The sequence below is a fragment of the Microbulbifer litoralis genome (assembly GCF_023634065.1).
Lineage (GTDB): Bacteria > Pseudomonadota > Gammaproteobacteria > Pseudomonadales > Cellvibrionaceae > Microbulbifer > Microbulbifer litoralis.
Map to the genome: position 1 here is coordinate 173,014 of NZ_JALKCV010000003.1, position 115,343 is coordinate 288,356.

At 61.9% G+C, this 115,343-nt stretch carries 96 protein-coding genes, 2 tRNA genes and 2 pseudogenes (3 of these 100 cut by a window edge); 39 read left to right on the forward strand and 61 right to left on the reverse strand.

The window, feature by feature from the left end; all coding sequences use genetic code 11:
• A pseudogene (locus MWN76_RS06435) lies at nucleotides 1-625 on the forward strand (ATP-binding protein) (its annotated part extends 38 nt beyond the left edge of the window); the annotation flags it as partial.
• Between the two features lie 42 nt (nucleotides 626-667).
• On the opposite strand, the gene bla reads toward MWN76_RS06435, so the two are convergent.
• From bla to MWN76_RS06475, 8 genes are all read right to left on the reverse strand, one after another.
• A complete protein-coding gene (bla, locus tag MWN76_RS06440; RefSeq protein ID WP_425606605.1) occupies nucleotides 668-1,540 on the reverse strand; it encodes a subclass B3 metallo-beta-lactamase in 873 nt (290 codons plus the stop codon).
• Nucleotides 1,541-1,681: 141 nt separating this feature from the next.
• Nucleotides 1,682-2,689 carry a D-cysteine desulfhydrase family protein gene (locus MWN76_RS06445; RefSeq protein ID WP_250460317.1) on the reverse strand — a complete coding sequence of 336 codons (1,008 nt, stop codon included), beginning with the start codon at nucleotides 2,687-2,689 and terminating at the stop codon, nucleotides 1,682-1,684.
• 13 nt (nucleotides 2,690-2,702) lie between these two features.
• Nucleotides 2,703-3,263, reverse strand: coding sequence for a GNAT family N-acetyltransferase (locus MWN76_RS06450; protein ID WP_250460320.1), 561 nt, complete (start codon nucleotides 3,261-3,263; stop codon nucleotides 2,703-2,705).
• Nucleotides 3,264-3,265: 2 nt separating this feature from the next.
• The gene (locus MWN76_RS06455) at nucleotides 3,266-3,751 is read right to left on the reverse strand and encodes a GNAT family N-acetyltransferase (protein ID WP_250460322.1); all 486 of its coding nucleotides are present in this window, start codon (nucleotides 3,749-3,751) and stop codon (nucleotides 3,266-3,268) included.
• Nucleotides 3,752-3,759: 8 nt separating this feature from the next.
• Nucleotides 3,760-4,218 (reverse strand): YaiI/YqxD family protein, encoded by a 459-nt coding sequence (locus MWN76_RS06460; RefSeq protein ID WP_250460324.1) that lies wholly within the window; start codon nucleotides 4,216-4,218, stop codon nucleotides 3,760-3,762.
• Nucleotides 4,218-4,439, reverse strand: coding sequence for a DUF3565 domain-containing protein (locus MWN76_RS06465; protein WP_250460326.1), 222 nt, complete (start codon nucleotides 4,437-4,439; stop codon nucleotides 4,218-4,220). The genes MWN76_RS06460 and MWN76_RS06465 overlap by 1 nt, the downstream gene beginning before the upstream one ends.
• Before the next feature lie 111 nt (nucleotides 4,440-4,550).
• Nucleotides 4,551-5,921 carry a hypothetical protein gene (locus MWN76_RS06470; protein ID WP_250460327.1) on the reverse strand — a complete coding sequence of 457 codons (1,371 nt, stop codon included), beginning with the start codon at nucleotides 5,919-5,921 and terminating at the stop codon, nucleotides 4,551-4,553.
• A gap of 95 nt (nucleotides 5,922-6,016) precedes the next feature.
• Nucleotides 6,017-6,877: a helix-turn-helix domain-containing protein gene (locus tag MWN76_RS06475; RefSeq protein ID WP_250460328.1), complete on the reverse strand. Its 861-nt coding sequence runs from the start codon at nucleotides 6,875-6,877 to the stop codon at nucleotides 6,017-6,019.
• 175 nt (nucleotides 6,878-7,052) lie between these two features.
• On the opposite strand from MWN76_RS06475, the gene rep reads away from it, so the two are divergent.
• Entirely contained in the window at nucleotides 7,053-9,086 is a 2,034-nt protein-coding gene (rep, locus tag MWN76_RS06480; RefSeq protein ID WP_250460329.1) for a DNA helicase Rep, read from the forward strand.
• 254 nt (nucleotides 9,087-9,340) lie between these two features.
• On the opposite strand, the gene MWN76_RS06485 is transcribed toward rep, so the two are convergent.
• The 4 genes from MWN76_RS06485 to MWN76_RS06500 all read right to left on the reverse strand — a co-directional run bounded on the left by MWN76_RS06485 (nucleotide 9,341) and on the right by MWN76_RS06500 (nucleotide 14,926).
• Nucleotides 9,341-9,754, reverse strand: coding sequence for a c-type cytochrome (locus MWN76_RS06485; protein ID WP_250460330.1), 414 nt, complete (start codon nucleotides 9,752-9,754; stop codon nucleotides 9,341-9,343).
• A 227-nt stretch (nucleotides 9,755-9,981) separates the two neighbouring features.
• On the reverse strand, nucleotides 9,982-11,100 hold the full coding sequence (locus MWN76_RS06490) for a purine nucleoside permease (RefSeq protein ID WP_250460331.1): 1,119 nt from the start codon (nucleotides 11,098-11,100) through the stop codon (nucleotides 9,982-9,984).
• A gap of 32 nt (nucleotides 11,101-11,132) precedes the next feature.
• Nucleotides 11,133-12,608: an adenosine deaminase family protein gene (locus tag MWN76_RS06495; protein WP_250460332.1), complete on the reverse strand. Its 1,476-nt coding sequence runs from the start codon at nucleotides 12,606-12,608 to the stop codon at nucleotides 11,133-11,135.
• Between the two features lie 74 nt (nucleotides 12,609-12,682).
• Nucleotides 12,683-14,926, reverse strand: coding sequence for a TonB-dependent receptor (locus tag MWN76_RS06500; protein ID WP_250460333.1), 2,244 nt, complete (start codon nucleotides 14,924-14,926; stop codon nucleotides 12,683-12,685).
• A gap of 444 nt (nucleotides 14,927-15,370) precedes the next feature.
• Here MWN76_RS06500 and MWN76_RS06505 point away from each other — a divergent pair.
• A tRNA-Arg gene (locus MWN76_RS06505) sits at nucleotides 15,371-15,447 on the forward strand.
• 307 nt (nucleotides 15,448-15,754) lie between these two features.
• Nucleotides 15,755-16,435, forward strand: a complete 681-nt coding sequence (gene mtgA / locus MWN76_RS06510) for a monofunctional biosynthetic peptidoglycan transglycosylase (protein WP_250460334.1) — start codon at nucleotides 15,755-15,757, stop codon at nucleotides 16,433-16,435.
• Here the strand turns inward: mtgA and MWN76_RS06515 are convergent, their stop codons facing one another.
• A complete protein-coding gene (locus MWN76_RS06515; RefSeq protein WP_250460335.1) occupies nucleotides 16,436-17,341 on the reverse strand; it encodes a PhzF family phenazine biosynthesis protein in 906 nt (301 codons plus the stop codon).
• A gap of 309 nt (nucleotides 17,342-17,650) precedes the next feature.
• On the opposite strand from MWN76_RS06515, the gene MWN76_RS06520 reads away from it, so the two are divergent.
• Complete coding sequence (locus MWN76_RS06520) at nucleotides 17,651-19,900, forward strand: TonB-dependent receptor (protein WP_250460336.1); 2,250 nt, start codon at nucleotides 17,651-17,653, stop codon at nucleotides 19,898-19,900.
• A gap of 332 nt (nucleotides 19,901-20,232) precedes the next feature.
• On the opposite strand, the gene MWN76_RS06525 is transcribed toward MWN76_RS06520, so the two are convergent.
• From MWN76_RS06525 to MWN76_RS06535, 3 genes are all read right to left on the reverse strand, one after another.
• Nucleotides 20,233-22,164, reverse strand: coding sequence for a hypothetical protein (locus MWN76_RS06525; RefSeq protein ID WP_250460337.1), 1,932 nt, complete (start codon nucleotides 22,162-22,164; stop codon nucleotides 20,233-20,235).
• Nucleotides 22,161-22,853: a DUF3142 domain-containing protein gene (locus MWN76_RS06530; protein ID WP_250460339.1), complete on the reverse strand. Its 693-nt coding sequence runs from the start codon at nucleotides 22,851-22,853 to the stop codon at nucleotides 22,161-22,163. Before MWN76_RS06530 ends, MWN76_RS06525 begins: the two co-directional genes overlap by 4 nt.
• Before the next feature lie 167 nt (nucleotides 22,854-23,020).
• Nucleotides 23,021-24,715 carry an alkaline phosphatase D family protein gene (locus tag MWN76_RS06535; protein ID WP_250460341.1) on the reverse strand — a complete coding sequence of 565 codons (1,695 nt, stop codon included), beginning with the start codon at nucleotides 24,713-24,715 and terminating at the stop codon, nucleotides 23,021-23,023.
• 135 nt (nucleotides 24,716-24,850) lie between these two features.
• Between MWN76_RS06535 and MWN76_RS06540 the strand changes: the two genes are divergently transcribed.
• A complete protein-coding gene (locus MWN76_RS06540; protein ID WP_250460343.1) occupies nucleotides 24,851-26,350 on the forward strand; it encodes a C13 family peptidase in 1,500 nt (499 codons plus the stop codon).
• Between the two features lie 45 nt (nucleotides 26,351-26,395).
• A complete protein-coding gene (locus MWN76_RS06545) occupies nucleotides 26,396-29,338 on the forward strand; it encodes a M16 family metallopeptidase (RefSeq protein WP_250460344.1) in 2,943 nt (980 codons plus the stop codon).
• 393 nt (nucleotides 29,339-29,731) lie between these two features.
• Here the strand turns inward: MWN76_RS06545 and MWN76_RS06550 are convergent, their stop codons facing one another.
• The 3 genes from MWN76_RS06550 to MWN76_RS06560 all read right to left on the reverse strand — a co-directional run bounded on the left by MWN76_RS06550 (nucleotide 29,732) and on the right by MWN76_RS06560 (nucleotide 33,883).
• Nucleotides 29,732-30,544, reverse strand: a complete 813-nt coding sequence (locus MWN76_RS06550) for a nucleotidyltransferase domain-containing protein (protein ID WP_250460346.1) — start codon at nucleotides 30,542-30,544, stop codon at nucleotides 29,732-29,734.
• Nucleotides 30,545-30,695: 151 nt separating this feature from the next.
• Nucleotides 30,696-32,894 (reverse strand): OsmC domain/YcaO domain-containing protein, encoded by a 2,199-nt coding sequence (locus tag MWN76_RS06555; protein WP_250460348.1) that lies wholly within the window; start codon nucleotides 32,892-32,894, stop codon nucleotides 30,696-30,698.
• 119 nt (nucleotides 32,895-33,013) lie between these two features.
• Entirely contained in the window at nucleotides 33,014-33,883 is an 870-nt protein-coding gene (locus MWN76_RS06560; protein WP_250460350.1) for a LysR family transcriptional regulator, read from the reverse strand.
• Nucleotides 33,884-33,977: 94 nt separating this feature from the next.
• On the opposite strand from MWN76_RS06560, the gene MWN76_RS06565 reads away from it, so the two are divergent.
• Nucleotides 33,978-34,478: a lactoylglutathione lyase family protein gene (locus MWN76_RS06565; RefSeq protein WP_250460352.1), complete on the forward strand. Its 501-nt coding sequence runs from the start codon at nucleotides 33,978-33,980 to the stop codon at nucleotides 34,476-34,478.
• A 106-nt stretch (nucleotides 34,479-34,584) separates the two neighbouring features.
• Here the strand turns inward: MWN76_RS06565 and MWN76_RS06570 are convergent, their stop codons facing one another.
• The gene (locus MWN76_RS06570) at nucleotides 34,585-35,166 is read right to left on the reverse strand and encodes a tRNA-uridine aminocarboxypropyltransferase (RefSeq protein WP_250460354.1); all 582 of its coding nucleotides are present in this window, start codon (nucleotides 35,164-35,166) and stop codon (nucleotides 34,585-34,587) included.
• 2 nt (nucleotides 35,167-35,168) lie between these two features.
• Between MWN76_RS06570 and MWN76_RS06575 the strand changes: the two genes are divergently transcribed.
• Complete coding sequence (locus MWN76_RS06575; protein WP_250460356.1) at nucleotides 35,169-35,624, forward strand: GNAT family N-acetyltransferase; 456 nt, start codon at nucleotides 35,169-35,171, stop codon at nucleotides 35,622-35,624.
• 77 nt (nucleotides 35,625-35,701) lie between these two features.
• Here MWN76_RS06575 and MWN76_RS06580 read toward each other — a convergent pair whose 3' ends face one another.
• Complete coding sequence (locus MWN76_RS06580; RefSeq protein WP_250460358.1) at nucleotides 35,702-36,103, reverse strand: hypothetical protein; 402 nt, start codon at nucleotides 36,101-36,103, stop codon at nucleotides 35,702-35,704.
• Between the two features lie 869 nt (nucleotides 36,104-36,972).
• Here MWN76_RS06580 and MWN76_RS06585 point away from each other — a divergent pair.
• Nucleotides 36,973-37,794 (forward strand): DUF3050 domain-containing protein, encoded by an 822-nt coding sequence (locus MWN76_RS06585; protein WP_250460360.1) that lies wholly within the window; start codon nucleotides 36,973-36,975, stop codon nucleotides 37,792-37,794.
• Nucleotides 37,795-37,808: 14 nt separating this feature from the next.
• Here MWN76_RS06585 and MWN76_RS06590 read toward each other — a convergent pair whose 3' ends face one another.
• A complete protein-coding gene (locus MWN76_RS06590) occupies nucleotides 37,809-38,645 on the reverse strand; it encodes a S41 family peptidase (RefSeq protein ID WP_250460362.1) in 837 nt (278 codons plus the stop codon).
• A gap of 105 nt (nucleotides 38,646-38,750) precedes the next feature.
• Here MWN76_RS06590 and MWN76_RS06595 point away from each other — a divergent pair, with 105 nt between their 5' ends.
• Nucleotides 38,751-39,332: an LOG family protein gene (locus MWN76_RS06595; RefSeq protein WP_250460364.1), complete on the forward strand. Its 582-nt coding sequence runs from the start codon at nucleotides 38,751-38,753 to the stop codon at nucleotides 39,330-39,332.
• Between the two features lie 467 nt (nucleotides 39,333-39,799).
• Here MWN76_RS06595 and MWN76_RS06600 read toward each other — a convergent pair whose 3' ends face one another.
• From MWN76_RS06600 to MWN76_RS06615, 4 genes are all read right to left on the reverse strand, one after another.
• Nucleotides 39,800-40,966 carry a slipin family protein gene (locus MWN76_RS06600; RefSeq protein ID WP_250460366.1) on the reverse strand — a complete coding sequence of 389 codons (1,167 nt, stop codon included), beginning with the start codon at nucleotides 40,964-40,966 and terminating at the stop codon, nucleotides 39,800-39,802.
• Between the two features lie 395 nt (nucleotides 40,967-41,361).
• Nucleotides 41,362-41,431, reverse strand: a tRNA-OTHER gene (locus MWN76_RS06605).
• Nucleotides 41,432-41,651: 220 nt separating this feature from the next.
• Nucleotides 41,652-42,662 carry an RNA 3'-terminal phosphate cyclase gene (rtcA, locus tag MWN76_RS06610; RefSeq protein ID WP_250460368.1) on the reverse strand — a complete coding sequence of 337 codons (1,011 nt, stop codon included), beginning with the start codon at nucleotides 42,660-42,662 and terminating at the stop codon, nucleotides 41,652-41,654.
• Nucleotides 42,663-42,797: 135 nt separating this feature from the next.
• Entirely contained in the window at nucleotides 42,798-44,024 is a 1,227-nt protein-coding gene (locus MWN76_RS06615) for an RtcB family protein (protein WP_345780057.1), read from the reverse strand.
• 249 nt (nucleotides 44,025-44,273) lie between these two features.
• Between MWN76_RS06615 and rtcR the strand changes: the two genes are divergently transcribed.
• Nucleotides 44,274-45,887, forward strand: a complete 1,614-nt coding sequence (rtcR, locus tag MWN76_RS06620; protein WP_250460369.1) for an RNA repair transcriptional activator RtcR — start codon at nucleotides 44,274-44,276, stop codon at nucleotides 45,885-45,887.
• Between the two features lie 109 nt (nucleotides 45,888-45,996).
• Here the strand turns inward: rtcR and MWN76_RS06625 are convergent, their stop codons facing one another.
• The 5 genes from MWN76_RS06625 to MWN76_RS06645 all read right to left on the reverse strand — a co-directional run bounded on the left by MWN76_RS06625 (nucleotide 45,997) and on the right by MWN76_RS06645 (nucleotide 49,386).
• Nucleotides 45,997-46,803 (reverse strand): Fic family protein, encoded by an 807-nt coding sequence (locus MWN76_RS06625; RefSeq protein ID WP_250460371.1) that lies wholly within the window; start codon nucleotides 46,801-46,803, stop codon nucleotides 45,997-45,999.
• Entirely contained in the window at nucleotides 46,740-47,150 is a 411-nt protein-coding gene (locus MWN76_RS06630) for a Fic/DOC family N-terminal domain-containing protein (RefSeq protein WP_250460373.1), read from the reverse strand. Before MWN76_RS06630 ends, MWN76_RS06625 begins: the two co-directional genes overlap by 64 nt.
• A gap of 82 nt (nucleotides 47,151-47,232) precedes the next feature.
• Nucleotides 47,233-48,135 carry an NAD(P)/FAD-dependent oxidoreductase gene (locus tag MWN76_RS06635; protein WP_250460376.1) on the reverse strand — a complete coding sequence of 301 codons (903 nt, stop codon included), beginning with the start codon at nucleotides 48,133-48,135 and terminating at the stop codon, nucleotides 47,233-47,235.
• Between the two features lie 39 nt (nucleotides 48,136-48,174).
• The gene (locus tag MWN76_RS06640) at nucleotides 48,175-48,885 is read right to left on the reverse strand and encodes a class I SAM-dependent methyltransferase (RefSeq protein ID WP_250460378.1); all 711 of its coding nucleotides are present in this window, start codon (nucleotides 48,883-48,885) and stop codon (nucleotides 48,175-48,177) included.
• Nucleotides 48,886-48,933: 48 nt separating this feature from the next.
• Nucleotides 48,934-49,386: an Rrf2 family transcriptional regulator gene (locus tag MWN76_RS06645; RefSeq protein ID WP_250460380.1), complete on the reverse strand. Its 453-nt coding sequence runs from the start codon at nucleotides 49,384-49,386 to the stop codon at nucleotides 48,934-48,936.
• A gap of 224 nt (nucleotides 49,387-49,610) precedes the next feature.
• Between MWN76_RS06645 and MWN76_RS06650 the strand changes: the two genes are divergently transcribed.
• A complete protein-coding gene (locus MWN76_RS06650) occupies nucleotides 49,611-50,717 on the forward strand; it encodes a MipA/OmpV family protein (RefSeq protein ID WP_250460382.1) in 1,107 nt (368 codons plus the stop codon).
• 278 nt (nucleotides 50,718-50,995) lie between these two features.
• Here MWN76_RS06650 and MWN76_RS06655 read toward each other — a convergent pair whose 3' ends face one another.
• Nucleotides 50,996-52,789, reverse strand: coding sequence for a DUF885 domain-containing protein (locus MWN76_RS06655; protein ID WP_250460384.1), 1,794 nt, complete (start codon nucleotides 52,787-52,789; stop codon nucleotides 50,996-50,998).
• 92 nt (nucleotides 52,790-52,881) lie between these two features.
• Nucleotides 52,882-53,685, reverse strand: a complete 804-nt coding sequence (locus MWN76_RS06660; RefSeq protein ID WP_250460386.1) for a hypothetical protein — start codon at nucleotides 53,683-53,685, stop codon at nucleotides 52,882-52,884.
• 391 nt (nucleotides 53,686-54,076) lie between these two features.
• On the opposite strand from MWN76_RS06660, the gene MWN76_RS06665 reads away from it, so the two are divergent.
• The 5 genes from MWN76_RS06665 (at nucleotide 54,077) to MWN76_RS06685 (ending at nucleotide 61,271) form a co-directional block, all read left to right on the forward strand.
• Nucleotides 54,077-54,625: an RNA polymerase sigma factor gene (locus MWN76_RS06665; RefSeq protein WP_250460387.1), complete on the forward strand. Its 549-nt coding sequence runs from the start codon at nucleotides 54,077-54,079 to the stop codon at nucleotides 54,623-54,625.
• A complete protein-coding gene (locus tag MWN76_RS06670) occupies nucleotides 54,612-55,070 on the forward strand; it encodes a FecR/PupR family sigma factor regulator (protein ID WP_250460389.1) in 459 nt (152 codons plus the stop codon). Before MWN76_RS06665 ends, MWN76_RS06670 begins: the two co-directional genes overlap by 14 nt.
• A 163-nt stretch (nucleotides 55,071-55,233) precedes the next feature.
• A complete protein-coding gene (locus tag MWN76_RS06675) occupies nucleotides 55,234-58,167 on the forward strand; it encodes a TonB-dependent receptor domain-containing protein (protein ID WP_250460391.1) in 2,934 nt (977 codons plus the stop codon).
• An 85-nt stretch (nucleotides 58,168-58,252) separates the two neighbouring features.
• On the forward strand, nucleotides 58,253-59,758 hold the full coding sequence (locus tag MWN76_RS06680; protein ID WP_250460393.1) for an SLC13 family permease: 1,506 nt from the start codon (nucleotides 58,253-58,255) through the stop codon (nucleotides 59,756-59,758).
• An 88-nt stretch (nucleotides 59,759-59,846) separates the two neighbouring features.
• Nucleotides 59,847-61,271 (forward strand): class-II fumarase/aspartase family protein, encoded by a 1,425-nt coding sequence (locus tag MWN76_RS06685; protein ID WP_250460395.1) that lies wholly within the window; start codon nucleotides 59,847-59,849, stop codon nucleotides 61,269-61,271.
• 119 nt (nucleotides 61,272-61,390) lie between these two features.
• Here the strand turns inward: MWN76_RS06685 and MWN76_RS06690 are convergent, their stop codons facing one another.
• The gene (locus tag MWN76_RS06690; protein ID WP_250460397.1) at nucleotides 61,391-62,818 is read right to left on the reverse strand and encodes a DUF1254 domain-containing protein; all 1,428 of its coding nucleotides are present in this window, start codon (nucleotides 62,816-62,818) and stop codon (nucleotides 61,391-61,393) included.
• Nucleotides 62,819-63,106: 288 nt separating this feature from the next.
• On the opposite strand from MWN76_RS06690, the gene MWN76_RS06695 reads away from it, so the two are divergent.
• Together MWN76_RS06695 and MWN76_RS06700 are read left to right on the forward strand one after the other, a co-directional pair.
• Nucleotides 63,107-63,958, forward strand: coding sequence for a carbon-nitrogen hydrolase family protein (locus MWN76_RS06695; protein ID WP_250460399.1), 852 nt, complete (start codon nucleotides 63,107-63,109; stop codon nucleotides 63,956-63,958).
• Between the two features lie 313 nt (nucleotides 63,959-64,271).
• Complete coding sequence (locus tag MWN76_RS06700) at nucleotides 64,272-66,791, forward strand: arylsulfatase (protein WP_250460401.1); 2,520 nt, start codon at nucleotides 64,272-64,274, stop codon at nucleotides 66,789-66,791.
• Nucleotides 66,792-66,807: 16 nt separating this feature from the next.
• Here MWN76_RS06700 and MWN76_RS06705 read toward each other — a convergent pair whose 3' ends face one another.
• From MWN76_RS06705 to MWN76_RS06725, 5 genes are all read right to left on the reverse strand, one after another.
• On the reverse strand, nucleotides 66,808-67,014 hold the full coding sequence (locus tag MWN76_RS06705) for a hypothetical protein (RefSeq protein WP_250460403.1): 207 nt from the start codon (nucleotides 67,012-67,014) through the stop codon (nucleotides 66,808-66,810).
• Between the two features lie 43 nt (nucleotides 67,015-67,057).
• Entirely contained in the window at nucleotides 67,058-68,314 is a 1,257-nt protein-coding gene (locus MWN76_RS06710; protein ID WP_250460405.1) for a hypothetical protein, read from the reverse strand.
• A gap of 274 nt (nucleotides 68,315-68,588) precedes the next feature.
• Nucleotides 68,589-69,968 (reverse strand): DUF11 domain-containing protein, encoded by a 1,380-nt coding sequence (locus MWN76_RS06715; RefSeq protein WP_250460407.1) that lies wholly within the window; start codon nucleotides 69,966-69,968, stop codon nucleotides 68,589-68,591.
• 629 nt (nucleotides 69,969-70,597) lie between these two features.
• Nucleotides 70,598-70,777 (reverse strand): hypothetical protein, encoded by a 180-nt coding sequence (locus MWN76_RS06720; RefSeq protein WP_250460408.1) that lies wholly within the window; start codon nucleotides 70,775-70,777, stop codon nucleotides 70,598-70,600.
• Complete coding sequence (locus MWN76_RS06725; RefSeq protein ID WP_250460410.1) at nucleotides 70,774-71,088, reverse strand: fumarylacetoacetate hydrolase family protein; 315 nt, start codon at nucleotides 71,086-71,088, stop codon at nucleotides 70,774-70,776. Before MWN76_RS06725 ends, MWN76_RS06720 begins: the two co-directional genes overlap by 4 nt.
• A gap of 59 nt (nucleotides 71,089-71,147) precedes the next feature.
• Here MWN76_RS06725 and MWN76_RS06730 point away from each other — a divergent pair, with 59 nt between their 5' ends.
• Nucleotides 71,148-71,351: a hypothetical protein gene (locus tag MWN76_RS06730; protein ID WP_250460412.1), complete on the forward strand. Its 204-nt coding sequence runs from the start codon at nucleotides 71,148-71,150 to the stop codon at nucleotides 71,349-71,351.
• Nucleotides 71,352-71,753: 402 nt separating this feature from the next.
• On the opposite strand, the gene MWN76_RS06735 is transcribed toward MWN76_RS06730, so the two are convergent.
• Nucleotides 71,754-73,127 carry a DUF11 domain-containing protein gene (locus tag MWN76_RS06735; RefSeq protein ID WP_250460414.1) on the reverse strand — a complete coding sequence of 458 codons (1,374 nt, stop codon included), beginning with the start codon at nucleotides 73,125-73,127 and terminating at the stop codon, nucleotides 71,754-71,756.
• Between the two features lie 803 nt (nucleotides 73,128-73,930).
• On the opposite strand from MWN76_RS06735, the pseudogene MWN76_RS21265 reads away from it, so the two are divergent.
• Nucleotides 73,931-74,098: pseudogene (locus MWN76_RS21265) on the forward strand (hypothetical protein); the annotation flags it as partial.
• Between the two features lie 219 nt (nucleotides 74,099-74,317).
• Here the strand turns inward: MWN76_RS21265 and MWN76_RS06740 are convergent.
• The 3 genes from MWN76_RS06740 to hppD are packed head-to-tail and all read right to left on the reverse strand — an operon-like array spanning nucleotide 74,318 to nucleotide 76,982.
• The gene (locus MWN76_RS06740; RefSeq protein WP_250460416.1) at nucleotides 74,318-75,325 is read right to left on the reverse strand and encodes a fumarylacetoacetate hydrolase family protein; all 1,008 of its coding nucleotides are present in this window, start codon (nucleotides 75,323-75,325) and stop codon (nucleotides 74,318-74,320) included.
• Nucleotides 75,322-75,879, reverse strand: a complete 558-nt coding sequence (locus MWN76_RS06745; protein WP_250460418.1) for a VOC family protein — start codon at nucleotides 75,877-75,879, stop codon at nucleotides 75,322-75,324. The genes MWN76_RS06740 and MWN76_RS06745 overlap by 4 nt, the downstream gene beginning before the upstream one ends.
• Nucleotides 75,876-76,982 carry a 4-hydroxyphenylpyruvate dioxygenase gene (gene hppD, locus MWN76_RS06750; protein ID WP_250460420.1) on the reverse strand — a complete coding sequence of 369 codons (1,107 nt, stop codon included), beginning with the start codon at nucleotides 76,980-76,982 and terminating at the stop codon, nucleotides 75,876-75,878. Before hppD ends, MWN76_RS06745 begins: the two co-directional genes overlap by 4 nt.
• A gap of 249 nt (nucleotides 76,983-77,231) precedes the next feature.
• Here hppD and MWN76_RS06755 point away from each other — a divergent pair, with 249 nt between their 5' ends.
• Nucleotides 77,232-78,587, forward strand: coding sequence for a serine hydrolase domain-containing protein (locus tag MWN76_RS06755; protein WP_250460422.1), 1,356 nt, complete (start codon nucleotides 77,232-77,234; stop codon nucleotides 78,585-78,587).
• A 48-nt stretch (nucleotides 78,588-78,635) separates the two neighbouring features.
• Here the strand turns inward: MWN76_RS06755 and MWN76_RS06760 are convergent, their stop codons facing one another.
• Nucleotides 78,636-78,917, reverse strand: a complete 282-nt coding sequence (locus MWN76_RS06760; RefSeq protein WP_250460424.1) for a hypothetical protein — start codon at nucleotides 78,915-78,917, stop codon at nucleotides 78,636-78,638.
• A gap of 61 nt (nucleotides 78,918-78,978) precedes the next feature.
• On the reverse strand, nucleotides 78,979-79,866 hold the full coding sequence (locus MWN76_RS06765) for a DUF533 domain-containing protein (protein WP_250460426.1): 888 nt from the start codon (nucleotides 79,864-79,866) through the stop codon (nucleotides 78,979-78,981).
• 219 nt (nucleotides 79,867-80,085) lie between these two features.
• On the opposite strand from MWN76_RS06765, the gene MWN76_RS06770 reads away from it, so the two are divergent.
• Nucleotides 80,086-81,069, forward strand: coding sequence for a calcium/sodium antiporter (locus MWN76_RS06770; RefSeq protein ID WP_250460428.1), 984 nt, complete (start codon nucleotides 80,086-80,088; stop codon nucleotides 81,067-81,069).
• A gap of 92 nt (nucleotides 81,070-81,161) precedes the next feature.
• Here MWN76_RS06770 and MWN76_RS06775 read toward each other — a convergent pair whose 3' ends face one another.
• The 3 genes from MWN76_RS06775 to MWN76_RS06785 all read right to left on the reverse strand — a co-directional run bounded on the left by MWN76_RS06775 (nucleotide 81,162) and on the right by MWN76_RS06785 (nucleotide 84,404).
• A complete protein-coding gene (locus MWN76_RS06775; RefSeq protein ID WP_250460430.1) occupies nucleotides 81,162-81,476 on the reverse strand; it encodes a chaperone modulator CbpM in 315 nt (104 codons plus the stop codon).
• A 1-nt stretch (nucleotide 81,477) separates the two neighbouring features.
• Nucleotides 81,478-82,464: a DnaJ C-terminal domain-containing protein gene (locus MWN76_RS06780; protein ID WP_250460432.1), complete on the reverse strand. Its 987-nt coding sequence runs from the start codon at nucleotides 82,462-82,464 to the stop codon at nucleotides 81,478-81,480.
• Nucleotides 82,465-82,565: 101 nt separating this feature from the next.
• Nucleotides 82,566-84,404 (reverse strand): FG-GAP repeat domain-containing protein, encoded by a 1,839-nt coding sequence (locus MWN76_RS06785; RefSeq protein WP_250460434.1) that lies wholly within the window; start codon nucleotides 84,402-84,404, stop codon nucleotides 82,566-82,568.
• A gap of 193 nt (nucleotides 84,405-84,597) precedes the next feature.
• Between MWN76_RS06785 and MWN76_RS06790 the strand changes: the two genes are divergently transcribed.
• A complete protein-coding gene (locus MWN76_RS06790; RefSeq protein ID WP_250460436.1) occupies nucleotides 84,598-85,665 on the forward strand; it encodes an alpha/beta hydrolase in 1,068 nt (355 codons plus the stop codon).
• Between the two features lie 304 nt (nucleotides 85,666-85,969).
• On the opposite strand, the gene MWN76_RS06795 is transcribed toward MWN76_RS06790, so the two are convergent.
• Together MWN76_RS06795 and MWN76_RS06800 are read right to left on the reverse strand one after the other, a co-directional pair.
• Nucleotides 85,970-87,658: a flotillin family protein gene (locus MWN76_RS06795; RefSeq protein ID WP_250460438.1), complete on the reverse strand. Its 1,689-nt coding sequence runs from the start codon at nucleotides 87,656-87,658 to the stop codon at nucleotides 85,970-85,972.
• Between the two features lie 38 nt (nucleotides 87,659-87,696).
• A complete protein-coding gene (locus MWN76_RS06800; RefSeq protein WP_250460439.1) occupies nucleotides 87,697-88,341 on the reverse strand; it encodes a YqiJ family protein in 645 nt (214 codons plus the stop codon).
• 308 nt (nucleotides 88,342-88,649) lie between these two features.
• Between MWN76_RS06800 and MWN76_RS06805 the strand changes: the two genes are divergently transcribed.
• From MWN76_RS06805 to MWN76_RS06850, 10 genes are all read left to right on the forward strand, one after another.
• Entirely contained in the window at nucleotides 88,650-90,032 is a 1,383-nt protein-coding gene (locus MWN76_RS06805; RefSeq protein WP_250460441.1) for a nicotinate phosphoribosyltransferase, read from the forward strand.
• A gap of 338 nt (nucleotides 90,033-90,370) precedes the next feature.
• Nucleotides 90,371-91,996 (forward strand): TldD/PmbA family protein, encoded by a 1,626-nt coding sequence (locus MWN76_RS06810; protein ID WP_250460443.1) that lies wholly within the window; start codon nucleotides 90,371-90,373, stop codon nucleotides 91,994-91,996.
• A 150-nt stretch (nucleotides 91,997-92,146) separates the two neighbouring features.
• Nucleotides 92,147-93,478, forward strand: a complete 1,332-nt coding sequence (locus tag MWN76_RS06815; protein ID WP_250460444.1) for a TldD/PmbA family protein — start codon at nucleotides 92,147-92,149, stop codon at nucleotides 93,476-93,478.
• 28 nt (nucleotides 93,479-93,506) lie between these two features.
• Nucleotides 93,507-95,138, forward strand: coding sequence for a TldD/PmbA family protein (locus MWN76_RS06820; protein WP_250460447.1), 1,632 nt, complete (start codon nucleotides 93,507-93,509; stop codon nucleotides 95,136-95,138).
• A gap of 79 nt (nucleotides 95,139-95,217) precedes the next feature.
• Nucleotides 95,218-95,931, forward strand: a complete 714-nt coding sequence (locus MWN76_RS06825; RefSeq protein WP_250460449.1) for a DUF4159 domain-containing protein — start codon at nucleotides 95,218-95,220, stop codon at nucleotides 95,929-95,931.
• Between the two features lie 6 nt (nucleotides 95,932-95,937).
• Nucleotides 95,938-96,972, forward strand: a complete 1,035-nt coding sequence (locus tag MWN76_RS06830) for an AAA family ATPase (RefSeq protein WP_250460451.1) — start codon at nucleotides 95,938-95,940, stop codon at nucleotides 96,970-96,972.
• 4 nt (nucleotides 96,973-96,976) lie between these two features.
• Nucleotides 96,977-97,882 (forward strand): DUF58 domain-containing protein, encoded by a 906-nt coding sequence (locus tag MWN76_RS06835; RefSeq protein WP_250460452.1) that lies wholly within the window; start codon nucleotides 96,977-96,979, stop codon nucleotides 97,880-97,882.
• 1 nt (nucleotide 97,883) lies between these two features.
• Entirely contained in the window at nucleotides 97,884-99,065 is a 1,182-nt protein-coding gene (locus tag MWN76_RS06840; protein ID WP_250460454.1) for a BatA domain-containing protein, read from the forward strand.
• Nucleotides 99,062-101,299, forward strand: a complete 2,238-nt coding sequence (locus MWN76_RS06845; RefSeq protein ID WP_250460456.1) for a DUF4175 domain-containing protein — start codon at nucleotides 99,062-99,064, stop codon at nucleotides 101,297-101,299. The genes MWN76_RS06840 and MWN76_RS06845 overlap by 4 nt, the downstream gene beginning before the upstream one ends.
• Nucleotides 101,292-102,989, forward strand: a complete 1,698-nt coding sequence (locus MWN76_RS06850) for a hypothetical protein (RefSeq protein ID WP_250460458.1) — start codon at nucleotides 101,292-101,294, stop codon at nucleotides 102,987-102,989. The genes MWN76_RS06845 and MWN76_RS06850 overlap by 8 nt, the downstream gene beginning before the upstream one ends.
• A 49-nt stretch (nucleotides 102,990-103,038) precedes the next feature.
• Here MWN76_RS06850 and MWN76_RS06855 read toward each other — a convergent pair whose 3' ends face one another.
• Both MWN76_RS06855 and MWN76_RS06860 read right to left on the reverse strand, forming a co-directional pair.
• Complete coding sequence (locus MWN76_RS06855; protein WP_250460460.1) at nucleotides 103,039-103,581, reverse strand: lipocalin family protein; 543 nt, start codon at nucleotides 103,579-103,581, stop codon at nucleotides 103,039-103,041.
• A 289-nt stretch (nucleotides 103,582-103,870) separates the two neighbouring features.
• Nucleotides 103,871-104,647, reverse strand: a complete 777-nt coding sequence (locus MWN76_RS06860) for a ferredoxin--NADP reductase (RefSeq protein ID WP_250460461.1) — start codon at nucleotides 104,645-104,647, stop codon at nucleotides 103,871-103,873.
• A gap of 159 nt (nucleotides 104,648-104,806) precedes the next feature.
• Here MWN76_RS06860 and MWN76_RS06865 point away from each other — a divergent pair, with 159 nt between their 5' ends.
• Nucleotides 104,807-105,688 carry a LysR family transcriptional regulator gene (locus MWN76_RS06865; RefSeq protein WP_250460463.1) on the forward strand — a complete coding sequence of 294 codons (882 nt, stop codon included), beginning with the start codon at nucleotides 104,807-104,809 and terminating at the stop codon, nucleotides 105,686-105,688.
• Between the two features lie 170 nt (nucleotides 105,689-105,858).
• Here the strand turns inward: MWN76_RS06865 and MWN76_RS06870 are convergent, their stop codons facing one another.
• On the reverse strand, nucleotides 105,859-107,334 hold the full coding sequence (locus MWN76_RS06870) for a RimK family protein (RefSeq protein ID WP_250460465.1): 1,476 nt from the start codon (nucleotides 107,332-107,334) through the stop codon (nucleotides 105,859-105,861).
• Between the two features lie 150 nt (nucleotides 107,335-107,484).
• Here MWN76_RS06870 and MWN76_RS06875 point away from each other — a divergent pair, with 150 nt between their 5' ends.
• The 3 genes from MWN76_RS06875 to MWN76_RS06885 all read left to right on the forward strand — a co-directional run bounded on the left by MWN76_RS06875 (nucleotide 107,485) and on the right by MWN76_RS06885 (nucleotide 109,817).
• Complete coding sequence (locus tag MWN76_RS06875) at nucleotides 107,485-108,612, forward strand: GNAT family N-acetyltransferase/peptidase C39 family protein (RefSeq protein ID WP_250460467.1); 1,128 nt, start codon at nucleotides 107,485-107,487, stop codon at nucleotides 108,610-108,612.
• A gap of 113 nt (nucleotides 108,613-108,725) precedes the next feature.
• Nucleotides 108,726-109,331 carry a DUF2846 domain-containing protein gene (locus MWN76_RS06880; protein WP_250460469.1) on the forward strand — a complete coding sequence of 202 codons (606 nt, stop codon included), beginning with the start codon at nucleotides 108,726-108,728 and terminating at the stop codon, nucleotides 109,329-109,331.
• An 87-nt stretch (nucleotides 109,332-109,418) separates the two neighbouring features.
• Nucleotides 109,419-109,817 carry a hypothetical protein gene (locus MWN76_RS06885; RefSeq protein WP_250460471.1) on the forward strand — a complete coding sequence of 133 codons (399 nt, stop codon included), beginning with the start codon at nucleotides 109,419-109,421 and terminating at the stop codon, nucleotides 109,815-109,817.
• A gap of 282 nt (nucleotides 109,818-110,099) precedes the next feature.
• On the opposite strand, the gene MWN76_RS06890 is transcribed toward MWN76_RS06885, so the two are convergent.
• Complete coding sequence (locus MWN76_RS06890) at nucleotides 110,100-110,567, reverse strand: Sbal_3080 family lipoprotein (protein ID WP_250460472.1); 468 nt, start codon at nucleotides 110,565-110,567, stop codon at nucleotides 110,100-110,102.
• Nucleotides 110,568-110,637: 70 nt separating this feature from the next.
• Nucleotides 110,638-111,171: an acyloxyacyl hydrolase gene (locus tag MWN76_RS06895; RefSeq protein WP_250460473.1), complete on the reverse strand. Its 534-nt coding sequence runs from the start codon at nucleotides 111,169-111,171 to the stop codon at nucleotides 110,638-110,640.
• Between the two features lie 54 nt (nucleotides 111,172-111,225).
• Nucleotides 111,226-112,452 (reverse strand): beta-ketoacyl-ACP synthase, encoded by a 1,227-nt coding sequence (locus MWN76_RS06900; protein WP_250460474.1) that lies wholly within the window; start codon nucleotides 112,450-112,452, stop codon nucleotides 111,226-111,228.
• On the reverse strand, nucleotides 112,449-113,180 hold the full coding sequence (gene fabG, locus MWN76_RS06905) for a 3-oxoacyl-ACP reductase FabG (RefSeq protein ID WP_250460475.1): 732 nt from the start codon (nucleotides 113,178-113,180) through the stop codon (nucleotides 112,449-112,451). Before fabG ends, MWN76_RS06900 begins: the two co-directional genes overlap by 4 nt.
• A complete protein-coding gene (locus MWN76_RS06910) occupies nucleotides 113,181-113,630 on the reverse strand; it encodes a hotdog family protein (RefSeq protein WP_250460476.1) in 450 nt (149 codons plus the stop codon).
• The gene (locus tag MWN76_RS06915; RefSeq protein ID WP_250460477.1) at nucleotides 113,614-114,795 is read right to left on the reverse strand and encodes a beta-ketoacyl-ACP synthase; all 1,182 of its coding nucleotides are present in this window, start codon (nucleotides 114,793-114,795) and stop codon (nucleotides 113,614-113,616) included. The genes MWN76_RS06910 and MWN76_RS06915 overlap by 17 nt, the downstream gene beginning before the upstream one ends.
• A gap of 6 nt (nucleotides 114,796-114,801) precedes the next feature.
• Nucleotides 114,802-115,343: the 3' portion of a DUF3261 domain-containing protein gene (locus MWN76_RS06920; protein ID WP_250460479.1), read on the reverse strand. The gene runs 4 nt beyond the window's last position; 542 of the gene's 546 nt are visible here — the last part of the coding sequence; its start codon lies off the right edge, out of view; it ends in the stop codon at nucleotides 114,802-114,804.
• Nucleotides 115,332-115,343, reverse strand: the end of a protein-coding gene (locus tag MWN76_RS06925) for an NAD(P)/FAD-dependent oxidoreductase (RefSeq protein WP_250460481.1). It continues 1,218 nt past the right edge of the window; only the last 12 of its 1,230 coding nucleotides appear in the window; its start codon lies off the right edge, out of view; its stop codon occupies nucleotides 115,332-115,334. Before MWN76_RS06925 ends, MWN76_RS06920 begins: the two co-directional genes overlap by 16 nt.

Genomic DNA, 115,343 nt, shown 5'->3' on the forward strand with positions numbered 1-115,343 from the left:
CCACCGCGGTGTGCTGTTTCTCGACGAGATGCCCGAGTTCCCGCGCCACGCACTGGAAATCCTGCGCGAACCGCTAGAAAACGGCGAGGTGCGCATTTCCCGCGCCCGCGCGCAGGTCACCTTTCCGGCCCACTTCCAACTGGTCGGCGCCATGAACCCCTGCCCCTGCGGCTACCTGGGCGAAGCCCGCTGCCGCTGCACCCCGGACCAGATAGACCGCTACCGCAACAAGCTTTCCGGGCCGCTGCTGGACCGCATCGATATGCAGGTGGAAGTGGCGAACATGACCGCCAGCCAGCTGCAGGATGCACCGGCGGGCGAATCCTCGGCGGTGGTCCGCGAGCGGGTCATTAGCGCGCGCGATCGACAGCGACAACGGCAGGGAAAAATCAATGCGGCCCTTCAGGGGGCGGAACTGGATCGCTATTGTGCGCTGGGGAAAAACGAGCAGGCGCTGTTGAGACAGTCGGTGGAACAGCTGGGACTCTCGGCACGCAGCTATCACCGGGTGTTGAAGGTTGCGCGCACGCTGGCGGATCTGGCCGGTGAGGAAAAAATCGGTGCGGGGCAGATTGCCGAGGCGCTGGCGTATCGAAACCTGGACCGGCGGCAGGTGCCGGCGTAGGGTACACCCTGCCGCCGGGCGATTGCACCGGCCGTCCGTTGTTCAGCCCGCTTTCTTTGAGCGCTCTTCGGCCAGCTGTCCATCGAGTTTCTTTTCCGCACTGTCCGCATAGGCGGTGCAGCTGACACTCTCCCGCTGTACCGCCTCCTCACCGTATTTCCAGCCGCTGGCCCCCGGGTGCGGCGTCAGCAGCAGGTCGCAGGGCAGCCCGCGCACCGTTTCGAAGGTCGAACGATAATCGTCGACGATATGCGGATAGTGCGGATTGTCGAGCAGCTGGTAACCGGGCGCGGTCAGGCTGTCCACATAGGCAACCTCCACCGTTTTGCCACCGCGGCGGTCGCGCCAGGTCCAGGCCAGGCTGCCGGGGGTGTGGCCGGGAATAAAATGGGCTTTCAGGGTCAACGCCCCGAGCGTTACCTCTTCACCGTCCTGCAGCAGGCGGTCCGCCTGCACCGGTGGATAGACGATACCATCGCCGAAGTGGATATCGTCGGCGCCGCCGCGGGCCAGCAGTGCGGCCGATTCGGCATTGCTGACCAGTCGCGCGCCGGTGACGCGCCTGATCGCCGCCAGCGGGCCGGCGTGGTCGCTGTGGGCGTGGCTGTGCAGGATCAGTTTCAGGTCGTCCGGCGCCACCCCCAGTTTTTTCATATTTGCCAGCAGGTGGTCGGCGGCCTGCGGCATGCCGCCGTCGATCAGGATGGCACCGTCTCCGGTTTTCAGCAGCAGCGCCGTCAACTCGGCGGTACCTATCTGCCAGGTGTGATCGGCGACCTGCAGCGGCGCTACCGGCTGGCGCCAGGCCTCGGGGACCTGGTAGGCCTGCAACTGGGGAAGCGGTGCGTATTCCCTGGCTTGCGCAGATACCAGTCCACTCAAGGTCACGGTTATCAGTAGCGTTATTTTTTCAATCACTTTTGTATCCGTTGTTATCAGAGGCAGATCTTTGTGTAGCCTGGATGCAGGCGCGCAGCGCCGGAATCCAGGGGTGGCGGCACGGACTCCCGGATTGCGCTGCGCTTCATCCGGGCTACGGCCGCAATCCAATTCCGATCAGATCGGCGGAGGATCGGAGATATTCAGTGTATCCGCATAGGCAAACAGCGCCGGCGCACCGCCGGTGTGCCAGAAAAGGATGCGATCTTCACTGCCGAATTTCTTTTGCCGCAGCAGGTCGATCAGGCCGGCCATGGCGCGGCCGGTGTAGACTGGGTCCAGCAGTATGCCCTCGCTGCGGGCCATGAATTCAATCGCCCGGCGCTCGGCATCGCCAACCACACCGTAGCCGCCGCCGACATAGTCGCCGTTCAGCTGCAGGTCGCTGTTGTCGAACTGGAATTCACCGCCGATCAGCGTCGCGCTGCGGTTGGCGAGATCGAGAATATGCTGATCAAAGGGCGTACCGCCGCTCTCGTCCTTGTCGATATTGATCCCGACAATTTCACAGTCGAGCTCCAGCAGTTTTCTGCCCAGCATCAGCCCCGCGTGGGTGCCGCCGGAGCTGGAGGCGAAGACGATATGGCTGAAGGCGAGATCGTACTCGCGACACTGGCTGTCCAGTTCTTTCAGGGCGGCGACAAAGCTCAGCGCGCCCAGCTCACTGGAACCGCCGTAGGGCACCACATAGGGCTTCTTGCCGGCGCTTTTCAGATAGTCGACGATCTGCGGAATATCCTCGCCCTTGCGGTGCTCACCGGTCCAGTGGATATGGCAGCCGAACAACTGGTCCAGCAGCAGGTTGCCGCCGGCGGTTTCCGGTTCCTGGCCACCGAGTACCAGGTGGCACTCGAGCCCCAGCATCGCCGCCGCGGCCGCGGTCTGGCGGCAGTGGTTGGACTGCGCCGCGCCGGCGGTGACGATGGTGTCGGCACCCGCGGCCAGCGCGTCGCCGAGGATAAACTCCAGCTTGCGGGTCTTGTTGCCGCCCAGCGCCAGGCCGGTCTGGTCGTCGCGCTTGATATAAACCTGCGGGCCACCGAACCGTTCCGTGAGCCTGCGCAGCGGCATCAGCGGTGTCGGAAAAAATCCCAGGCATTGCCTGGGCAGCTGATCGGTCGGCATTGTGTGCCTCCGTCTATTGGTTTGTCCGCCACTGCGCGGCCGTCAGCCGGTAGAGGCAGTGGCGCCGCAGCGGGCTGTCCGCCGGCAGCAGCGGATGCTCGAAGGTCTGCGGCATCTCGCGCATCTGCAGTCGCTCCATGACTTTGCGCGAAGGCGCATTCTGCGTCACGGTAAAGGAGACGATTTCCGCCAGCTGCAACTCATTAAAAGCCACACGCACCGACTCCCGCGCCGCTTCCACCGCATAGCCACGCCCCCAATATTCCCGCGCCAGACGCCAGCCGATCTCCACACAGGGGGCAAACGGCAGTTCCGCCGGCGCGTGTTTCAGGCCGACGAAGCCGATAAAGGCGCCGTCTTCGCGGCGCTCGACGGCCCAGAATCCCCAGCCGTTTGCATCGATATGGGCGATCTGGCGATCCACCGCGGCGTCGCTGGCGGCGCGGTCCAGAGTCGAGGGAAAATACTCCATCACCTGTGGGTCGGCACACAGGGCGGCGAAAGGCTCGCGGTCCGCGTCGCGCCACTGGCGCAACAGCAGTCGCTCGGTTTGCGGTTCGATCAATCGGTACATGTTTATCCAGTGCCGTTGGAATTGTCGGTGCGCGGGGCAACCATATAGTCGCAGAGATCCAGCCACTCCATGGATTCCGGGTAATCCGCCTCTTCGAAGCCGAGCTTCCGGTACAGGGCCCTCGCACCGGGATTGTCTTTCAATACAAACAGCGAGCACTCGCCGACGCCCAGATCCGCACAGCCGCGCCGCATCAAGATCGCGACCAGCGCTCTGCCGACGCCGCTGCCGCGGCGCGTGGGCGAGACGATCAGGCGACCCAGGTGGCAGCGGCCGAGCCGCGGGTAGTACTGCCCGAAGGCGAGCAGTTCGTCGCCATCGACCAGCATATGGCCCGCCATTTCGCCCCAGCGGCAGTCCTGCCGAAAGGTCTGCTCACTGAATGGATAGCGGAATCGGGGCCCGCCCCACTGCCGGCAGGCGCGCCCGTCCGGCAGCCAGCCCATCAGGGTGCGCAGATGATCTTCCGTCGCCGTCACCAGTTCCATCAATTACCTCAGGGTTTGCGGCGGCTTGCTGCCAGCCATTTATCCAACTGGTCGGCAAACGCCTTGCGGTCCTGCTGGTTCAGTGCCGGCGGACCGCCGGTGTGCAGGCCGCTGGCGCGCATGGTGTCCATGAAATCGCGCATGTTCAGGCGCGCGCGGATATTCGCTTTGGTGTGGCGCTCGCCGCGCGGGCTGAGGGCGGTGGCGCCTTTGTCGATCACCTCCGCCGCCAGCGGGATATCGCTGGTGATCACCAGGTCGTCGGCCTGGCAGCGCTGCACGATTTCGTTGTCGGCCACATCGTAGCCGGACGATACCTGCATCGATTTGATAAAGCGCGACGGCGGCACGCGCACCGGCTGGTTGGCCACCAGCGTCATCGGCGTTCCGGTGCGCTCGGCGGCGCGGAACAGGATTTCCTTGATCACTACCGGACAGGCGTCGGCGTCGACCCAGATTGTTGCCATCAGTGTTGTACCTCGTCGGCTCGGTCGGGCGGTGCTTTTTCGTCGCATTTCCGGCAGTCGAGCCGCTGGCCGAGCATGGATTCGCGCCCGGCTTCGGTGATGACCCAGGGGCGGTTCTGCCAGGGCGGATCGTGGCGCACATGCTGGTTGTGGCCGCAGGCCAACTGCGCCACCCAGTGGTTTTCGTCGTCGCGGTGGTAGCCGGTGATGGGTTGTTGCATGGGGCTGGCCGGACGGGAATTTGTGGGGAGTTATAGCGAATCGGGGGCGGGTTGTATATGGGCGGGCCTGCGGCCCGCCTTGCCGAGCTGGAGCTCGGCGCGCCCAGGGGATCAGTTCTCGGTGGCTTCGGCGGCGGGACTTCCACTGCGGCGGAGGCGGGGCAGGTTGCCGTTGACCGCCACCAGCAGGAAGGCGGCCACGGCGATGGCGATCCAGACGTCGAACATCGCCAGTATGTAGCCGATCACCAGCGCGCAGACCATCTCCAGCGGCTTCTTCACCAGCGGTGCCGCCACCATGAAACAGGCGAAGGCGGTCAGTGCCAGGGTCAGCATCAGGGCGATACTCATCAGCGGCTTGATCAGGCTGATCATGGGCCAGCAGACGTAGATCAGCGGAATGCCGAAACAGTAGTAGGAGGCGATGCCGCTGCGCAGGTCCGCCATCTTGTCGCGGCCGGACTTCCACACACCGACCACCACCGCATGCACGCCGGTCCAGAGCACGCCCTGATACGGGAACAGCGGCGCCAGCACCGCCGAGACGCCATTGCGGGCCGCCAGATTCAGCTGGGTGCGCTCGAAGTTGGTGTCGATGGGATCGTCCGGGCGCGCGTCCTGGGCGTTGCGGATCATCTCCGTGCCGGTGACAAAATCGCCGAACACGATCACATAGGCCACAAACGCCAGCGGCAACACCTGCAGGTACATGGCCAGCGGTGGCCAGCCGATATACAGCGGCGAAGCTTTGGCCATCATGTCGCCCATCGGCGGTATCAACCAGCCCCACTGGATATCGAACTGAACCTCACCCACCGCCATACCCACCAGTGCGGCGGCGACGAAACCCGGCAGCAGGCCCAGGGTACAGATGGAATCGACCAGGCGACTGCGGGCGCGCAGCTGCTGGATGGGGGCGGAGAAGGTAAACAGTAGCGCCACCGCGAGGGCGGTGCAGGCGCTGGCCGGGTGCGTCTGGAACAGCTCCGCATCCTTGACGAACACCCGATCCATGGCCGAGATGGCGGCACCGAAAATGATCGCCGCCTTGAGTGTGGCCGGTATCGCCGCCATCACCCGCCTGGACAGCCCCGTAAGGCTGAAGAACACCGAGATCGCGGCCAGGCAGAGCGACAGGGCCGTCATCGCCTGGAACCGCTCCGGCCCCTCGGGATAGCTGCTGACGATAAAGGTCAGCGCCAGCGGAAAGGCCGGTGTCAGCATCCCCGGCGCGAAGGTTTCACCGAAAAAGACGAAGGAGGCCGCGAGCAGCGAGTTGGCGACCAGGATCAGTGCCACCGCCTCCTGAAAATTGAGCCCGAAGTAGCCGATCATCACCGGCGCCATGATCATGCTGGTGCCACCGGCCACCACCAGGCCCTGGATCACCTGGGATGGCACAAATTTCAGGTGCAGGAAGGGGACACAAAAAGTGAAGGGGCCCCATCGCCAGCCGCGGGGCGGGTTCGGAGTATCGTTCATCGCTGTCTGCCTCTGCTTATTATTGTCGGGGTACCGCAGTAGTCAGATTCCAGCTTAGGCAGGGGCCGGCAATCGCGCCATTATTTCCGAGGTAATCACAGCCCCCGGAACAACAGCGGGTGCTCCGCCGGCACCGCTGCCATTTCGGCGTCGGCCAGCAGGGGCCGGCCATCGTCGCGGTAGATGCGGCCGATCAACAGGCGCGGGTGTACCAGTTGCGAGGCGGTGGAGAGGGTATCGTTGTAGACCGTCAGCGGACAGACACCGCCGTCCGCCAGCAGCGCCACCGGGTAGTCGCTGGTGTGCAGCAGCCGCTTGCTGAGCTTCTCCCAGCCATCGGGGATGGAGCCGGAGGCCTGCAGCCGTTCCAGCAGCGCCCAGCCCTCCGGGTCATCCCCCTGCAGCGTCTCCATGGTGATATAGAGTGCCAGCCCGGCCGCCAGCGCCGTGCCGTTGTGCAGCAGCGGGCGCAGGCCTTTCGGGTTCATCATCAGTTCATAGATATTGGCGTCGTTTTCCAGCAGCGTCGTGTCCACCCGCGGCAGGAAGAAAGCCAGCCAGGCGCGATTGACCGACAGCAGGCGGCCGTAGCTGTCGTGCACGAAGGCCGGCGACGGCTCGCTGCGCTGCAGCGCCACGCGGATGGACTTGTGCAGCCACTCCGCCAGCTCGGGGCTGTCGAACAGGGACTGGTCGGTGGCGAAGCCGGCGGACTCGAACAGGTAGGCGCGGTCCCGCGCCGACAGCTCGAAGATATCCGCCAGCGTCTGCACCACGATACGCGAGGGCTTGGAACGGCCGGTCTCGAGAAAGCTGATATGGCGGGTGGAGACCCCCAGCGGACCGGACAACTGCTCCTGGGACAGGCCACAGACCTTGCGCCAGAAATGCATCAGGCGGCCGAAAGCGCTCTCACCCCTGGATTTGTCGACCAGGGACAGCGGGGATGACTTCATGCTCGGAGCTTCTCGTTATCGTTCATTCGCGATCCAGTGCCAATATATCGCCAAGACAGCACAAGTGCCACGGCACCGGTCCCCGAGTACCGGAACCCCGCCCCGATAGCACAACGGAAGCGCCCAAGGCTGGTAGAATCCCCAGCCCAACGCCAACCGAATGATGTAGCTCCGAATGACCAAGCTGAACCCCCGCCAGGCGGAGGCGGTGAAGTATATCGACGGCCCCTGCCTGGTCCTCGCCGGCGCCGGTTCCGGCAAGACCAGCGTGATCACGCGCAAGATCGCCTACCTGATCGAGGAGTGCGGCTACAGCGCGCGCAATATCGCCGCCCTGACCTTCACCAACAAGGCGGCGCGGGAGATGAAGGAGCGGGTGGGCAAACTGATCAAGGGCCCGGATGGCAAGAAATCCAGGGCCAGCCACGGCCTGACGGTGTCCACCTTCCACAACCTGGGCCTGAATATCCTGCGCCGCGAGTACCGCGCCGCCGGCTACAAGCCCGGCTTCTCGATCTTCGATGCCGAGGACGCCCGCGGCCTGATCAAGGAGCTGATGCTGCGCGACGGCGACCTGGACACGGACCTGCTGGACCGGGTACAGAACCAGATCTCCAACTGGAAGAACGATATGCTGACGCCGAAGCGCGCCCTGGACCAGGCGGGCAGCGCCGGCGAACAGGCCATCGCGCTGGCCTACCAGCGCTACTGCGACGCCCTCAAGGCCTATAACGCGGTCGACTTCGACGACCTGATCCTGGTGCCGGTACAACTCTTCGACACCGACCCGGAGCTGCTGCAGCGCTGGCGCAGGAAGATCCGCTACCTGCTGGTGGACGAGTACCAGGACACCAACAACTCCCAGTACCTGCTGGTCAAACTGCTGGTGGGCGGCCGCGGCGGCCTCACGGTGGTGGGCGACGACGACCAGTCGATCTACGCCTGGCGCGGCGCGCGGCCGGAAAACATGAGCCTGCTCAAGCAGGACTTCCCCAACCTGCGCCTGATCAAGCTGGAGCAGAACTACCGCTCCACCAGCCGCATCCTCAAGGTGGCCAACCACCTGATCGCCCACAACCCGCACGAGTTCGACAAGGCGCTGTGGTCCGATCGCGGCCTGGGCGAGGAGATCCGCGTGCTCAAGGTGGGCAACGAGAACGAGGAAGCGGAGCGGGTCGCCAACGAGATCTTCCTGCAGAAGAGCCGCCGCGGCTGCAAGTTCATGGATTTTGCCGTGCTCTACCGCGGCAACCACCAGGCGCGGTTGATCGAGATGAAGCTGCAGGAGCACCAGATTCCCTACCAGATGTCCGGTGGCACCAGCTTTTTCGCCCGCGCCGAGATCAAGGACGTGATGGCCTACCTGCGCCTGCTGGTCAACCCGGACGACGACAACGCCTTCCTGCGCATTATCAACACCCCGCGCCGGCAAATCGGCACCAGCACCCTGGAGGCGCTGGGCAACTACGCCAAGGGCCGCGAGATCTCCATGTTCAGCGCCTGCAGCGAAATCGGTTTCCGCGAATATATCAACGAACAGGGCTACGAGCGGCTGAACCGCTTCGCCCTGTGGCTGCAGGGCGTACAGCGCAACTGCCGCGAGAACAGCCCCGACGGGGCCCTGCGGGAAATGCTCGAGGATATCGACTACGCCGGCTGGCTGAGCCAGAACGCCAGCAGCGAGAAAGTGGCCGAGCGGCGCATGGAGAACGTCTACTGGCTGCTGGAAAGCCTGAACAAGACCATGGAGGGCAGCGACGACGAGCTGGAGCAGGACGTGCGCCTGGAACAGGCCATCTCCAAACTGATTCTCAGGGATATGCTCGATCGCCAGGAGGAGGAAGAGGCCACCGACAAGGTCAGCCTGATGACCCTGCACGCGGCCAAGGGCCTGGAGTTTCCCCATGTGTTCATGATCGGCATGGAGGAAAACCTGCTGCCGCACCGCAATAGCATCGAGGACGACAATATCGAGGAGGAGCGCCGCCTCACCTATGTCGGCATCACCCGCGCCCAGCGCACCCTGACCATGACCCTGGCCGGCAAGCGCAAGATGTTCGGCGAAAACCAGGACACCACCCCCAGCCGCTTCCTGGAGGAACTGCCGGAGGAGGACGTGGAACTGGAGGGCTTCGGCAAGGCCACGCCGGAGCAGAACCAGGCCAAGGGGGAGGAGACACTGGGGTCGCTGCTCAGTATGTTTGACTGACGGGACTCGGGACTCGGGACTCGGGACTCGGGACTCGGGACTCGGGACTCGGGACTCGGGACTCGGGACTCTCAGTAGGGTGCGCCGGGCGCACCGGGCGGTTCAATGGTGCGCACGGCGCACCCTACCACTGTGGTCATTCCGCCTTGAATAGCACACAGAATTTCAACAGCTTACCCACAGAAAGTCCCCAGGCCATGCACAAAAAAGGCCGCTCCGGGAGCGGCCTCTTCACAACCTGAGTAAGCGGTCGCTTACTGGCTGTTCTCCGTCATATAGTCGACGGCTGCCTTGACCTCGTCCTCGCTGCAATCCATACACAGGCCCTTGGCCGGCATGGCGTTGAAGCCGTTGATCGCGTGGGTGTAGAGCGTGTCCATCCCCTTGGCGATACGCGGGCCCCAGGCGCCGGCATCGCCGAACTTGGGTGCACCGGCGACACCGGCCGCATGGCAGGTGTGGCAGGCGCTGTCGTATACCTGCTTGCCGGAGCGGGCACCGCCACCACCGGCGCTGGCCGCAGGTGCCGCCGCGGCGCACTCATCGCCCTGCATGCAGGTTTCGCCCGCAGGCGCGATGCGCTCGGAGATTTCTTCATCCACCGACTGCGCCATTGCAGCGGCCGCCCCAACGGTCAAGACCGCCACAATACTCAAAATACTCTTCATTCTTTCCCCCTAAAGGCCGTCAATCGGCCCGTAGACTACCGGCTCCAGTGCCGCATACTTCTACCAGCGGCGCATTATAAGCATTGAGCCGCCCCCTGCGAAGGGCATCGCGTCTATCGCCGCAGCAGTCGCGCGTCACAGGCTCATTTGGCGAGGAATGAACGCAGGCCTGGATGGGGGCACAGCGGAATCCGGGAATGAACCGACGCCGGCAATTCCCCGCGGGTCTACTCCGCGCCGGCTTCCACCTCGTAGGGCATCTGTTCGCGATACTGGTCCCAATTTTCCACCAGCGTATCCACCACGCGGCTGCCGACGCGATACGCACTCTCCAGAGACAGCGCCAGGCCGGCGTAGTCCTCACCCTCGCTGAGCAGGCTCTCGGCCGCGGTGGTGCCCGGCTTCGGTACGGTGAAGTTGCTGGCTGTGCGCAACACCATCAGGCGCTCGTAATCGGCCTTGCCGGCGCGATCCAGGTAGCGCAGCGACTGGGCCGTGCCGGTGTCTTCCATGGCCGAGGAGACAAAATTGCCCTGCCCCTCGGTCCAGTAGTCCACCCATTTGTTGGCCCACCGGTTCAGGTGCTCGCCGTGCCAGAAGGTCATGCCGGCGAGATTGTCGCCCTTCAGCACGAAGGGTTTGCGCTGCGCATTGGGATAGCCGCTGTAGGCCTTGCGCTGCTCGGCGATGGCTTCGTCGTCGCCCAGGTCGATATCCTTCGTCAGTTGGTAGGCCCACTCGGTCAATTCACCATTGATCTGGAACATCTCGCCCTGGTTGGGCGGGCGTTTTTCCGGGTAGGGACCGTGGGCGAACAGCGGGAAGATGCCGGTCTCCCAGTCCTCGGGCAATTCGCGGCTGTCGATCTCGTGCATCAGGTCGCCGTCCACCAGCCACTCGGCCCAGGCGGCGGAACCGATCGAGGCCTCGGCCGGGTCGAAGCCGGAAATACCGGCCACCAGCCAGTAGGCGTTACTGAGGTCAAAGCGCGGATCCAGTCCCAGTGCCATCACCGCCGAGGCGGATTTATTGGTACCCATGCCGGTCACCATGCCCAGCACGCCGGTATCCGGATTCAGGAACAGGTCGTGGTGGGACTGCGGGAAGGGAAAGCGCTGGTCCAGTTGCTGGCGCTCTTTCCACAACTGGAATTCGCCGGCGGTATCCCCCTGGTCCTCGCCGATCTCGAACATGTTCACCACTACCACCCTGACCGGGATCGGTGCCGGTGTACCGCCGGCCTGCGCTTCCGGCGCAGCCGTTTTCTGTTCACAGCCCGCCAGCAACAGCAGGGACAGCAGCGCGCCGCAGACAGCGCCGACATTTACGGAATTATTCAACATCATCTGTTCTCTTCGGTTTTTCCGGATGCATGACTTCAGTTTGAAGCGACGGCCGTTGCGGAGAATTCACACAGGCCGTAGTGCTCGCAGGTAAATCCGTGGCTGTGCGGTACCACATCGCTGAGTCCCGCCATGCCGCGGCGCCTGAAACGCTGCTCGAAGCGTCGCAGCCGCGCCTCGTAGTCGCCGAGCAACGCCGCTTTGGTCTCGCTGTCGACAAAACTGTGCTGCAGCGAGTTGCGCCCCAGCGAGATCAGCTCTTCCCAGGAGAGGTTGAACTCCTTGACCGCGACAAAGTATTCGTCGGTCATATTGGAGTCCCACATACCGCGGTCGTCGGTGGACAGCGCCACCGGTATGCCGGTGCGCAGGTATTCCGGGAAGGGATGCTCGCCGTAGTCGTCCACATAGTCCAGCAGCAGGTTGCTGATCAGGTTGATCTCCACCAGGTAATCGCCATTGCGCATCAGCAGCATGGTATCCGGATCGGATATCAGGTTGACGCCGTGGCCGATGCGCGAGGCCCCCAGCAGCAGTGTGTCGCGCACATGGTGATTGGGCTCGTCCACCTCGCCGGCGTGAATCGCCAGCGGAATGCCGGGGATGTCCCGCCGCAATTTGCGCAGCGTGGGCAGGAAGCGCAGCGGGTAGCCCTTGTCGTTGTCCTCGCGGCCGACCATATTGATGCCGACGTAGAGGTCCCGGTGGCGGTCGACGAAGCGGTAGATCCACTCCAGGTCCCGCTCGGCGCTGTCGATAAAGCGCAGCAGGAAATACTGCATGCGCAGGGTCACACCGGTTTCGCGCGCGTCCGGTTCCGCCAGCCGGTCACGGAAAATATCCGCCACCGCGTCCGCTTCGAAGGCGCTGCCATCGGGCTTTTTATAGAAGCGCGTACCGCCCATGGTCTCGATATAGCGGACGCCCTCGCGGGCAAACGCCTGCATGTTCCTGACCAGCATCTCGGCGTTGATGTAGGGGTTCTGGCCCAGGTCGGCGAGGCGCTGCCAGTGGGTCTGGAAGAACTCCTCGCGCCCCTCGTGCTTTTTGTCCAGCCGCAGGCTGTCGAGCCAGGCCGCCTTCTCTTCCGCGTCCAGCGCCCCGATTTTCTTGTACTCACCCTTTTCACAATCGGACAGGGCCCGATAGCTGGAGGCCTGCAGGTTGTGGAAGTACATCAGGTAGGGTGTCTGCCCGAACATGTCGCGGCCATAGCCGGCGCAGTTCCCGATCCGCACGCGGGTGTAGTACTGGTAGCCGCCGTTCAACTGCCGGTCGGTGGCCAGCTGGTACCACCATTCGCTGAAGTTGGAACCGGTCATATGGTTGTGCAGGTCGCCACCCTTGGGCAGCGCGTAGAGGAAGCGATAGAGATCGCGGTCGTCGGCGCCGGCCTTGAATTCCTCGAACCAGTTTTCCACGGCGCCGGCACCCGGGCTGGCCGCTCCCAGGAGAAGACCCGCACACAGAATGGTCGAGCGCAGGATTCCCGGTTTCAGTCGTCTGTTCATGTTTTTCCATCCCCCGCAGAGAAACAGATGCGCCGCGCACGCCACTGCGTCCTGCCTGCGCGGCGCTATTGTGGTCAGAAGTTCTTGCGGAATTCCAGACCCAGGATGCGCGGGTCGTTGACGAAGCCGGTCAGGTTATTGAAATCGATCTGGCCCTTGATGTTCTCCTCGTCGGTAATATTGCGGCCGAACAGCGCCACTTCGTAATCGCCGGAGAAGCTGGTGTAGCCGGCGCGCAGGCCGCCCTCGAACTGGCCATCGACAGTGTATTCCTTCGCTTCGTACAGCGTCAGCAATGTCTCACCCTGGTAGGCCCAGTCGGTGTAGAAAAAAGCTTCGCCATCGCTGCCCACCGGCAGGCTGTAGCGCAGGGTGAAATTGAAGATGGCCTCCGGCGCGGACTGGAAGGGGTTGCCATCGATCAGCGCCAGGCCGTCCCCCGTCAGCGGGTCGGTGACGGTGCACAGGCCGGAGCCGCAGGTGGCGGTGGCCAGGTCCGCGTCCTGGATTTCAGTGTCGGCGAAGCCGGCACCGGCGGTAATCAGCAGGTTGTCGCTGGCCACCCATTCCAGATCGACTTCAAAGCCCCTGCCGACCCCCTTGTCGGCGTTCAGCAGGCGGTTGTAGTTGCCGCCGCCACCGACCGCGGTCAGCTGGATATCGTCGATCTGGTAATAGAAGAGCGCGCCGTTCAGGCGCAGGGTGTTTTCCAGCAGGTCGGCCTTGTAGCCCACCTCGAAGGAGGTGATGGTCTCTGAATCGGCCACCGACGGGCTGCTTTCAAAGGCCACATCGCGCGCCTGGATCGACTGCGCGCGGAAGCCTTCGGCCAGGCGCAGATACAGGCTGGCGCTGTCGTCCAGCTGGTAGTTGAGGCTGCCCTCCCAGCTCAACTGGTCGTCGTCGATGGAGAGGGGATCGTACTCCTGCACACTGGCATCGCCGGTGACCAGGGCAAAGCCGTCGACATTCTGCGCCCCCACATCCAGGGTTTTCTCGTCGTAGGTATAACGCAGGCCGACAGTGGTGGTCAGCCGGTCGGTGAAATCGTAGGAAGTCTGTCCGAACACGGCCCAGGCAGTATTGCCATGGGTGACTGTGGTGGCACCGTAGTAACCGTCGATGCTGGTCACGTCCAGCTCGGAATCGAAGTAGAAACCGCCCAGCTGCCACTGCAGCGGCGCGGCGGTGTTGCTGGCCAGGCGCACTTCCTGGGTCAACTGCGACACATCGGCCCGATCCTCGGTCACGGCATCGAACAGGATCGGCCCCGGGCCGTCGCCGACCACGCCGCCGTCGATGTCCCCCTTGCTGCTGCCATCAGCATCCTCGTAGGCGGAAATGCTGGTCAGCAGCACATCCCCCAGATCCCACTCCAGTTTCAGCGACGAGCCGGCACCCTCGTATTCCTGCGGGTTGTTGTCGCCGCTGTCGTAGTAGACGGCGTCGCGATCGAAGTGATCGCTCAGCTCGCCCTCCTCTCCCCGCTGGAAAATATTCGCGCGGAACACGCTGGCGGTACCGTCCAGGTCGCGCTGGTGCACATTCAGCAGCGCAGAGAACTCTTCAGAGGGTGTCCATAACAGCTGGCCGCGCGCGGCCAGTTCGGTGAAGCCGCCTATCGCATCTTTCTCGACTGTACCGCCGGAGCCCCTGGTATAGGTGTTATCGATCCAGTCACCGCGCTCCTGGCGCAGGAAGGAGATACGGCCGGCCAGCCTGTCGTCGATCAGCGCGCCGCCGAAGGCGCCCTCGATATTGGCCGTACCCAGCTCACCGGCACCCACCCTGACGTAGCCGTCGCTATCCCAGGTGGGCTTGCGGCTGTCGAATTTGACGATGCCGGCGGTGGTGTTGCGACCGAACAGCGTGCCCTGTGGCCCGCGCACCACTTCCACCTGCTGCACATCGAAAATCGGGAAGCTTTTCAGTACCACGTTTTCCTGCACCACATCGTCGAAGATGATGGAGACCGGCTGCGAGGCGGCCAGGTCGAAGTCCGCGTTGCCCAGGCCGCGGATATAGAAGCGCGGCGCCGCGCGGCCGTTGGAGGATTCCGCATAGAGGTTGGGCACCCGGGCGCCCAGGGCGAGGATATCGTCGCCGGCGGAGAAGATGCTGTCGAAGCGCTCACCGGACAGCGCGGCCACCGAGGCGGGCACATCCTGCAGGCTTTCCGCACGCTTCTGCGCCGTGACGGTGACCTCCTCTAGCTTTACCGCTGCCCGCCCGCCGACAGTCTCCGCGGCGGTTGTGGACAGCGGCAGTGTGGCCGCAATGGCGGCGGCGAGCAGCGTGGGGGTCATGGCCTTGTGCATTGTTGTTTTCCTTTTGTGTCCCGGTGGAACCCGGATTCTGTTCTGGTGGCATCGAGCGCGCCCGCTGTCCCCGCACGGACCAGGCTGGCATTTACTCGGGGGCGCAAACACACGAATTCCCCACAACAGAGCAACCGGCGTGCCAACAGACACAGAGTGACCACTTTTCGACCGGCTCGCCCCGGCAATCCCCGCGGGCTCGCGCCCGGTCAGCGCCCCGGGTTGCGCGGGAGCCGCCCCCGGAACCATCGCAACCGCACAGACAACGCCGAATCTGGCCGGGCGACCGGTTTTCGCACCATATTGGGACACACAGGCGACGGTGGCGGCCCATCCCCACCACCGCTCCGATCCCGCTTCGCGCAGGGGCGAAATCCGCGCTTTGCCCCACCCGGCCCCTTCTGTATAATTCGCGTCCGCGCCGGGCCAGCTCCCGGCGCAGATCCGCCCCTAGCTCAGCTGGATAGAGCGTCGCCCTCCGGAGGCGAAGGTCAGAGGTTCGAATCCTCTGGGGCGGGCCATATATGAAAACGGCTACCCCTGCGGTGGCCGTTTTCATATATGGGGCGCTCCAAGGCCCAGATTTGAACCTCCGTTCGAGCCGGAGGCCGCGTAGCGGCCGGAGACCAGCGACCGAAGGGAGCTAATCCTCTGGGGCGGGCCATATACCAAAAAGGCCACCCCTGCGGTGGCCGTTTTCATATATGGAGCGTCCCAAGGCCCAGATTCGCCCCCCCGGTTCGAGCCGCAGGCCGCGACATAACCCGGGTTTGTTATCATCGCCCCCATCCACTGCCCCGGGCACCCGATAACCGACCGGAATCCACCATGCCCCGATTCCTGAAACGCCCCGTCAAAGCTCTGCTGTGGCTCGGCATTCTGTTCGTCGCGGCCACCGCATTGCTGGTCCTGGCACTGCGCTGGGTGGATCCCCCCTCTTCGATGGTGATCCTGGCCTGGGAACGCCAGCATGGCCGGCAGGCACAGCACGAGTGGCGACCGCTGGCGCAGATATCGCCCAACCTGCAGGTGGCGGTGATTGCCGCCGAGGACCAGAAATTCCCGCTGCACCACGGTTTCGATTTCGGCTCCATCCGCAAGGCGCTTGAAGAGAACCGCGACCGCCCGCGCGGCGCCAGCACCATCACCCAGCAGACCGCCAAGAACCTGTTCCTGTGGAGCGGCCGCAGCTACCTGCGCAAGGGGCTGGAAGCCTGGTTCACGGTGCTGATGGAACTGCTCTGGCCCAAGGAGCGGATTCTGGAGGTCTACCTGAATATTGCCGAGTTCGGCGAGGGGATTTACGGCGCCCAGGCTGCGGCGGCCAATTTCTGGGGAAGCCCGGCGCGGGGCCTGAACCGCTGGCAGTCGGCCCTGCTGGCCGCGGTGCTGCCGAACCCCAGGCGCATGTCGGCCGCGGCGCCGTCGCGCTATGTGCGCGGCCGCGCCGCGGATATCGACCGGCAGGTGCGGCAACTGGGCCGCCGCCGTTACCTGGAAAAGCTCTGATCAGGGATACAGCAGCGATCCCACCCCGATCTTGATCACATTGCCGCCGATGCGGCAGCGCACTTCCCGCCCCGGCTTCTTGTCGAATTCCGCGTGCAGCACGCTCTTGCGCGACCGTTCACTGCCGCGGTCGACAGCGAAGGTATGGGTACCGGCAGCGGTGTCCGGCTGCTCCGCCAGGTAGGCGATGAACTCCGGCATCACATTGCCGATGGGCGGGAAGGCATCGCGGGGCGTATCCGGGTTCAGCAGGCGACCGTGGAACTGGGAGAAACCGGTGATGGAGCCCGGCGCAAACAGGAACAGGTCCGAGGTATACACATCGCCGCACAGCTCTCCCCAGCGATCCGGGTTCAGGCTCGCCGCCAGCACATGTTCCGGGCGCGTGAAGGGCACGATCAGCGTCGGCGTGTCCACGCTCACTACCAGCGGGCGATACTTGCTGAAGACAATATGTTTTTCATCGATATTCAGCGCCGCCGCCAGGCGCGGGATTTCCGGCGTATAGCGGTCGACAGTGGGGCCCAGGGTGCGGGCGAACTGGATGGCGCCGGGGCCGTTTTCCCCCTTGTCGATAAAACTCTCGATTAGCTGCGCATTCTGTTTCAGCAGGAAGGAGGCGAAACTGCCCTCGTCCTGCGCCAGCCCCATTTCATAGGCCGCATGGGAAGCGGCCAGAATCGTGTGGGCACCGAACAGCTCCTGTCCCCTGCCGCTGTATACCGTCGCCGGCGCGGCGCTGTTGCCCGGCTCCATAAACACGGTCTGTGTCTGCTGGAACTCGCTGGCAATGGCGATACGGGTATCGTCATCGAGCGTTTTTCCATCCAGGTTGATCACCGGAATCTGCGTGCCCTGAAAAGGTGCATCGGCGAACACATCGAGGAGCGCGTAATCGAGAGCCATGATTCTCACCATCTTTTTATTGTTGCCATACGACTATGAACGATTGCGGTGAGAATTCAATTGTTCCGCCCGGATATAATCGGACCTTTTAATTTGGTACCAAAGTGTTGATCCGTAGCCCGGATGAAGGTGCGCAGCGCCGGAATCCGGGAAACGGCACAGGCCCCCGGATTCCGCTGCGCTCCATCCGGGCTACCTATTCAATAGGCCCTACAGGCAAAAGATTCGTCATAAATCGGTCACAGTAACGTATCAATCCACCAATAGTATCCAGCTTTTCAACATGCCCGAATCCAAGCTGGAGTTACCATGCAAAAAGCAGCAAAACGGACTTTTCCGCTGACCGCCCTCGCCTGCCTGATTTCCGCCTCTGTCGCCGCACAGCAGGGCGGCCCGCAGGATCTCGAGGAGGTTATCGTCACCGCGCAGAAGCGCGAGCAGTCGATCACCGATGTACCGCTCACCATCAGCAGCCTGGATGGGGAAACACTGGAGGCATTGGGCGTGGACCGCTTCGACAGCCTGTCGGAGCTGGTGCCCGGATTGGTGGTGCAACAGCAGAGTGTCAACAACAACGGCTATGTGATCCGCGGCATTACCTCCGACGACGGCAGCGCGCCCGGCGCCGCGCGGGTATCCGTGTACCTGAACGGCACCGACGTGTCCCGCTCCCGCGCCTCCTATTTCGAGGTTTACGACATGGAGCGCGTGGAAGTGGTCAAGGGCCCGCAGGCGACGCTGTTCGGCACCGCCGCCTCCATCGGCGCCATAAGCTTCATCACCGCCAGGCCACAGCGGGAATTCGCCTCGGCGCTGACCGTCGGCGCGGGCAATTACGATATGCGCAAGGTGGAAGGCATGCTGACCGGCGGCAGTGACACACTGCAGGGGCGCTTCGCGTTTGTCTCCCGCGAGCGCGAGGGCTATGTGGACAACACCAGCGGCGAGGCGGACCTGAACGGCTACGATCGCCGCGCCTACCGCCCCAGCCTGCGGATCGTACCCAGCGACGACCTGACCATCGACCTGGTCTACAACTACGACAAGGCCGAGGACCCGGGTACCGCCTTCGTCAACGAGTCGCTGCTGTTCACAGACGACGCCTCGCTGAGCGTGCCGGACAACGACGTGCTGGGTATGGACGATATCGGTGTGGACCGCACCGTGAAGGATTTCAACGCGACCGTTTCCTGGGATCTCAATGACCGCCTGGCGCTGACCTATATCGGCGCCCGCCGCGATTACGATTCGCTGGAAGCCTTTGACGCAGACGGCACCGGCTACGAATTCCTGAATTTCTCCGAGGACGCCAGCGGCGACCAGACCAGCCACGAACTGCGGCTGAATTTCAGCGGCGAGCGCATCAACGGCTTTGTCGGCGCCAGTTATTTTGCCGAACAGGCGGAACAGTTTGTCGGCTTCGCCTCCGAGGAAGGCCTGTTCCTGAGCTGCTCCGGCGCGCTGGCGGCCCAGGGTATCCCCGGTTGTGAACCGCAAGCCACAGAGCTGCTGACCAACGGCGTCGTTCCCGCTTTCCCCTACGAAAGCCACTACGCCAATACCGCCGACAACAGCAGCCTGAACCTGTTCGCCGACGTCTCCTACCGGTTGACGGAAAAACTGGAAGCCACCGTCGGTGCGCGGCTGGTGGAAGAGGAGCGGGAATCCGGCTATTACAGCGAAATGGCGCCCTCCTCGATTCTGTCCGCACAGACATTCAACCCTGTCGACCTGTTCAACGGCCTGATACTGGATACCGACGGCGAAACCCTGAGCGGCGACACCGACAACTCCGCCGTGTTGCCGCGCTTCAACCTGCTCTACAGCCTGAACGACAACCTGAACCTGTACGGCACCCTGTCCCGCGGCGAGCGCTCCGAGGTGATCGAGCTGTCTTCCGGGATGGAAAGCATCCTGCCCACCGAGGAGATCGACAACTACGAGATCGGCCTCAAGGGCAGCCTGATGAACACGCCGCTGGATTACTCGGTGGCACTGTTCCACCAGAACTACGACAACTTCCAGGTCAGTGTGATCGACCAGGACAGCGGCCAGGTGCGCAACGAAAACGCCGGCTCCGCCACCAACACCGGCCTCGAGGCGGACCTGCGCTGGAATGCATCGGAAAAACTGACACTGATGGCCAACGTCGCCTGGATCGATGCCGGTATCGATGACGATTCCACCAACGGTGTCTATGCCGGCAACCAGTTTCGCCTGCAGCCGGAAGTCAGCGGCGCGGTCAGTTACCTGTACGAAACACCGATTGGCAGCGGGCTGCTGTTGACCAGCAGCGGCAGCTGGAGCTACCGCTCCTCGGTGTATTTCGACATCGCCAACCGTTTCGAGGAAGACGCCGTGGACCTGCTCAAGCTGCGCGCCGGCATCGCGGCCAGCGACCGCAACTGGTCGCTGACCCTGGCCGCCAGCAACCTGCTGGACGAGGAGTACATCATGGACGCGGGCAATACCGGCAACTCATTCGGCTTCCCGACCTATATCGAGGGCGCGCCGCGGATGCTGAGCCTGGAGTTCAACAAGCGGTTCGGCGCTTACTGATACCGACAACCGGCAAAAAATACCAGCACCCTCGGCGTAATGCCGATCAGTTAAGCCACACAGTCGCGGCAAAGGCCCTGATGCCGGGGGCAGCCTTGCGAGACTGTCTGCGAGAGGGACCTCGCAGACAAGCCTACAGGGACGTATTCACGGGGGGGGGCGCCTAGCCCGTGTCTCGCAAGGCTGCCCCCGGTACCAGGGCCGCCCCAATGCCAGCTAAAGCCTCGCGCAATCTCAGCTGCCAGACCTTAACCTGTTTAACTGACCGGCATTACGCCCCCCGGCGCTGGTATTTTCTTCCTTAACCATTTCGCGATAGTCGCCGTGTCCGCTCAGTAGAAATAGGGTGTCTTCTCCGTCCACTGGCTGGTCGGGTATTTTCGGTGCAGGCGTTTGAACAGCACTTCCGAGGATTCCGCTTCCTCCGGCCGGGTTCCCCAACAGCCGCGTATGCCCATACGATCGCAGTTGATCATGAAATGCAGCGCCTTGGCCTCGTCGGTGGAGCGCTCTTGCGGTGTGAACTGGGCCAGGGAGAGACGGTAGAAGTACTGGGCACCGCGATCGTAGCTTTTCAGGCCGCTCTCGCAGTAGCGATCCCCGTCCAGGCTGGCCAGGAATTTGTTGGCACCGGAGTATTTCGGCTGCGTCATGCGTTCCGCTACGAAGTAGCCGATATTCATATAGGCCTTACCCAGGGATTCGCCCCGGGCCAACTGGCGCACCGCGGTGCGGATGGCTTCGTAGGGGCCGTTGTCGATATCGCCGGAGCTCATCAGCCGATTCAGGGCTTCGAACTGCTCCCGCTGGATGTAGGCGTCGTACAGCGCATCGCGCAGTTCGGGCAGGTTCTTGTTCGAGAGGTTGCCGAGGACCAGTTCCTGCAGGTTGCCCGCCGAGCAATAGGCCAGTGCCGAACGTTTTGCCAGCGGGGCATTGTCGGTGTCGACAAACGCCTCGGCACCGCGTTCCGCGTAATCCAGCGCGGCCCGATGCATGGCCAGTGTGTTGCCATCCAGGAATTTCCGGTACACGGCAGCGAGGCGCTGCCGGTCGCCGGACTCGCGCGCGATCTGCACCAGGTAGGGATAGGCGGGCTCCAGTCCGGCCTCCATCAACAGCCGGTAGGCCTCCTCCTGCTCCCCGGCCCGGAAATGCTGCACACCGCGGCGGAAATCCAGCAGGCGCACCAGGGATTCCAGCTCGCTGTCGCCGGCGAATTGCCGGTAGTGCCCGTCCAGGTACTCGAGCAGTGCCGGGCCCTGGCCGAAGCGGCTGCCCTCATCGATCACCTGCAGGAACTGCAGTGCCGTGCTGTCGCCGGCCAGCAGCCGGTCCAGGTTCTGCTTGAGCCCCGCATAATAGGCCTTGCGATCGCCGGCCAGGTAGGCGGTGCGCCGCAGCAGGCCGCGGGCGGAATCGGCGTAGTGGCCGTCGCGCTCGACATGCTGGCGGAAGTACTGCGCGGACCTGGCCAACAGTGTGCGATCCACCGCTTCGCCGGGATCGCCGTAACCGTGCCAGTCGCCCTGCGCGGCGATCAGGAAGGCGCGCCCGGCCAGGTAGCTGGACAGGTCCGCCACGGTGGCCTGTTCGGAATCGACCAGTTTCGCAAACGTCTCCCCGGCCTGGCGGTACTCGTGCTGGTAGAAATGCGCCAGCGCCGCCAGGTAGTCGCGCCAGGGGGCGGGAATACTCTGCAGCTCGCGTTCGCTCAGTTTCCTGGTCGGCCGCTTCTGGCACTCGGCGGCAATATTGAGGCGGTAATAGAGAGCATTGCGCACGGCGAAGTCGGAAAGGCTCTCGTCTTCCAGCCACGCCTCGGCCAGCTCCAGGGTGCCTCGCAGCGCCCCGGCACTGGTACAGTCGGACCAGCCCGGCCTCTCCAGCGGCAGGCCGCCACCGGCAAATATGACGGTGTTATCGGGGGCCTGGCTGGCGGAGCCGCCGGATGAATAAACAACCAGGTCGCGGCCGCTGCTTTCCACCATCGGGTTCAGCACCTCGTACAGGCTGGCTTCGCTGTACCACTGGCCATCGCCGGTGCGGTAGATATATTTCTTCTCCACCCCCAGGTCATCCCTCAGCAACTGCACCAGCCGCCGTATCGTGTTGTCCGATACGGATTCTTCCAGCGGGTAGTCCGCCAGCGGGTTATAGAAGGTTTTCCAGAGTTCCGCACGGCTGGGCGGGCCGCCGCCACCGGCGAATACCGCGTGGCTGGCAGTCAGTAACAGCAACAGCGAGAGTGCTTTCAACTTCATGGGCGAGGTGCATCCTTGTTCAAGAAAACGGACACCCCCAGGCAATACCGGCCGCAAAGCTCGGCATCCGGGGGGAATTCGGGAGAGAGGGTAATACCGATCCGGTGGGAAATGGCGGAAGTGCGCAGGAAACGGACCACGGACCGGATATTGTCGTGGGGCACATAGCCGGCGTAGAGCTGCATGGCCAGGTAATCCACCACCCCGGCGAGCCGCTCCAGGGCCTGCGGCGCATCGAACACATAGGTGACCAGCGATGTGACAGAGACCGGTTCACCGGCCAGCTGCGCCCGCAGCCGGATCAGCCAGCGGCGATATTCCGGCAGGCGGGACGACGGGCTATCGTAATCGATCTGCAGCCCGGCCACCGCGACACCGTGGCTCGCCCAGCGGCGCTTGAGGCTCCGGTAGCGGGCGGCCACGTCTTCCGGCGGCCCAAGCTTGTACAGCCGGAACAGGAGCGTGACCGGGCCGGAGCCGGCCAGCGGGTAGGCGCTGACACCGCGGGCATGAAAATGCCAGTCGGCATCCGCATTGCCCTGGTAGAGAATCAGCCCGGCGTCGGCCACGGCGTAATCCAGGTCGTTGGCATTCCAGATCCAGTAGCTGCGTTCGATCGCCGGCCCCCGCTGCGGGGTTGCGGCGAGGATCGCATAGGCAGCCACACCACACAGCAACAGCGCTGCCATTCCTGCAAACTTCCCGGGCTTCGGGAAGGCTTCCGAGCCAAGTACCGCCAACGATCCACTACTCCTGTTCCCGGCATGCTTTCACCGTGGGGCGGGCAGTGTAACGCAGCGGTCACCTGCAGAGAATAATGGAGCCCTCAGCGCGGAATAATGGAGCCTTCGATCCTTCAGACCGGCTTGTGCGCCACGCTGTGGCTACCCACCTCGGCAAACTCGGTGCTGTCGATATTGTCGATAAACAGCCACTCGGCCTGCACCTGTTCGCGGCTGAACGTCAGCGCCATATAGCCGCGCTGGTGCAGGTTGCAGTACTGCAGGTCGTCGATCAGCACCGACATGCCGCGGGCCATCTCCCCGGCCGACTTTTCATCCAGCTTCAGGTAGCTCTCCATTCCCGGTGAAGACACGCTGGGCGTGGCGAATTCCATCCCCACCAGCTTGCCGGCCTCATCCTTGAGGTGATTGCACCAGGCGTTGTGGGTATCGCCGGCCACCACCACCAGGTTTTTGCCCAGCTCGCCGATGTGACGGTACAGCGCCTCGCGCTCCACCGCATAGCCATCCCAGGCATCCAGGTTGTAGGGCAGCACCTGTTCCAGGCGCGCCCGCTGGCTGTCGCTGAGCGGCTCGCCCCGCAGGCTGGCCGCCTTCAGTGCCACCAGCTCCGCCGTGGTGTCCCTATTCTTACCGCCGGAGGCAAAATTCAGCATCATCTCTGCCGGCAGGTGCATTTTGCCCATCAGCACCTGCTGGCCCAGCAACTGCCAGCGGCCGCTGGACTGTTCCAGCGCCTGCGCCAGCCAGTTGCGCTGCTTCCCGCCCAGCAGCGTGCGCCCCGGTTCGCCCATGGCGGCGGCGAAGGCGCGGCTGTCGAAGCTGCCGTCCTCGTCCATGTAGCTGCCGAAATCGATCTGCTGGTCGCGGCCGATCACACGCGTGTCGAGCATATGCAGGTCCAGCAGGTCGCCGAAGCGGAAGCTGCGGTAGATCTGCGGATTGCGATCCCCCCGCGGCGGGCGGATCGGCAGCCATTCGTAATAGGCCTGCACCGCAGCGGCGCGGCGGGCGAAGAAATCGCCTTCGCCCTCGTTGTGGTTCTGTGCCCCTTCCTTCCAGGTGTCGTTGGCAATTTCGTGATCGTCCCACACGGCGATGAAGGGCGCCGCCGCATGCAGCGCCTGCAGGCCGGCATCGGTGCGGTAGAGGGCATAGCGCTTGCGGTAATCCGCCAGGGTCAGTATCTCGCCGGCATTGTCCTCGGGCAGTGCGCGGCCGATTTCCGCCGAGCGCTCGGTGGCGTAGCCATCCGCCGGGTATTCGTAGATGTAGTCGCCCAGGTGCAGCACCGCATCCCAGTCGCCGCGCTGCGCGGCCAGCTGGTAGGCGTTGAAGTAACCGGCGGGATAATTGGAGCAGGAGAACACAGCCAGTTTTACCTGCTCCACATCGCTCCCGGGCAGGGTTTTCGTGCGGCCCACCGGGCTTTGCTCGCTGGCGCCGACAAAGCGGTAGTAGTAGCCGGTGGCCGGCTGCAGTCCCTGCACATCGATCTTGACGGTGTAATCCCGCCCCGCGTGCGTCTCGACACTGCCGCGGCGCAGCACATCCGTGAAGCCGCTGTCCCGCGCCAGTTCCCAGGTGACCTTCGTCGGCTCCGACGGATCCCCGCCGCCCGTCGGCAGGGCGCGGGTCCACAGAATCACCGCATCCTGCAGCGGATCGCCACTGGCCACACCGTGCGGGAAAGAGACCTCGGAGGGCAGTTCGGGCCGGCCCATGGCCTGCAGCGGCGTGGACACCGCGACACTGCCACTGGCAGCCAGCGCGGCCTTGATGAAATTGCGTCGGGTGAATCGGTTCACGGTCAGCCCCCTATCGGTGAAATACGGTCTGCAAGCGTAGGGATTAAGTATGACAGTCCTGCTAAGGCGCGATGAAGCGCAGCGCCCGGCATTTTGATAGTCTGGGTCCCGGAACCGCAACGATAGCCCCTGCGAATGAAACAACCCTCTTTGCCCATCGCCTTTCTCTCCCTTCTGGCGCTCGCGCTGCTGTCGAGCAGCGGCTGCGAACCGGCACCATTCAACGGCGGCACCGCACTGCCGGATGGATCCGTCTACAGCGGCGCTATCGAAAACGGGCTCTTCCACGGGCGGGGGCAACTGAGCTGGCCGGACGGCAGCGAATACCAGGGGGAATTCACGCGCGGCCGGATCAGCGGGCAGGGCCGCTATGTCTACGCCGATGACTGCATCTACGAAGGCGAATTCCTCAACGGCAACTTCAACGGCGAGGGCCGCTACGAATGCGGCGGCACTGTCTGGCAGGGTGAGTTCGAACAGGGGGAACTGCTGCAGGGCTCGGTCAACTGGGCGGCGGGCGACAGCTATACCGGCGCATTCCAGGACTGGGAGCCGCACGGCCGGGGCCATCGCATTACCGCCGACGGCGCCCACTACGAGGGCACTTTCGAATACGGCTACCTGGTACAGGGCAACTATCGCGACGAACAGGGCTATCGGTACCAGGGCGGTTTCGAGTACGGCTACTACAATGGTGAGGGCAAACTGACCCAGCCGGACGGCACCACCATCAGCGCCACCTTCGAGTACGGCGAGGCCAATGGCGAGGGAGTCCGCACTCACCAGACCGGAGACGGCGAGCCGCAGGAAGAACGCGGCTATTTCGTGTCCGGGCGCTACTATGCCAGTGAAAAGGCCTGGCGCAACAGCGGCCGGCAGCAGCAGGCGGCGGTGGAAGCGCGCCTGTACAGCGAGGGCGACCGGCTGCAGTCCGCCTTTTCCTCACTGGCACCACAGCGACCCGGCGTGCGGGATGTGTACGCGCTGATCGTCGGCGGCGATGGCACCTCGCCGGTCTTTACCAAAGAGGTGGACTGGGTGGCACAGCGGCTGGGCGGCGTACTCGATATCGATGGGCGCCAGCTGCGCCTCAGCAACGGCAGCGACGACAGGCTGCCGCTGGCCACCCGAACCAGTGTGCGGGAGAGCCTCAAGGCACTGGATGCCGTCATGGATCCCGAAGAGGACCTGCTGTTCGTACACCTGGTCAGCCACGGCGACGACAACGGGGATTTCATGCTCGACGAGCGGAAGCTGCCGCTGAACGACCTGTCGGCAGCGGACGGCAAACAGTGGCTGGACGAACTGGGCGCGCGCCACCAGTGGATCATAGTGTCCGCCTGCTATTCCGGCCTGTGGAAACAGGCCCTGGCCAGCCCCGAGCGCGCCATCTTCACATCCGCCGCGCCGGATCGCACCTCGTTTGGATGCGGCGGCGACTCCCAACGCACCTGGTTCAGCGCGGCCCTCTACGGCGAGGCACTGGACAACGGCGTCGGCGATCCCGCGGCCTGGTTCCGCGCCGCCAACGCGCGGGTGACCGAGATGGAAAAGGAACAGGGCATCGAGGAAGACGCCCACTCGCTGCCGCAACACGCGGTGGGCGCAAGGTTTTTGAACTGGTGGCAACAGTAGCGCGGCCACCTTCTCAGTCATTGACAAAGGGAGACTTGAATCGTCATGTACCCAACAAAAATCGCAGTGATCCTGACCGCCGCGCTGCTCGCAGCCTGTGGCAAGGGGCCGGAGGAAACGGCCTCAGCCGCGCCGGAGCCGGCAGCGGCCGAGACACAGACAGCGCTGCCCGAGGGCGTAACCCTGGTCGAGACCTTCGATGGCGACGGCGCCGAGATCGCCATCCCCTACAGCAAATACAAGCTCGACAACGGCCTGACCGTGGTGCTGCACGAGGACCACTCGGACCCGCTGGCGCACGTGGATGTCACCTACCATGTGGGCTCCAACCGCGAGGACCCGGGCCGCTCCGGCTTCGCCCACTTCTTCGAACATATGATGTTCCAGGGCTCGGAAAACGTCGCCGACGAGCAGCACTTCAAGATCATCCAGGAAGCCGGCGGCACCCTGAATGGCAGCACCAACACCGACCGCACCAACTATTTCGAGACGGTGCCCGCCAACCAGCTGGAAACCGTGCTGTGGCTGGAGGCCGACCGCATGGGCGTGTTCCTGGACGCGGTCACCGAGAAAAAATTCGAGGTCCAGCGCGAGACGGTCAAGAACGAACGCGGCCAGCGGGTGGACAACCGCCCCTACGGCCGCGCGCTGGAAACCCTCTACGCCAGCACCTACCCGGACGGCCACCCCTACTCCTGGCCGGTGATCGGCTGGATGGAAGACCTGAACAAGGCGGACCTGAAAGACCTGAAGCGCTTCTTCCTGCGCTGGTACGGCCCCAACAACGCCACCCTGACCATCGGTGGCGATATCGACAAGGCGCAGGCACTGGCCTGGGTCGATAAATATTTCGGCAGCATCCCCGCCGGCCCCAAAGTCGAGGACCTGCCCAAGCAGCCGGCCAAACTCGAATCCGACCGCTATGTCACCCTGGAGGACAATGTCCACCTGCCGGCGCTGGCGATGATGATTCCCACCGTCTACTACAACCACGCGGACGAGCCGGCGCTGGACGCGGCGGCGGCCATCCTCGGCCAGGGCCAGGATTCCATGCTCTACCAGCGCCTGGTGCAGACCGGCCGCGCGGTGCAGGCCAGCGTCTCCCACTCCTGCAAGGAACTGGCCTGCGAAATGTGGTTTATCGTGATCCAGAACCCCGCCTCCGGGGAATCCCTGGCGGAAATGGAACAGGCGGTGCGCGATACCCTGACCGAATTCGCCGAGCGCGGCGTCACCGAGGACGACATGGTCAAGTTCAAGGCCGGCTACGAATCCGGCCGCGTATTCGGCCTGCAGTCCGTGTCCGGCAAGGTATCCACGCTGGCCGCGTTCGAGACCTTTACCGGCAGCCCCAAAGGGATCGACGACCAGATAAAAGCCTATCTGTCCGTGGAGACCGATGACGTCACCCGCGTGTTCGACCAGTACATCGCCGGCAAACCCTCGGTGCTGCTGAGCATCGTCCCCGACGGCAAGACCGAACTGGCGGCGGCGCCACAGAATTACGAGTGGCAACGCACCATCCCGGAAAGCTACGGCGACGACGGCCAGGCCCTGGCCCTGCGCCCGGTCAAGGACGACTTCGACCGCAGCGTACAGCCCACCCCGGGCGTCAACCCGCAGGTGGAACTGCCGGCGATCGACGACGGCCAACTGAAAAACGGCGTGCGCCTGCTGACAGTACAGAACGACGAGACACCCACGGTGACCATCCAGGCGGTGTTCGGCGTCGGCCAGCGCGACGAGCCCCGCGGCAAGGCCGGCCTGACCTCACTGATGACCTCGCTGATGACCGAGGCCAGCACCGAGCGCAGCGCGGCCGAATTCGCCGAGGCACTGAAACGCCTGGGCGCCTCCATCAATATCCACGCCGGCCAGCGCGACACCACCGTCACCCTCAATGTGCTGGCCAAGCACCTGGACGCGGCCATGCCGCTGATGATGGAACGCATCCTCAAACCGGACTTTACCGAAAAGGATTTCGCCCGCATCAAGCAGCAGACCATCGAGGGCCTGCAGCAGGCGCGCAAGACACCGCAGGGCCTGGCCTCCCGCGCCCTGGGCGCCGTGATGCGCGGCCCGCAGCACCCACTCAGCTACCCCGGCGGCGGCCTGCCGGATACCGTGGCCAATATCACCCTGGACGATATCGAGGGTTACTACAAAGCCCACTTCCCGGCGCACCTGCGCGGCGTCACCGTCAGCACCAGCCTGCCCCACGACACCATCGTCAAGGCGCTGGACGGCCTGGCGCAGCTGGAAGTCAGCGAGCCGGTGCGCAAGGCCATCGCCCTGCAGAAACCGGAAATCGACGGCCGCACCGTCTACCTGGTGAACAAACCCGGCGCGGCCCAATCCAGCCTGCGGGTCAGCCAGTTCGCGCTGCCCTACGATGCACTGGGGGATTACTACCTGGCCGGCCTCGGCAACTTCCCGCTGGGTGGCAACTTCAACAGCCGCATCAACCTGAACCTGCGTGAGGACAAGGGCTACACCTACGGTGCCCGCACCTACCTCAGCGGCGACCCGGAGAGCGGCCTCTACACCTTCAGCGCCGAAGTGAAAAAAGACGCGACCGCCGATGCGCTGAATGAAGTGTTGACCGAGCTGGAAACCTACGATGGCAAAGGCATGACCGCAGCCGAGTTCGACTACCTGCGCGCGGCCATCGGCCAGCAGGAAGCGCGCAAGTACGAAACCCCGGGGGATAAACTGGGACTGCTGGACCGCATCCTCAGCTACGACCTGCCGCTGGACTACCGCACACAGCAGAACGCCCTACTGAAAGAGACGGATCGCAAGACCCTGAACAAGGTCATCACCAACGTGCTGGAACCGGAAAACCTGGCGATTGTGGTGGTCGGCGATGCGGCCAGTATCCGCGAGGATGTGGAGGCACTAGGTATGCCGATTGTGGAGCTGGATGAGGATGGTTATGTGAAGGAGGCCGGAGAGCCGGCGGAAAGCACGGAGTCCGCGAGCCTCTAAGCCATCTAGCGCCCCGCTTTTCTCCCCTCTCCCCCCGGGAGAGGGGCCGGGGGAGAGGGCAAGCGTCAGCGGCCCCCACACTCAAACCTCAGCCCGCCACCCCGGCGGGCTTTTTTATTGCCAAATCGCAATCACTTATCTGCAAGGCAGAGCGTAACCCGGATGGAGGCGCGCAGCGCTGGAGTCTGGGAAAGGGGGCGCCGGGGACAGTGCGCGTCCCGGATTCCGCTGCGCTCCATCCGGGCTACTCACTGCGAGCAGCCTCCTACAGCCACCCTCGTCACTCCGGCGAACGCCGGAGTCCAGAACAGGACTGGATATCACCCCGGACTGATCGCGGCCACCGGCCGCTCCTACAGGGGGCAAATAGTCACCGTAAAAGTAAGTTCCGGGTTATGCCAGAGCGCTTCGTATTGAATCCCTGAAAATCACATTCAGCTCTTCGCGCACCTTTCTTCCCTCGAGAATATCCGGCCTGCCCTGCCCCTTGAACCTCTCCTCGTAGCTTTCCAGTTCAGACGCCACAAAGCGATTGATACTCTCGATACGCTCACCTTTACCGAGCTCAGGCGTAACCCGCTTTTGCTCCAGCAGCCTGGCGATATCCGCCTTTATTTCCTCGGGCGCGACCGCCTCCACAAGCCTGTCAAATTCCACCGGCGGAACGCCCATACCCGCCTGGATATATCGGATAGCCAACAGCGGCCTCAGCACGTAGAAATACTTCTTGAGCTTTACCTGGGTTTTATCCAGGTGCTCTCGCGCGTTGTTTCTGGCCATATGGCTATAGTGATAGCAGAGCGCAATATCATTGATTGCCCCGGGCGCTAGTTTCCTAAGGCGATCCGCAAGATCGCCTCTATCGATATACCGGATTGGGCTGTTCAACCATTCCAGTAAAGCACCATTGGTGCGTGTAAACAGGTAAAGGGCTTTGCGCAGATCCCATCCGCTGCAGTCGATCTCATCGACGATCGGGTACTCGATCACATCCCTGCGGCTTTCCACATCGAAGGACAGATACCACTCTTCCGGGCGGACATAGATAAAGCGCACATCATAGTCGGAATCCGGGGATGCAAATCCCCAGGCCCGGCTGCCCGATTCGCAGCAGTAAAGGATCTTTACATTGTGCTCCTGCTCGGCCGCCGCCAGCCTCCGGGAAATTTCCTTGCGAACGCTCTCTTCTATCAACGCGATCTCCATGATTCTTTCAAATTTGCAGTTAATTTATCAGGAATGATCGCAGTTGGCATTAGCCCGTAGGAGCCGGCTTGCAGGCTCCTACGGCCACCGTCGTCACTCCGGCGAACGCCGGAATCCGGAACAGGGCTGGGTGCTCCCTTGTAGGAGCGGCTCAACCAGCCATTTTTGCGGCCCGCGCCGCGTGCAGTTTTTTATAACTCTCAATCAGGCGCAGATGCTTATCCAGCCCCTGCAACTGCATATTGGTCGGTGTCAGGCCGTGGAAACGCACACTGCCATCCACTGAACCGACCACCGCCGCCACAGTCTCCTCGCCGAACATACGGCGGAAGTTGCCCAGGTAATCGTCGAGCGCCAGCTCGTCATCCAGCCCCACTTCCAGCACCGCATTCACCGCCTGGTAAAAGAGCCCGCGCTCCACCGTGTTGTCGTTGAACTGCAGGAACATCTCCACCAGCTCCAGCGCCTCTTCGTGGCGCTGCAGCGCCAGGTAGATCAGCAGCTTCAGCTCCAGCACCGTCAACTGCCCCCAGACGGTGTTCTCGTCGAACTCGACCCCGATCAGCGTAATAATGGTCTCGTAGTTGTCGATCTGGCTCTCTTCCAGCCGCTCCACCAGATCCTCCAGCTGCCCGTCATTCAGCACGTGCAGGTTGAGGATATCCTCGCGGTAATCCAGCGCCTTGTTGGTGTTGTCCCAAACCAGGTCCTCCACCGGGTACACCTCGGAATATCCCGGCACCAGGATGCGGCAGGTGGGCGCGCCCAGATCCTCGTAGACGGCTACGTACACCTCCTTGCCCAGCGCCTCCAGAATTCCGAACAGCCGCCCGGCTTCGGTCTCGTTGCTGTCCGCGTGATCGCCGGAGAAATCCCACTCCACGAACTCGTAATCCGATCTGGCACTGAAAAAGCGCCAGGAAACCACGCCGGTGGAATCGATAAAGTGCTCGACAAAATTGTTGGGCTCGGTCACCGCCTCACTGCTGAAGGTGGGCGGCGGCACATCGTTCAGGCCCTCGAAGCTGCGGCCCTGCATCAGCTCGGTCAGGCTGCGCTCCAGTGCCACATGGAAACTCGGGTGTGCGCCAAAAGAGGCAAAGACACCACCGGTACGCGGGTTCATCAGCGTCACGCACATGACCGGGAAGCGCCCGCCCAGGGACGCATCCTTGACCAGGATCGGGAAGCCCTGCTTTTCCAGTGCCTCCACCGCCTCGACGATATCCGGGTACTGCGCCAGCACTTCCTGCGGCACATCCGGCAGCGCGATCTCCTGTTCGATAATCTTCTTTTTCACCGCCCGCTCGAAGATCTCCGACAGGCACTGCACCTCGGCCTCGGCCAGCGTATTGCCGGCGCTCATGCCGTTGCTCAGGAACAGGTTCTCGATCAGGTTCGACGGGAAGTACACGGTCTCGCCATCCGAGCGGCGCACAAACGGCAGCGAGCAGATACCGCGGTCGGCGCGGCCGGAGTTGGTGTCGACCAGGTTGGAAGCGCGCAACTCGCCGTCCGGATCATAGATGGCGCGGGTGTGGTCATCCAGGATACCCGCCGGCAGCGCGTCGTCCGGGCCCGGCGCAAACCAGCACTCGTTCGGGTAGTGGACAAAGTCGCTGTTGGCGATCTCCTCGCCGAAGTACTGGTCGTTGTAGAAGAAGTTGCAGTTCAGCCGCTCCAGGAATTCCCCCAGCGCCGAACACAGCGCCGCCTCCTTGGTGGCGCCCTTGCCGTTGGTAAAGCACATGGGCGAGGCCGCATCGCGGATATGCAGCGACCACACATGGGGCACGATATTGCGCCAGGAGGCGATCTCGATCTTCATGCCGAGATCCGCCAGCAGGCCGGTCATATTGTGGATGGTCTGCTCCAGCGGCAGATCCTTGCCCTCGATAAAGGTGCGGTGCTCGCTGTCCGGCTCCACCATCAACAGCGCCTGGGCATCCTCCGCCAGGTTCTCCACCGTCTCGATCTGGAACTCGGGGCCCGTCTGCACCACCTTCTTGACCGTACAGCGATCGATGGAGCGCAGAATGCCCTGCCGGTCCTTCTCCGAGATCTCCTCCGGCAGCTCCACCTGGATCTTGAAGATCTGGTTGTAGCGGTTCTCCGGATCGACAATATTGTTCTGCGACAGGCGGATATTGTGGGTGGGAATATCGCGCGCCTTGCAGTAAACGCGAACAAAATAGGCCGCACACAGCGCCGACGACGCCAGGAAGTAATCGAACGGACTGGGCGCCGAACCGTCGCCCTTGTAGCGGATCGGCTGGTCGGTGATGACCGTGAAGTCATCGAACTTGGCTTCGAGGCGGAGGTTATCGAGGAAGTTGACGTTGATTTCCATGGAGGGCTTACCGGGATTGGAGGCTTTGGCGGGCCAGTTGGCCGAGGCGCGCCATTATCCAGAAATCGAGCCCTAAGGGTAGTTCGTCTCGGTTGTGTCCAGGCCCCACGCGCAGCTGTTCACAGCCACTTCCCCGCTTCTTCAATGACCGTTTCCACGCGCCTCGGTACCGGTTTCTTGTGTCGGCTGCAGCGGTACACCGTTTCCGTGACCGGTTTGGCCAGGCGGTGGACACTAATCCGCTTGGGCCTTGGAAAAGCTTCCACCGCATAGGCGGGCAATACAGTAAAGCCCAGCCCCCTGCTAACTGGCTCCAGGATCAGGCCGATCTGGTTGGAGAAACCCCGCGTTGTGAACATGCCGCTGTTCTCGAACTCCGAAAAATTCGCACCGAGCAGTAGCCCCGCATGGTGCGCACCATCGGGGTGATCGATAAAACCCAACTCGGTCAATCGCTGCCAATCGGGCTTGCGGATACTCGCAGGGGTAACCAGCAGCAGCGCCTCTTCCGCAACCGGCTGGCAAGCCACTTCTTCACGGGCGGAAGCCCGGGTCATAAATCCGATATCCGCCCGGTCATCGGCGATGGCACTCTCCACATCGGCGTTGGGCGCAAACCGGTAGTCGATCGCCAGCCCGGGATGCCGCTGCTGTAAAGCCAGCAGATGCGGATACAACCGGAGCCCCACACTTCCGGGCGACATTACGCGGACCAACCCCTCGTCGGCAGGGTCCTCTCCAAGGGCTTGTTCCAGGTTCTGCAGCGCAAAGAGGATCGCCCGCCCTTCCCGGTAGAGCCGCTCGCCCGCATCCGTGAGTGTGAATTGCTTGCCTTCCCGGAACAGCAGGGGCAGCCCCAGTTGGTCTTCCAGCTTGCGCACCTGCTGGCTCACGCCTGACTGGGTCATATGCAGGCGCTCGGCGGTACGGGTGAAATGATCAACCTCGACCAGGGTGCAGAAGGTGCGTAGCCAGGTGGTATTAATCATCACACCTCGTACTCATTTACATTTCAAATAATCATTTTAGATGATCATCTAGACTATGTAATCTGCGTCCAGTTTCACGCCAGGAGCAAAGCAAATGAGCAACGTGTATCCGCGCACCTTTTCCCATATCGGCATTTCAGTCCCGGACCTGGAAAAGGCGGTCGAATTCTATTCCCAGGTCCTGGGTTGGTACGTGATCATGGAACCAACCCGGATTGAGGAGGACAATAGCGCCATTGGCGAGATGTGCACCGATGTCTTCGGCTCAGGCTGGGGCAGCTTCCGCATTGCCCACCTGTCCACCGGCGACCGTATCGGTGTGGAGATTTTCCAGTTCAATAACCAGGAAAAGCCTGAAGACAATTTTGAATACTGGAAGACTGGCATTTTCCATTTCTGCGTACAGGACCCGAACCTAGAGGCGCTGGCCGAGCGCATTGTTGCCGCCGGCGGCAGGAAGCGGATGGAAAAACCGCGCTACTACTATCCCGGAGAGAAACCCTACCGGATGATGTATATGGAAGACCCCTTTGGCAATATCCTGGAGCTCTACAGCCACAGCTACGAGCTGATCTACAGTGCTGGTGCTTACTAATTTTTAGTCGACAACGCACAGAAATCGACGGCGGGCCCGCGATCTTTCGATCCAGCGGGCCCACCGCAATCAAAAACCAGTGCTTATATTGCCCTCCAGGCAGCTGTTACTGCCCACCCTGCCGCTGCTGTAGAGCTATCATTTCTTCAAATGGCTGCAACAGGCCCTGAAAGTTGTTCTCAGGCTCCAACTGCGCCATCGCCATCACGATGCTCTCAAGGGTGGAGAGGCTGTTGACAATGGACGAGCGACGAATTTGGTAGTTGGACTGCAACGCCCCCTCAAAACTGACCCGCGGCAACTGCTGCAGCGCCGGATGCAGATGCAACATCTTTTTCGACTTGCGCCAACTGGCATCAATCACCACCAGCTGTTCCAGCAGGCCCGCGGCCAGCTGTCCGCCCGCCCCCACCTGCTCTACCGCGGGAAGCCAAACCAGGTTCGGGTATAGCAAAGCAGAACCGGGCCCCAGCAGGCGCGCCAACTCGGCATAGCCCAGAGCCTCGGCCACCACCAACTCGCTGTTCGCCAGGCACAGATGCGCCATGCGCCCGGTATTGAAAGGATGCTTCACTTCCAGGGGGTGCTGTATGATCAGCACCTTGATCCGATTGGCGATATGAACCAGCGCGCTGCAGTAACAGACATTCAGCGGGCGCTGGCAGGTTAGGCAGATCTGGCGCGGCATAGATGAGTGAGAACCCCGAGTTTACGGCCCACTGGCTCTCCGATGCGGAAATACCACTGGCGAGTAAATTCTACCGTACCTACAAATTCCGCGGCAAAGCGCGGCGCCACGATCCCTGCATGGTGATCCGGAACCGCCAGCAGCAGATCATCGCCTGCGGCTGCCTGCGCAAACTGACCGACAGCCAGCTGCTGACGGGCGTGACGGTAGTGCCGGAATATCGAGGCCGGGGCGTCGCCCGTTTGCTGGTTGGCGATATGGCGAAAGCATTCGACCGGCATACCTTCACCTTCCCCTACCGGTACCTGGTTCCGTTTTATACGGCATTGGGATTCGTGCAAGAGGAGGAAATGGGCCAGCCAAGCGCCATTGTCGATCGCCTGCTTACCTACCGGCGGCAGGGGCGGGATATTGTGTTGATGCGTTATGCGGGCAATGGAAGTACCCGTTCCGCTTAGTATTTACCCAGTACTATCTAGTTGTGTCATCGAAAGTAGTGATGAAGACCGAATCGCTGCACCGCCTTTGCCGCCTCTCAGCATTTCAGGTTAAATTCCGCGGCATTTTCGCCCTCAAAGATCGTAACAAGTGTGAGCTGGCACTCGCCCTTTGAGTGGGGAATATTCACTTCATCCCCAATTCTGAGGTTGTGCCTGTCCCCAGCCACCTTAATACACACTACCGTTCGGTTGGCCCCACAGGGCGTGCCGACCATCGTCAGTATGGTTTCATCGGGCGTTACACTGGTACTCGTTCCCCCTTGCATGGTGAACTTTCCTGGCACCTGGGCAGGCTCGGTAGCCGCTTTGGGAGGATCTCCGTTGGCGATTATCGGCTTCTTGCCACCCCGCAGATAGTCGTAGGCCAGCATCGCAAGCAGCCCACCCGCGGCCGCAATAAAAACCCCAACGACGATATATTTTCTATCGATTTCCATCTTTAACCCATAGATACATGTGTCAGTGATTGCAGGGCTTCACGGAATCACCGAAATCCGTCATTGGTTATCTCCGCCAGGTATGGCACTCAACGCACCCTGGCACGCCCTGCGTCATACTTCGTGAAGTACTCTCGATTGCTCAATCGAGAATAGCACTCCCGCCCACCCGCTAGTCCTGCGGGAATACACTGGCCTCTGCGCTCCGCCAAACCTTTCCATGCCTCAGGCAGGACACCCTACCCGATCAGGAGGATCCTACGCCAAGCGAGCCCGGTATCCTTTATCGTTCCTTTATCCGTTGTACGTAGTAAAAGCCTACTTATCGATCAAGTCCCAGTTGTCTGGTATCCACTGCCAATCGCTTCGGCTCGCTCTGTAAACCACACAGGAGTACAAACTGAACGGCTCTTTGCTAAACGGCCTTCCGCCATGGTATGGCGAAGATCTCTGGTCTATGCCGCCTCTGCACTTTTTCTGAGAAGCTGGATAAAGGGCCGATTTAATCAATATGTAAGTGCCAACTGGTACCTAGGTTAACTTCTACTCCCTACAAACTTCTCACAGCGACCCTTCTGAGGCCTGTGTCACGTTATCCATTTCCCGGGGTGAATTATGCGCCATGCCCCGGCATGCAAAAGAACAATATGGCACCGAATGCGCATATAAAGGAACAGAAGTCTCAAATAAGAAGCTTTTGACAATCTGTGCACCTTGAGCACGACTAACTCAACGCGCCGGCCGTGCCACTGGAAGTGGAATGGACTGCGCCGTTGCCCTGTGCCAGCAGACCAAGGCTCCTTCGTGATGCTTCAAGATCGGTGAGTAATTTTAGGCTGTCTATACCATGACATAACTAAGGAGTAGGAATGGACAAGGTAATCAAGCAAGCTCAAGAGCTACTGATGGAACACCCGCTTTACAGAAACATCTCCAACATTGAAGAGTTGAGATTGTTTATGAGTCGGCATGTATTTGCGGTATGGGACTTTATGAGCTTGTCGAAAAGACTGCAGCGTGAACTAACCTGTTTAAATTTACCCTGGACACCCCCGCAAAACCCGGTTGCATCCCAGCTAATTAACGAAATTATCCTTTACGAGGAATCCGATACCGATATGCAGGGCAAGCCGTGCAGCCATCTGGAAATGTATCTGGCTGCGATGGGAGAGGTGTCGGCAGATGACTCTCAATTCCTGGCATTTCTGGAAAGCCTGGAAAAGAGCGATGATATAGATCTGGCACTGCGTCAAGCGTCAGTTCCCGCATATATTTCCAAGTTTGTAAAAAATAACTTGCAGATTGCCATGCACGGCAAACTGGAAGAAGTGGCCAGTAACTTCCTCTATGGAAGGGAAGATGCGATCCCGGAGATGTTTACCCGGCTTCTGGGAGCCTGGGCAATCGACGACAAAAATGCACCAACCATGATTCATTATTTGAAACGCCATATTGAGCTTGATGGTGATGAGCATGGACCGGCTGCCCATGAGATTCTTAACGAACTACTGACGACGGAGGAAAAAACGGTACGAGCCAGAACCGCTGCGGCTGATGCCATATCAGCACGCATAGAACTCTGGGATGGTATCTTGGAGGAAATTCAGGCTAAGCGAGAGCACAGCACCCATGTGAAATTGGCAGCTGGCGCCGGGACTAGCGTAGCCCGGGAAAGCCTGGACTATGCTTGATCGTGCGCGTCATGTTAGAGCGTACTCACCTTTGAGTGAATAATCACCGGTACTGCGGTTTTGCCTGAGTGTAATGCCGCAGTTTCCGTTCTTCCGGTGAAGGCAGGTAGCTTGCCTTTGGCGGGTTGTAGCGCTGCGTAGCAGTCTTGCGTACTTATATGGATTAGTTCAGACCTGATCTGGTGGGCAAAGCGCAGACCGACAAAGAAGCCGCCTCCGGTGTTGTCCCGTAGGTCCACCACCAGGTTACGGATGCGGTGCTTATCCAGGTACTCGCGGACATCCTCGGCAAAGGACTCCGTGCCGGAGAAGGACGGGTAGCGGGCAAAGTAGACGTAAGCCACGCGACGGTCCTCGTCGGCACTCAGCCACAGGTAGTCGGACTCGGTCACCCGCTTGTCCCGGAAGGGCACAATCTGCTCCGCGTAGCGGACGGTGACGCCCTCCCGGTAGTCCGGGCAGGAAATGGCTTCCAGCGTCACCGCTTCCCGCTGGCCGCGTTCGTCCTCCAGGGTGAAGGTGGCGGAGGCAGGATCATCCACGATACCCAGGCCGGCCAGTATGCCCGCGACATTCAGGTGGTACGGCAGGTGGCGAGGCAGGGAGTATTCGTTCTCCACAGTCAGTACCACGAGCTCCAGCCTTTCGACTACCTCTGCGTTGGACATCTCCCCCACCGTCACCAGCTTGCGTCCCAGAAAGCGACGATGCTCCGGCCCGGTTCGCAGCAGTCGCAGCTCGCCATCCATAAACTGGAACAACAATGGATAATGCTGGTGTTCCGCACCCCAGAATGGCACGCGGGTATGCCCGTCTCCCACCAGCCGGCTGATGCGCATCAGCTCGATCATTACTCCATCGTCTGGCTCAAGGTGGTTTACCAGTTCCAGCCGGGGGCAAACCGATGATGATAGGGGCACAATAGGCGCAGTACCGGTTCCAGCAAAGAGGAAAGCATGAAAAATATCTGCGTCTACTGCGGCTCCAGCCCCGGGCGCCGGCCCGAGTACCGCCAGGCGGCCGAGGCGCTGGCGGCGGAGCTGGTCTCTCGGGGTATCGGGTTGGTGTACGGCGGCGCCAGTATCGGTGTGATGGGGGCGGTGGCCAATACGATGCTGGCCGGCGGCGGCCGCGTGACCGGGGTGATCCCGGAGGCGCTGGCGGTGCGCGAGGTACCGCACCCCAATTTGACGGAGATGCATGTGGTGGGCTCCATGCACGAGCGCAAGGCGATGATGGAGTCGCTCTCCGATGGCTTTATCGCGTTGCCCGGCGGGCTGGGAACACTGGAGGAGTTGTTCGAAATCCTCACCTGGGCGCAGCTGGGTTTTCACCGCAAGCCCTGTGGCCTGCTGGATGTGAGCGGTTACTTCCGGCATCTGGCCCGCTTCCTGGATCACTGCGTGGCGGAGCAACTGCTGCAACCGCAGTACCGGAACATGCTGCTGGAAGCCGATTGCCCGGCGAAGCTGCTGGCGCTGATGGATAAATACCAGCCTCCGGCCGTGGACCAGCGGCTTTCGCGGGAGGATCTCTAGCCTGTGTTTAACCTTCCCGGACAGTGGCGGCACAAAGATACGCCCGGGAAAACTCCAGCTTTTATTGAATCCCGCTTATTCACAGCTTTTTGCCGGGGAAATTTTTAAGCCGCCTGTTGTTTCTCACCCTGGAAGTTAGGCAGTACTTACTCCGGTTTCACAGTCCACCGCAGCGGTCCGGCAAAGATGAAGGTTCGGTTACTAACATATTCATTGGATAGATCTGTGAATAAGTTTTGAGTATCCCGCCCGAACCCCATGATGGCAGGGCCTGGAAAAAACGTGTGAAAAAACAGCAATCGGTGGGGGATGGGCGGGCCAGGTGGCCCGCCCTTGCGTCACGGCAGTCATTCCGGCACGGAGTCTTGACTGGCCTTGATCCGGTACCGGAATCCAGGTGCCCCCGAACTGGATACCGGCTTCCGCCGGGATGACGAGTCAGGGAATGCCCGATCGACAGCTGGCTGTCAGGAAGCGTCGGAAGGCTGCAACTTGACCAGGTTGTTCAATACACCTTCCAAGCCGCCATACACGGAGATCTTGTCGATCCGTGCGGTCACCCGCTCCAATGCCTCGAGTTCCTTCAGGCGCATCAGCACCGGGCTGTTTTCCATCATCTTGGCGGTGTTGTGCAGCGATCGCATGGCCTGGGTTTCCTCCCGGCGCTTGATCAGGTTGGCTTCGGACTCCTTCTGGGCCTCTACGACCTGGTTCAGGATCTGCTTCATATCGCCCGGCAGGATGATGTCCTTGACCCCCACGGTTGCGATTTCGATGCCGTATTCGGCCAGTTTCTCGCGCACGTCCCGGGCGATACCGAGGTTCAGGCTGTCCTTGTCTTCCAGCAGTTCGTCCAGGCTCTGGGTACCCACGGCTTCGCGCAGGCGCAGCTGTAGTTCGCGGTAGATGAACTCGGCATATTTGCCCAGCTTCATAACGGCCTTTTCCGGGTCCAGTACCTTGTAGCTGGCGCTCAGGTTGATGCGCAGGCTGACGCGGTCTTTGGTCAGGATTTCCTGGCCGCTGACTTCCACGGTCTGCAGGCGCAGGTCCACCAGCTGTACGCCGATGGAGCGGTTGCACTTCCAGAAGCCGTAGCTGCCCGGCACCAGCCGCTGTTCCAGCTTGCCGTTGACGGTCAGCAGGCCCACGTGCTCGTCCGGCACCTCGACATACTGCACCGCGGAACCGGCGGCCGCGCTTCTGCCCACCCTGGAGCCGCGGCCGAGCAGGCGCACGAGTTTTTCATCGATGGTGTACTGCTCGCTGATGTCGACGATCTCCACACGCACCTGCTCCACGCCTTTCCACACCGGCAGGAAGCTGCCCGGCGCGAGGATATCCACCAGGCGGCCGTCGCGGTACAACAGGCCGACCTCGGTGTCGCTCAGGTCGTAGGACTCGATATAAGGTGCCAGCTTTTCCGCCTGGCTGTTGAGCAGGAACTTGGCACTCAACGCGGCGTTGGCACGCTCGAAAATTACGTTGCTGATATCGTAGCGCTCGACGCGGACATCCCCGCCCAGCTGCAGGATACGGTGGCGGCCCGGCTCGAGAACGCGGATAAACCGGTTTCTGCGAAACAGGAAGGCGCGCTCGTTATCGGCAATATCAACATTTTTCCATATAAACACTTTACTTCTCCGTCTGTTGATTACCCCTGTTCGGTGCGCACGGCGCAGCCTGCGGCCCCATTGGGCCCGGGTAATCGAGGGTGAGGCCCACCCGGAAACGCGGAGGGCGACGGCTTGAACCGGGCAGGTCGCGCGGCCAGCGGCCGGACCAGCCGTCGTCAGGGGAAGGTGCATGTGCACGCGCCCGATCGGTCGGCGAGTCCGGCTTGGCCGAACAACGTGCCGGGTTTCCCACCACCGGCGTCCGCGCCCCGGCGCCCTGAGACGCTGAATGCCGTCTCCCCGGGGGGATCCGTTTATCAGCGAATCGGGACCATGGGCCTCTTACTGCTTTTGAATGAGGGGATTTGAACCCCAGGCTTTCGCCTTTTCCACATGTCGTTGGGAAAACGAGGTAACTTTGGCAGGACTCGAACCCGCTACCCGCCGATTGCTCGGCTGCTCTACCCGATGAGCTACAAAGTTGTGTTCGGGTCATTCCCCGCTCGGTACACAGCAGGCCAGTGGCCCTTGCGCCGGGCTGGCATACAGAACCAGCTCCGCTGAACGGACATTGTCCCCAAACTCTTTTACAACCCGCTGCACACGGCAACTGGTCAGTATTCTTTTACCGGCACATCCCCTGTGCGATCTTTCATCCGGTGATTCTACTTGAGAGGGCGCGCGGTTTGCGACGGCAGCAACGCTACACCGTCACGCGCCAGGCGAGTTCGCTTTCCCTCTCCACTTTTACATCGGCGCCGGTGAACTGCCGTATCACGGCGATGTTCGTCAGCAGGTGCGCGCTGGGCTGCAGCGTCGTGAAGCTACCGCCCTTGCCCAGCACCATCGGCAGCAACAGCTGGTCGGCCAGGTGTTCGCCCACCGGCACACCGGATTGCAAGTACCGCTTCAGCTCGGTGGCGGCGCGACCGGCTACCCGTTCGGCACTCAGGCCTTTCTCACCCACTTCCTCGATCACTTCGGTGACCTGCTGCGAGAAAACCCGCAGCGAAACGATATTGCCGGGACCGGCGGACTCCACTTGCCGCTGGTGCAGTTCTTCGGCTGGCCAGTGGCATTTTTTATGGATCTGCTGCAGTTCCCGCTCGGCGACGTGCGCCGCTATCCGCGCAGACGTCACCACGGCTTCCCTTTTCAGCAGATCACCGCGGCTGGTCAGGTGCAGGGGCTGCAGCTGCCGCGCCGGCTGGAGCTGCGCCCGCCAGCGGCCGCCGCCGGCCGGGTAGAAGCCGAAGCGTTCCAGTGCCACTTGTGCCCGGTATCCCATCCGCGCCATCAGTGGCAGGAAGGCCAGCTGGATAAAGTCGAAGCTGGGCGCGCTGCCGTTGTGGGTACCGCCCTCCAGGCAGAGCTCACTCTCGCCATCGGCCAGCAGCAGCGGCAGCAGTACCGTCTGGAATACCAGGCTGGTGCTGCCGGCGGAGCCGATGGCGAGCGGGTATTTTCCCGGCTTTACCCGGCCCGGCTCGAACACCACGTCGGTGGAGCCCAGTGCATCGCCGGTGATCTGCGCATCGCTGATATCCCGACCGACGCGCAGGCAGGCGAGGTGCTGGCGCAGCAGGCCCGGCTTGCGACGGCCGGCGCGGATGTTCTTGATGCGCACCGGTTGTTGCAGACACAGGGACAGCGTCAGCGACGAGCGGAATATCTGGCCGCCGCCTTCACCCTGTGAGCCGTCGATAATCAACATTTTCTTATTCCTTTCCGCCTTTACATCGGGCGGTGATCAAATTCGCTTGCGTCATTCCCCGGAAGCAGGCGCCCGTTAGCTATCGGGTTTCTGGATTCCCGCGTTCGCGGGAATGACGATACCTTTTGAAGGGCCCTATCCTTTTACGCATACCACCTGTTTCAGGGTGTAGACGATCTCCACCAGGTCTTTCTGGGCCGCCATGACCTTTTCGATCGGTTTGTAGGCCGCCGGTGTTTCGTCGATTACACCGCTGTCCTTGCGGCACTCCACGTCGGCGGTGGCTTGCAGGTGTTCTTCCAGCGACACCATTTTCTTGGCCCTGGTGCGCGACATCACGCGGCCGGCGCCGTGGCTGCAGCTGCAGAAGCTGTCCGCATTGCCCAGCCCGCGGACGATAAAAGAGCGCGCACCCATGCTGCCCGGAATAATACCCATCTCCCCCTCGCGAGCGCGCACGGCGCCCTTGCGGGTGACCAGTACATCTTTCCCGAAGTGGTGTTCGCGGGACACATAGTTGTGGTGGCAGTTGACCGCTTCCATACGCGCGTCGAAATCCATGTTCAGCGCCGTCTTTACCGCATCGATGGCACGGGCCATCATCACCTCGCGGTTGACGCGGGCGAAGTTCTGCGCCCATTCCACCGCCTCCACATACTGCTCGAAGTGCTCGGTGCCCTCCGGCAGGTAGGCCAGGTCGGAGTCCGGTAGGTGGATATGCCAGCGCTCCATATCCCGCTTGGCCTTCTCGATAAAATGGGTGCCGATACGGTTGCCGACGCCGCGGGAACCGCTGTGCAACATCAGCCAGACGCTGCTGTGCTCATCCAGGCACATTTCCACAAAGTGGTTGCCGGTGCCGAGCGTACCCAGGTGGCTGATGTTGTTGGTCTTCTCCAGCACCGGGTGTTTTTGCTGCAACATATCGAACTGCGCGGCCAGCGGCGCCCAGGCTTTCAGCACATCGTCCGGCGCATTGCTCCAGGCACCCTTGTCGCGGCTGCCGCGGTGGCGCGCCGAGCGGCCGTGGGGGACGGCGCGCTCAATGGCGGAACGCACGCCGGCCAGGTTGTCCGGCAGCTGCGCGGCCTGAATGCTGGTGCGCACCGCCATCATGCCGCAGCCGATATCCACGCCCACGGCCGCCGGTATCACCGCGCCCAGGGTCGGCACCACGCTGCCGATGGTGGCGCCCTTGCCCAGGTGCACGTCCGGCATCGCCGCTACCCACTGGTGGATAAACGGCATGCGCGAGATATTTTTCAGCTGCTCCCTGGCCTCGGCCTCGAAAGGCACACCGACGGTCCAGGATTTGATCGGCACGCCGCCGTCCTGCATCACTTCATACGTTTGCTGGTTCACTGTTCTTTTCCCTGTTCCGATGCGTTGGCGGTGCTGTTCGCGTTTGCGTTGCCCGCTGTTGGCCCCTCTCATTGCCAGGAAGGTATTGCCAGGAAAGTGCCAACGTTGCGCAAGACGTCAAAAAAAGTTTCAAGTGATTGATTTATAAGAACTTATTTTTTCTTTAAGGCAACTTATCCACAACTTGTGCAAAAGTCAGATTGCGCATTATCTATCTTTTTCGATAGCAGACTTTTATATTCGATAACCATGAAAACAGTAGCCATCAGTATTCTCGGCACCACCATGGATCGGCGCGGCAAGGGCAACAAGCGCTGGGACAAGTGGCGGCCGACCGTTTCCATGTTCCAGCACGAGGATCTGCTGATCGATCGGCTGGAGCTGTTGTTCGACAACCACTCCCAGGGCCTGGCCGACCAGGTGACGGAGGATATCGCCCGCGTGTCGCCGGAGACGGAGGTGGTGCACCATCGGGTGAATTTCGGCGATCCGTGGGATTTCGAGACGGTGTACAGCCAACTGCTGGATTTCGCCCACGGCTACCGGTTCCGCCCCAACCGGGAAAATTACCTGGTGCATATCACCACCGGTACCCACGTGGCACAGATCTGTCTCTACCTGCTGACCGAGGCCGGCTACCTGCCCGGCCAGCTGCTGCAGACGGCGCCGGCAAAGCGCGACAGCAACCTGCCGGGGCAATACCAGGTCATCAACCTGGACCTGTCCAAGTACGACCAGATCGCGTCGCGCTTTCGCAGGGAGCACGAGGAGGGCACCGTCTACCTGAAGGGCGGCATCGAGACCAACAACGCCGCCTTCAATCGCATGATCGAGCAGCTGGAAAAAGTCTCCATCCGCTCCAACGCGCCCATCCTGATTACCGGCCCCACCGGCGCGGGCAAGACCCAGCTGGCGCAGCGGGTGTACGAACTGCGCAGACAGCGCGGCAAGCTCGAGGGCCGGCTGGTGGCCATCAACTGCGCCACGCTGAAGGGCGAGAACACCATGTCGGCGCTGTTCGGCCACAAGAAAGGGGCCTTCACCGGCGCTACCGCCGACCGCGCGGGGCTGCTGAAAGAGGCCCACAAGGGCCTGCTGTTCCTGGACGAGATCGGCGAGCTGGGCCTGGACGAACAGGCGATGCTGCTGCGCGCGATCGAGGACAAACGCTTTATCCCGTTCGGCTCCGACCGCGAGGCGAGCAGCGATTTCCAGCTGATTGCCGGCACCAATAAAGACCTGGCACAGAGAGCCCGGGAGGGCAGCTTCCGCGCCGACCTGCTGGCCCGCATCGACCTGTGGACCTACGAGCTGCCCTCACTGAAGGAGCGGATCGAGGATCTGGAACCGAATATCGATTACGAGCTGGAGACCTTTTCCAACAGGGCCGGGCACCTGGTCAGTTTCAACAAGGCGGCGCGGCAACGGTACCTCGCCTTCGGCCGCTCAGCGGAGGCCAGCTGGTCGGCCAATTTCCGCGATCTGAATGCCAGCATCACGCGCATGGGCACGCTCGCGGATGGCGGGCGGATTACCGTCGGCGTAGTCGATGAAGAGATCCGCCGCCTGAAGCGCAAGTGGCAGGCCTCGACGGATGGCGACGACAATCCCGGGGCGGCGATCGAGAGGGTGCTCGGGGAGGGCAGCAGTGCGGAGATGGATTACTACGACCAGCTGAAACTGGCCGCGCTGATCCGGGTCTGCCAAAACGCCAGCTCGATGGCGGAGGCGGGCAGGAAGCTGTTCGATGTGAGCCGGCGGGCGAAGAAATCGAACAACGACTCACATCGCGTCAGGCAGTTACTGGAGAAGTATGGAATCCGGTTTGAGGAGCTAAAGGAATTTGACCAGACGGTCGCATAAGTATTCGGCGCAGACTCAGCATATAGCCATTTATATGTAAACTCTTAGGCTCTAAATTTACATATGAAATCTCATGTGTAAGGCCGGCCCTGGTCTTTTTCCACAGCCCTTAGCGATCAAACAGATCCAGATAACGGCCAAAGAAAAATACGCGGTTGCGCTGATAGCCTGTTACCTCGTGCAACACCCCGTCATCAACCATCTTTTTCAACAGGGCCGACGCGGTCTGGTGACTAACCTCCAGCAGTGCTGCAGCACCATTCGCTGTAATGGCCGGGCGGCGATACAGGTGTCTGAGCAGGATCTGTGCCTTTTCAGCCCGCTTCCCGTAACCCAGGATGAGTGTATCCATTTCCTGGCGCAGTGCGAGAATCCCCTGAAAGGTTTCCTTGCCTTTGCTCGCCGTTTCAACCACTGCCGACAGAAAAAAGCGTACCCAATGCCGCATATCATTGGAAACCCGTACCCTGGTCAACGCATCGTAGTAACTGCCGCGGTTGCGCTCAAAGAAATCCGACAGGTACAGAGAGGGTTTCCTGAGTAATCCTTTGCCGACCAGGTACAGGGTCACCAAAAGGCGTCCGATACGACCATTGCCATCCAGAAATGGATGAATGGTTTCAAACTGGTAGTGACTCAGGGCAATACGAATCAACTCTGGAACATTGATATTCTCGTTGTGCCAGAACAATTCCAGATCGGCCATCAGTGCAGGAACCTGATCCTGATGGGGCGGCACAAAAGCAGCATCCACCAAGCTGCTACCCCCAATCCAGTTCTGGCTGACACGAAACTCGCCGGGGGTCTTGTGTTCCCCACGAACACCCTGCATCAATATGGCATGGGTCTGCTTCAGCAGGCGATTTGACAACGGCAGTCGTCCCAATTGCGCAATAGCCTCGTTGATGGCCTGCACATAATTGCGCACCTCCATCCAGTCGTTGCGTTTTCCGGAGCCACTTGCGCGGCATCATCCAGCACCGCTTCGTCCATCTGTGTCTGGGTGCCCTCGATACGCGATGAAGTATTTGCCTCCTTGGTAATATGCATTTGAATAAAAAGATCCACGTCCGGCACTATCAGGGTGAAAGCGTCCAACTCCGCCAGAGCGCGGGAAGCTTTCTCTAGCAGGGTATTGATCACCGGATCTTCCCAGTGCCACTCCCGATTGATTGTGACTGGATCAAAGCTTTTGTATTGATACTGCTGAATCCAGTTGCCCGCCTCAAAGCTTTCAAATTTTACCGGCACATCCTGATCCATCAGTCGACCACTCCTGTTTCGCTCGCCCATTTATTGGCTGTGAGTTTGCCAGAAGGTTAAGGAGATGTCGTCCGGGGCGCAGTCAGGCGGCCTCGCCAAAAATCAGCGACTTGTGTGCCGCCATCCCCGCCATGGCCCCATCCGCCATCGCAAAGGTCACACTGCCCGCCGCGCGCGCGGTGTCGCCGCAGGCGAATACAGCGGGCACCGAAGTCGCCTGCATGTTATCGGTCTGGATGACGCGCCCCACCGGGCTTTCCTCGAAGGCGCAGCCGAGTTGTTGCGCGAGCGGGCTGGCAGGTTCCAGTGTTGATACGACAAACAGGCCGGCCAGTTCGACAGTGCGGCCGTCGCGCAGGTGAACGGTGGCTTCGCCCTCCCCCGCCAGTTCTGCGACCGGTTCCGCCTCGATACTGACATTGCGCGCCGCCAGCTGGCGCGATGCCTCCGCATCCGGTTCGACGATACCGTTGGTAAACAGCGTGGTCGGGCCCCAGTCCGGCAGCATCAGCGCCTGGTGGATCGACATTTCATTGACGCCGAGTACGCCCAACGGGCCACCGTCGAGTTCATAGCCGTGGCAGTAGGGACAGTGGAAGACGGATCTGCCCCAGCGCTCGGCCAGGCCGGGCAGGTCCGGCAATTGATCGCGCACGCCGTTGGCGAGAATCAGGCGCCGGGCCTCGAAAGCATCTCCCGTTTCGGTCTGCACGCGGAAAGTATCACCGTCGCGCCCGACGAACCTGGCGACAGTTTCGATCCAGGTAACGGTGGGGTATTTCAGCAACTGGGCGCGGGCGTCGTCGGCGATCGCCGATGGCGCGCGGCCGTCCTGGCCCAGGATGCCGTGGGCGTGTTCGGCAAAGCGGTTGCGGCGCTGGCCGGCGTCCAGCACCAGCACACTGCGGCGCGCGCGCGCCAACTGCAGGGCCGCGGCCATGCCGGCGTAGCTGCCGCCGACGATCAGTACATCGTGAATCGCCATTGCGATACCTCCTTTAAAGGGCAAATTCGGCCTGTCTGTTCACTGGCCCTGCGGAGATCGGGCCGCATACCAACCGCGTATCAAGCCCGCCTGGTAAAAAGGTGTCGGCGGCTGGAAGCCACCGGATTCGATCATGGCTTCCACTTCCGCCGGTGGCAGTACGGCGACGTCGCGGCCATAGGCGCTGCGGATGCGTTCCAGTTCGCCGGGCGGAATATCGCCGGCGCCGCGCATCATGCGGAACCACACTTCCAGCAATTTTTCGTAGGTTGCCGATTCCCTGTCGAACGACAGGTCCGAACTGGCCAGTATTCCGCCCGGCCGCAACCGCCGGGCAATATCGCGGAAGAAACCGACGCGCGCCTCGCGCTGCAGGATAAATTGCGATACCAGCAGCGCGCTGGCGCCGTGGAAGTCGGCGGAATCGGCGAGTGACTCGAGATAGTCCCGATGGAAGGAGCAGCGTTCGGCAAAGCCCGCTTTGTCGGCGTGGCCGCGGCAGACTTCCAGCATCGCCGCGGAGGGTTCCACCACGGTAAAGTGCCAGTGTGGGAAATTGTCGGCGAGAAAACGCAGCTCCGCGCCAGTGCCGGCCCCCACACAGAGAAAGTGGGCATCTGCGGGGAGGTCGGAAAACACCGAGCCCATCAGCAGGTGCAGTGCCTGGTTGAGCGGCGCCAGCTGGCGCCACTGTTCGTCGTAGGTGGCGGCCTGCTGGTCGAACGCCTTGCGTATTGAATCCCGTTGCATCTCGCTTCTCCGATCGATTGTTCGGCCCGAACTGGGTTCGCTGGCGAATCACTGCCGGTTGGCGCACTCCCGCTGGCCGCTCTTCATACGCAGACGGAAGTCCCGGCTCAGCGCCGCCAGGGTGATGGTGCGGAAGCGGTCCAGCAGCAGCGCCTCGGCCTCGCTGAAGGCGTCGCTCATGGCCGCGTTCACGGCTTGCTCCACCAGGCAGCCGGGGGACTCGGTGCGGTGGCCCAGCGCCAGCACGTCGGGCGCACCGAGGGCGACGTGGATATCGTAGAGGGTGACCTGCTCCAGATCGCAGGCCAGCCGCCAGCCGCCGCCGTGGCCCTTTTCCGACTGCACCAGTCCCTGCTTGCGCAGGCCACCGAGAATGCGGCGGATCACCACCGGGTTGGTCTGCATCATGCCCGCCAGGGCCTCGGAAGTGACCGGCCCGTCGGTATCCGACATGTGCAGGAGGACGTGGAGTACGCCGGAAAGTCTGCTGTCTCTTTTCATGTAACTCAGAATATTACATGAAACGACACTGTGCAATGCCTGTGGATAAATAAATCCACAGTGCCTGTTCCGCAGTCATACCGAGTTATCCACAGCCGGTTTTGTTATGGCAAGGCGGGCGCGATAAAGGCCTGTGGGAACAGCTGCCCAAAACCGGCAACTGTCATCGGCACTGCAACACTGTACGTATACAGTCTGCATGTTTCCCCGGATGGATCTGCCCCATGAAACTCTTTATCGCGTCCCTGTTACTGATCCTGCTGTTAAGGCTTCCCGCTGCACTGGCGGAGGACCTCACCGTCCGCGTCCACAACCTGCCACCGGAGGGCTCGCTGGTGCTGCAGGTCTACAGCGATCCGGACACCTTCGCGGATTTCCGCAACCCGGTCCGCGAGCAGCGCTACCGCATCCGCCCGGGGGGAAGCTACGTGATCTCCGGCGTGCCGGCGGGCGAGGTGGCGGTATTGGCCTATCTCGACGAGAACGACAACCGCACCCTGGACAAGAACTTTATGGGGATTCCGCGCGAATCCCTGGGGCTGTCGAACAATTACCAGCCCAAGGGTCCACCGAGTTTTCAACAGGCCGCCATCTCCGTGGCGCCCGGGCGCACCGAACCTGTGGATATCCACCTGTACGAGGTGCTGGGGGACTCCGGCCAATGGGGTGTCGGTGTCGGCGTGATCGGCCGCAGCAGCCCCTACCTGGGGTCGGATACCGAGGTGATACAGGCGATCCCGGTGGTGACCTACTTCGGCGAGCGCCTGCAGTGGATCGGCCCCGCGCTGCGCTACGGCGTATTGGGCAGTGACCGGTTGCGGCTGGCCGTGACCGCCAACTACCGCGTGGGTGCCTACGAAGAGAGCGATGCGGAGATACTCGAGGGCCTCGGCGATCGCGACAGCACGGTGCTCGGCGGTGTGGCGCTGATCTACGAGGGGCCGGCCGGCACCGAATTCGATCTGCGCTACCAACACGACCTGCTCGACCGCTTCGGCGGCGGCACTGCTTCCGCCAGTGTCTCCCGCGGTTTCCAGTTCGGGCGCCTGCGATTGGTACCGCAACTGGGAGTCAACTGGCTGAGTAGTGACATGGCCGACTACGATTTCGGCGTACCGGACTCCGCCGCAATTCCCGGCAGGCCGGCCTACGCGGTCGGCAGCAGCTATACCATCGAGGCCGGCGTGGGCGGCATGTTCGAACTGACCGAGCGCTGGCGCGTGACGGTGAGTGTGGCGCTGGAAAACCTGGACAGCGAGATTACCGACAGCCCGATTGTGGATGAGGACTATGTGGTGAAGGGGTTTGGGGCGCTGACCTATAGTTTCTGAAGTACTTTCGGACTCTTCAGAAGCCACACCTCATCGTCGTGATTCCGGGCTCGATCCGGGACATTGGGGCCTCCGGGCCGCACACTACCCTGTCCCGGATTCCGCTGCGCTCCATCCGGGCTACGCCTGACGGATTTTTCAAACGCCAGGCCATCCATGTCGTCATCCCGGACTCGATCCGGGATCCAGCGAAGGTGCCCCGGCAGCCTGGATTCCGGATCGAGCCCGGGATGACAGCAATATTATTGGCAGGGGCCGACAGGTCAGCCCCAAAGCACTCATGTTTTCCGCTGCTTCGAGCGGGCAATAAACCGCTCCATCTGCTCCTCCAGCATCGACAGCGGCAGTGCGCCGCTGGCCAGCAATGCATCGTGAAACTCGCGCAGATCGAACTGGTCACCCAGTTCCCGTTCCGCCTTCTGCCGCAGTTCGCGAATCTTGATCTCTCCCATCTTGTAGGACAGCGCCTGTCCCGGCCAGGAGATATAGCGGTCCACCTCCGCGCGCACATTGGCTTTTGACAGCGACGTGTTGTCGGCGAGGAAATCCAGCGCCCGCTGCCGTGTCCAGCCCTGGGAGTGGATACCGGTATCGATCACCAGCCGCGCCGCGCGCCACATTTCATAGCTGAGGCGGCCGAAATCCTGGTACGGGGTTTCGTACACGCCCATTTCCTTGCCCAATCGCTCGGAGTAGAGGCCCCAACCCTCGCCGAAGGCGCTCAGGTAGAGGTTGCGGCGGAAGTCCGGTACGTTTTCCAGCTCCTGCGCCAGCGCGTTCTGCAGGTGGTGGCCGGGCACGGACTCGTGCAGGGTCAGCGCCACCAGTTCGTACAGCGGGCGCTGGTCCAACTGGTGGGTATTGACCCAGTAGGCGCCGCCGCGAATACCGCCGATGGGCGCCGGATTGTAGGAGGCGGTGGTGTAGTTGGGCGCGATTTCGTCCGGCACCGGCACCACGCCGTAGGGCAGGCGCGGCAGCTTGCCGAAGAATTCCGGCAGGCGGTAGTCGATGCGCTTGGCAATGTACGACGCTTCCCTGAGCAGGTCCTTCGGTGTCTCGGCGTAGAACTGTTTGTCAGTGCGCAGGAATTCGGTAAATTCCGCGAAGCTGCCGTCGAAGCCGCTCTCCTCGATCAGCGCCTCCATTTCCGCGCGGATACGCCTGACTTCCGCCAGGCCGATCTTGTGAATCTCGGCCGGGTCCATATCCAGCGTCACGTAGGTTTTAATCGCGTGGCGGTAGTATTCTTCCCCGCCCGGCAGGTCTTCCGCTGCCAGGCTGTCGCTGGCGGCCCGCATATAATCGCCCTCGAGAAAATCCGCCACACGCTCGAACGCCGGCAGGGCCGATTCCGCAATCGCCTTCTTGCCGGCCGCGCGCAGGCGTTGCTGTTGCTTCGCCGGAATGCTGTCCGGGAACTTCCCGAAGGGCTCATAGAGGCTGCTGTCGGTAGGGTCGTCGTAAACCTGCGCACGCACGGTGGGCGCTATACCCTCGACGACGATTTTCGGCAGCACAAAGCCGTCCTCAATACCGCGGCGCATATTGGCCAGGTTCTCGTCGAAGTAGCGGCCGAAATCATTGATGCGCGCGATATAGTCCTCGTAGTCGCCGACCCTCAGCATCGCCAGGCCGTTACTGGCGTCCAGGGCGGAACTGGTGAAACTGTAGAAGGTGTTGAGCGGAATGCGGTCCAGGTGGAGCTCGTTGGATTCGATGGAGTTTTCCAGTACCCAGGACAACAGTTCGAGATTGACGCGGTCGGAGTCACTGAGCGGCTCGAGGTCGATCTTCTCGAGCCGCGCGAGAAAGGCTTTTTCCGCTTTCAGGCGCCGCGCCCGGTCCTCCGGGGCCACACCGGGCAGGCGGTCGTTGTAGTCCGGCACACCCATGCGGCCGGCGGTGATCGGGTCTTCCCGGAGGCTGTACTGCCAGTGGTCGTCGATGACACTCTGCAGCTGTTCGGTGGCAGTGGCTGCCTGGGCGGGAAAGGCACTGGTCGCCAGCCAGGCAACCCCCAGCAGGATGGACAGGAAACGCCGGTAATGTGGCCCGGGAATAGTCGCCATAATATGCTCCAATAACGCTCTATTTATTGTGTTGTTGTCAGCGACTCATGTTTTCTGGCCGCGCTGACCGTAAACCGGGGAAGGCTTTCACATCAGCCCTGCGGCCGCTGCCGATCCCCATTGATAAACCTTGCCATGGCCTGCACCAGTTGGCTGAAACGCTGGGCCTCGAGCTGGCCCTGCGACGGCGACAGATAGGTGCTGTTCACCTCCACCTGTACCGCGGGCACCCCGAGGCCGGCGGCAAACTTGGCGATGGTCCGGTTCTTTGCCGCGGCAAAATAATTACTGGAAATATTCAGGATGCCCTCACGGCGCAGGCTGGCGACCAGTGCACGCTGCAGATGGTCCTGCCCCAACAGGGATTCCCCGTGCATGGTGCCCAGGTCGACATCGTAGGGCCGGTAGGCGTGGCTGCCGTGGATATCCAGCACATAGCGGGGCTGCACGCTGTCCACCAGGCCCGCCAGCTCGCGCTTGAAGGCATTGTCGTCGTAGTAGTTGGGATCCGAGGGGCCCTCGCCGGTGGTGTAGATCACGTGGGCGCCGGTCAATTCCGCCAGCGCCAGGGCCAGGGCGGCGGTGCCCCCGCCATCGGAGAAGCGCCGCTTGCCATTGCGCAGCGGTCGGGTGGCGTGCGGGGCGCTGATAATAACGGGGATACTGCCGGGCACCACCTTGAACCAGTCATCCCCCGTCTCCAGCGTTACGCCCTCCCGGGCATCCAGTGTTTTTTCCACCTCAATGGCCCGGTATACCAGGGATGGGGCCACGATCGCTTTGCGCAGCGGCTGCCTGTCGGCAGTGGTGGAAAGCCCGTCAACGCCTGTCGACGACGTCTGGCTGCTGCAGCCGGCCAGGGCAAGCGCCAGCAATGGCGCGAGTAGAGATTTCATGCTGGTTATTTTTCCTTCACTCTTCTGTGGTGCCCTGACTAGTGGGCCGCTTGTAAAGTTCGGTAACAAAGGAGCACAGCCAAATCGTTCAGATCAAGGCGAGAAAGCGCTGGAATAGCAGCGTTATTTCAAGCTTTCTCAACGCAGAGCTGGGCGATTTGGCAAAGCGAACTGTTACCTGACTTTGCGAGCGGCCCACTAGGGCGGCTTTCCGGCCGGTACTGACCCGGGCCGCCGACATGCTACTATCCAGTGACTCCAGCGCTGGTGCGCGCAGCAACACTATAAAAACGAAAAGGCGCCCATGTCGAAAAATCTTTTTTCCCGATTGCGGCTCAATCCCTTTGCCTCGGCCAAACCCGCCTCCCCACCGGCAAGGGATATCGAGCGAATGATGAACGAGATCCACACGCAGACGCGCAAGCCGCTGCTGGCGAGCCTGCAGCGGATGCTGGAACCGGCCCAGGCCGAGGAGGTACTGCAGGAAGCCTACCTGAAATTGCTGCTGGCACTTCGGGAAGAGCGGGCGCCGGAACCGCGCGCCTTCCTGTATCGGGTGGCCCGCAACCAGGCCATCAGCCGCCTGCGCCACCAGAAAGTGGTGGAACAGCAAGGCAGTCATGTACAGATGGCCATGCAGTCGCAACAGCACGAGGCGATCGAAAGCCGGGTGAGCCGGGAAGAGGAACAGGGCGCACTGCTCGAAGCCATCAATGCCCTGCCACCCAAATGCCGGCAGGTACTTGTGATGCGCAAGATCGACGGCTTCAGCCACGGGCAGATCGCCGGGGTACTGGGCATTTCCACCAAGACCGTGGAAAATCATCTTGCCCGGGGCATGCGTCTCTGCCGCGAACACATCGTGGCGGGTAGTGCGCGGCCCGCGGACGCGGTTGAACCAGCGAGCAAAACCGGAGAGAAAGACCTTGCAGTTGGATGAGTGGCTCTGTATCGGTATTCCCGAAGACGTGCTGGAACAGGCATCGGCCTGGCTCGCGCGCCTGGATGCCGACCACGTCAGCCTCGATGAGCGCCAACGTCTCTCCGTATGGCTGGACGAGGATCCCCTGCACCGCTGGGCTTTCGAAGAACTGTCACAACTCTATGCCCGCGCAGCCACCTTGTCCCAGGTGCGCGGGCAAATCGCCGCACCGCGGGTATTGATGTTCCCGCAACCCGCGCCGGTCCCGGCCCCGGCTTCACCAACCCCGACAGGCGAAGGCGACACTGACCACACAGCGCCCCGCCCCCTGCGCTGGCAACCGGTAGTGGCTCTGGTATTGATCGCCATCGGCCTGGTCCTCAGCCAGCAGCCGGCCCAGCCGGCAGCGGCCCAGCACGAACACTCCCGCCCGATCGATCACAATCTCATCAACGGCGACTGATCGCCCCCGGTATCTGAAACCCGCCACAGAATTTTTTCACCCTCCCGTTAGGGGATTTCCGCTCGTCGCGCGTTGAGCCAGTTAGAGGTAATTCAGCTGGGCCTGTCCCGGCCAGCACCCGTCATAAAAAAATCCCAATTCCAACAATAAGGGAACACAAATCATGAGCAGACAAGCGATGAGACTCCCCAGCGGCAAACGGTCACTGGCAATGGTATCCGGTATGCTATTGAGCCCGCTGGCACTGGCCGTCCAGGGCCAGGCTTCGGACGAAAGCGCAGCCGGGGCCGAAAACCAATCCCTGGAAGAAGTCACGGTCGTCGGCACCCAGATCAAGGGTGCGCAGATTAATGAGGCACTGGCTGTGTCCGTGGTCAACGCCGAGGATATCGCCACCATGGGCGTGGATTCCGGGGAAGAACTGTTGGCCCTGATTCCGGAAAATGGCCAGAACTTTTTCAATGAAGCCGAGAATGTCAGCGGCGGAGTCAACTCCGCCCGCGGCGACATCGGTGCCTTCAACCTGCGCAACCTGGGTACTGGTAACACGCTGGTGCTGCTGAACGGCCGCCGGGTCGTCAACTCGGCGGCCTTCCAGACCGAGGAAGTGGGCGGCAGTTATGTCCCGGTCACCACCGCCAACTCCAATATCCTGCCCACCGCCGGGCTGGAACGGGTGGAAATCCTGCGCGATGGCGCCTCGGCGATCTACGGCGCCGACGCCGTGGCGGGCGTGGTCAACAGTGTACTGAGGAATGATTTCGACGGTTTCAGTGTTTCGGTGAAACACACCGACTACGAACACTTCGCGCGCGACACCCAGAAGCTGTCCATCGAGTGGGGCGAAACTTTCAACGAGGGCCGCACCAATGTGAGCGCCTTCTTCAGCCACTACCGGCGCGATCGCGTCTCCGCCTCCGAAGATCCGCGCTGGGCCGACTCCGACCTGCGCGAACGCATCCCGGAAAACTCCCCCTGGTACGATGACACAGCCTTTCGCAACAACAGCGCCAACTCCCTCTACCCACAGCTCGACATGGTGGAGAGCGGCGGCATTGACGGCATCACCGACAGCAGCGGCGAGCTGGAGACGTACCCGGTCGGCGACGAACGCTGTGAATACCAAATCAACGAATATGTCTGCGGTGCGGTCGATGGCCAGGGTACCGAGCGCTACAACCTCAACGAATTCCGCGATGTGAGTTCGGAGCTGGAGCGCAGTAACCTGTTTGTGTTCGTCAATCACGACCTGGGTAACGGGCTGGAGAGCTTCTCCGAGATCGGCCTGTACCGCTCCGCCACCACCATGTCCCGCCACCCGACAGCGTCATTCTCCACTTCCGAACTGATTTTTTCCGCCGACAATCCCTACAACCCGTTCGGCGCGGACATGACCCTGGATAACTACCGTTTCGCCGAGGTGCCGCGTATCGTCGAGAACGATGGCGACAACTTCCGCCTGCTGCAGGGCCTGCGCGGCAACATCGGAGATTGGGACTGGGAGGGCGCACTGTTGTGGAACCGCGACGAAAAAGCGGACGTAACCCGCAACCGGGTCTCCAACAACCTGATGCAGGAAGCCCTCAACGATACCACTGAGAATGCCTACAACCCGCTCAGTGGCGGTGTGGACAGCAATATCGAGCGCACCCTGATCGATGTGCGCCGTGACAGTGAAAGCGAGCTGAAGAGCTTCGACGTGAAGTTCTCCAACAACAGCCTGTTCGGGCTGCCGGCCGGGCCGGTGGCGGCGCTGGCGGGCGTTGAGTATCGCGAGGAATCTTTCGTCGACGATCGCGACGACCGCCTCGACGGCACCATCCAGTTTACCGATGCCGATGGCGATACCTATCCCTATGTATCCGACGTGGTGAACTCCAGCCCGACCCCGGACAACCGCGGCGATCGCTCGGTCACCTCCCTGTTCGGCGAATTGCAGGTGCCAGTGTTCAGCAATTTCGATATGCAGCTGGCGCTGCGCTATGAGGACTTCTCCGATTTCGGTGACACCACCGTGGGCAAGGTGGCGTTCGGCTACCGCCCGCTGGAACCGTTGCTGCTGCGCGGCTCCTGGTCCGAGGCCTTCCGCGCGCCGAACCTGGTGACCATCAACGAGGACATAGTAGCGCGCAACAGCTCCACCACCGATTGGGCCTGTGTCTATGCGGCCGAAAACGGCGGCGACCCGAACCAGGATGTACTCGACTGCACCTACTCCATCCAGCGTATTGCCCAGGGCAGCGAGGAACTGGAGGCCGAGCAGTCCACCAATACCTCGCTCGGCCTGGTGTTCACACCGCTGGATAGCCTGATGGTAACGCTGGACTACTGGTCCATCGAAAAGGAAGACACCATCGGGCTGTTCGGGGAAGAAAACCACACGCTGCTGGATCTCTACTACCGGCTGCAAAACGGTAGCGCCAATTGCGGTTCGGTGGGCAATTCGGCTGTAAATCGCGGTGAAGTGAATCCCGAGGAAGCCGCCTACTACGAGGCGGCCGGTATCTGCGCCGCGGGTGCTATCGACTATGTGGACGACCGCTACGCCAACCTGGATACCCGCACCCTGGCCGGTTACGACCTGGGTATTTACTACGACCTGCTGACCGACTTTGGTGAATTCGGCTTCAAATACAACGGCTCCTTCACCACCAAGTTCGAACAGGATGCCGGCGGCAACGCCGCGGTATTGGTGCAGGCGCAGGAAAACGGTGAAATCCCGGCCCACTTCCCGGTGGCGGGCTTTGCCGACCTGATCCGCAAGGACGGCAATCAGGAAGAGCGGCATTCGCTGCGGCTCACCTGGCGCCATGACCAGTTCGGTGCTTCGCTGAGCGGTTTCCGCATCGGCGATTTCTACCAGGATGCGCTGACCCTGGAAGACGGCAGCCGCTATGTAATCCCGTCGATGACCACCTACGATGCCACCGTCGACTACCGATTCGACTATGCCGGCGCAAGTAACCGTATGCGCCTCGGAGTCAAAAACCTGACCGATGAGCGCGCGCCGCTGGCGGATCGCTACTTTGGTTACTTTGCCGATGCCCATCGAGACTACGGCCGCTACTACTACCTGAGCCTGAAGTCCAGCTTCTGAACCCGATTGGCAGGCCGGTATCCCGCGATGAAAGTGTGCGGGCTGCCGGCCCCGTCATGTCGCGCATATTCCCGAGGTAAATTTCATGAGCAACACTCCCGAGCTCACCCATGCCCAGCCGCGTCCCGATACCGGCGTGCAACGACCGGGCTACCAGAATATCGGCCTGCTACTGGGGCCGGCGCTGTTCGCGTTGATGATGCTGTTCGCCGATACGCAGACCGCCATGAACCCGGTGGCCTGGAAAGTAGCCGCCATCGGCCTGTGGATGGCGTCCTGGTGGGCCACGGAAGCCGTACCGGTGCCGGTTACCGCGCTGCTGCCGATTGCCACCTTCCAGCTGCTGGGCATCAGCACCATGGAGGAGGCCACGGCCCCCTACGCCAACCCGATCATCTACCTGTTCATGGGCGCCTTTGTGCTGGCCCTGGCGGTGGAGCGCTGGAACCTGCACAAGCGCATCGCGCTGATGATCCTGAGCCGCACCGGCACCGACGGCCGGCGCATGGTCGGCGGCTTTATGCTGGTGGCGGCACTGCTATCGATGTGGATGACCAACACCTCCACCACCATGATGCTGTTTCCCATCGCCATCTCGGTAACGGCAATTATCGTCGACAATGTGCAGGGATTGACGGCGCGGGCCAAGTCCCACTTCCAGACCGCGATGCTGCTGGCGCTGGCCTATGCCGCCACCATCGGCGGCCTGGCGACGCTGGTGGGTACCCCGCCCAACGCCCTGCTGGCGGCCTTCCTGGCGGAACAGTACGGCATCGAAATCGGCTTTGGCCGCTGGATGCTGATCGGCGTGCCGCTGGCCGCAGTGCTGCTGCCCCTGGGCTGGCTGTTGCTGACCCGCTGGGTCTACCGGGTGGAGATTCCGGAAAGCGCCGAGGTCAAGGCGCACTTGCAGGAACTCAAGGCCGAACTTGGACCGATCTCCAAACCCGAAGCGAGGGTGGCCACGCTCTTCGCGCTGGTGGTCCTGGCATGGATGCTGCGCCGCCCGCTGTCGGCGGCACTCGGATTCGAGGGACTCTCGGATGCCGGCATCGCCATGGCGGCCGCGGTGCTGCTGTTCCTGCTGCCGAGCGGCGATCCGAAACAGGAACAATTGATAAGCTGGCAGGATGTCAGCCGGCTGCCGTGGGGGGTGCTGATACTGTTCGGCGGCGGCCTGAGCCTGGCCTCGCAGGTATCCACCTCGGGCCTGGCGGCCTGGCTGGGGGAAAGCCTGTCGCTGGTGTCGGCGATCAGCGTGATTGCACTGGTGGTTGCCGCCACCGGGCTGGTGATTTTCCTCACCGAGCTCACCAGCAATACGGCCACCACGGCCACCTTCCTGCCGGCCGTGGCCGCGATTGCGGTACAGGCCGATATTTCCCCGCTGCTGTTGTGCGTGCCCATTGCCCTGGCCTCCAGTTGCGCCTTCATGCTGCCAGTGGCGACGCCGCCCAACGCCATCGTCTATGCGTCGGGCATGCTGACCATCCCGCAGATGGTGCGCGCCGGCGTGACGCTGAACCTGCTCAGCCTGGTGCTGCTGGCCATTGTCGCCACCCAGTGGGCGCCGCGCATACTGGGTCTATAAATGCCGCGGATGGCGGGTCGCCATTGCCCCGCTGTCCACTTCGGCAAGCCGTCTCCACGGCAGCAAGATAAAAGGAGTCCGATTTACCATGGTAACCATCCGCAACCTGCTCGCCGCCGGCGCCCTGGCCTGGCTGGCCGCAAACCCCGCCGCTTCCGACACCGCCGGTGCCCGGGGCGCGCCGCCCTCCATCGACGATATCTTTTCCGCGGAAAACAAAACGCAGAAGGTCCTGGATATCGAAGTGGCGCTGGCCTCCGCGCAGGCTGAACTGGGCATTATTCCCGGCTGGGCGGCCGAGGAGATGGCAGGGAAAGCCAGCACTGATTATGTCTCCCAGCAGGACCTGGCCCGGGAGTACGAAGTGGTGCGCCACCGCATGGTCGCCTTGCTGAATGTCTGGCAGCGCGCGCTGGACCCGGAAGCCGCAGAGTATATGCACTTCGGCGCAACCACAGTGGATATTTACGATACCGCGCTGGTATTGCAGCTGGAGCAGGCCACCCGCTCCCTGGTGCGGCAACTGCGCGCACTGGAGGAAACCATGATCCGCCTGGCGGAGACCCACAAGGACACGGTCATGATCGGCCGTACCCTGGGCCAGCACGCCCTGCCGATCACCTTCGGCAAGAAAGTCAGCACCTGGCTCGGCGAGAACCGTCGCAATATCGAGCGGCTCAAGGAACTCCACGGCCGCCTGTTGCGCTCCGGTATCCTCAAGGGTGCGGTGGGCAGTTATGTCGGGCTGGGGGATCGGGGAATGGCGGTGGAGCGGGCCTTCGCCCGCCACCTGGGACTGCAGGCGCCCTACCCCGACGACTGGCACGGCGCGCGCGATGTGATCGCCGAGTACGCCAATACCCTGGCCATGATCAGCCGCTCCCTCGGCCGTGTTGGCAACGAACTCTTCCTGCTGCAAATGACAGATATCGGCGAAACCGAAGAGGTGCGCAGGAAAACGGCCGTGGGCAGCAGCACCATGCCCCACAAGAAAAATCCCAGCAAATCGGAGGCGCTGGTATTTTACGCGCGCCGTATTCCGCGCACGGCGGAAACCATCGCCGATGACATGATCAACGTATTCGAACGGGACAACACCTCGCGCACGAATCGCCTGCTGGCAGAGATTTCGCTGGACGCGGAAAAGATGCTGCGCGCTGCCACTGGCCTGCTGGGCAATCTCAAGGTCAATGCCGATACCATGCGGGAGAATCTGGACAAAACCGGCGGCATGATCCTGTCGCAGCGAATTGCTTTCGCGCTGGCGGACAGGATCGGCAAAACCACCGCCAACGAGCGTCTGCACCAGCTGGCCACCGAGGCCATGGAGCGGGACATCAGCCTGCGCCAGGCAATTGAGCGCAGCGAGGACCTGGCGCCGCTGTTCACAGGGCAACAATTGGACACGCTGTTCGATCCCACCAGCTACACCGGGCTCGCGGCGCAGCAGGTGGAAGCGGTGATTGCCTACTGCCGTGAAGCGAGAACACGGGATGCCCTGGCGGCTCCGTGACATACCTGTTTATAGTGTGAAACGCGTCGACGGTTTATCCGGGGCTCTTTGCCGCGCAGACCAGGTTCAGCGGAGCGAAACCCGCAGGCACTGCCAGTCCGAGAGGTTGACACCAGTAACTACTCCACCCGCTCAATCTCACCCGGCCGCCAGCTCTTGTCGATCCACGCCTGCTCCGGACCGTATATACGCAACAGGATCAGCCAGCTTTTGCCGGGGATCGTCTGTAGCCAGTTGTTCTCTTTACCCTTCGGCGGCTCGGGGGAAAAATAGATATCGTAGGAACCGTCGGCATTTTTCTGTATGCCCTCCGTCTGGCTGCCCACGGTCGGGAACTGCTGGTCTGTCTGCAGCTGGGAGCGAGTCTGGGTGTCGTAGATGGTCACGGCCCAGAAGTCCTTTGCGGGGACATTCGGTGGTAGACGCAGGCGGTAGGTCTGGCTGCCGTCCAGCGCGCGCTTTTGGGCATCGGTGCTGATCATACCGTAGTCGGAACCGGCGCCGGCGCGGGTGACCGCCATCGCCGGCGTGACCCCGATGGCGTTGTAATGGAACAGCGCCGCCGCGGAAACATCATAGGCACCGTCGTAAGTAAAAGTCGTATTCTTGTCGGCGAACGCCGTCAGCCAGCCGCTGTTCTTGCCGTAGATAAAGTTGCCCGGGTTGCGCGGATAGAAGGTGATGGCACGCGCCGTTGCGTTACCGATTGCCGCCGCCTCCGTGAGTAGTTTCTTCATACGCGCATCCGGCTTGAAGGGTTTGTCCTTGACGATGCCGATGGAGGCATAGAGACCGCGTGTCATCGGGTCCAGGGAGTCGATCGGCTCGTACTGGACCACGGCATTGAGCTGTTCGAAAAAGCTGAAATCATTGGCGGGGATGACATTCATCGGCTTGCCGGATGCGTTGATGAATTCAGTCGCCGGCGGGTTGCCCGCCTTCGCCAGGGAGTAGATCCGCAGGTGCTTTTCGATATTATCCACCGCCGTTTCCAACCCCTTGGCAATGGAACCGCGCAACAACACCCAGTTGCGGTACGTGGGCGCTTTCAGGACGAAGTAGCCATCCGGCACCTCCTCCTTATAGCCAGGCGGCAGTACCAGGTATTTACCGCCTTTGCCCCTGTCCTGGCCGGCGGGCCCGAAGTTGCCGACAAACTTGAACCAGGCGCTGTCGAGCGCGCCGAGCATCCCCGGCGGCACCTCAATCACTGTGGCGCCGTCGCTTTTCAGGTCCAGCGTGGTAATCGCGTAGAGTGTCGAGGTATTACCGGTCAACGCCAGTGTCTTCGAGTCCATCAACTGCTTCCAGAGCTGGACCTTGTTGGCGCGGTCGGCACCGATTTTTTTCGGCCCTTCATAGAGCGCGTAAGTTGAGGCGGCCGGCAGGCCGACCAGGAAGGCCCGAACACCGCGCATACGATCCAGGTTGTCGTACAGTGTTGCCGTCGTCTCTTTTGTAGGTACGCCGTCGAAGAACTCCAGCTTGCCGATGGAAGTCTGCACCTTATCCGGCGTGGTGATCGACTCGGGAATCTGCGTCGTCATTTTGAATGACGGCGATTCCGCTGAAACCAAGCCCGCAGCGATCGCAATAGCGAGCGCTATTCCGTTGACTGGTGTTTTTCTCATATGAACGACCTCGGTTCCGTCGCTGCTCGCGAAACTATTTTTGGTGAACGTCTGTTTAGAGGGTGATATTCACTGTGTGGAGCTTCTGTCACCGATAGCCATCGACAGAAGGTGCCAGAATTGTAGTGCAGTGTCTGGAGCAGGCATCTTTCATGATACAGTTTCAGCACGAAAGTCGCGTCACCAAATCGAGGAATTTAAATCGTGGAAGACTTCTGCGTCGGCGCCGTGCAGATGGTCAGCACCGATTGCGTCGATGACAATCTCGCCAGAGTGCACAGGCTGCTGCATCAGGCCGCCAATCGAGGCGCGCAATTGGTGCTGTTGCCGGAATATTTCGCGCACTTCTCCGGCCGCGGCAGTTACACCGTAGCCGAATCCTTCGCCGCCACCGGTGAAGCCAGCGCGGACCACCAACCGATTCAGCACGCGCTACAGAGCTGGGCGGCGGAACTGGGCCTCTGGTTGGCGGGCGGCGCCGTACCGTTACTGGAACGACCCGACGGCACGTCCACCGACGGCCGGCGCAACCGCTCCGCCTGTTTACTGTACGACAATCGCGGCGTTCTTTGCGCGCGCTACGACAAGATGCACCTGTTCGATGTGCAGGTCGAGGATGCCGCCGGTAGCTACCGGGAATCCGCCAGTATCGAGCCCGGCGACGAACTGCGCACGGCAACCTCGCCCTGGGCCGAACTGGGGCTCAGCATCTGTTTCGACCTGCGCTTTCCCGAACTCTACCGCCAACTGGCAATGGCCGGTGCCGAGGTTCTGCTGGTGCCGTCGGCTTTTACCTACACCACTGGTCGCGCGCACTGGATGACACTGCTGCGCGCCCGCGCGATTGAAAACGGTTGCTTCGTGATCGCGGCCAACCAGGGTGGGGAACACACACCCAAGCAGCGCACCTGGGGCCATTCGGTGATTATCGATCCCTGGGGTGAAGTACTGGCCGAGGCCAATGAAGGAGAAGCGGTCGTCACCGCGACGCTTGATGCGGAAAAACTGGCGAAGGTGCGGCGCAATATGCCTCTGCTTTCCCTGCGTCGCCTTTAGATTCTGCACGCAACTATAGCGCCGGAATCGGGGAGCCGCTTTCGGCTCCCGGATTACGCTGCGCTTCATCCGGGCTACGGGATTCAATAGCTGTATTACACCCAGGGATTCGGTAGCGGAACGGCTCCCGAAAACCCTATTTGTGGCGCGGCGCCGACGGTCATTACACGTAGGGGCTCCTGCCTATATTCCGGCAAGCAATGTAAAAGGCAACCGGTGTACTAACGTTTACAGGCAAGACTTTTCTGCGCAGCCGGTCGCGGGTGATAGATGTTCCGCACCGGCCGTGGCAAACAACGCTACGGACGACACCATGAACAGCCTCCGCGCCCCGCAACTCTGGACCCGGCTTCTTTTCGCAGCGTGGATCGCGCTCGCGACCGCCTGCAGTCCCAAGACGGACTCCACCGACTCGCCACAGCAAGCCGCCGATATACCCACGAAGTCTGGTGACGAAACAGCAGCGGCGCAGGCAGCCGGCGAACGCGACGACTCTGCACCAAATATAGAGGGCTTCAACGGCAAGATAGAACTTGACATTCGAGATTCAGAGCCGGATTGGACACCCTTCACGCCGAAGCGGGCAAAGAAGGACGCGCCGAATATTCTGTTTGTGCTCTACGACGACACCGGCCTCGGCGCCTGGTCACCCTATGGCGGCCGCATCAATATGCCGACCCTGGACAGCATCGCCGCCGACGGCCTGACCTATACCCAGTGGCATACCACGGCGCTGTGTTCACCGACCCGCTCCACCCTACTCACCGGCCGCAACCACCACCTGAACGGCATGGCCGCGATCACCGAAACCGCATCCGGATTTCCAGGCTCCAGCGGTCGCATTCCCGACCAGGTGACCACCATCGCCGAAGTGCTGCGCGACAACGGCTACAGCACCTTCTGGGTGGGCAAGAACCACAATGTGCCGGAGACGGATGTAGGGCCGGGCGCGAGCCGCAAGCAGTGGCCGACACAGATGGGCTTCGACCGCTTCTACGGTTTTATCGGCGGTGAGACCAACCAGTGGTACCCGGACCTGGTGGAGGACAACCATTTTATCGAGCAGCCCTACAGCCCGGAAGAGGGCTATCACCTGTCCAAGGATCTCGCCGACAAGGCGATCGAGATGCTGCGTAACCAGAACGCCACCAACCCGTCCAAACCCTGGTACCTGTGGTTCAACCCCGGTGCCAATCACGCGCCACACCATGTAGCCAGGGAGTGGGCCGACAAGTACAAGGGCGAGTTCGACGACGGCTACGATGAATACCGCAAATGGGTTACCGGGCGCATGATCGAGAAGGGCATACTGCCGGAGGGAACGGTCAATACTGCGCTCAACCCGATCCCCGAAGACATGGCCAACCCGGCGGATGCGGTACCAGCCTGGGATTCGCTGAATGCCGACCAGAAGCGCCTGTTTGCGCGCATGGCGGAAGTCTATGCAGGCTTCTCGGAATACACAGACGCCCAGATCGGCCGCATCGTCGATTACCTGAAGGAAACGGACCAGTATGACAACACCATCATCATTTACGCCGCCGATAACGGCGCCTCCGGCGAGGGCACACCCAACGGCTCGGTCAACGAAAACAAATTCTTCAACAACTACCCGGACGATCTCGAGGAAAACCTGAAGTACCTCGATGTGCTGGGCGGCCCCGAAACCTACAATCACTACCCCACCGGCTGGGCGGCCGCCTTCTCGGCACCCTTCAAGATGTTCAAGCGCTACTCGCAGTATGCTGGCGGCACCGCGGACCCGTTGGTGATCTCCTGGCCCAAGGGCATTGATACGAAGGGCGAACTGCGACACCAGTATCACCACTCGGTGGATATAGTGCCGACGATTCTCGAGATAGTCGGCGCCGAGATGCCGGAATACAACCACGGCGTCAAGCAGTATCCGCTGTCCGGTGTCTCTATGGCCTATACCTTCGATGCCGACCCCGACGCGCCGACACAAAAAGACGTCCAGTACTACGCGATGCTCGGCACCCGCGGTATCTGGAAGGACGGCTGGAAGGCGGCAGCGGTGCACGCGCCGCTGACCGGCAAAGGCAATTTCGATGAAGACGAATGGGAGTTATACAACCTGGAAGAAGACCGCTCCGAGTCGAATAACCTGGCCGAGGAAAAGCCGGAAAAACTGAAAGAGTTGATCGACGCCTGGTTCGCCGAGGCGAAAAAGAACAACGTTCTGCCGCTGGACGACCGCAGCGCCGCAGAGCTGCTGACCACCGAACGTCCCACCGAAGAACCACCGCGTGACAGCTATATTTACTACCCGGATACCACCTGCATTCCGGAGAGTGTTGCCGTGAACGTGCGCGGCCGCTCCTACAAGATCCTCGGCAACGTGGAGATCAAAGAGCCGGATGCCTCGGGCGTGATCTTCGCACACGGATCGCGCTTTGGCGGCCACTCGCTATTCCTGAAAGACAACAAACTCTATTACGTCTACAACTTTCTCGGTATCGAGCCGGAACAGGTATTCGAGTCCAGCGTCCAGCTGAAGCCGGGTAAATACACCTTCGGCATGGAGTTTGAGAAAACCGGCACCGGGGATAAGGGCGAAACGCTCGGCGAAACCAAGCTCTACATCGATGGCGAGGCGGTGGCCTCCGGAAAGATGCGAACCCAACCGGCCAAGTTTACCCTGTCCGGCGACGGTCTCTGTGTCGGTTACGATAGCGGCGACGCTGTCAGCGGTTTGTATAAGTCACCCGGTAAATTTACCGGAGGCGAAATCCAGGCTGTGGGTGTCACTGTCAAGGGCGAGCCCTACAAAAACCTCGAAGCCGAAGCCAAGCGCATGATGATGCAACATTGAGGGAGAACTCCCGCAATCACCGCAGCCGCTTGCAGAAGGCGCGCAGTCCAGCAGCACCGTCGGGTAGTCGATCACGGTAGCGCTCCAGCACCAGCCCCCACTCGAGCCTGCCGGCTGTTTCGGTATTTTCCTCCCAGCGGCAGACCCGCGCGATTCCCTGCGGGTCCACATACATGGACGCGAAATCGAACAGCGGTGTCAGGATGGCGTCGTCGGGAATCACTCTGATCGCCGCGGTTGTCCCCAGATTTTCGACAACGGCTCCCTCAGGGATCCTCATTCAGGACAAGCGCCTGGACGGTGCCATTTAAAAAGATATTCAACAGTAGTTCGTCATTTCTGACTTCCGGAATGTTTTGAACGGGCGGGATAAAGGCCGCCGGTAGAACATTGACTCCCTGAGACTGCGTCCATGAGAAGCCGCGCATCACATTGCCATCCTCATGAACGGTACCAACTACGACATTCTGAGAGTCACTGATATCAGCCGCTCGGCTGTGATATAGGCCGGACGGCGGGACGATCTCCTCGAAGGTACTGTTGAGAGGGTCCCAGGCAAAAGCGTGATCATAGCCATCAGCCGCGCGGAAAGTACCAGCGATCCAGCCAGTGCCATTGATTGCCACGGCGCTGCTTCGGGCGCTGCCCCCGGGTATCAGTGCCGCTACAGACTGCACCGAGACACCACCCGCAGCCCAGAATACAGCCTGCTCCTCATCGTTGGCATCAGTGCAGACCCCGGTGATATCTCCAGCATTGTTGACATCAACAACTCGACAGTTGCTGTCGGCACCCAGGCTGTCCAGCACATTCACCGCGTAGTTGCCATTTCCGTTCGGCCGTCGCCAGTACACCGCCATCGAACGCACTACGCCGCTAGCGTTGGCCACGCTGCAGGTGCCGACCACAATCGGACCATTGAAGGTGAGAGTGTTGTCGTTCAGGGCAACCGGCTCACAATGGACGGCATCGAGCCCCCCGGATGTCAGGGGCTCAATCAGCGGAAGCATTTCCGGGGTCACCTGATTACCGCGCCATACCACTGGCCGGGCCTGGCCATTCGCCGAGTAGCTGCTGCCGATAACCCAGCGGTTATAATTGATAGGTCCTCCGGTGGCGGAAACATCCGCGAGCAAGCCCAATAATCCGGGTATAGGCTGCAGCGTCTGCCGGACACCATTAGCTTCCCATCGCACCGGCAAAACTTCGCCGCTAGCATCCGTGCATTCACCCGATGCAACATTGATGTTGCTGACATCAATTACCCGGCAAGAATTGTTCGCCATAGTGGGAAGCTGTTCGATGGGCTGGTCAATTCGCTTGCGGATAGCAACGGTGCGCCCCGTGGCGTCGTCGCAGTGGCCAACCACAGTACCGCTGTTGTTGATGGCAACACCGGAACAGGTGGTGCCTCCGGGTAGCGTGCCCAGGGGAAAACTACCTGCCTGGGCACCGCTTGTGATTGTCCCCAGTGCCACAAATAAAGCGCTGTGCAATCCCACATATTTCAGAAATGAGTTCATAACTTGAATCCTGTTTTAATGATCACTCAGGTTCCGGGATTCCGACCGCGGCAAGGTACGGCCGAGCCGCGTAGGTCCTGCCGGGGAGCCGGTCCAGCAGGAAAAATACCGCACTCAACGACAGCGCCTTTACCCGCCGGATCACCGGCTCTCACAGGATGTAACTTCACCGCTCACTCATATCGGCAGAGGTCCCGTGAACTCCGACTGCCGTTGGCAGTGAATTGGCAGTGGGTGGAGACGCAGATCGGCCCCAGCTTGATTTGCCGTTTTTTTAAAAATCATCACCGCCCGCTTCGGTAAACTCCGGTGTTACCAGTTTTACGTCTTCACCCAGATCCAGCGTGATCGACAGACCCAGCAGGGTGGAGATACGCAGGCGCAGCCGCTCGTCATCGAAGGCTTCGGCACTGCTTACCGGGATAGTGATGGTCTGGGAACCGGTGCAGATCTGTAGCGGCTGGGTGAGCGAGGCCATCAGTTCCGGGCTGCTGCCGTCCGGGGCCGTGCGGTGCAATGCGTAAGTAGTGGCGAGGCCGATACCCAGTGAGCAGGGGAAGCTCAGTTCGTAATCGCCGGCGACGAAGCTGCCATCCAGGCCCGGTTCGCTGTACCACTGGGGACCGTTGATCAGGTTCAGATTGAGCGGCTGCGGCGGCGAGGGCGGATTCGCATCCATGGTAAAGCCGTCGGCGGTGCCTGCCACATCGAAGCCATGAAGATAGAATGTCAGCGGCTCGGGCGCCGCTGCGGCGATGATCGAGGCACCGTCACCGTTATTCTTCTGGTCCGGGTCATCTGCATCCAGGCTTAGAACATTCGCCTGATTGACAACCTCCGTACCAATGGGTGTGGATTCATCCAGCTCAACGGTTAGGGTAACATCCTGGCTACCGCCACTGCCGATACTCTCAAATGACGCGCGGAAAGTTTCTCCATCCGGAAGCAGTTCACAGTTACTATTCGGGACACCGCCGGTAGAACAGGAGACAAAGCTCAGTTCGGCGGGGAGCTCATCAAGCAGCACCACGCGCTCCGCGATATCAGGGCCCGCATTTTCGATGGTCAGGGTGTAGTTGAACTGAGTACCTACCACAACGCTTTCAGCGGAGACTTCCTTGGTCAGCTGAAGATCCGCACTGGCACCGGCCACCTGGATGTCGACAAAGGCGATGTTCTGCTGCGGGCCCGGATCGTTCGTCAGACTGCTGATTGTCGCCACATTTTGAATGAGTTCACCGGGAGAAGCGGACTGGTTCACTTCTACCGTGAGAGTGATTGTTTCAAACTCAACTTCCGGTCCTGGCGGCGGTGCATCGAGACTGCTGAAGCTGGCTTCGACGTCCCCCCCTCCATTGAGGCCGCAGCTTCCGTCCGTTGCGGTACATCCGATGAAACTCAGGCCGCCGGGAAGTGGGTTTATCACTGTCACGTTTTGCGCAGCATCCGGACCATGATTTATCGCTACCATAGTGATATCGAACTGGGTACCGATATCAACTTCGGAAACGGAATCTGACATATCGAGATCGAGGTCTGCATTCTGCGCTATGGCTGCCAGCGGTGTCATCAGCACTATTACTGCAAGGCGGAGCAAGGTCGAACCAATCGACCAACCCATCAGTGCGGCAAAAAATTTTCTGCATCTGCTCATACTTTAGTCCTCTTGATCAAATCACTTTGAGAAATGGAAACCCTGCGGGTTTCAACCGGACTACAGGAGTTACAGACCGCGATACCTGCGGTGAGGTTACCCGCCTTTTTTGGGTGCAGTCGTTCCAAGGACAAGAGATGTTTGGGGGGCACCATCAAACTGGCGGCCGAGTATTGAAAGGGTTAAAACAATCTGTTTTTTCCTGTCGTCCCGACTTTATGTTGCGTGCAAACTTGGCTACAAGCTGTAAGACCTGACAGGAATGGCACTGCCCCTGCATTTCACCCATGCACCGGATCTGAATAAAGAGATTCAGCGCCCGCGTCTTTGGGCCACGAAACCAATCCGGTAGCCGAATGGCCGGCCTATTTTGTTGAGTGTCTCCAGGTCCGGATTACCGGCATCCCGTTCGACTTCGGCCACCCAGCGAGGGGAAAGAGGCTTTCCATGCCCAACCGCTGCACCGATTTTCCCGCCCGCACGCGGCGATCGAAACGGAGAATAAGCAACAGGGTTGATTGTGCTGGTTCGCACTTCTTCCAGAGATCGCTAGCGGGGAAGAGTTCCAGACAGCACAAAGCCCGGCCAAAGCAATCGACCGGGCTTTCCGATTAATCGACCGGCGTGGCCTACACCTGTTCGACGGTCTGCTCGATACGGCCGAAAATGGACTGGCCTTTGTCGTCCAGCATTTCGATGGCGATCCGGTCGCCGAACTGCATGAAGGACGTGCTGGGCTTGCCGTCCTGGATGGTCTCGATCATGCGGGTCTCGGCGATACAGCTGTAGCCGACGCCGCCGGCGTTCACCGGCTTGCCGGGCCTCCGTCGAGTTTGTTGGACACGGTACCGGAACCGATGATAGTGCCAGTGTCCAGCGGGCGGGTCTTGGCGGCGTGGGTAATCAGTTGGCCGAAGTGGAAGGTCACATCCACACCGGCGTCGGGCTCGCCAAATTTATCACCGTTGAGTTCGGATACCAGCGGCAGATGCAGTTTGCCTTCTTTCCAGTGGCTGCTCAGCTGTTCCGGTGCCACGCATACCGGTGAAAAGGCGCTGGAGGGTTTGGACTGGTAGAAGCCGAAGCCCTTTAATCGGACGATAGCGACGACCGCTTTCATCGGTTCTGCGACGCTGCGCGTATAGTTTTCCTGTATCCCTGCAAAATGGATCCGCCCCCATGAAAGCACTCAGCACCGCCCTGCTACTGGTTTTGATATTCGGCCTTCCGTCCGCGCAGGCGGAAGAGGTGACCGTGTGGGTGCACGGCGAGGTGCTGGCGGAAGCCGCTGAAGGGGAAGCGGTGATTACCGCGACGCTGGATACGGAAAAGCTGGCGAAGGTGCGGCGTAATATACCGGTACTATCCCTGCGGCGCCTTTAGATTCCGGGCGCGCAGAACCAGACCCGGGCACTGTGCTTTGCGGCAACCCCGATTCCCGGATTACGCTGCGCTGCATCCGGGCTACGCGGGCCTTCGGGGCGGTTAGGAAATTCCCCTGCAGCACGGGGCGCGCACCCGTAGCCCGGATCCGGAATCCGGGGCCGAGCCTTCCGGCAACCCCGGTTCCCGGATTACGCTGCGCTGCATCCGGGTTACGCGGGCCTTCGGGAGGCCAGGACAATTCCCCTACAGGACAGGGGGTCCCTGTGTGTCAACCTGTACCGCTAATTGCGCTTTAATATCCGCCGCGTAATAAAAAGCCCGATCGAACCTTCATCTCGATCGGGCTTCGTGTTGATCGGGCGTTACACTACACCGCTTCACCCGTTTATCCAGTCTCTACTAGAAATCACCACCAGATGCTTCCGTAAACTCCGGCGTAACCAGCTTCACGTCCTCACCGAGATCCAGCGTCAGCGACAGGCCCAGCAGCGTGGAAATACGGAGGCGCAGCCGCTCGTCGTCAAGTGCCTCGACGCTTCTCACCGGAATGGTGATGGTCTGGAACCCCGTGCAGACCTGCAACGGCTGGGTGAGAGACGCCATCAGCTCCGGATTGCTGCCATCGATATCCGTGCGGTGCAGGGCGTAAGTGGTAGCGACGCCGATGCCCAGGGAGCAGGGGAAGCTCAGCTCATAATCACCGGCGGCGAAGCTGCCGTCCAGGGCCGGATCGCTATACCATTTTGGCGCATTGATCAGGTTCAGGTTGAGTGGCTGCGGTGGTGAAGGCGCGTTCATATCCATGGTGAAACCATTGGCCGTGCCAGCCACATCGAAGCCGTGCAGATAATACGTCAGCGGCTCGGGAGCTGCCGCAGCGATGACGGAGGCGCTGTCGATATTGTTTTTCTTATCCGGGTCATCGGCATCCGGGCTCTGCACATTTGCCCCATTGACCACCTCGGTACCGACCGGTGTCGATTCGTCCAGCTCTACAGTCAGGGTTACGTCGCGGCTGGCGCCGCTATCAATCGTCCCCAGGGCTGCCGTGAAGGTTTCTCCATCCGCAAGCAACTCGCAACTACTACCCGGAGCACCTCCGGTGGAGCAGGAGACGTAGGTCAACTCTGCGGGTAGCATATCGACCAACTCCACTTGCTCAGCGTTATCCGGGCCCGCATTTTCGATGGTCAGGGTGTAGTCGAACTGAGTTCCCACTATGACAGTATCGGCGGACGCTTCCTTGGTAATGGCGAGATCTGCTTCCAAGCCTTCATCTTCTACAAAGACCGATTCCGTAAAGTCATTACTTGGAGGAAAGGGGTCGTCTTGCTGGCTGCTGACAACTACCGTGTTTGAGATTTGCGAATTGGGAACTGCGGAAGCCGCCACCTCTACAGTTAGTACTACCTCGTGCCAGAGGTCGGTGGGGAGGCTAGCAACTTCTGCTTTAAAAACACCTGCACCACCCATCCCGCAACTAAAGGCCGTCGGAGCAACACAGCTTACATAATTTAGCGAACTGGGTAATTCATCGACAAGGGAAAATTCATCAGCATCATCGGGCCCATAGTTAATGAACTCGAAGACGTAGTCAAACTGAGTTCCGACAGAGACGGTATCTGGCAAGGCCTCTTTTGTAACGAGCAGATCCGCGGTCCCCTGTCCCAAAGCTGTTAGAGGAATTGTCAATAGAACTACAAAAGCGCCGAGAAAAACACTGACTGAACGGCACCCCGTTTTTGCCAACTTTATTTGTTCGTCCTTATTCATTGGATAAACCTCATAGATTTTAGTGAACTATTAACCCCTTAGACTGAAAAGATTAGAATCTCACCGTAATTTTTACGGCACTTAATTTATCGATGCTAAAAATAAACTTTCAGATAACTCAGCTATATTTCTGAATGTAACTATATTCTTATATTAATTTTACAAAGGCTGTATAAATTTTATTTTTAACTTATTTCATTGAATCTCCTTAACTTTCCTGAAAGCTGTATTTGATCAAATAAAATTGACCGTCTCACAAGATACCGAAAATGCTTCAATGAAACCGATGCCCGGAACTACCCTCGCTCACCAGCTTCCAAATCACCTTTCAGGTTGTCGATCTCACTCTCGGAGGTGAGGACAATCAGAAAATAGAATTTCTTTCTAATGCTGTATAATGCTTACAGAGCCCTAGACCTCAAACAACCTGATAGATCTCTCAGGAATGCTATGATGTCCACTGGAATGGCCTTCCTATGGCTTGCCTACCAAAAGGTATTAAACGGATTCATAGTGATCTTTGCGGATTTTTTAGAGGGTTCTTGCCGCAATATGGAACTATCAACCATTTCTTTTTGTAAGCCTGAACCTATACACGCCCTGTATGAGACAACATAAATTTCGGAATCCAGATCGGATTATCGGCCTCGGCGCTCCAGCGAGCGGATCAAACGATGGCAGAAAAGAGGGATTATCCGGTCAGGTATGGCTGTTCTGGACTACAGGAAATTGCCCGGGTTTAAACCGTTATTGTTGACATCGAATTGGAGTGAGGTGGTGGTGCCGGCGTCGACAGGCTAACCAGCCAACTCAGCATGGAAGAGCAGATTCAGAATATTGATTACACGGCCGGCGATATCGATCTGGCGTTAATCATCGTCGCAAAGAATATGGACGAACTTGATCAATTGGCTAGAAGGCAGAGAAGCTGGGCTTGTCGGTTCCGGTGGGTTGAACCGGCGATCCCTTAAGTCAAATTTTCGAACATCTTTTCAGCAGCGGCGTATTGCACCTCACCTTCGCCAAAACCTCTCTGTAGGAGCCTGCCCTGCAGGCGAAATCCGCTTGACGGCCAGTCTCGCGCTGTTCGCCTGCAGGGCAGGCTCCTACAACAGAGCGTTCTGCTTCACATAAAGAAAGCCCGGCCGAGGGAATCGGCCGGGCTTTCTGTTTGATCGGGCACCCCTACCTCAGGCCCGTTCGATCGTCTGCTCGATGCGGCCGAAAATGGACTGGCCTTTGTCGTCCAGCATCTCGATGGCGATGCGGTCGCCGAACTGCATAAAGGCAGTGCCCGGCTTGCCATCCTGGATGGTCTCGATCATGCGGATCTCGGCGATGCAGCTGTAGCCGACGCCACCCTCGGCCACCGGCTTGCCGGGACCCCCGTCGAGTTTGTTGGACACGGTACCGGAACCGATAATGGTGCCGGCGCCCAGCGGGCGGGTTTTGGCGGCGTGGGCGATCAGTTGGCCGAAGTGGAAGGTCATATCCACGCCGGCGTTGGGCTCGCCGAACTTGTCGCCGTTCAGTTCGGATACCAGCGGCAGGTGCAGCTTGCCCCCTTTCCAATGGCCGCCCAGCTGTCCCGGCGTGACGCACACTGGCGAGAAGGCGCTGGACGGTTTGGACTGGTAGAAACCGAAGCCCTTGGCCAGCTCACCCGGGATCAGGCCGCGCAGGGAGACGTCGTTGACCAGCATCACCAGCTTGATGTGCTGCAGCGCGTCTTCCGGCGTCACCCCCATGGGCACGTCGTCGGTGATGACGGCGAGCTCGGCTTCGAAATCGATACCGAAACCTTCGCTCTGCGGCATTTTCACCGGCTCGCGCGGAGCCAGGAAGGTATCGGAACCGCCCTGGTACATCAGCGGGTCGGTCCAGAAACTCTCCGGCATTTCCGCACCGCGGGCCTTGCGCACCAGCTCCACGTGGTTGACGTAAGCGGAGCCGTCGGCCCAGTGGTAGGCGCGCGGCAGTGGCGAGTGGCATTTGGCCTGGTCGAAGGTCTCGCCATCGATCTCGCCGCTTTGCAGTTTGCCGTGCAACACTTCCAGCTCGCCGGACACTGTGCCCCAGTTATCCAGCGCACTCTGCAGCGTGGGCGCGATATCGGCTGCGGACACCATGCGGGTCAGGTCGTCGGTCACCACGACCAGCTGGCCGTCGCGGCCGGATTTAAGGCTGGCTAGCTTCACTGTGCCTCCTGTTCAGTGTTCGGTATAAATTCTTCTTCGCCGTGCATCCAGGCTGCGTGCCGCGGTGCCTTCTTGGTGCGCGACCACTCGTCCAGCATGTCTTCGGCCACCCGCTTCAGCTCGGAATGCATACCGGGCCTGGCGGTGTTGGCGGCCAGCTCGATGCGGTGGCCGTTGGGGTCGAAGAAATAGATGGACTTGAAAATCGTGTGGTCCGTGGGGCCCAGCACGTCGATGCCGGCGGCTTCCAGTCGGGCCTTGGCCGCCAGCAGTTCGTCCATGCTCTCCACCTCGAAAGCGATATGCTGCACCCACTGGGGGGTGTTTTCATCGCGCCCCATATCCGGCGAGTTGGGGATTTCGAAGAAAGCCAGCACATTGCCCATGCCCGCATCGAGAAATACGTGCATATAGGGATCCGGCTCGCCGGTGGAGGGTACCTTGTCCTCGGCGATGGCGAGCTGGAAATCCATGCCCAGGAGATCGCGGTAGAATTCCACGGTCTCCCTGGCATCGCGGCAGCGGTAGGCCACGTGGTGAATGCGTTTGATCATGCCGCATCGCCGTCTTTCTTGTCGCCACTCTCTCCACCTACAACGCCGCGCTTCACCTGGTCGCGCTCGATGGATTCAAACAAGGCCTTGAAGTTGCCTTCGCCAAAGCCCTCGTCCTGTTTGCGCTGGATAAACTCGAAGAATACCGGGCCGAGCATGTTGGCGGAGAAAATCTGCAGCAGCAGGCGCGGCTCGCCGTCCTCGGTGGTGCCGTCCAGCAGCAGGCCGCGCTTTTTCAGTTCCTCGGTGGGTTCACCGTGACCGGGCAGGCGCTCTTCCAGCATTTCATAATAGGTTTCCGGGGGCGGGGTCATGAACTCCATGCCCTGGGCCTTGAGGCGATCCCAGCAGGCCACCAGGTCGTCACAGGCAAAGGCGATATGCTGGATGCCCTCGCCGTTGTACTTCATCAGGAACTCTTCGATCTGGCCGCCACCGCCGGCCGCCTCTTCGTTCAGCGGGATGCGGATCTTGCCGTCCGGCGCGGTCATGGCCTTGGAAGTCAGGCCGGTGTACTCGCCCTTGATATCGAAGTAGCGGATCTCGCGGAAGTTGAACAGGTCTTCGTAGTACTTGGCCCAGTAGTCCATGCGGCCGCGATAGACGTTGTGGGTCAGGTGATCCAGGGTGTGGAAGCCGCAGCCTTCCGGGTGCTTGTCCACACCTTCCAGCCAGTGGAAGTCGATATCGTAGATGCTCTCGCCTTCCTTGTAACGGTCGATCAGGTACAGGGTGGCGCCGCCGATACCCTTGATGGCCGGCAGGCGCAGTTCCATCGGGCCGGTTGCCACTTCCACCGGCTGCGCGCCCTTTTTGATCGCCTCGTTGTAGGCGAAGGTGGCGTCCTTGACGCGAAAAGCCAGGCCACAGGCAGAGGGGCCGTGCTCGCGGGCGTAGTAGTCGGCGTGGCTGCCCGGCTCGTAGTTGGTGATAAAGTTGATATCGCCCTGGCGCCACAATTCCACGTCTTTGGTACGGTGGTGGGCCACTTTGGTGAAGCCCATGGCCTCGAAGACGGTTTCCAGAATGCCTTTCTCCGGCGCGGTGAATTCGACGAATTCAAAGCCGTCCAGGCCCATCGGGTTTTCAAATAAATCGGACATCAGGCCCCTCCGTTTTTCTCTCGTTTGGCTGCGCATTCGGCGTCGCAGCGGACTCATTAGTTTCAGGTGCAACGAACTTAGTTGCACCTGAAACTAATGTCAAGGGTAGACCGTTCCAAAAACCGGGTTAGTTGATCCGGTCATCGCTGCCCGGCGGGAAAGGCTCAAACGGACCAGCAGCGGCGATTGCGAAGCCGATACAATTTCCCCGAACACCAGCAATGCGGAACTTCAATCGACGGGCCAGTCATGAAAAAAACTATAACCATCCTGTTTGGATGCGTCGCCATCGCCGCGATTACAGCGGCTTTCGCCGCGCCCCGGCTGCTGGGCTTTTCCATCACCCAACTGGGCAGTGCCGTGCGCGTGGCCACCGGCATGGGCGCCAAGCTGGCCTGTTCCGGACGCTTTGTATCCGGTTTTGATGAACAGCGGATTATGGATGACCTGGCTTCCTACTCCCCCGCCACGCGGCTGTTGCAACTGCAGTACGGCGAACGCGGGGTAACGGCCGAGTTGCTGGGGCTGGGACAGACCAGCGCCACCTACCGCGAAGGGCTCGGCTGCACGCTGGATATCGGCGAGACTGCCGGGCTGGACTCGGTAAAGCTGGCACCGGTAGCGGGCGGCAGCGGCGAGTGGCCGCGGGGCGCCGCCGTCTCTTCGATCGATGCCGACCTGCAGCGCCGCGCCGCGACGATCCTCGCCCGCGACAACGCCGCCGGGCTGCAGACCCGTGCGCTGCTGGTCGTCCAGGACGGCCGCATTGCCGCCGAGGTCTACGGCCCGGGGATCGACGCGCAGACTCCGCTGCTCGGCTGGTCCATGGGCAAGAGCCTGACGGCGATGATGCTGGGCCGCATGGAAACCCTGGGGCTGGCGGATACCGGCTCGCGACCGGTGTTCGAGCAGTGGCGGGGTGACGAGCGCGCCGCCATCGCCATGGAGGACCTGCTGCACATGTCCTCCGGACTGGACTTCGACGAGACCTACACGCCGGGCAGCGACGCCACGCGGATGCTGTTCCGCTCCCACAGCGCCTCCGATGTGGCCCTGGCCAGCCCGGCGGCCTTCGCACCGGGGGCGCACTTTTCCTATTCCTCCGGCACCACCAACCTGATCGCCCGATGGATGCACGAGCGCCTGGGCGGCGAAGTGCAGTCGAGCGTGGATTTCTTTCGCGATGAAATCCTGCAACCGCTGGGCATGGCGCACACAGTATTCGAGGTGGATCCGAGCGGGGTGTTTGTCGGCAGCTCGTATATCTACGCTTCCGCCCGCGATTGGGCGCGTCTGGGCCTGCTGATGCTGAACCGCGGCGAGATGAACGGCCGGCGGCTACTCAGCGAAGAGTGGGTCGAGCGCGCGGCGGCGCCCAACAGCAGCGACAACGAGCCCCGCTACGGCTACCAGTTCTGGCTGAACCGCGGCGGCAGCTCCCCGCGCTACCCGCAATTGCCGGACGACGTCTACCTGATGCAGGGCAACCGCCGACAGCGGGTGATGATCTCGCCGTCGACCAATACGGTGGTGGTGCGGCTGGGCTGGTCGGCCAGCCGCTACCCGACCGGGGAGAACTTCGCCGAGCTGCTGCCCGGCGCATGACGCGGGCGGGGCGCAGGCAGGTGCACCCCGCCACCGCGGTCCCGGCAACTACATGGAATCGCCGCACTGACCGGTATTGGTATCGCAGGACTGCCCCTCCACGAAGGTGCCGTTCATATCGGAACACTCGGATTCACTGACCGGGCTGGCGCAGGAACCGCCGGTCTGCTGGCAACAGCCGGTGGCCCCCATCTGTTCCTCGCCGGCGGGCGGCGCGGACATATCGGTGCCGCTGTCTTTACGCTCTTCGTGTTTCGGCGAGCAGCCGGCAAACAGCGCGAGCAGAAGACCGATCGCAAATACCTGAAGCAACATTTTGGCAGGGTTCATAGATAACTCCTTACTGCGTTATGGCCGGATCGCCCTGGCGGCCCGGCGGGAAACGGGATATTCAGGCGGCTCGCGGCAACTGCTGCTCGATCGTGTGTACCGCCTGTTCCGAGATGCCGAGCTTTTCCGCCAGCGCGTCCATATAGGCCTTTTCCTTCGGGTTCCACTCGTCGACGGTCAGCGCCGACACCAGGTAGATATTCAGCGCCGTGGCCGGATCGTTGACCCGCGAGACGACCTGTTCCATATCCACCGGTTGCGTCAGCAGTTGCCGGAATTCCTCCAGTTCGGCACTGTCCAGCTTGCCTTCCAGCGCCCTGCTGATATTGCGCTGCTCGTTGGCATTGATACGGCTGTCCGCCTGCGCGGCGGCGATCATGGCACGCAGCAGCAGATCCGCCTGCTCCTCGCCCCTGCCGCCGCTACCGCTGTCGGCAAAGCCGAACATCCGCTGCTGCGGGTCTGACCAGCCGCCGCTGTTGCCGCCGGGGCCACCCGGCCCCTGTGGACTGAACTTGCCGCCCATACGGCCGAAGATTTCGCCCAGAACATCGTTCAGGTTGTCGGCGCCCGCAGATCCACCGCCCGGCCGACCCGAAGCGCCACCCTGTTGCTGCATCTGCGCGAACACGCGGCGGGCGATCTCGATCAGCATGCCAGCACCGCCGGCACCCGCGGGCGCGGTACCGCCGGATATATCGCCGAGACCGCCGCCCCCCGGCGCCGCGCCGCTGGCGGACCTGCCGCCGCGGGTGAGGATGTCGTCGAGGCTGGTGTCATCCGGCCCGGCGCGGCCCGTATCCGGCGGCGGTACGCGGGAGAAGTCCGGCGGCGGCACCGGGCGCCCACCCGGCGCACCGGACGGCGCCTGCGGCTGCTGGCGCATCTTCTTGTTGAGCATGGACACGCCGGCGCCGATCAGGGCGCCCAGCAACAGCTTCTTGTTCATCGACCTTCCTCTCGCCGGTTCGGGGCTATGTAATCACTGTAGCCCAGCTGTGGCGGGTAAACGCACTGACTGGCCAGACCGGCACGGCGCCGCTGGCCCACAGCGCACGATCACCAAATTGGCCCTGTCGTATTTCCGCCAAGCCGTTACAATCGGCCCCCGTTTGCGGGCGTCAACCGGACGCCGCGCCACCCGGATAGCACAGACCAAGGACACCCCATGATTCTCGCCGCCCTCGCCATCATCGCCGGATTCGCCCTGCTGGTCTGGAGCGCCGACCGCTTCGTCGAGGGTGCGGCCGCCACCGCCAGACACGCCGGCATGCCGACGCTGCTGATCGGCATGGTGATCGTCGGTTTCGGCACCTCCGCGCCGGAGATGGTGGTATCCGCGATGGCCGCCCTGGATGGCAGCCCGGGCCTGGCGCTGGGCAACGCCTACGGTTCCAATATCGCCAATACCGGCCTGATCCTCGGCGCCACGGCGCTGATGATCCCGCTGGCGGTACACTCCAAGATCGTGCGCCGCGAGCTGCCGCTGCTGCTGGCCATCAGCCTGCTGACCGGCTTTTTCCTGTGGAACGGCCGGCTCGCGCGCCCGGAGGCGTCGGTGCTGCTGCTGGGCTTTTTCGCGCTGGTCGGCTGGACCATCTACTCCGGTCTGCGCGGCAAGGGCGATGTCCTCGAGGGAGAGGTGCAAAGCGAGCTGGAAGTGCACGCGATGCCGCTGGGGCGCGCCCTGTTCTGGGTGGTGGCGGGCCTGACGCTGCTGATTGTCAGCTCGCGTATCCTGGTCTGGGGCGCGGTGACCATCGCCGAGTCCCTCGGTGTCAGCGACCTGATCATCGGCCTCACCATCGTCGCGCTCGGCACCTCACTGCCGGAACTGGCGGCCACGGTGATCGCCGCGCGCAAGGGCGAACACGATATCGCCATCGGCAATGTGGTGGGTTCCAACATGTTCAACCTGCTGGCGGTGGTGGGTATCGCCGGCGTTATCGCGCCGATGGACAATGTGCCACCGGAAATGCTGACCCGGGACTGGCCGGTGGTTATCGGCCTGACCGTGGCGCTGTTTGTGTTCGGCTACGGCTTCCGCGGCCAGGGCCGCATCAACCGTTTCGAGGGCGGCCTGTTGCTGGCGGCCTATATTGCCTACAACGCCTATCTGGTGATGACCATCACCACAGCTGCCACCACCTGAATTCGCCCAACACGTACAACCACCCTTGTAGCCCGGATGAAGCGCAGCGGAATCCGGGAACCCCGATACCGCACGCACGGCAGCGGCGCGGACTAGCCGCGCTCCTCCAACCGCGCCAACCGGGCCTGCAGCCTTTCGATCTCCTCCAGCAACTCGATCGCCAGCGCCGCGCCGGCCAGGTTCACCCCCAGATCCCGCTCCAGCGAATGGACCCGCCGCACCCGACGCACGCAGACGCCGCTAAAGCGCAGCCTCACGCGGCTGCGCGGTTCGATCACGCCCTCTTCCACCAGCGCCATGATATGTTCCGCCGGCAGGCCGCAGGCGCGACAGAGTTCGCTCAGGGTGAGTTCGCTGTCTTCGTCCAGAACCGCACCGGTAATCGCCTCTTCTTTCCTGCTCGCCACGTTATCCTCCCATGCCCGCGCGCGGATCGAATTCGAACGCCTGGCTGAACTGGCGATAGGCCTCCCTGTGTGCCTCGCTGTCCGCCGGTGGCGCGACTATTTTCAGTACCGCGTAGAGATCGCCCGGCGCCTGCCCCGGTGTACCGCGGGCCGGAATGCCGCGCCCCTTCAGCCGCAGCTTGCTGCCGCTTTTGCTGTTGGCCGGTATCGTCAGGTGCACTGCGCCCTCCGGCGTCGGCACCCGCACCCTGGCGCCGAGCGCCGCCTCCCAGGGGGACAGCGGCAGATCCAGGTAGACCGTTCTGCCCTCGACCGAGTAGAGCCGGTGCGGGTTGAAGGTGATCTCCAGGTAGAGATCGCCGGGCTTGCCCTCGCCCATGCCCGGCTGCCCCTGGCCGGCCAGGCGGATCTGCTGGCCCTCGGTGACACCTTTGGGAATCTTGACGTTCAGCTTGCGCTCCCTGAGCTGCGGCCGGCCATCCGGCCCCAGCTCGGAGTGCTTCAGCGTGATCTGGCGGCTGGCGCCGCGGTAGCTGTCTTCCAGGTCGATGGCGATTCTGGCGTGGGTGTTTTCACCCTGGGCGTGAAATTCGTGCCTGAAGCCACCGCCCCGGGCGCCAAAACCGGCGTGCCCCGCGCCAAAACCAGCGCGCCCGAACAGGCTCTCGAAGAAGTCGCTGAAGGCCTCCGGATCCGCCTCGGTATAGCCGCCGCCGTGGAATTCGAAGCCCTGGTCCCATCCCGGTGGCGGGCGGAACTCCTCGCCGGAGTGGTAGCCGCTGCCCAGCTGGTCGTAGGCGGCGCGCTTCTCCGGGTCCTTCAGCACTTCGTAGGCCTCGCCGACCTCCTTGAAGCGATCCTCGGCGCCCTCTTCACTGCTGACATCGGGGTGGTATTTGCGCGCCAGCTTGCGGTAGGCGCGCTTGATCTCGGCCTGGTCGGCGTCGCGCTCCAGGCCGAGGATTTGGTAGTAGTCCTTGTATTCCATGCGCGCTCGGTGTTGCGGCTTCTTTCCATTCAGGAAAGCCGAAAAGCGCCGCGTTTTCCACGATTCTGACGCGGCGCTCACCTTGCCGAGCGCAGGGCTCCTTATCTGGAGAAGTGGCTGCCTCCCGGTATCAGGATGACATTGTTGTTTTCATTTTCACGGGTCGGCACCAGCATATCGTCAAATCCATCACCATTGACGTCGCCCACACCGGCCACGGTCGTGACTTCGCCGGTAAAGCCGCTCAACGAGACACCGCCGGTATAGAACAGCACCGTTCGGTTGGAGCGCTCGTACAGCGGTAGCTCGGCCGGTATATCGGGGCCACCGTAGATCAGGGTAAAGCTGCCTGCACTGATATATGTTTCATGCGTATCCATAACGGCCAGGTCGTTGTAGCCGTCGCCGTTCACATCGCCCACGGACAGGGCCCTACAGGCGTCGCTGCCAATCACGGAGAAGCCACCATTGGGCGCCTGATCAAATACCGTGTCCTCCGAAAGCATTGCCAGCGTCTGCGGCAAGTCGCCGCTGCCATAGATGATGCGCAACCGCCCGGGACTGCCGTCATCGTTGCCCGCCTGGGCCAGGGCGATTTCATCCAGCCCATCGCCGTTGAGGTCGTTGACGATGGCGAGGCAGCGACCGAGACGAGTCCCGGTTTCCGCCGTGGAGGTGATCACCGTGCCGCCGGCAATCGTCTGCGCAAAAGTGTCCACCGTGGTGACGCGGGGGAAGTTGCCATGGCCGTAGAACAGGTAGGCGCGCCCTTCTGCCTGGTCATTCATGGATAATTCGGCGGTGAGCAGGTCGTCGATGCCGTCGCCGTTGACGTCGCCAAAGCCATCCTGCGGTATCCAGCCGAAACTGTCTCCGGCATAACCGGCCTCGACCATCTGGAAGGTGTGGATACCGTACTCGGCGTCGGTGGATGGAATGGCACTGACATCGGCGCCACCGGGCACGACAAAAAACTGTCCGTAGCCCACCTCCGTGGGTTCGACGCCGGTCATCGCCAGATCGGTGGCGCCGTCGCCGTTGACATCCCCCACGCCGCGGGTGTTGTAACGGGACTCGCCGGATACGATCGCATTGAACGTCGCCGTGCGCAGGCCCGCGTCGGTATTGTTGTGGTCGACGATTTCCGTGTAGGGGTCATCCTGCGGATTGGCAGCGCCAAATATGGTCACCGAGACGCGATCGCCGATGGCAATATCGTCGTAACCGTCGGCATTGAAATCGCCGAGCGTGCTGACATCCCACAGGAACTCCTGCCACTGGAAATGGTGACCCTGCGACGCCGCCATGTTTTCCGGCCACTCCAGCAGGTTGTAGTGGCTGTCGAACTGGCTGCGGCCATAAATCACCGCCATTTGCTGGAAGCTCGTCTCCCCGGGCTTGTACAGGATGCCGAAATCATCCCGTCCGTCGCCGTTGAAGTCTCCGAGCGCGGCGACATCGTTGCGCGGCGAATAGTCGTCCGGCGATACCCGGAAAGTGACAACATTCTCCACACCAGCCTCCCCGAGGGCTTCCAGGTCTATTTCCCGCAGGCGCACCGAGAAGTGGATCTCGAACCGCTGGCGCATCGCGGTGTCTTCGTAGCTCTCACCCAGGATATTGATCACCGCCTGATCGTCGCCGAGAAAACCACTGCGCGGCTGGTATCGATAGAGACAGGGTTCCACCTCGATAAGCTCGCCGGCCTCTGGTTGCCGGTCGATCTCGCAGCGGCTTTCCTGCATAGGCGTGGTAGGATCGACCGAGATAAAGTCACTCAACTCATCAACATTTAACGGCATGTCGATGTTTTGGGTAGCGAGCATCTCTTCGTTGTCCCCACCACTGCCGGAATCATTGCCGGAACCACCGCCGCACCCGCCCAGCAACGCGCTGGCCCCCAACAGGGCGGCTACCCCATACCGGTTCACTGTTTTCATCACGACTCCCTGACTAACGTTTTTATTAATGTGAAAATCTTGTACATTTTTTCCAATGTACCTCGATAACAAAGATACCGGCGCCATATTGCCGCTTCAACTGCAGCCGCCACTGCGACAAAAGCGGCAATGGCGACCGACAAACACTGCAGCGGGCCAATTGTCACCCGGTCACAGAACACAGGATCTTCCTATGCGCCGCACTCTCTGGACACTGCTGCTCTGCAGCGCGATGCCACTGACAGCCGCTGAATCGCCCGGCACCCCCATGACCAACGCCGCATCGACCGCTGCCGAGGTGACGGTGGAGGTCCATCGGGATCTGCGCTGGGCCAGCCCCGCCGGTGTCTCGCTGACAGCAGATATCTTCCAACCCACAGGTGATGGTGATGGCGACAGCTATCCGGTGGTGGTGATCTACCACGGCGGTGGCTGGCTGGTGAACGACAACAGCATCATGGACGCCACCGCCCGCTACCTGGCGGAACAGGGCGAGTTCGTGGTCGCCAACATGAACTACCGGCTGCTGGTGGACAATGGCAACCAGACGTTGATGAGTGAAATCATCGAGGATGTGTTCGGCGGCCTGCTTTGGGTCAAGGACCATATCGCCGACTACGGCGGCGACCCGGCACGGATCGCGATTACCGGCGACAGTGCCGGCGGCCACCTGGCGGCGATGCTGCTGACCGCCGGGCGCGACCTGTCCAGCGATGGCTTCACCCGCGCGCGGCAGGCCTTCAAACCCACTTACCTGCCGGAGGGCAGGACCGCCGAGCAGGTGGCCGCCGCCGACGGCCTGGCGGTGCAGGCGGCGGTACTCAGCTACGGCGCCTTCGATCTCTACTCCGCCGCCAGGGGCGGTTTCGAAACCGAGGCCAACGGCTTCTGGCAGTGGGCCGGCGCCAAACCGCGCGGCATCTTCTGCGACAAAATCAGTCCGGAACAGGACCCCGATCTCTACCGCGCGGTGTCACCGCTGTACCGGATTCCAAATGCCGACGAATACCGGCTGCCACCGGTGTTTGCCCATGTCGGCAGCGAGGACAAAACCACACCGCCGGAGGCGGTCAAGGCGTTCGTCGACAAGATGCGCGCGGCGGGCCAGCCGATCGAGTACAAGGTCTACCAGGGCAAGAACCACGCGTTTCTGGATACCGGCTGCAACGAGTTTCTCGGCAACTGTTTCGAGGAGGATGCGCCGGATACGCTGGACGATATGATTGCGTTTTTCGACCGGCACCTGCGCGCGAAGGGTTGATATAAAAAGGCCGCCCGGCGGGCGTAATACCGGTCAGTTAAGCTAAAGGCTTGGTAGACGAGATTGTACGGGGCTTTGGCTGGCTTCGGGGCGGCCCTGCTACCGGGTGCAGCCTTGCGAGACACGGGCTAGGCGCCCCCCCGTATATACATCCCTGTAGGCTTGTCTGCGAGGTCCCTCTCGCAGACAGTCTCGCAAGGCTGCACCCGGCATCAGGGCCTTTGCGGCGACAGTGTAGCTTAACTGACCGGCATCAGCCGCCGGGCGGCTTTGATACAACGTCTACAACGTCGGGCCGGGCCGATCAGCTTTCGGCTTCCACCGTCCGGTTCAGGTCGCCGACCCCGGCTTCCTTCAGCAGCGAGTCCACCAGCGGCGCCATGGCGCGGTGTTTCAGCGCGCTGCCAACGAGTGCCTCCGGCAGGCTCTGACTGCCGCCATTGCCATCCCCGTCCACCGCGCCGGCGCGATCGCCGACACCGCTCAGCCCCTCGACGGAAATGATCTTCATGCCGTCGATACTCTCCATCGGCTTGACGCTCTCGCGGATGATATTGGGCAGGTTCTCGTGCAGGCTGAGCACTTTCTTCAGTGCCACCTGCGCCTCGTTGAGACTGTTCAGGGCCTCGTTCATCTGGCGCTGGCCCTCGGCTTCCACGGCGTATTTCTCGCGGTCCGCCTCCACTTTGATGCGGGTGGATTCCGCCTCGGCGCTGGCCTGCAGGCGCAGTGCCTCGGCCTTGTCCTCGGCCGCCGCCTTTTCCGCTTCCGCGGCCACGGTGATCGCAGTTGCCTGGCGCTCGGCCTCTTTCTGCGCCTCGATGATTTCGATCTGCTTGTCGCGCTCGGCGACCTCCACATTCTTGGCGGTGTTGACCTGCTCCTCGGCCTTGACCGCCTCCGCCAGCGCCACGTTGGCCTGCTGGTCTGCCAGCGACTGCTCCTTGGATTTTTCCGCTACCGCAATGGCGCGCTCCTGCTCGGCGATCTCCACGGACTTCTGTTTGGAGATGCGCTGCTCATCCAGCACCCGCTCGCGCTCGATCTCCTGCTCCTGCAGGCGTTTCTCCTTCTCGATTTCCAGCAGCCTGGTGGCCTGGTCGGCGGAGATGCGCGACTGGTCGACCTCCCGCTCGGCCTCGATTTCCGCCTGCCGCGCGGCGCGCTCCTGGGCGGCCAGCTCCTTGGCAATATTCGATTTCTGCGCCGCCTGCCGGTTTTCGATTTCCCGCTGCTGTTCCAGGTGCGCGTAGCGTTTTTCCTTCTCGATTTCGAGTTTTTCGCGCTCCGCCTCGAGATTTTTCTTCTCGATCTGCACCATGGTTTCCTGCTCGACGTCGTTGACCTCCTTGCGGCGCGCCTCGATCGAGCGGGTCATGCTGGCCAAGCCCTCGGCGTCGAACACATTGTCCTGGTTGAAGAATTCCTTGTGGGTCTGGTCCAGGCCGGTCAGGGAAACCGATTCCAGTTCCAGGCCGTTTTTCAGCAGGTCCTCGGACACCACCTGCTGCACCTTCTGCACAAACTGGCTGCGCTGCTCGTGCAGTTCCGCCATTTCCATTTCCGCGGCCACCGAGCGCAGCGCGTCGACGAACTTGCCCTCGATCATCTCCTTCAGCGCTTCCGGATCCAGGGTGCGCACGCCGAGGGTCTGGGCGGCGTTGGCGATGGCATCGATATCGGGTTTCACCCGCAGGTAGAACTCCGCCAGTACATCCACGCGCATGCGGTCCTTGGTGATCAGCGCCTGGTGTTCCTTGCGCGATACCGCCAGGCGCAGGGTGTTCATATTGACCGGGATGATTTCGTGCAGCACCGGCAGCACCAGCGCGCCGCCGTTCATGATCACCTTCTGCCCGCCCATGCCGGTGCGCACGAAGGAGCGCTCCTTGGATGCGCGGGTATACAGGCGCGCGAAAATGATGCCGATCAAAATCAGTCCGACGAGCACCGCACCGGCCATCGTCAGGATACTGGAAAGGTTCTGAATCACTTTTTGTTCTCCATATTTTATAGTTTGGTTGTTGCCGGTCAGGCATCGGAGGGCGCGGCGATGACCCGGAAGCCGGATCCCCACGCCTCTACCAGCAGCACCCGATCGCCGCGGCTGAAGGTTTCGTCGTCGTAGGGTTCCACCATCACATAGTGACTGGTGCCGTATCGGTCGCTGAAGCGCGCCTCGGCCGGCGAGCCCGACGCCGCCTCACCGACGGTGATGACGGCCACGCAGCCGGCGAAGGTGTCGCGGCCCACGGCTTCGGTACTGTCTCCGAGGGCAAAGCGCCGCAACAGGTTGCCAGCCAGGCGCACCTGCGGCAGCGACAGCAGCAGTACCGGCAGTGCCAACAGCCAGGCGGGTAACAGCGCGCCCGCCTGGGATTGCGCCAGCATCTGTATCAGCAGCCCGGTCACGCCGAAGCTGACCAGGAAGGCGACCAGCAGAATCAGCGCCGGCACCTCGCCGAAGCGGAGCCATCCCAGCAGCCGCGCCAGCCCGCCACCGGCCCCCGAATCGGGCATCTCCGCATTCAGGTCCAGGTCCGGCAGCAGGTTGTCGAGCAGGTCCGAGAGGCCGATACCGACCAGCACCATGAACAGCTCCAGCACCGCGATCATCAGCATCAGCACCAGCGCGCCGGTAAACAGCTGGTTGCCGTCTTCGAGCAGGAATTCCATCAGAAACCGACCCCGGACAAGGCTCTGCGGGGATCATCGTGGATTCGCCCGTTGCCGCTGCGCGGGGCCCGTCGTTCGTTCATTCATTTCTCCTTCGTCCGGCGCCCGCAGCCAGCGGCCACCGATCGGCGCCAAAGTCCGTACAAAATTACAGAGACGTCCGAAAGCGATCAATTACACGCTATTACAGCGGAGAGAACGGGACGGGGATAAGGGCAACATGAAGCGCCGGTCACACAGGCCGAGCCGCTGCCGGCGCGGTGGCTGTGCTTTGCTTTTGGGATGGAACCCGTTTTCACGGTACAGCAATGACATCGCACAACCTGATCCTGAACGTCGACAGCTACAAGGCCAGCCACTACCTGCAATACCCGCCGGGGGCGGAAAAGGTCAGCAGCTATGTGGAATGCCGTGGCGGCGAGTTTCCGGAGGCGGTGTTTTTCGGTCTGCAGGCGTTCCTGCGCCAGTACCTGCAGACGCCGATCCATATGGGCGATATCGACGAGGCGGAGGAGATGCTGCACGCTCACGGGCTGCCGTTTCACCGCGCCGGCTGGGAGCATATCCTCGAGGAGCACGGCGGCCTGCTGCCACTGGAAATCTCGGCGGTGCCGGAGGGCACGCTGGTGCCGCTGCACAATGTGATGCTGCAGGTGGTGAACACCTGCCCGGCCTGCTTCTGGCTCACCAGCTATATGGAGACGGCGCTGGTGCGGGCGCTCTGGTACCCGATTACCGTCGCCACCCAGAGCCGCGGGATCAAGAAGATCCTGGCCCACTACCTGGACGAGACCGCCGACTCCCGCGATTCGCTGCCGTACATGCTGCACGATTTCGGCGCCCGCGGCGCCACCAGCCTGGAGAGCGCCATGCTCGGCGGCATGGCACACCTGGTGAATTTCCACGGCACCGATACCGTGTCCGGGCTGGTGGCGGCGCGGCGTTTCTACGATGCGGAGATGGCCGGTTTCTCCATCCCGGCGGCGGAGCACAGCACCATGACCGCCTGGGGCAAAGAGCGGGAGGCGGACGCCTACGCCAATATGCTCGACCAGTTCGCCGGGCCGGGAAAAGTGGTGGCGGTGGTCAGCGACAGCTACGACCTGTGGTATGCCATCGACAAACTCTGGGGCGGCACCCTCAAACAGCGGGTGATCGACAGCGGCGGCACGCTGGTGGTGCGGCCGGATTCCGGCGACCCGGTGCAAATCGTCACCGAAAGCCTGGAGCGGCTGATGAAAATCTTCGGCGCGAAGGAAAACAGCCGCAGCTACCGGGTGCTGCCGGACTATATCCGCATCATCCAGGGCGACGGCGTCTCGCGCCATTCGATCCCCCAGATCCTGCAGGCGATGAAAGCGCGCAGGCAGAGCGCCGACAATATTACCTTCGGCATGGGCGGCGAGCTGCTGCAGAAGCTGAACCGCGACATCATGAGCTTCGCCATGAAAGCCAGCGCCATCCGCATCGACGGCCGCTGGCACGATGTCTACAAGGACCCGGTGACCGGGCCGGAGAAAAAGTCCAAGCGCGGCCGGCTGGCACTGATACGCAACACATCCGACGAGATGGAGACAGTGCGCCTGGAAGACCTGGGCGAACGGCAGAACCTGTTGCGACCCGTCTATTGCGACGGGCGCATACTGGTGGAAAACAGCTTTGAAGCGGTGCGCGAGCGAGCCGAACTGTAACCGGTCGACAACCGCCGGGTAGCGCTCGCACAAGACGTGAGCACCTCCACCAGTCACGCCGGGAACACCGCAATGTGCACCAAACCGGTCCCCGCATAGCGTTGAATGCCCCGCCACAAGGCACCCCAACCATTCGCCCCCGCCAGCCCTCAACTCGGCGCTCCAACGCTTTACAAATGCCTGCCGGCAGGATTAGCTGTGCGTTTCGCTCGCAGCCGACACCGGCTGACAAACTGTGTTAGTTTGGAGCGCTGCAGCCGCCACAACAGCGGACAATAACGATAAACAGCTTCCCGGCCCGGCCCACAAGGCGGAGGTACGGGAGCTCGGGGAGGACAATGAAGAGAAGAAATTTCCTCAAGCTCGCCGGTGCCGGCGGTATCCTGCTGCCGGTCAGCGGTATCGCGGTCTCCGCCGAACAGCTCGCCAGCAACGGCATGGATGCGGGGGACAAGAAAACCCTCGCCGATATCGTGCTCAATACCGCCCGCAAGGCCGGCGCCAGCTATACCGATGTGCGCATCGGCCGCTACCTGAACCAGTTCCTGCTGACCCGCGAAACCAACGTCGAGAATATCGTCAACACCGAGTCCTTCGGTGTCGGTATCCGCGTGATCGCCGGCGGCACCTGGGGTTTTGCCGCCACCAATGACGTGACGCCGGACGGCGTCGCCCGGGCCGCGCGCCAGGCGGTGGCCGTGGCCAGGGCCAACTCAAAACACCAACGCGAGCCGGTACAGCTGGCGCCGGTAGAAGGTGTGGGCGAGGCCTCCTGGCGGACGCCGATCCGGAAGAATGCCTTGGAGGTACCGATCAGCGAGAAGGTCGACTACCTGATGCATGTGAATGACAGCGCGCTGAAAGCCGGTGCCAGCTTCGTCAACAGCTCCCTGTACCTGGTCAACGAACAGAAGTATTTCGCCTCCAGCGACGGCTCCTATATCGACCAGGATGTCCACCGCCTGTGGGCGCCGATGCAGGTTACCGCGGTGGACAAGAAAACCGGTGTCTTCAAGACCCGCGACGGCCTCAGCACGCCGGTGGGCCTCGGCTACGAGTACCTGGACGGCCGCGAGGAAGACAAGATTCCCGGCCAGACCACGCTGTACGGCGACTCCTACGATATGGCCGAGGATGCGGTGCTGGCCGCAGAGCAGGCGAAAGCCAAGCTGTCGGCCAAGTCCATCGACCCGGGCAAGTACGACCTGGTGCTGGAACCCCTGCACCTGCGGCTGACCATTCACGAATCCGTCGGTCACCCGCTGGAGCTCGATCGCGTGCTCGGCTACGAGGCCAACTACGCCGGCACCTCCTTCGCCACGCTGGACAAGTGGCGCAGCGGCAAATTCCAGTACGGCAGCGAGCGGGTGAATTTTTTCGCCGACCGCACACAGCGCGGCTCACTGGGCGCCGTCGGTTACGACGACGAGGGCGTCAAGGCCAAGCACTGGGACCTGGTGAAGGACGGCATCCTGGTGAACTACCAGGCCACCCGCGACCAGGTACACATGATCGACCAGAAGGAATCCCACGGCTGCTCCTACGCCGACAGTTGGTCCAGCGTGCAATTCCAGCGCATGCCCAATGTGTCGCTGGCGCCGGGAGAGGAGAAGTATTCGGTCGAGGACATGATCGGCGACGTGGAAAAGGGCATCTATATCCTCGGCCGCGGCTCCTACTCCATCGACCAGCAGCGCTACAACTTCCAGTTCGGCGGCCAGCTGTTCTACGAGATCAGGGACGGCGAGATTGTCGGCCAGGTGGAGGATGTCGCCTACCAGTCGAACACGCAGGAATTCTGGAATTCCTGCAGCGCCATCTGCGACGAGAGCGACTACCGGCTGGGCGGCACCTTCTTCGATGGCAAGGGCCAACCGAGCCAGGTCAGCGCCGTGTCCCACGGCTGTGCGACGAGCCGGTTCGACAATATCAACGTGATCAATACCAAACGCAAACTTTCCTGAGGAAACCCAGAACGACTCTTTGTCGTCACTCCGGCGCAGGCCGGAGTCCAGCAACCCCCCAGGCAGATGGATTCCGGCATTCGCCGCAATGACAAGCCCTGAGGTTTTTCTGGTCAAGCGAACAACAATAAAGTTTCGGAGCAAACAAAAATGGCAATTTTATCCCGAAGTGAAGCCAAGCAGATTCTCGACAAGGTGCTGAAATTCAGCAAGGCGGAAGGGGCCAGCGCGCAGCTGACAGGCGCCGAGACCGGTAATATCCGCTACGCCCGCAACAGCGTGTCCACCAGCGGCATCGTCAACGATATCGAGCTGGCGGTGGAAGCGCGCTTTGGCAAGAAATCCGGTATCGCCACCATCAACGAATTCAGCGATGCGGCACTGGAGAAGGTCATGCGCCGCGCCGAGGAACTGGCCAAGCTGTCGCCGGACAACCCGGAATCCATGCCGCTGCTGGGCAAGCAGAAGTACAAGAGCGTGGACGCCTTTGCCAAATCCACCGCCGGGATCACCCCGGACCAGCGCGCCAAGGCCGCGGCGGATTCCATCATCGCCGCCCGGGAAAAGAAAGTGGTCGCCGCCGGCTACCTGGAAGACGCGCGCTCCTTTGCCGCGGTAGCCAACAGCAACGGGCTGTTCGGCTACCACGCCGCCACCTCCGCCAATTTCACCGTCACCATGCGCACCGAGAACGGCCTCGGTTCGGGCTGGGCGCAGAGCGATGTGACCGACTTCGCCGCCATGAGCACCGGCTCGGTTTCCAGCACCGCGGTCGACAAGGCGGTGCTGTCCCAGGAAGCGCGCGCGCTGGAGCCCGGCAAGTACACCGTCATTCTCGAACCCGCCGCCGTGTCCGGCCTGGTCGGCTTCATGATGTGGAACTACGATGCGCGCTCCGCCGATGAGGGCCGCAGTTTCATGAGCAAGAAGGGCGGCGGCAGCCGCATCGGCGAGAAGATGTTCGACAAGCGCGTACATCTCTACTCGGATCCCGCCGACCTCAACGTGCCGGCACAGCCCTGGTCCGAAGACGACCATATGGCTCTGGAACGGGTCGACTGGATCAAGGACGGCGTGGTGGAAAACCTGCCGCGCAGCCGCTACTGGGCCAGCCAGTCGGACGACAAGGCGATCCCCACCCCGAGCAACCTGATCATGGTCGGCGGCGATAAATCCACCGAGGAACTGATCAAGAAGACGCGCCGCGGTGTGCTGGTGACCCGTACCTGGTATATCCGTATGGTCGATCCGCAGTCGCTGCTGCTGACCGGCCTGACCCGCGACGGCACCTTCTATATCGAAAACGGCGAGATCAAGTACCCGATCAAGAATTTCCGCTTCAACGAAAGCCCGGTGATCATGCTGAACAATATCGAGGACATGGGCCGCGCCGAACGCGTGGGCATGTACGGTTTTTCCGCCATGATCCCCGCGCTCAAAGTGCGCGACTTCACCTTCAGCAGCCTTTCCGACGCCGTATAACGGCCACAGCGAAGCGAGGATAAGAACAATGGATAGAAGAAAGTTTCTCCAGCTGAGCGGCGCTGGCCTGGGTGTTTCCATGCTGCCGCTGTCCGGCAGTGTCGTGGCGGAAAGCAAACTGCTCCACAGTGGGATGGATGTCGCGGCCAAGAAAGCGCTGGCGGACGCGGCCCTGAACACCGCCACCAAGCTGGGGGCCAAGTACGCCGATGTGCGCATCGGCCGCTACCTGAACCAGTACGTCATCACCCGCGAGATGAAAGTGCAGAACGTGGTCAATACCGAATCCATCGGTATGGGCGTGCGCGTGATCGCCAACGGCACCTGGGGTTTTGCCGCCACCAATGACATGACCAGCGACGGCATCGCCCGCGCCACCGCGCAGGCGGTGGCCACTGCCAAGGCCAATGCCAGGTACCAGAAGGAACCGGTGCAGCTGGCGCCGGTGAAAGGCCACGGCGAAGTGAGCTGGAAAACGCCGATCCAGAAGAACGCCATGACCATTCCGCTGGCGGAGAAAGTCGACCTGCTGATGGAAGTGAACAAGTCGGCACTGGACGCCGGCGCCAGCTTCGTTAATTCCATGCTGTACCTGGTCAACGAGCAGAAGTATTTCGCCTCTACCGATGGCTCCTATATCGACCAGGACGTGCACCGGCTTTGGGCGCCGTTCAGTGTCACCGCGGTGGACAAGAAGGACGGCGGCTTCCGCACCCGCGAGGGCCTGAGCCAGCCGGTCGGCCGCGGTTTTGAATACCTGGACGGCCGCGCCGAGGACAAGATCCAGTCGCAGACGGTGCTGTACCGCGATTCCTACGATATGGTCGAGGACGCACAGCTGGCCGCACAGCAGGCGCAGGAAAAGCTCAAGGCCAAATCCGTCAAGCCGGGCAAGTACGACCTGGTACTGGACCCCAGCCACCTGTGGCTGACAATCCACGAATCCGTCGGCCACCCGCTGGAACTGGACCGCGTTCTCGGCTACGAGGCCAACTACGCCGGCACCTCCTTCGCCACCATCGACAAGTGGCGCAGCGGCAAGTTCCAGTACGGCAGCGACAAGGTCAACCTGTTCGCCGACAAGCTACAGCCGGGCTCCCTCGGCGCCGTCGGCTATGACGACGAAGGTGTGAAAACCAAACGCTGGGACCTGGTGAAAAACGGCGTGCTGGAGAACTACCAGGCGATCCGCGACCAGGTGCATATGCTGGGCGAAAAGGAATCCCAGGGCTGTTGCTACGCCGACAGCTGGTCCAGCGTGCAGTTCCAGCGCATGGCCAACGTCTCCCTGGCACCGGGCAAAGACGAGCTCAGTGTGAAAGAGATGATCAAGGATGTGGAAAAAGGCATCTACATCGTCGGCGATGGCTCCTTCTCTATCGACCAGCAGCGCTACAACTTCCAGTTCGGCGGCCAGTTGTTTTACGAGATCGAGAACGGCGAGATCACCGGCATGGTCGAGGACGTCGCCTACCAGTCGAATACCCAGGAATTCTGGAATTCCTGTTCGCAGATCTGTGACCAGCGCGACTACCGCCTGGGTGGCTCCTTCTTCGACGGCAAGGGCCAGCCGAGCCAGGTCAGCGCCGTGTCCCACGGCAGCGCGACCGCGCGTTTTGACGAGGTGAATGTGATCAATACCAAGCGCAAGCTGGGTTAACAGAAAACCGTCATCCCGGCGGATGCCGGGATGACGATGCAAATAATCGATTCATAAAAGAAGTTCCCGAGCTGTAATCGTGTCCCTCACCCGCAAACAATTTCTGCACACCCTGTTGCTGGCCGGCACTGGCGCCGCTTTGCCCGGCACCGGGCACACGCAGAATGCCACAAGGGAAGACTACGATTTCTACTTCACCCGCCTGATGTACGAATCCGGCGACTGGGACGTGGACCAGCGCATGCCCTCCAATGTGCTGAATTCGCTGATCGAATACACCAACCTGAAAGTGGACACCACCGAACGCATCGTGCCGCTGGCGGATCCGGAAATGCTGCTGGCACCCTTCTGCTATCTGGCCGGCCACAAGCTGGTGGAGTTTACCGCGTCCGAGGCACGCAACTTCCGCAATTACGTCAATCGCGGCGGTTTCATTTTCGTCGATGACTGCAACCACGATATCGACGGCCTGTTTGCCAAATCCTTTGAGGCGCAGATGGTCAAGCTGTTCGGTGAGAACTGCCTGGAAAAACTGCCGCACAACCATGAACTGTACAACTGCTTTTTCCAGTTCGACGAGCTGCCGGTCACCAGTTTCGAGCTGAACGGCTGGGGCGACGACCTGGTGCACGACTACCTGAAGGCGATCGTCGTCGACGGCCGTATCGCCGTGCTCTACAGCAACAAGGATTTTGGTTGCGAGTGGGATTACGACTACCGCAACAAACGCTGGCTGGCCATCGATAACACCCGATTTGCCGTCAATATCGTTATCTACGCACTGACAAGCTGAAACACCATGCAGACAACCGCCCCCGAAAAAAATGCCCACGAACAGGCCCCAAACAAGAGCACCGAACAGCAGCTGCAACAGCACTGGCAACAGCTCGACAGGCTGGCCCGGGAAATCGGCAAGGTAATCGTCGGCCAGCACGACGTGGTCGAACAGATGCTGATCTGCCTGCTGGCACGCGGCCACGCACTGCTCGAGGGCGTACCCGGGCTGGGCAAGACACTGCTGGTCAAGACCCTGGCCGATGCCTCGGCGATGGCTTTCAAGCGCGTGCAGTTCACCCCGGACCTGATGCCCGGGGATATTCTCGGCAACGAAATTCTCGAAGAGGACCACGCTACCGGCAAGCGCTTCTTCAAATTCCAGCGCGGCCCCATCTTCACCAATATCCTGCTGGCCGATGAAATCAACCGCACGCCGCCGAAAACCCAGGCCGCGCTGTTGGAATCGATGCAGGAATACGCCGTCACCGTCGCCGGCGAGACCATGAAGCTGCCGGATCCCTATTTCGTGCTGGCCACCCAGAACCCGATCGAACAGGCCGGCACCTATCCGCTGCCCGAAGCGCAGCTGGACCGCTTCCTGCTGAATATCCATATCGACTATCCCGACGAGCGCGACGAGATCGAGATACTGCGCGCGACCACCGGCAGTCAATCCGCGCAGGCGGAGACCTGTGTGGACGCGGAAACGCTGCTGGCGGCACAGGCGCTGGTGCGCGAAGTATCCGTCAGCGACGATCTGTACCGCTATATCGCGCAACTGGTGCGCGCCACCCGCGCCGACGGCGACGGCAATCTCGGCCGCTGGATCAAATGGGGGGCCGGCCCGCGCGCCGGACAGGCGCTGGTCCTGGCGGCCAGGGCGCGCGCTTTCCTGCAGCGGCGCCTGGCGGTGACCCGCGCCGATGTGCAGGCGCTGCTGCTGCCGGTGCTGCGCCACCGCATGCTGCTCAGTTTCCAGGCCCAGGCCGATGGCGTATCGGTGCAGCAGGTCATCGACGAACTGCTGGCAACGGTGGCGGAGCCCGGGCGGGACTGACGCAGTGCAGACGATAGAGCCACTGACCCTGGCCGGCACTCGCGATCTCGTGTGGCTTTCCCGCCATATCGCCGGGGGCATGCTGCTGGGCGCGCAGCAGAGCCGGCGCCGCGGTGCGGGAATCGAGTTCCAGCAGTACCGCAGCTACCAGCCAGGCGATTCGATACGCCAGATCGACTGGAAGCTCTTTGCCCGCTCGGATCGCTATTTCGTGCGCGAGGCAGAGCAGGAGAGCCAGATGCACGTCTGTATCCTGCTGGATACCAGCGCTTCCATGGCCCAGCCCAGTTTTGCCGTGCCGGCGCTGACGAAACTGCAGTACGCCAGATGCTGGATCGCGACCCTGTGCTGGCTGCTGCACAACCAGGGCGACCGCTTCTCGCTGATCGCCCTGAACGACCGCGGCTTCGAACGCCTACCCGAAGGCGGTGGCGAGGCCCATCACCGACAGCTGGCACTGGCGCTGGACCGCCTCGAGGCCGCCGGCCACTGGCCCGATGACCGTCAGCTCGCAGGCCTCTGGCCGCAGTTCGACCAACCCTGCCAGACAGTGCTGGTAAGCGATTACTTCGAACACAACGGCGAGATCAGCGACTTCGCCGCGCGCCTGCACGCCGCCGGTCGCCCCTGCCTGCCGCTGCAACTGCTGGTGGAAGCGGAGGAAACCTTCCCCTTCGACGGCGAGTTGAAAATCCGCAATCCCGAGGCCCCGGGCTTTACCGAAGTGGGCGCCCGCCAGCAGCGCGCCGACTACCTGCGCGCGTTTGCCGCCGCACAGAAAAATCTCGCCAGCCGCTTCGCCGCACAGCAGTGTCCGCTGACCAGCGTCGCCATCGAGCGGCCACTGGAAACCGGACTGCGCCGCTTTATCGATGCGCACTCCATTCACGGTTCGGCGGGGATCGGCTGATATGCAGTGGCTGTACGCTTCATGGCTGTCGCCGCACTGGCTGTGGCTGCTCGGCGCGCTGTCGATCCCGCTGCTGGTGCACCTGCTGCGTCGCCGCAGCCCGCGGCAAATCACCTTCGCCGCCGCCCACTGGCTGCTGCCGAAACATCGGCGCAGCCAGAAGCGCTGGCTGTTGCGGGACAAACCACTGCTGGCGTTGCGCCTGCTGCTGATCGCGCTGCTGGTGCTGGCCCTGGCGCAGCCGCTGCTGCCGCGAGATGCCGGAGACGGCAGCGGCCTGCTGCTGGTGGATCCGCGTGTCGGCCGCACCGAGCTGCGGGAATTCCTCGCCGGGCGCGACGATATCGCCCGGGCCGAATGGCTGCAGCGGCAACCACGTTCCATCGACGCGCCGCGACCGCCGGCGCCGGACCTGTGGCGCACCCTGGGTACGCTGGCAGCGCGGGCGGAATACCGCCGCGCACAGATACTGCTGCGCAACGCGCAGAATCCCAGCGGCTATCGCCTGCTCGAAACCAGTCCCCACTGGCAGTGGCATGCACTGCAACGCGAACGGCATACGGACAACACCGTGCCGCAGATTGCGGTGCTGGGCCCGGAACCACAGTGGTTGCGGCCGGCCATCGACGCGATTGCCGAACAGTCGCTGTCGCAAGTCGCGCTGCAACCACTGCACAGCGCCGCAACACTCGATCCGCGACAGCAGGACTGGCTGATCTACAACAACGCGGGCGAGCTGCCCGCCGCCGTGCGGGCGTTTGTCGAGGGCGGCGGGCTGTTGATCAGCGACCGCCGCGTGCAGTCGGCGCAGGTGCCGTTCACTGCGGTCGACGGGCAACGGCTGGAAGCCGCCGCCATCGGTCGCGGCAGCTGGCTGCGCTACCGCGACGACTGGCACAGCGCCGGCTTCTATCACCGCGCCGACCTGCCCCGGCGGCTGTGGCGCGAATGGTCGGCGCAGGACTGGGCGCGGCAGGCCGACGGCCGTCCGCGCTGGTCCATCGATGCGCCGCCGGCGCGACAGCTACCCGACACGGCGGTGACACCGGCGCGTCCCGAACCTCTCTCACCGACACTGCTGATCGCACTCGCCCTGCTGCTGGCGCTGGAGCGGCTGCTGGCCCTGCGCCGGCCCGAGTCGGAAACCGGCAGCGGACCCGATAAGCCTGAGGTGCAGCCGTGACGCAGCCTTCCGGAAAACTGCTGGCGCGCGCGGCGCGACACTGGCGCAACCGCGCCCTGCTGCCCTATGCGGCATTGACCCTGCTCGCTGCCGGTATCGCCTGGCAGGGCCATCGCTTTTGGCAGTGGCCCGCATGGAGCCTCGCCGCAGTGGTGGCGCCAGTGGTTCTGGCATTGCTACTGGACCGCCGCTGGCGGCCGTCGAAAACAGAAATCTGCTCGCAACTCGATCGCCACTTCGCGGACCTGCAGGACAGCAGCGCACTGCTGCTGCAACCCGAAGAAAAACTGGAAAAACTGCCGCAACTGCAGCGTCGACGCACCGCCGGAACCCTGCAGCAACTGTTGGACGACAACGCCTTTGCAGCTTTTCGCCCGACCCACCTGCGCAGCCCGCTGGTCAACGCCGCCGGCGCCTGCCTGGGGCTGTTTCTCTACCTGGCCATGGATTCACTGCCGGCGGAAACAGCCGGGCCCACCAGTGCTGCCGCCGCGGAAACGACTGCGCCGCAGCCACTCGCCGTGGAAACGGCCTCCACCGGGATAGAACCGCCGGCCTACACCGGCCTGGCGCCGTCGACCCAGTCGCTGCAGGTGCGCGCGCCGGAGCAGTCGCGGATCACCTGGCGAGTCGCCCTCAACAAACCGGCTGACGGCCTGACAATGCTGGCCGCACAGCGGAATTTCGCGTTCCAGCCATCCGCTCCGCTGCCCAGCCGCGACTGGCAACTTGTCCGCACCGTCGGCGAAACCGATTTCTACCAGCTGTCCGTCAATCGCGGCGGCAGCGAAACGCTATTGCCGGCGATGCACAATATCGATATCACCGCCGACCGGCCGCCGGAATTCGACTTCCGCATTCCGCGGGACAACGTCACCGTGGTCAGTACGACGGAAGACCGGACGCTACTGCAGGTGGATGTACAGGTGAATGACGATTTCGCCGTGGCGGATACCGAGCTGCGCATCACCCTGGCCAGCGGCAGCGGCGAGAACGTGCGCTTCCGCGAGGAGCGTGTGCCGCTGCAGCCGGCGGGCGGCAGTGCCGGCAGCCTCCGCTACCGTTTTTCCGTACCGGCACAGCGCTTCGAGATCGAGCCCGGCGACGAGCTCTACTGGTTTCTGCGCGCCCGCGACAACCGCGCGGCCGGCGCCAATATCGCCGACAGCCAACACTTTGTTCTGCGTTGGCCGCAACAGGAGATCTTCGGTCTCAGCGACGCCGAGGGCATGGCGATCAAGGTGTTGCCGGAATATTTCCGCAGCCAGCGCCAGCTGATCATTGATACCGAGGCACTGCTGGAGGAGCGGGAAACCCTCAGCGAGGCGGATTTCCGCGAGCGCTCGGAATCCCTCGCCCACGAGCAGAAACTGCTGCGCCTGCGCTACGGCCGCTTTCTCGGCGAGGAGGACTCGGCCACGGAGCACGCTGGCGAAAGCCCAGGCAGCGGGGAAGATAGAGACGGACATGGCGAGGAACATCAAGAAGAAAATGGCCATGACCACCATCGTGAGGAACATGGGGGCGAGCACGGCGGCCACTCCCACGGCGATAGCCATCCCGGGGAAAGCGGCGGCGGCCAGCAGTTCGGCGACGCCACCGGTGTCGTGGCCGCGGCCGGCCACAGCCACGACACTTCCGAACACGCGACACTGTTCGACCCGAAAACCAAGGAGCTGCTGCGCAGCGCGCTGAACGCCATGTGGAGTGCCTGGCGCGACCTGTCGGTGATCGAACCGCGCGCCTCCCTGCCCGACCAGCATCGCGCGCTGCGCTTTATCAAGGAAGTGCAGCAGGCCTCGCGTATCTACCTGCAGCGCGTGGGTTTCGAGACACCGCCGCTGGACCAGAGCCGCCGCCTGACGGGCGAGCGCGACGAGGTTGATGTCCCGCCGGCGCAGGGCGAGCGCGCCGCGGGCGAACGGGAGCAACTGCTCGAACTGCTGGCACAGGTGCGCGGTGGCGATGTGCCGGATGCGGAGGCCGCGCAACCACTGCAATCCCTGGGCGCGCTGGAGCGGGATCCGCAACTGCGGGTGGAACTGTCCAAGACCCTGCGCCTGGCGCGCCAGCGCCCGGACTGCGAAGACTGCCGCGCGCAACTGTCCGCCCTACTCTACCAGCTGCTGCCGGCGCCCACAGCACAGCCATCGCTGCCGTTGGAGCGCGCGCCCGCCGGCAGTTTCGCCGACTGGCTGCAGCATTCGACCCCCGCGGAGGCCGCCCATGAATAGCTGGATTGCGGCGCTTTGTATCGCCGTGCCGTTGCTGTCGCTGGCGCTGATCTGGAAACGGCAGCGACACAGTGTGCGGCGCCTGGCGGCGTCGGCTCTGCAGTTGGCAATCTGGGTGCTGGTATGGGCGCTGTGGCAGCCACCGGCGCTGCTGCCAGCGCCGCAGCGGGCGACACTGCAGGCGGACCTCGATGCCGTAGCACCGACACCCGCCTCCGCAAGCAGGTCGCTGGCGCGGCCGGAAGTCGCGCAACTCGAGCGCCTGGCCCTCGACACCGGACTCGAGCGCGATGCGCTGCGCGATCTGCCGCCGGTGCGCCTGGAGATGGCCCGCCCCGCACAAACCGCCCCGAGCGACAGATCCGCCCGCTGGCCGCGGCAACTGCATCTGGGCGAGCCGCTGCACATCGCGGTTACCGGCATCGAACCCGGCACCCGCGTCAGCCTGGAAGATCCCTTCGGCGCGGTGGTGGACTCTGCCGACAGTACCGACGGCGGCAGCGCGCAGCTGCGGGACACACCAAAACTGGCTGGGCGCTGGCTCTACCGGCTGCGTATCGACGGCGCCGCCGGCGAGGCGCGACAACCGGTGCCGGTGACCGTGCACGGGGCCGAGCGCCCGGCGGTGCTGCTGTGGCTGGCGCGCGCGGATTTCGAGAGCGGCGCCCTGTCGCGCTGGCTGCGCCAGTCCGGTGTGCGCTCGCAGGTGATTACCCGCCTGGCGCCGGACGTTGTGCGGCGGCAGTCCTATAACGGTCTCGAGAAGGTCCCCGACAACCCGCTGGATCCCGACGGCCCCTTCGACCTGCTGATCCTGGACAGCCATCTGTGGCCGCAATTGAGCCGGGCGCAACGGGCACGGCTCGGGGAAATCACCGCGGAGAAATCCCTGCTGTGGCTGGTGGGTGCGGACAGCCCGGCGGGCTTCCTGGACTATGCCCGCACCCGCGGTATGGCGCTGCGGGCGATCGCACCCGTGGAGAGCGGCAGTCCGCTGCCACAGCCACCACAGGAAGTACCACCGCTGCTGCTGACCGGCTACCAGCCGCAGCGGCCCCAGGCCGGCGATATCACGCTGCACAGCCGCGCCGGTACCGCCTACTGGGCCCGCAGCAACGGCAGTCTTTCCGAGGGCTTTGTGCTGTTCGACCGCAGCCACCGCTGGCTCACCACCGGCCACGCGGCGGAATTTGCCCGCCTGTGGAAAACCCTGCTCGATCGCCAGTTGGCCCACCGCGGCGGTCGCGCGCCGCTGTCGCTGCAGAATCCACTGCCGCGCGCCGGGCGGCGCATGACACTGTGCAGCCCGGAACTCGACGGCAGCGTGCAGCTGACTCCGCTGGAAAATCGCAGTAGCGACGAGGATTCATTGAACGGCGTACCGGCCCCGAACAACGCGGACGGCAACTGCTACAGCTACTGGCCGCCGCGGGCGGGCTGGTACGGACTGACCGGGGAAGGAAACGCGGAGGCCGGCAGGGCCTTCTATATCTTTGCCGAACAGGACTGGCCCCGGTGGCAGGCACATCTCGCCAGCGCCGACAGCCGCCAGATGGCCACCGCACGCCTGGGACCGCCGTCGGGCAGCGGCGACACACGCACACCGCTGCCGCGGCCCTGGATCGCGCTGGCGCTACTGTTGCTGTTGTCGCTGACCTGGCTGCTGGAACGAAGAACGCTGAAGAGTTAGTGGTTCGCTCGCACAGTCAGGTAACCAATACGCCACTCGCGCGTATTTCTCACAAATCTCCCGCGGCGGCCCCGGACTGTTCGACAAAAATCAGCTGCCCGGTGGGGAAGCCCAGCTCCGCGGCGCGGCGCACCAGCCGCTCGCGGGTCTCCGGCGCCAGTTGCGGGGAGCGGGAGAGTATCCACAGGTATTCGCGGTTGTAGCCGCTGACCAGCGCATAGCGATAGTCGCTGTCCAGCTCGATAATCACGTAGGACGCATAGAAGGGCCCGAAGAAGGACACCTTGAGGTGGCCGCTATTCTCGTCGCCGGCAAACACCGCGCGACCCTCCGCCTGCTGCCACTCGCCTTCCCGCGCATCGTAACCGCGGTTGATCACCCGCACCGAGCCATCCGGGTTCAGGCTGTAGTCCGCCGTGACCCGCGTCAGGCCGCGTTCGAACGAGTGATCCAGGCGCGCGATTTCGTACCAGCGGCCGAGATAGGGCTGCAGCCGGAAATCCTGCACCGGCGTCACCCCCTCGGGAACGCCGGTGCAGGACGCCAGGGTAAGCGCAAACGCCGCCAGGATGAGTGGTCGCAATCTTTTCACCGGGGTACCTCCTTTCTTCCAGTCTATACGCTGCGGCCGCGCCGGCGGATCGAAACAACAGGCACAAAAAAACCACCCGGATGGGTGGTTTGCAAAAGACAACGTCACTGGAAGTGTGTACCGAAGCGCGACAGGCGACAGGACACCGGGGTCGACACTCCGAAAACGCAATGTCCGTAGTCTCTCCCTGCGCAATCCGTCGCACTGGCGTTTCCGGAGTACCGACGCCGCTGTTCTGTCCCGGAGATGGGTAGAGCGGGCCTGCGGCCCGCTCCCGGGTCCCGAAAAATTATTTCTCGACGAAGGCCCGCTCGATCACATATTCGTGGGGGATACCCGCACGGGTCTCGCTGAAGCCCCGCTCGTCCAGGATCTTGGTCAGGTCCTTCAGCATCGCCGGGCTGCCGCAGAGCATGAAGCGGTCTTCCTCGACATTCGGCTGCGGTACGCCGAGATCCTTGAAGATCTTGCCGGATGTCATCAGTTCGGTCAGGCGACCGTTGTTGCGGAAGGGCTCGCGGGTGACCGTGGGGTAGTAGAGCAGCTGGTCGCGGATCGTCTCGCCGAAGTACTCGTGCTGCGGCAGCTCTTCTTCAATCTGTTCGCGGTAGGCGAGCTCGGATACATATCGCACGCCGTGGGTCAGGATCACCTGGTCGAAGCGCTCGTAGACATCCGGATCCTTGATGATGCTCAGGAAAGGCGCCAGGCCGGTGCCGGTGGACAGCAGCCACAGGCGCTTGCCGGGCAGCAGGTGATCCGCCACCAGGGTACCGGTGGGTTTGCGGCTGACATAGATCTCGTCGCCGGGCTTGATCTTCTGCAGCTGCGAGGTGAGCGGGCCGTCCTGCACCTTGATGCTGAAGAACTCCAGCTCGTCCTCGTAGTTGGCGCTGGCGATAGAGTATGCGCGCAGCAGCGGACGGCCGTTATCCTGCTGCAGGCCGATCATCGTGAAATGACCGTTCTCGAAGCGGAAAGCCGGGTCGCGGCTGGTCTTGAAACTGAACAGGGTGTCGTTCCAGTGATGGACGTCGAGCACCTTCTCTACATTCAAATTACTCATAACTTTCTATCAACAGCTTATATGCAAATTAAGTCTAAATTTAGAACTGCTTATTCCTGATTTCTCTGGATGATTGAATTCTAGCCCTGGAAGATCTATTGGCAAAATGGGATATTTCGATATTCGTTATCGATTATTCAGATAGTTTGGAAATCCGCCGTGCGCTATTCCCTACGCCAACTGGAAGTCTTTCTCGCCTGCGCCCACTACGAGAACGTGAGCCGCGCGGCGGAGAGCCTGAACATGTCCCAGTCCGCCGCCTCCACCGCGCTGAAGGAGTTCGAACACCAGTTCGAGCTGCGCCTGTTCGAGCGCACCGGCAAGCGCCTGCGCATGAACGAGCTGGGCCGCCAGTTGTGGCCCCGCGCCGAGGAGCTGCTGGAACGCGCCCGCGAGCTGGAGCAGACCCTGGCCACCCACCGCGATCTGGGGCGGCTCAAGATAGGCGCTACGCTGACCATTGGCAACTATCTGGCCGCCAGCGTCATGGCCCGCTATATGGCGGAACAGCCCGGCACCCGGGTGGAGCTGGACGTGGCCAACACCGCGGCCATTGCCGAGCGGGTACTGAATTTCGAGCTGGACCTGGGACTGATCGAGGGCGAACTCAATCACCCGGACCTGGAGATGATCCCGTGGCGGGACGATGAACTGGTGGTGTTCTGCGCGCCGGACCACCCGCTGGCCGGGCGCAAGCGCCTCAGCGACAAAGACCTGTGTGCCGCCACCTGGATAGTGCGCGAACCCGGCTCCGGCACCCGCCAGACTTTCGAGCGCGGCCTGGCCGGGTTGCTGCCGGAATTGCATATCCTGCTGGAACTGCAACACACCGAGGCGATCAAGCGCGCGGTGGAAGCCGGTCTCGGAATCAGCTGCCTCTCCCGGGTGTCACTGACCGATGCACTGAAGCGCGGCTCACTGGTGGAACTGCCGGTACCGCAACGGGATTTCCGCCGCGAGTTCTATTTTGCGCTGCACCGGCAGAAATATCGCAGTGCGGGGATCGAGCGCTGGCTGGAGCTTTGTCGGCAGATGCCGTGACAGGTACACATTGTCGAATGTCGGAGCGAACCCTGTTTTCACCTTTTTGCTCCACTCTTTTGTTGTTAGCTAGTTTGGTGGCGACCCTGCTAACGGCAGCCCCCATCAAGCACAAACACAAGGTTCGCCCCTACGGATAGCGATTGTGGTGGCTCAACGCAGTGTCGGCTTCAGTTTTGCTGCTGCCCCGCGCGGCGCGCGTCCAGTCGCCGGAGAAATTCCTGCATGATCAGGCGGTAGAGTTCGCGCCCCAGGTACTTGTCTTCCACGCCGCTGTCGATGGAGGGATTGTCGTTTACCTCGATCACGTAACCCTTGCCGGCAGATTCCTTTACATCCACACCGTAAAACCCGCTGCCGATGGGCCGGGTCGCCCTGAGCGCGGCCCGCAACACGGCTTTCGGCACCTCGAACGTCGGCAGGGTGGCAAAGCTGCCACTGCTGTTTTTCTTGTTGCCGTGGTTGTAGATCTGCCAGTGGTTTTTCGCCATGTAATAGCGGCAGGCATACAGCGGCTTGTTGTTCAGCACACCGACACGCCAATCGAATTCCGTGTACAGGAATTCCTGTGCCAGCACCAGGCTGGATTCGGCAAAGAGTTCCCCCACCCTGTCCCGCAATTCCTCCTCGCTGTGGACCTTGACCACGCCGCGGGAAAAGGAACCGTCGGGAATCTTGATCACCATCGGCAGGCCCAGCTCCGCCAGCGCTTTCTGCAGACCCGACTCATCGCCGCGGTGCAGGATACAGGTTTTCGGCGCCGGTACCCGGTGGGTCGCGAACAGGTCGGCCAGGTAAATCTTGTTGGTGCAGCGCAGGATGCTGGTCGGATCGTCCAGCACCACCAATCCCTCCGCCTCCGCTTTTTTCGCAAAGCGATAGGTGTGGTGATCGATGGCGGTGGTCTCGCGGATAAACAGCGCATCGAATTCCGACAGGCGCATATAGTCCGCGGGGCCGATCATCTCCACGGCAAAACCCAGCTCGCGGCCGGCGCGGGCAAATTTTTTCAGCGCGGCGGCATCGGACGGCGGCAGCGGCTCCTCCGGGTTGGCCAGGATCGCCAGGTCGTAGCGGCTGTTCTCGCTCTTTTTACGCGGTCGCCAGACCTGCTTGCTGAACCGGTCCAGCGCCTCCGCGAACAGTGTCTCCTCCTCGTCGCCCAGCTCCCGGTGGGAACAGATGCGCAGGTCGACAATCTCCCAGGATTCCTCACAGGCGAGATGGATTTCCAGTACCGGACAGGCAAAGCGGTCGAACAGCAGGCGCGCCAGCGGTTGCAACGCCGGTTCCGCGCACTGGCCGAAAAAGGACTTCACCACCATGCGACGACCGGAGTCCGCCGGCGGGCGCAGCCTGCTCAGGGCCGGCATCACCGGCGCCAGCTGCAGCTTGTACAACTGCGGCACCGACAGGTCATTCAACGTGCGTACGCTCGGCAACACGCGGTGACTGCGGGCCTCCGCCAGCAGTGAGCAGTAGTAACCCTCCGCGCGGTAGTCGTAGTCGGCACACAGGTTGATGACCCGCACGCGCTGCTGGCGGGCCGGCAGCTGCAGGTATTCGGCGAAGGTGATGACCCGCTCGCTGGGGTAGTAGGGACCCCAGTCGCTCGGCCGGTCGATCACGATTAGCACCTGGGACATGGGAGAATAGGCGCCTCAAAAAGGGAATGGTCGGTTGCGCGAAAGATAGTGGAAAAAAACTCATCCACCTATCTTTTTCTGACGATTTCTCCTACTCTTTTTCCGCCGCAATTTCGCGGTTCAATCAGCCGCCATCCGGCGGATGCCAGTATGCCCGCGTCCCCCTATCCGCACTTTTCCATCCGCCCGGTCGGAGCCGCCGACACGCCCGCGCTGCACGCACTGGAGCAGGCCTGTTTCGACAGCGACCGCCTCAGCCGCCGCCGGCTGCGCCACTGGGTGGCGGCGGAAAACCGGGTGTTCCTGGTGGCGGAGCGGGAGGAGCAGTTGCTCGGCTATGTGCTGGTGCTGCTGCGCCGCGGCACGCGGCTGGCGCGGCTCTACTCGCTGGCCGTGGGCCCCCGAGGGCGCGGCCAGGGGATCGGCAAGGCGCTGCTGTCAGCGGCCGAGGAGGCGAGCAGCCACAGCGGCCGGCTGTTCATGCGCCTGGAGGTGGCGGAGGACAACCGCGCGGCCATCGCCCTCTACCAGCAGCTCGGCTACCGCACCTTCGGCAGCTACGCCAACTACTACGAAGACGACGGCAATGCGCTGCGCATGCAGAAGCGTATTCGCTACCGGCCGGAGAACCTGCTGAGCGCAAGGGTACCCTGGTACGGCCAGACCACCGATTTCACCTGCGGACCGGCGGCGGCGATGATGGCGATGGCGGCGCTGGACGCCGACTATCGGCCCTCGGCCAGTGAGGAGCTGGCCCTGTGGCGCGAAGCCACCACCATATTCATGACCTCCGGCACCGGCGGCTGCCACCCGATCGGCCTGGCGCTGGCGATGCGGGCGCGCGGTTTCGACTGCGCCGTCTACCTGAACCAGCGCACACCGCTGTTTGCCGACAGTGTGCGCACCCAGGCAAAACGTGCAGTCATTGCCCGCGTGGATGCGGATTTCCGCTCCGCCGCGGCAACCGCCGGCATTCCCGTCATTGAACGGGAGTTTACCCAGGAGCAGTTGCAGCAGTGGCTGGAGGAAGGGGCGCTGGCACTGTTGCTGATCAGCACCTACCGCCTGGACGGCAAAAAGGTGCCGCACTGGGTGACCCTGACCGGTATCGACGGGGAGTGTCTCTATGTCCACGATCCGGACAGCGATGACGAACAGAATCCGCTGGACAGCCGCGACCTGCCGATCGCGCGGGAGGATTTTGTCAGCATGTCGCTATTTGGCAAAGAGAAGCTGCGCACTGCGGTACTTATCCGCAAGTCATCAAAAGACTATTGACTGACCTGTCATAACTGAACAGAGCGCTGTGGAATCATCAATCGCGTCTGTCGAAGCGGCGTTAAATTTGTCAAACTCGATCGGCGCTTTCACTATAAACAGGAGACAAAACCATGATGCGCCTGATCAAACTTTTCATGGCCGCCAGTTCTATCTGGCTGGCAGCCTGTGCCGGCAACCCGATGGTTGTCAGTGCCGATCAAACAGTTACAGCCCCCGGTCCCGACAAGGCCCAGATTGTATTCATGCGCTCATCCTTCTACGGCTCGGCGATCAATGCCTCGCTGTTCGAGGTAAAGGACGAGCAGAACGAGTTTATCGGTATCATGGCGAATGGCACCAAAATCGTAAAGGAAGTAGAGCCGGGTGAACACCTGTTCATGGTGGTATCGGAAGCGGCCGACTTTATGAAAGCCGAGCTGGAAGGCGGAAAGACCTACTATGCAATGGTGACGCCGCGTATGGGTGCATGGAAGGCGCGTTTCAGCTTCCAGCCAATCAAAAAGGAAGCAGATAATGACTTCAGCACATCATCTGACGAGTTTGGCGATTGGGTGACCAACACCAAACTGGTTGAAAATTCGGAAACCTCCCTGTTATGGGCCAGGAATCATGCCGCCAGTATCGATTCCAAGCGGGATTCCTACATTGCCAAGTGGCTCTCCAAGGATGCCGATGAAATCGCCCGCCAGACTCTGGAGGCCACTGACGGACTCTGACGAATCCGCGCGGGCCGGTTGAACACCGTCCCGCGTTCCATATAATCCAGTAGCCTTTCTTCACACTTTCAGCTACTGGATCAAAATATGCACTGTATTCGCTCTTCCCTGGCCATTGTTGTCACTGCCCTGCTTCTGGCGGCCTGTACCAGTAATCCGTTGGTGAATCTGGAAAACAGAACCGTCCCCAGCCGGCTGGATGGATCGGCTCAAACGACTGAAACAGTAAAGAAAGGCATCATCGCCGGGTGCCTAGACAAGGGCTGGACCTGCCGCGAAGTGACCCCAGGCCTGATCGAGGCTTCGATCGACGTACGCAAGCACCATGCCGAGGCCAATATCGCCTACGACACAGAGCACTACAGCATCACATACAAAGATAGCGAGTTGCTGGACTACAACAGCCACCGCAACACCATCCATAGAAATTACAACCGATGGATTGCCAATCTCGACGCTGAAATAAAGAAGAACCTGACTCTGTAATCGGTTGGTGTTGGTCCGTCATTCACGGGCCGGCAGTCCTGTCGGCATCTAGTGTGCCGTACGGGAAGTTCGCAAAGTCAGGTAACACTTCACTCACCAAATCGTCCAGCTCTGCGTTGAAAAAGCTTGCAATAACGCTGCTTTTCCAGTGCTTTCCACAGATCAAAGCTGGGTCAAGACTGCAGATACACATACAAGAGAATTGGCAGAAAAGAAATTGGGAGCGCCTGACAGCGCTCCCAAGTGACGACCTTCGCTTCGGTCAACAGTGAAGGACAACAATTAACTGATAGTGCCACTGGAGGCTTTCTGCTGCAGAAATGCTGTCTCGTACTGCAGAAGCTGGTTTACCAGCTCGCGGATCTTGGTCTCGGCATCGATAAACTTACCCATAGTGGCACTGCCGCCAGTTGAGTCATACAACGCCTTGCCCTCGGGTGCGCCGTTGCGAAACACATTGATTTCGGCGTAGGACATGTAAAGGGCCAGATCCCATGACCAGCGCGCCAGGTAAGTCGCCGTCCACTCACAGGCAGAATGGCTAGATCCCTTAGGCAGGACTCTGTAGTTGACGCCCATGGTTTCCAGAGTCGATTTGAACTCTTTCAGAAAACCTTCTCGCACATCCGGATTTTCAATAATGCATATTTCGCTATCCGTCGACACCCGTGCCGGCTCGACGGTCTGTTGGATGGAACATCCCGCGAGAACGCTGAATACCCCCAAAAGTGCAATGACTTTCCTGATCATTTTGATTCCTTACTGATTGTTTTACGGGAGATCCAATTCCAGCATATCAGTACGAAAAATTAAATAATCTTTAAAAATTCAAACCGACATTGACGACAAACGGCATATCAATACCATCGTTATCGCCAAACAGATTGGCATTGGAAAAATGCTTCCAAGAAATCATGACCACTAGGTCTTCTTTAGATTGCCAGTTGATCCGCGCCGCATAGCCCACCTGTGCCTGGAAGGCGAAATGATTGTCCTGACGGCGATCACCCAGCTGGTTAGCACTGATATAGCTGGGCCCCAGTGCCCGCACAAAGAAGTACGGCTGACCCCAGCTACGTTGGCGAGGGTATAGATTCAACTGAGGGTAAATGGAAACGGCATGGAAGGATTTGTGTTCCGCCGCGTTGGTTTGCACCTTTGTATAACTCACCCCCAAGTGAATATGCTGCCGATAGCTTTTCTCAAACTTCTTGAAAGAATAATCGATACCGTAGGTGCTATTGCGTTGCGGCGAATCCGGCTGGAAGCCCCCGCCGGCGCTGAACAGCAATTCGTCACCGACCACCGGCTGGAATATCAACAGTCCGGCGACTGTAGCGACTAGTCTTTTCATGACATCCCCTGTTACTTTTCCGCCGCCTGATCGGTGGCGCCGGGGTTTCGTCCCCTAATCACAGCGCTTGAAAATCAGCGAAGTATTGATACCGCCGAAAGCAAAATTGTTGCTCATCACGTACTCGGTATCGATCTCACGGCCATCGCCGTCAATATAGTCCAGTTCGGCGCAGTCCGGATCCAGCTGCTCCAGGTTAATGGTCGGGTGAAACCAACCATCGCGCATCATCTGGATACTGGCCCAGGCCTCCAGCGCGCCACATGCACCCAGGGTATGACCGGTGTAGCTTTTCATGGAGCTGATGGGTACCGCACGACCAAAGGCACCGCGAGTGGCGTGACTCTCGGCCACATCGCCGCGATCGGTAGCAGTGCCGTGAGCACTGATATAGCCGACTTCCGCGCCGTCGATGTCCGCCTGATCGAGCGCCTGCTGCAGTGCAATCTGCATTGTGGGCGACTGCGGCTGGGTGACATGGGCACCGTCGGAGTTGGTGCCGAAGCCGACGATCTCCGCGTGAATTCTCGCCCCCCGCGCCAAGGCATGTTCGTATTCCTCCAGCACCAGGGTGCCGGCGCCCTCGCCGATTACCAAGCCATCGCGGCCGCGATCAAAGGGACGCGGCGTGGTACCGGGCGCGTGGTTTCTGGTGGAGGTGGCAAACAGGGTATCGAATACCGCGGCCTCGGTTGCGCAGAGCTCCTCGGCACCGCCGGCCACCATCACTGTCTGGCTGCCGTTGCGGATTGCCTCATAGGCGTAACCGATACCCTGGCTGCCGGAGGTACAGGCAGAACTGGTGGTGTAGACGCGGCCGCAAAGGCCAAAGAAAACACCGATATTGACAGCCGTGGTGTGTGCCATCATCTTGATATAGCTGGTGGCGTTGAGACCGTCGGTACGATGGTTGATCAACATATTCCCGAAGTCGCCGATCGCCGCCGGTGTGCCGGCGGACGAACCGTAAGCGACACCAGTTGCGCCGCTCTTGAGGATTGAATCGTCCAGTAGGCCCGCCTCCTCCAATGCCAGCTCAGTGGCGCGCACGGCCATCAGCGATACGCGGCCCATACTACGCACGCGCTTGCGATTGTAATGCGCCGGCTTTTCGAAATCCCGTACCGGGGCGCCGAGACGTGTCTCCAGCCCCTCGTATTTGTCCCAGTCCCCCATGTAAGCGATGCCGGAGCGGCGCGCCTGCAGGGCTTGCTTGACCGCCGGCCAGCCCTGGCCGATGGGCGAAATACCGGCCATGCCAGTGACAACAACACGCTTCATCCGTAGAGCCCACCGTTTACAGAAATGACTTGTCGGGTGATGTAAGCCGCGCGCTCGTCCATCAGGAAAGAGACCGCCGCCGCCACTTCTTCCGGCTTGCCGAGGCGGCGCGCCGGAATCATTTCCTTGATTTTATCCAGCGGCAGCTCCTCATGCGCCATGTCGGTATCGATCAGGCCGGGCGCCACGCAATTGACAGTAATCTTGCGCTTGGCCAGCTCCAGCGCCAGCGCTTTGCTGGCACCAATCAGACCGGCCTTGGAAGCGGAGTAGTTGACCTGGCCGCGGTTCCCTGCGAGACCGGACACCGAGGTCATGACGACGATGCGGCCAGGCGACCGACGGCGCACCATGGGCATGGTCAATGGATGCAGGACATTGTAGAAACCATCCAGGTTGGTGTGCACCACCCTGTCCCAATCCTCTTCCGGCATCGCCGGGAATGCATTGTCGGCTGTCAGTCCCGCATTGCAAACTACGCCGTAATAGCAACCGTGCTCTTCCACATCAGCCAATAATGCTTCACGCGCGGTCCGCCGATCGAGGATATCGAACTGCAGGATGCGGCTCTCGCGTCCCAGCGAGCAGACCTCGTCAGCAACCGCCTGCGCCTGCTCGCGGCGACTGCGGCAGTGCAGCGCAATATTGTAGCCATCCTGCGCCAGTTGTAACGCAATGGCGCGACCGATGCCCCGGCTGGAGCCGGTTACCAGAACCCACTCGGACATTCAGAGTTTTTCCTTCAGATATGCTTCGATATTTTCCGGCTGGTAGACGTTCAGTCGCGCACTCTGCTGTACGCCCCTTCCGTTCAGCCGACATTCAAAAGTGGCCATGCCGTTTTCTGCCTGCAACAGACGTTCTATCTCAATGGTCAGTTCATCGCCACACTGATAACTGTCGATATTGCTGTGGAACTGGCGCGTGCCCAGCAGAAATCCCAGGCGCACAGACTCGCCCCGCTGCCTGGCGTGATAGCCGGAAAAAGCGGCCACCGCCTGCGCCATATACTCGATGCCCACGTAGGCCGGCACGCGACCGTCGCGCGAAAAGATGCCGTCGTCGCGTACGCGAAGCTTCGCCGTCAGCGTCTCTTCGCCCACCGTGGTAACTTCGTCCAACAGCGACATATCGCCACTATGGGGCACCAGTTCCTCGGCTTTATACGCTTGCTGCATTACTTTCTCCCCACTTTTCCAGAACCACCGAGCAGTTGCTGCCGCCAAAGGCGAAGGAGTTGCTCATGGCATAGCGCAGCGGCCGCTGCATCGTGTTTTCACCGCACAGTTGCAGCGGCGCTATTAATCCGTCGTAGTCGCCGTCGTAGCGGTGCGGCGGCAGCTGCCCGCGCGTGAGCGCCAGCCAGCAGAAGGCGGCCTCCAGCGCGCCGGCGGCGCCCAGGGTGTGGCCGGTCACGGGCTTGGTGGACGAACAGGCGACCGCATCGCCCAGCACCCGCGCCACGGCCGCGGCCTCCATGGCATCATTGTGCGGCGTGCCGGTGCCGTGAAGGTTCAGGTAGTCGATCGCCGACGCATCCAGCCCGGCATCGGTCAGGGCGCCGCGCATGCAGGCCTCGGCGCCGCGGCCGTCCGGGTGTGGCGCGGACATATGGTGGGCATCGGAACTCGCGGCCACGCCGCACAGGCGCACCGGCCCGGGCTCGCGCGTCATCACGAACAAGGCCCCGGCCTCGCCCAGGTTGATGCCGTCGCGGTTGGCACTGAACGGCTGCGTGTGGCCGGCGCTGAGCGCGCTGAGCGAGTGGAAACCTGCCACCGTCATGCCGCACAGGGTATCCACGCCACCGACCACCACCGCGTCGCAGTCACCCAGCGACAGCAGTCGGCGCGCGCTGGCGAAGGCGTTGGCACTGGACGAGCAAGCGGTGGAAACCGTCAGTTGCGGGCCTTGCAGTTGCAGATAGCGGGCGCAGAATCCGGCCAACCCGGCCATCTGCTGCTGCCGGCGGTAGCTGTAGCTGCCGGCGTCGTCGCGCCCGAGCCGCGCCTCGCCGCTGCCGATACCAGAGGTGGAGGTACCCATCACCACACCGATGCGGTCCGCCCCCAGCCGTTCGCGCAACCGCGCCACCACCGTATCGATCTGTTGCAGGACCGCCAGTGCCAGCCGGTTGTTGCGACAGTCGAATATCTCGAGCTTCCTCGGCAGCGCCGGCAGCGGAAAATCGACGGCGCCGAAACGGCTCTGGCTGTCCGGCAACCAGGGGCTGCCGACACGCATCTGTGCCGTATCGCCGGCGAACAGGCCCGCTGCCACCGCTTCGGTACCGTTGCCGAGGGCACAGATGAGCCCCATTTGATTCAGGTATACATCGCTCATAGCTATCTACAGGTTTCTGATGCTCAGGCCATAGCCGAGCACTTTCTGCTCCAGCGTCACATCGGCGCGCCAGATGTCGTCGGCGCTGTAGCGGACTTCGGTATAGAGGCCACCGTCAAGCAGCAGCCGGCGAACCCTCTCGCCTCCGGAGCGGGTCTCGCGCAATTGCCAGCGCGCCGGCAGGCTCTGCCGTAACACCGCCAGCGGCCAGTACACCAGCTGCAGGTCCGCCAGCAGTGCCCGCGGCGGTATCTGCCTGGAATGGCCCAGATGCTGCTGCGTGGAGATGGCGCGGCCATCGTAATGGATATCCAGCAGGCTCACACCTTCCGGCGTCAGCAGGGAGACGCGCAGCTGCTGCGGCCCCAGCAACGAAGCGCCGATCAGGTCGCGCCGCTCGCCGCGATAGCGCACGGCGATATGCTGGTTCAGCTGCCGCGACTCGCCGTCCAGCAGCGGTGCCAGCGGGCGCTGCTGCGGCGGCGCCGTCGGCTGTCCACTGCAGGCCGTCAGTAACAACAACAGTGCCGTCACGATCAGCCGGCCGC

Bases quoted from the DNA above. Each gene is read 5' to 3' on its own strand.
- MWN76_RS06500 (WP_250460333.1), bottom strand. From the start codon at position 14,926: ATGCACAAGGCCATGACCCCCACGCTGCTCGCCGCCGCCATTGCGGCC.
- MWN76_RS06490 (WP_250460331.1), bottom strand. From the start codon at position 11,100: ATGATGTTGAATAATTCCGTAAATGTCGGCGCTGTCTGCGGCGCGCTG.
- MWN76_RS06550 (WP_250460346.1), bottom strand. From the start codon at position 30,544: ATGGAGATCGCGTTGATAGAAGAGAGCGTTCGCAAGGAAATTTCCCGG.
- MWN76_RS06565 (WP_250460352.1), top strand. From the start codon at position 33,978: ATGAGCAACGTGTATCCGCGCACCTTTTCCCATATCGGCATTTCAGTC.
- MWN76_RS06900 (WP_250460474.1), bottom strand. From the start codon at position 112,452: ATGAAGCGTGTTGTTGTCACTGGCATGGCCGGTATTTCGCCCATCGGC.
- MWN76_RS06530 (WP_250460339.1), bottom strand. From the start codon at position 22,853: ATGGCAGCGCTGTTGCTGTGTGGTGTGGCTGCCTATGCGATCCTCGCC.
- MWN76_RS06590 (WP_250460362.1), bottom strand. From the start codon at position 38,645: ATGATCGAGCTGATGCGCATCAGCCGGCTGGTGGGAGACGGGCATACC.
- MWN76_RS06690 (WP_250460397.1), bottom strand. From the start codon at position 62,818: ATGACGACGCAGATTCCCGAGTCGATCACCACGCCGGATAAGGTGCAG.
- MWN76_RS06890 (WP_250460472.1), bottom strand. From the start codon at position 110,567: ATGATCAGGAAAGTCATTGCACTTTTGGGGGTATTCAGCGTTCTCGCG.
- MWN76_RS06730 (WP_250460412.1), top strand. From the start codon at position 71,148: ATGAAAGCACTCAGCACCGCCCTGCTACTGGTTTTGATATTCGGCCTT.
- MWN76_RS06635 (WP_250460376.1), bottom strand. From the start codon at position 48,135: ATGGCGATTCACGATGTACTGATCGTCGGCGGCAGCTACGCCGGCATG.
- MWN76_RS06545 (WP_250460344.1), top strand. From the start codon at position 26,396: ATGTACCCAACAAAAATCGCAGTGATCCTGACCGCCGCGCTGCTCGCA.
- MWN76_RS06810 (WP_250460443.1), top strand. From the start codon at position 90,371: ATGAAGAGAAGAAATTTCCTCAAGCTCGCCGGTGCCGGCGGTATCCTG.
- MWN76_RS06875 (WP_250460467.1), top strand. From the start codon at position 107,485: ATGCCCGCGTCCCCCTATCCGCACTTTTCCATCCGCCCGGTCGGAGCC.
- MWN76_RS06685 (WP_250460395.1), top strand. From the start codon at position 59,847: ATGGTAACCATCCGCAACCTGCTCGCCGCCGGCGCCCTGGCCTGGCTG.
- MWN76_RS06540 (WP_250460343.1), top strand. From the start codon at position 24,851: ATGAAACAACCCTCTTTGCCCATCGCCTTTCTCTCCCTTCTGGCGCTC.
- MWN76_RS06445 (WP_250460317.1), bottom strand. From the start codon at position 2,689: ATGCCGACCGATCAGCTGCCCAGGCAATGCCTGGGATTTTTTCCGACA.
- MWN76_RS06665 (WP_250460387.1), top strand. From the start codon at position 54,077: ATGATGAACGAGATCCACACGCAGACGCGCAAGCCGCTGCTGGCGAGC.
- rtcR (WP_250460369.1), top strand. From the start codon at position 44,274: ATGAAAACAGTAGCCATCAGTATTCTCGGCACCACCATGGATCGGCGC.
- MWN76_RS06870 (WP_250460465.1), bottom strand. From the start codon at position 107,334: ATGTCCCAGGTGCTAATCGTGATCGACCGGCCGAGCGACTGGGGTCCC.
- MWN76_RS06585 (WP_250460360.1), top strand. From the start codon at position 36,973: ATGGACAAGGTAATCAAGCAAGCTCAAGAGCTACTGATGGAACACCCG.
- MWN76_RS06515 (WP_250460335.1), bottom strand. From the start codon at position 17,341: ATGGCTCTCGATTACGCGCTCCTCGATGTGTTCGCCGATGCACCTTTT.
- mtgA (WP_250460334.1), top strand. From the start codon at position 15,755: ATGCCCCGATTCCTGAAACGCCCCGTCAAAGCTCTGCTGTGGCTCGGC.
- MWN76_RS06570 (WP_250460354.1), bottom strand. From the start codon at position 35,166: ATGCCGCGCCAGATCTGCCTAACCTGCCAGCGCCCGCTGAATGTCTGT.
- MWN76_RS06645 (WP_250460380.1), bottom strand. From the start codon at position 49,386: ATGAAAAGAGACAGCAGACTTTCCGGCGTACTCCACGTCCTCCTGCAC.
- hppD (WP_250460420.1), bottom strand. From the start codon at position 76,982: ATGTCCGATTTATTTGAAAACCCGATGGGCCTGGACGGCTTTGAATTC.
- MWN76_RS06485 (WP_250460330.1), bottom strand. From the start codon at position 9,754: ATGAAGAGTATTTTGAGTATTGTGGCGGTCTTGACCGTTGGGGCGGCC.
- MWN76_RS06640 (WP_250460378.1), bottom strand. From the start codon at position 48,885: ATGCAACGGGATTCAATACGCAAGGCGTTCGACCAGCAGGCCGCCACC.
- MWN76_RS06780 (WP_250460432.1), bottom strand. From the start codon at position 82,464: ATGGAATACAAGGACTACTACCAAATCCTCGGCCTGGAGCGCGACGCC.
- MWN76_RS06700 (WP_250460401.1), top strand. From the start codon at position 64,272: ATGAACAGCCTCCGCGCCCCGCAACTCTGGACCCGGCTTCTTTTCGCA.
- MWN76_RS06655 (WP_250460384.1), bottom strand. From the start codon at position 52,789: ATGGCGACTATTCCCGGGCCACATTACCGGCGTTTCCTGTCCATCCTG.
- MWN76_RS06595 (WP_250460364.1), top strand. From the start codon at position 38,751: ATGAAAAATATCTGCGTCTACTGCGGCTCCAGCCCCGGGCGCCGGCCC.
- MWN76_RS06560 (WP_250460350.1), bottom strand. From the start codon at position 33,883: ATGATTAATACCACCTGGCTACGCACCTTCTGCACCCTGGTCGAGGTT.
- MWN76_RS06680 (WP_250460393.1), top strand. From the start codon at position 58,253: ATGAGCAACACTCCCGAGCTCACCCATGCCCAGCCGCGTCCCGATACC.
- rep (WP_250460329.1), top strand. From the start codon at position 7,053: ATGACCAAGCTGAACCCCCGCCAGGCGGAGGCGGTGAAGTATATCGAC.
- MWN76_RS06575 (WP_250460356.1), top strand. From the start codon at position 35,169: ATGAGTGAGAACCCCGAGTTTACGGCCCACTGGCTCTCCGATGCGGAA.
- MWN76_RS06455 (WP_250460322.1), bottom strand. From the start codon at position 3,751: ATGGAACTGGTGACGGCGACGGAAGATCATCTGCGCACCCTGATGGGC.
- MWN76_RS06630 (WP_250460373.1), bottom strand. From the start codon at position 47,150: ATGGATCAGGATGTGCCGGTAAAATTTGAAAGCTTTGAGGCGGGCAAC.
- MWN76_RS06765 (WP_250460426.1), bottom strand. From the start codon at position 79,866: ATGAACAAGAAGCTGTTGCTGGGCGCCCTGATCGGCGCCGGCGTGTCC.
- rtcA (WP_250460368.1), bottom strand. From the start codon at position 42,662: ATGTTGATTATCGACGGCTCACAGGGTGAAGGCGGCGGCCAGATATTC.
- MWN76_RS06910 (WP_250460476.1), bottom strand. From the start codon at position 113,630: ATGCAGCAAGCGTATAAAGCCGAGGAACTGGTGCCCCATAGTGGCGAT.
- MWN76_RS06805 (WP_250460441.1), top strand. From the start codon at position 88,650: ATGACATCGCACAACCTGATCCTGAACGTCGACAGCTACAAGGCCAGC.
- MWN76_RS06580 (WP_250460358.1), bottom strand. From the start codon at position 36,103: ATGGAAATCGATAGAAAATATATCGTCGTTGGGGTTTTTATTGCGGCC.
- MWN76_RS06555 (WP_250460348.1), bottom strand. From the start codon at position 32,894: ATGGAAATCAACGTCAACTTCCTCGATAACCTCCGCCTCGAAGCCAAG.
- MWN76_RS06770 (WP_250460428.1), top strand. From the start codon at position 80,086: ATGATTCTCGCCGCCCTCGCCATCATCGCCGGATTCGCCCTGCTGGTC.
- MWN76_RS06840 (WP_250460454.1), top strand. From the start codon at position 97,884: ATGCAGTGGCTGTACGCTTCATGGCTGTCGCCGCACTGGCTGTGGCTG.
- MWN76_RS06475 (WP_250460328.1), bottom strand. From the start codon at position 6,877: ATGAAGTCATCCCCGCTGTCCCTGGTCGACAAATCCAGGGGTGAGAGC.
- MWN76_RS06495 (WP_250460332.1), bottom strand. From the start codon at position 12,608: ATGAACAGACGACTGAAACCGGGAATCCTGCGCTCGACCATTCTGTGT.
- MWN76_RS06820 (WP_250460447.1), top strand. From the start codon at position 93,507: ATGGATAGAAGAAAGTTTCTCCAGCTGAGCGGCGCTGGCCTGGGTGTT.
- MWN76_RS06755 (WP_250460422.1), top strand. From the start codon at position 77,232: ATGAAAAAAACTATAACCATCCTGTTTGGATGCGTCGCCATCGCCGCG.
- MWN76_RS06885 (WP_250460471.1), top strand. From the start codon at position 109,419: ATGCACTGTATTCGCTCTTCCCTGGCCATTGTTGTCACTGCCCTGCTT.
- MWN76_RS06815 (WP_250460444.1), top strand. From the start codon at position 92,147: ATGGCAATTTTATCCCGAAGTGAAGCCAAGCAGATTCTCGACAAGGTG.
- MWN76_RS06850 (WP_250460458.1), top strand. From the start codon at position 101,292: ATGAATAGCTGGATTGCGGCGCTTTGTATCGCCGTGCCGTTGCTGTCG.
- MWN76_RS06465 (WP_250460326.1), bottom strand. From the start codon at position 4,439: ATGCAACAACCCATCACCGGCTACCACCGCGACGACGAAAACCACTGG.
- MWN76_RS06660 (WP_250460386.1), bottom strand. From the start codon at position 53,685: ATGAAATCTCTACTCGCGCCATTGCTGGCGCTTGCCCTGGCCGGCTGC.
- MWN76_RS06725 (WP_250460410.1), bottom strand. From the start codon at position 71,088: ATGAAAGCGGTCGTCGCTATCGTCCGATTAAAGGGCTTCGGCTTCTAC.
- MWN76_RS06710 (WP_250460405.1), bottom strand. From the start codon at position 68,314: ATGAACTCATTTCTGAAATATGTGGGATTGCACAGCGCTTTATTTGTG.
- MWN76_RS06745 (WP_250460418.1), bottom strand. From the start codon at position 75,879: ATGATCAAACGCATTCACCACGTGGCCTACCGCTGCCGCGATGCCAGG.
- MWN76_RS06675 (WP_250460391.1), top strand. From the start codon at position 55,234: ATGAGCAGACAAGCGATGAGACTCCCCAGCGGCAAACGGTCACTGGCA.
- MWN76_RS06915 (WP_250460477.1), bottom strand. From the start codon at position 114,795: ATGAGCGATGTATACCTGAATCAAATGGGGCTCATCTGTGCCCTCGGC.
- MWN76_RS06460 (WP_250460324.1), bottom strand. From the start codon at position 4,218: ATGGCAACAATCTGGGTCGACGCCGACGCCTGTCCGGTAGTGATCAAG.
- MWN76_RS06520 (WP_250460336.1), top strand. From the start codon at position 17,651: ATGCAAAAAGCAGCAAAACGGACTTTTCCGCTGACCGCCCTCGCCTGC.
- MWN76_RS06470 (WP_250460327.1), bottom strand. From the start codon at position 5,921: ATGAACGATACTCCGAACCCGCCCCGCGGCTGGCGATGGGGCCCCTTC.
- MWN76_RS06880 (WP_250460469.1), top strand. From the start codon at position 108,726: ATGATGCGCCTGATCAAACTTTTCATGGCCGCCAGTTCTATCTGGCTG.
- MWN76_RS06735 (WP_250460414.1), bottom strand. From the start codon at position 73,127: ATGAATAAGGACGAACAAATAAAGTTGGCAAAAACGGGGTGCCGTTCA.
- MWN76_RS06790 (WP_250460436.1), top strand. From the start codon at position 84,598: ATGCGCCGCACTCTCTGGACACTGCTGCTCTGCAGCGCGATGCCACTG.
- MWN76_RS06895 (WP_250460473.1), bottom strand. From the start codon at position 111,171: ATGAAAAGACTAGTCGCTACAGTCGCCGGACTGTTGATATTCCAGCCG.
- MWN76_RS06785 (WP_250460434.1), bottom strand. From the start codon at position 84,404: ATGAAAACAGTGAACCGGTATGGGGTAGCCGCCCTGTTGGGGGCCAGC.
- MWN76_RS06450 (WP_250460320.1), bottom strand. From the start codon at position 3,263: ATGTACCGATTGATCGAACCGCAAACCGAGCGACTGCTGTTGCGCCAG.
- MWN76_RS06860 (WP_250460461.1), bottom strand. From the start codon at position 104,647: ATGAGTAATTTGAATGTAGAGAAGGTGCTCGACGTCCATCACTGGAAC.
- MWN76_RS06830 (WP_250460451.1), top strand. From the start codon at position 95,938: ATGCAGACAACCGCCCCCGAAAAAAATGCCCACGAACAGGCCCCAAAC.
- MWN76_RS06650 (WP_250460382.1), top strand. From the start codon at position 49,611: ATGAAACTCTTTATCGCGTCCCTGTTACTGATCCTGCTGTTAAGGCTT.
- MWN76_RS06800 (WP_250460439.1), bottom strand. From the start codon at position 88,341: ATGGAATTCCTGCTCGAAGACGGCAACCAGCTGTTTACCGGCGCGCTG.
- MWN76_RS06525 (WP_250460337.1), bottom strand. From the start codon at position 22,164: ATGAAGTTGAAAGCACTCTCGCTGTTGCTGTTACTGACTGCCAGCCAC.
- fabG (WP_250460475.1), bottom strand. From the start codon at position 113,180: ATGTCCGAGTGGGTTCTGGTAACCGGCTCCAGCCGGGGCATCGGTCGC.
- MWN76_RS06760 (WP_250460424.1), bottom strand. From the start codon at position 78,917: ATGAACCCTGCCAAAATGTTGCTTCAGGTATTTGCGATCGGTCTTCTG.
- MWN76_RS06715 (WP_250460407.1), bottom strand. From the start codon at position 69,968: ATGAGCAGATGCAGAAAATTTTTTGCCGCACTGATGGGTTGGTCGATT.